This is a genomic window from Coprococcus sp. HPP0074 (assembly GCF_964238105.1).
In the GTDB taxonomy this organism is placed as follows: Bacteria; Bacillota; Clostridia; order Lachnospirales; family Lachnospiraceae; genus Faecalimonas; species Faecalimonas umbilicata.
In genome coordinates, this window is the sequence record NZ_CAXSKS010000001.1 from 403701 (window position 1) to 519043 (window position 115343).

At 39.6% G+C, this 115343-nt stretch carries 111 protein-coding genes and 6 pseudogenes (2 of these 117 cut by a window edge); 13 read left to right on the forward strand and 104 right to left on the reverse strand.

Going from position 1 to position 115343, the window contains the following annotated elements; genetic code table 11:
* The 21 genes from ACESPO_RS01910 to ACESPO_RS02010 all read right to left on the reverse strand — a co-directional run.
* Window positions 1–360, reverse strand: partial view of a glycosyltransferase family 2 protein gene (locus ACESPO_RS01910; protein ID WP_120092204.1) — the start only. Its footprint begins 648 nt before the window's first position; 360 of the gene's 1008 nt are visible here — the first part of the coding sequence; it begins with the start codon at window positions 358–360; its stop codon lies beyond the left edge, outside the window.
* 4 nt (window positions 361–364) lie between these two features.
* Window positions 365–1459 (reverse strand): non-hydrolyzing UDP-N-acetylglucosamine 2-epimerase, encoded by a 1095-nt coding sequence (gene wecB / locus ACESPO_RS01915; RefSeq protein ID WP_120092207.1) that lies wholly within the window; start codon window positions 1457–1459, stop codon window positions 365–367.
* Between the two features lie 12 nt (window positions 1460–1471).
* On the reverse strand, window positions 1472–2179 hold the full coding sequence (locus ACESPO_RS01920; protein ID WP_120092209.1) for a glycosyltransferase family 32 protein: 708 nt from the start codon (window positions 2177–2179) through the stop codon (window positions 1472–1474).
* Between the two features lies 1 nt (window position 2180).
* Window positions 2181–3005 carry a glycosyltransferase gene (locus ACESPO_RS01925; protein ID WP_120092212.1) on the reverse strand — a complete coding sequence of 275 codons (825 nt, stop codon included), beginning with the start codon at window positions 3003–3005 and terminating at the stop codon, window positions 2181–2183.
* Window positions 2989–4092, reverse strand: coding sequence for a glycosyltransferase family 1 protein (locus tag ACESPO_RS01930; RefSeq protein WP_165852516.1), 1104 nt, complete (start codon window positions 4090–4092; stop codon window positions 2989–2991). The genes ACESPO_RS01925 and ACESPO_RS01930 overlap by 17 nt, the downstream gene beginning before the upstream one ends.
* A 26-nt stretch (window positions 4093–4118) precedes the next feature.
* Window positions 4119–5243, reverse strand: a complete 1125-nt coding sequence (locus tag ACESPO_RS01935; RefSeq protein WP_120092217.1) for a glycosyltransferase family 4 protein — start codon at window positions 5241–5243, stop codon at window positions 4119–4121.
* Window positions 5236–6159, reverse strand: coding sequence for a transketolase family protein (locus ACESPO_RS01940; protein ID WP_499788377.1), 924 nt, complete (start codon window positions 6157–6159; stop codon window positions 5236–5238). The genes ACESPO_RS01935 and ACESPO_RS01940 overlap by 8 nt, the downstream gene beginning before the upstream one ends.
* A 45-nt stretch (window positions 6160–6204) precedes the next feature.
* On the reverse strand, window positions 6205–7221 hold the full coding sequence (locus tag ACESPO_RS01945) for a glycosyltransferase family 2 protein (protein ID WP_120092223.1): 1017 nt from the start codon (window positions 7219–7221) through the stop codon (window positions 6205–6207).
* Window positions 7222–7233: 12 nt separating this feature from the next.
* Entirely contained in the window at window positions 7234–8232 is a 999-nt protein-coding gene (locus tag ACESPO_RS01950) for a transketolase (RefSeq protein ID WP_165852517.1), read from the reverse strand.
* Between the two features lie 100 nt (window positions 8233–8332).
* Window positions 8333–9466, reverse strand: a complete 1134-nt coding sequence (locus ACESPO_RS01955) for an EpsG family protein (RefSeq protein ID WP_120092228.1) — start codon at window positions 9464–9466, stop codon at window positions 8333–8335.
* Between the two features lie 13 nt (window positions 9467–9479).
* On the reverse strand, window positions 9480–10472 hold the full coding sequence (locus tag ACESPO_RS01960; protein WP_120092230.1) for an acyltransferase family protein: 993 nt from the start codon (window positions 10470–10472) through the stop codon (window positions 9480–9482).
* Complete coding sequence (locus ACESPO_RS01965) at window positions 10469–11407, reverse strand: aldo/keto reductase (RefSeq protein ID WP_120092232.1); 939 nt, start codon at window positions 11405–11407, stop codon at window positions 10469–10471. The genes ACESPO_RS01960 and ACESPO_RS01965 overlap by 4 nt, the downstream gene beginning before the upstream one ends.
* 16 nt (window positions 11408–11423) lie before the next feature.
* Window positions 11424–12065, reverse strand: a complete 642-nt coding sequence (locus ACESPO_RS01970) for a sugar transferase (RefSeq protein WP_499788378.1) — start codon at window positions 12063–12065, stop codon at window positions 11424–11426.
* Window positions 12066–12085: 20 nt separating this feature from the next.
* Window positions 12086–12829: a polysaccharide biosynthesis tyrosine autokinase gene (locus tag ACESPO_RS01975; RefSeq protein WP_120092234.1), complete on the reverse strand. Its 744-nt coding sequence runs from the start codon at window positions 12827–12829 to the stop codon at window positions 12086–12088.
* An 18-nt stretch (window positions 12830–12847) separates the two neighbouring features.
* Complete coding sequence (locus tag ACESPO_RS01980) at window positions 12848–13564, reverse strand: YveK family protein (protein WP_499788379.1); 717 nt, start codon at window positions 13562–13564, stop codon at window positions 12848–12850.
* Between the two features lie 31 nt (window positions 13565–13595).
* Window positions 13596–14330 (reverse strand): CpsB/CapC family capsule biosynthesis tyrosine phosphatase, encoded by a 735-nt coding sequence (locus tag ACESPO_RS01985; protein WP_120092236.1) that lies wholly within the window; start codon window positions 14328–14330, stop codon window positions 13596–13598.
* 20 nt (window positions 14331–14350) lie between these two features.
* Window positions 14351–15229, reverse strand: a complete 879-nt coding sequence (locus ACESPO_RS01990) for a hypothetical protein (protein ID WP_120092239.1) — start codon at window positions 15227–15229, stop codon at window positions 14351–14353.
* Window positions 15230–15240: 11 nt separating this feature from the next.
* Window positions 15241–15894, reverse strand: coding sequence for a class D sortase (locus ACESPO_RS01995; protein ID WP_120092241.1), 654 nt, complete (start codon window positions 15892–15894; stop codon window positions 15241–15243).
* Window positions 15895–15898: 4 nt separating this feature from the next.
* The gene (locus ACESPO_RS02000; RefSeq protein ID WP_009261682.1) at window positions 15899–16528 is read right to left on the reverse strand and encodes a hypothetical protein; all 630 of its coding nucleotides are present in this window, start codon (window positions 16526–16528) and stop codon (window positions 15899–15901) included.
* Between the two features lie 172 nt (window positions 16529–16700).
* Window positions 16701–18566 (reverse strand): polysaccharide biosynthesis protein, encoded by a 1866-nt coding sequence (locus ACESPO_RS02005; protein ID WP_120092244.1) that lies wholly within the window; start codon window positions 18564–18566, stop codon window positions 16701–16703.
* A 281-nt stretch (window positions 18567–18847) separates the two neighbouring features.
* On the reverse strand, window positions 18848–21124 hold the full coding sequence (locus ACESPO_RS02010) for a glycoside hydrolase family 2 protein (RefSeq protein ID WP_278887513.1): 2277 nt from the start codon (window positions 21122–21124) through the stop codon (window positions 18848–18850).
* Between the two features lie 204 nt (window positions 21125–21328).
* Here ACESPO_RS02010 and ACESPO_RS02015 point away from each other — a divergent pair, with 204 nt between their 5' ends.
* Window positions 21329–21913: a TetR/AcrR family transcriptional regulator gene (locus ACESPO_RS02015; protein WP_008975903.1), complete on the forward strand. Its 585-nt coding sequence runs from the start codon at window positions 21329–21331 to the stop codon at window positions 21911–21913.
* Window positions 21906–22946, forward strand: coding sequence for an FAD:protein FMN transferase (locus tag ACESPO_RS02020; RefSeq protein ID WP_499788380.1), 1041 nt, complete (start codon window positions 21906–21908; stop codon window positions 22944–22946). The genes ACESPO_RS02015 and ACESPO_RS02020 overlap by 8 nt, the downstream gene beginning before the upstream one ends.
* A gap of 75 nt (window positions 22947–23021) precedes the next feature.
* Here the strand turns inward: ACESPO_RS02020 and ACESPO_RS02025 are convergent, their stop codons facing one another.
* The 4 genes from ACESPO_RS02025 to pdxR form a co-directional block, all read right to left on the reverse strand.
* Complete coding sequence (locus ACESPO_RS02025; RefSeq protein WP_008975905.1) at window positions 23022–24128, reverse strand: MGDG synthase family glycosyltransferase; 1107 nt, start codon at window positions 24126–24128, stop codon at window positions 23022–23024.
* Complete coding sequence (locus ACESPO_RS02030) at window positions 24125–24754, reverse strand: glycerol-3-phosphate acyltransferase (protein ID WP_242990178.1); 630 nt, start codon at window positions 24752–24754, stop codon at window positions 24125–24127. Before ACESPO_RS02030 ends, ACESPO_RS02025 begins: the two co-directional genes overlap by 4 nt.
* A 45-nt stretch (window positions 24755–24799) precedes the next feature.
* Window positions 24800–25417, reverse strand: coding sequence for a uridine kinase (gene udk, locus ACESPO_RS02035; RefSeq protein ID WP_117500665.1), 618 nt, complete (start codon window positions 25415–25417; stop codon window positions 24800–24802).
* Window positions 25418–25512: 95 nt separating this feature from the next.
* Window positions 25513–26931, reverse strand: a complete 1419-nt coding sequence (gene pdxR, locus ACESPO_RS02040; protein WP_008975908.1) for a MocR-like pyridoxine biosynthesis transcription factor PdxR — start codon at window positions 26929–26931, stop codon at window positions 25513–25515.
* Between the two features lie 131 nt (window positions 26932–27062).
* Between pdxR and ACESPO_RS02045 the strand changes: the two genes are divergently transcribed.
* Window positions 27063–28553 carry an aldehyde dehydrogenase family protein gene (locus ACESPO_RS02045; RefSeq protein WP_270665826.1) on the forward strand — a complete coding sequence of 497 codons (1491 nt, stop codon included), beginning with the start codon at window positions 27063–27065 and terminating at the stop codon, window positions 28551–28553.
* Between the two features lie 121 nt (window positions 28554–28674).
* Here the strand turns inward: ACESPO_RS02045 and ACESPO_RS02050 are convergent, their stop codons facing one another.
* Both ACESPO_RS02050 and ACESPO_RS02055 read right to left on the reverse strand, forming a co-directional pair.
* Window positions 28675–31029 (reverse strand): glycoside hydrolase family 3 N-terminal domain-containing protein, encoded by a 2355-nt coding sequence (locus ACESPO_RS02050; protein WP_270665827.1) that lies wholly within the window; start codon window positions 31027–31029, stop codon window positions 28675–28677.
* An 81-nt stretch (window positions 31030–31110) separates the two neighbouring features.
* On the reverse strand, window positions 31111–31263 hold the full coding sequence (locus ACESPO_RS02055; protein ID WP_270665829.1) for a hypothetical protein: 153 nt from the start codon (window positions 31261–31263) through the stop codon (window positions 31111–31113).
* Between the two features lie 122 nt (window positions 31264–31385).
* Between ACESPO_RS02055 and ACESPO_RS02060 the strand changes: the two genes are divergently transcribed.
* Together ACESPO_RS02060 and ACESPO_RS02065 are read left to right on the forward strand one after the other, a co-directional pair.
* Window positions 31386–32870: a recombinase family protein gene (locus tag ACESPO_RS02060; RefSeq protein ID WP_499788381.1), complete on the forward strand. Its 1485-nt coding sequence runs from the start codon at window positions 31386–31388 to the stop codon at window positions 32868–32870.
* Between the two features lie 51 nt (window positions 32871–32921).
* A pseudogene (locus tag ACESPO_RS02065) lies at window positions 32922–33308 on the forward strand (peptidoglycan-binding domain-containing protein); the annotation flags it as partial.
* Between the two features lie 40 nt (window positions 33309–33348).
* Here the strand turns inward: ACESPO_RS02065 and ACESPO_RS02070 are convergent.
* Window positions 33349–34170 carry an acyltransferase domain-containing protein gene (locus tag ACESPO_RS02070; RefSeq protein ID WP_349159841.1) on the reverse strand — a complete coding sequence of 274 codons (822 nt, stop codon included), beginning with the start codon at window positions 34168–34170 and terminating at the stop codon, window positions 33349–33351.
* A 109-nt stretch (window positions 34171–34279) separates the two neighbouring features.
* On the opposite strand from ACESPO_RS02070, the gene ACESPO_RS02075 reads away from it, so the two are divergent.
* Entirely contained in the window at window positions 34280–34774 is a 495-nt protein-coding gene (locus ACESPO_RS02075; protein WP_016439040.1) for a DNA-deoxyinosine glycosylase, read from the forward strand.
* A gap of 47 nt (window positions 34775–34821) precedes the next feature.
* Here ACESPO_RS02075 and ACESPO_RS02080 read toward each other — a convergent pair whose 3' ends face one another.
* From ACESPO_RS02080 to ACESPO_RS02095, 4 genes are all read right to left on the reverse strand, one after another.
* A complete protein-coding gene (locus ACESPO_RS02080; RefSeq protein ID WP_008975916.1) occupies window positions 34822–35466 on the reverse strand; it encodes a type I phosphoribosyltransferase in 645 nt (214 codons plus the stop codon).
* A gap of 118 nt (window positions 35467–35584) precedes the next feature.
* Window positions 35585–36919 carry an NADP-specific glutamate dehydrogenase gene (gene gdhA, locus ACESPO_RS02085; RefSeq protein WP_009261666.1) on the reverse strand — a complete coding sequence of 445 codons (1335 nt, stop codon included), beginning with the start codon at window positions 36917–36919 and terminating at the stop codon, window positions 35585–35587.
* Window positions 36920–37058: 139 nt separating this feature from the next.
* The gene (locus ACESPO_RS02090) at window positions 37059–40850 is read right to left on the reverse strand and encodes a phosphoribosylformylglycinamidine synthase (protein ID WP_499788382.1); all 3792 of its coding nucleotides are present in this window, start codon (window positions 40848–40850) and stop codon (window positions 37059–37061) included.
* A 105-nt stretch (window positions 40851–40955) separates the two neighbouring features.
* Window positions 40956–41639 carry a TIGR01906 family membrane protein gene (locus ACESPO_RS02095; protein ID WP_499788383.1) on the reverse strand — a complete coding sequence of 228 codons (684 nt, stop codon included), beginning with the start codon at window positions 41637–41639 and terminating at the stop codon, window positions 40956–40958.
* A gap of 199 nt (window positions 41640–41838) precedes the next feature.
* On the opposite strand from ACESPO_RS02095, the gene ACESPO_RS02100 reads away from it, so the two are divergent.
* A complete protein-coding gene (locus ACESPO_RS02100; protein WP_174704855.1) occupies window positions 41839–42729 on the forward strand; it encodes a LysR family transcriptional regulator in 891 nt (296 codons plus the stop codon).
* 124 nt (window positions 42730–42853) lie between these two features.
* Here ACESPO_RS02100 and ACESPO_RS02105 read toward each other — a convergent pair whose 3' ends face one another.
* From ACESPO_RS02105 to ACESPO_RS02125, 5 genes and pseudogenes are all read right to left on the reverse strand, one after another.
* Window positions 42854–45202 (reverse strand): ATP-dependent DNA helicase, encoded by a 2349-nt coding sequence (locus ACESPO_RS02105; RefSeq protein WP_499788384.1) that lies wholly within the window; start codon window positions 45200–45202, stop codon window positions 42854–42856.
* A 102-nt stretch (window positions 45203–45304) separates the two neighbouring features.
* Window positions 45305–45535 carry an HPr family phosphocarrier protein gene (locus ACESPO_RS02110; protein WP_008975922.1) on the reverse strand — a complete coding sequence of 77 codons (231 nt, stop codon included), beginning with the start codon at window positions 45533–45535 and terminating at the stop codon, window positions 45305–45307.
* 70 nt (window positions 45536–45605) lie between these two features.
* Complete coding sequence (locus ACESPO_RS02115) at window positions 45606–46436, reverse strand: TIGR03915 family putative DNA repair protein (RefSeq protein ID WP_499788385.1); 831 nt, start codon at window positions 46434–46436, stop codon at window positions 45606–45608.
* Window positions 46433–47893, reverse strand: a pseudogene (locus ACESPO_RS02120) (putative DNA modification/repair radical SAM protein). The gene ACESPO_RS02115 and the pseudogene ACESPO_RS02120 overlap by 4 nt, the downstream one beginning before the upstream one ends.
* 167 nt (window positions 47894–48060) lie before the next feature.
* Window positions 48061–48906, reverse strand: coding sequence for an Mrp/NBP35 family ATP-binding protein (locus ACESPO_RS02125; protein ID WP_016440429.1), 846 nt, complete (start codon window positions 48904–48906; stop codon window positions 48061–48063).
* Between the two features lie 338 nt (window positions 48907–49244).
* On the opposite strand from ACESPO_RS02125, the gene ACESPO_RS02130 reads away from it, so the two are divergent.
* Window positions 49245–49880 carry a DUF6449 domain-containing protein gene (locus ACESPO_RS02130; RefSeq protein ID WP_499788386.1) on the forward strand — a complete coding sequence of 212 codons (636 nt, stop codon included), beginning with the start codon at window positions 49245–49247 and terminating at the stop codon, window positions 49878–49880.
* Between the two features lie 3 nt (window positions 49881–49883).
* On the opposite strand, the gene ACESPO_RS02135 is transcribed toward ACESPO_RS02130, so the two are convergent.
* The 8 genes from ACESPO_RS02135 to hemW form a co-directional block, all read right to left on the reverse strand.
* Complete coding sequence (locus ACESPO_RS02135; RefSeq protein ID WP_016440426.1) at window positions 49884–50654, reverse strand: prolipoprotein diacylglyceryl transferase; 771 nt, start codon at window positions 50652–50654, stop codon at window positions 49884–49886.
* Between the two features lie 78 nt (window positions 50655–50732).
* Window positions 50733–52847 (reverse strand): ferrous iron transport protein B, encoded by a 2115-nt coding sequence (gene feoB, locus ACESPO_RS02140; RefSeq protein ID WP_499788387.1) that lies wholly within the window; start codon window positions 52845–52847, stop codon window positions 50733–50735.
* 5 nt (window positions 52848–52852) lie between these two features.
* Complete coding sequence (locus tag ACESPO_RS02145; protein WP_009261654.1) at window positions 52853–53110, reverse strand: FeoA family protein; 258 nt, start codon at window positions 53108–53110, stop codon at window positions 52853–52855.
* Window positions 53111–53372: 262 nt separating this feature from the next.
* On the reverse strand, window positions 53373–54581 hold the full coding sequence (dnaJ, locus tag ACESPO_RS02150; protein WP_016440424.1) for a molecular chaperone DnaJ: 1209 nt from the start codon (window positions 54579–54581) through the stop codon (window positions 53373–53375).
* A 112-nt stretch (window positions 54582–54693) separates the two neighbouring features.
* Entirely contained in the window at window positions 54694–56562 is a 1869-nt protein-coding gene (gene dnaK / locus ACESPO_RS02155) for a molecular chaperone DnaK (protein ID WP_009261652.1), read from the reverse strand.
* A gap of 90 nt (window positions 56563–56652) precedes the next feature.
* Window positions 56653–57318: a nucleotide exchange factor GrpE gene (gene grpE, locus ACESPO_RS02160; RefSeq protein WP_009261651.1), complete on the reverse strand. Its 666-nt coding sequence runs from the start codon at window positions 57316–57318 to the stop codon at window positions 56653–56655.
* Between the two features lie 29 nt (window positions 57319–57347).
* Window positions 57348–58391 (reverse strand): heat-inducible transcriptional repressor HrcA, encoded by a 1044-nt coding sequence (hrcA, locus tag ACESPO_RS02165; RefSeq protein WP_009261650.1) that lies wholly within the window; start codon window positions 58389–58391, stop codon window positions 57348–57350.
* A 261-nt stretch (window positions 58392–58652) separates the two neighbouring features.
* The gene (hemW, locus tag ACESPO_RS02170) at window positions 58653–59867 is read right to left on the reverse strand and encodes a radical SAM family heme chaperone HemW (protein WP_499788388.1); all 1215 of its coding nucleotides are present in this window, start codon (window positions 59865–59867) and stop codon (window positions 58653–58655) included.
* A 459-nt stretch (window positions 59868–60326) separates the two neighbouring features.
* On the opposite strand from hemW, the gene ACESPO_RS02175 reads away from it, so the two are divergent.
* Window positions 60327–60473 carry a hypothetical protein gene (locus ACESPO_RS02175; RefSeq protein WP_035102520.1) on the forward strand — a complete coding sequence of 49 codons (147 nt, stop codon included), beginning with the start codon at window positions 60327–60329 and terminating at the stop codon, window positions 60471–60473.
* 43 nt (window positions 60474–60516) lie between these two features.
* On the opposite strand, the gene ACESPO_RS02180 is transcribed toward ACESPO_RS02175, so the two are convergent.
* The 50 genes and pseudogenes from ACESPO_RS02180 to ACESPO_RS02425 all read right to left on the reverse strand — a co-directional run bounded on the left by ACESPO_RS02180 (window position 60517) and on the right by ACESPO_RS02425 (window position 105180).
* Window positions 60517–60987, reverse strand: coding sequence for a low molecular weight protein-tyrosine-phosphatase (locus ACESPO_RS02180; RefSeq protein ID WP_016440421.1), 471 nt, complete (start codon window positions 60985–60987; stop codon window positions 60517–60519).
* Window positions 60988–61147: 160 nt separating this feature from the next.
* Entirely contained in the window at window positions 61148–62410 is a 1263-nt protein-coding gene (locus ACESPO_RS02185; protein ID WP_101695363.1) for a site-specific integrase, read from the reverse strand.
* An 86-nt stretch (window positions 62411–62496) separates the two neighbouring features.
* The gene (locus ACESPO_RS02190) at window positions 62497–62700 is read right to left on the reverse strand and encodes an excisionase (protein ID WP_101695364.1); all 204 of its coding nucleotides are present in this window, start codon (window positions 62698–62700) and stop codon (window positions 62497–62499) included.
* A 102-nt stretch (window positions 62701–62802) separates the two neighbouring features.
* The gene (locus ACESPO_RS02195; RefSeq protein WP_499788389.1) at window positions 62803–64710 is read right to left on the reverse strand and encodes an AAA family ATPase; all 1908 of its coding nucleotides are present in this window, start codon (window positions 64708–64710) and stop codon (window positions 62803–62805) included.
* 15 nt (window positions 64711–64725) lie between these two features.
* The gene (mobQ, locus tag ACESPO_RS02200; protein WP_499788390.1) at window positions 64726–66273 is read right to left on the reverse strand and encodes a MobQ family relaxase; all 1548 of its coding nucleotides are present in this window, start codon (window positions 66271–66273) and stop codon (window positions 64726–64728) included.
* Window position 66274: 1 nt separating this feature from the next.
* Window positions 66275–66697, reverse strand: coding sequence for a DUF3847 domain-containing protein (locus ACESPO_RS02205; protein WP_499788391.1), 423 nt, complete (start codon window positions 66695–66697; stop codon window positions 66275–66277).
* Window positions 66698–66899: 202 nt separating this feature from the next.
* Window positions 66900–67304, reverse strand: a complete 405-nt coding sequence (locus ACESPO_RS02210) for a single-stranded DNA-binding protein (protein ID WP_499788392.1) — start codon at window positions 67302–67304, stop codon at window positions 66900–66902.
* A gap of 335 nt (window positions 67305–67639) precedes the next feature.
* Window positions 67640–67882, reverse strand: a complete 243-nt coding sequence (locus ACESPO_RS02215) for a hypothetical protein (RefSeq protein ID WP_499788393.1) — start codon at window positions 67880–67882, stop codon at window positions 67640–67642.
* Between the two features lie 46 nt (window positions 67883–67928).
* Entirely contained in the window at window positions 67929–68807 is an 879-nt protein-coding gene (locus tag ACESPO_RS02220) for a MerR family transcriptional regulator (protein ID WP_330012933.1), read from the reverse strand.
* A 135-nt stretch (window positions 68808–68942) separates the two neighbouring features.
* Window positions 68943–69347 (reverse strand): hypothetical protein, encoded by a 405-nt coding sequence (locus ACESPO_RS02225; RefSeq protein ID WP_499788394.1) that lies wholly within the window; start codon window positions 69345–69347, stop codon window positions 68943–68945.
* Window positions 69348–69425: 78 nt separating this feature from the next.
* A complete protein-coding gene (locus tag ACESPO_RS02230; protein ID WP_499788395.1) occupies window positions 69426–70289 on the reverse strand; it encodes a helix-turn-helix domain-containing protein in 864 nt (287 codons plus the stop codon).
* A gap of 45 nt (window positions 70290–70334) precedes the next feature.
* Entirely contained in the window at window positions 70335–70745 is a 411-nt protein-coding gene (locus tag ACESPO_RS02235; protein WP_499788396.1) for a hypothetical protein, read from the reverse strand.
* 139 nt (window positions 70746–70884) lie between these two features.
* On the reverse strand, window positions 70885–71199 hold the full coding sequence (locus tag ACESPO_RS02240) for a hypothetical protein (protein ID WP_499788397.1): 315 nt from the start codon (window positions 71197–71199) through the stop codon (window positions 70885–70887).
* Window positions 71200–71471: 272 nt separating this feature from the next.
* Window positions 71472–71942 (reverse strand): annotated as a pseudogene (tnpA, locus tag ACESPO_RS02245) (IS200/IS605 family transposase).
* Between the two features lie 220 nt (window positions 71943–72162).
* A complete protein-coding gene (locus ACESPO_RS02250) occupies window positions 72163–73116 on the reverse strand; it encodes a hypothetical protein (RefSeq protein WP_499788398.1) in 954 nt (317 codons plus the stop codon).
* 517 nt (window positions 73117–73633) lie between these two features.
* Window positions 73634–75433 (reverse strand): DNA/RNA helicase domain-containing protein, encoded by a 1800-nt coding sequence (locus ACESPO_RS02255; protein ID WP_499788399.1) that lies wholly within the window; start codon window positions 75431–75433, stop codon window positions 73634–73636.
* 18 nt (window positions 75434–75451) lie between these two features.
* The gene (locus ACESPO_RS02260) at window positions 75452–75784 is read right to left on the reverse strand and encodes a nucleotide pyrophosphohydrolase (RefSeq protein ID WP_412935701.1); all 333 of its coding nucleotides are present in this window, start codon (window positions 75782–75784) and stop codon (window positions 75452–75454) included.
* Between the two features lie 95 nt (window positions 75785–75879).
* On the reverse strand, window positions 75880–76770 hold the full coding sequence (locus ACESPO_RS02265) for a Fic family protein (RefSeq protein ID WP_499788400.1): 891 nt from the start codon (window positions 76768–76770) through the stop codon (window positions 75880–75882).
* A gap of 359 nt (window positions 76771–77129) precedes the next feature.
* Window positions 77130–77297, reverse strand: coding sequence for a hypothetical protein (locus ACESPO_RS02270; protein WP_009262523.1), 168 nt, complete (start codon window positions 77295–77297; stop codon window positions 77130–77132).
* Window positions 77298–77748: 451 nt separating this feature from the next.
* Window positions 77749–78504 (reverse strand): amino acid ABC transporter ATP-binding protein, encoded by a 756-nt coding sequence (locus ACESPO_RS02275; protein WP_120105223.1) that lies wholly within the window; start codon window positions 78502–78504, stop codon window positions 77749–77751.
* Window positions 78505–78516: 12 nt separating this feature from the next.
* A complete protein-coding gene (locus ACESPO_RS02280) occupies window positions 78517–79164 on the reverse strand; it encodes an amino acid ABC transporter permease (protein ID WP_016440400.1) in 648 nt (215 codons plus the stop codon).
* A gap of 58 nt (window positions 79165–79222) precedes the next feature.
* Window positions 79223–80053, reverse strand: coding sequence for an amino acid ABC transporter substrate-binding protein (locus tag ACESPO_RS02285; protein ID WP_117576218.1), 831 nt, complete (start codon window positions 80051–80053; stop codon window positions 79223–79225).
* Window positions 80054–80239: 186 nt separating this feature from the next.
* Window positions 80240–80626, reverse strand: a complete 387-nt coding sequence (gene mutT / locus ACESPO_RS02290; RefSeq protein WP_016439069.1) for an 8-oxo-dGTP diphosphatase MutT — start codon at window positions 80624–80626, stop codon at window positions 80240–80242.
* A 20-nt stretch (window positions 80627–80646) separates the two neighbouring features.
* A pseudogene (locus ACESPO_RS02295) lies at window positions 80647–82848 on the reverse strand (DUF3427 domain-containing protein); the annotation flags it as partial.
* Between the two features lie 60 nt (window positions 82849–82908).
* Window positions 82909–84537, reverse strand: coding sequence for a hypothetical protein (locus ACESPO_RS02300; RefSeq protein ID WP_499788401.1), 1629 nt, complete (start codon window positions 84535–84537; stop codon window positions 82909–82911).
* Between the two features lie 105 nt (window positions 84538–84642).
* Window positions 84643–85809: a hypothetical protein gene (locus tag ACESPO_RS02305; protein WP_499788402.1), complete on the reverse strand. Its 1167-nt coding sequence runs from the start codon at window positions 85807–85809 to the stop codon at window positions 84643–84645.
* Window positions 85785–86036, reverse strand: coding sequence for a hypothetical protein (locus ACESPO_RS02310; protein ID WP_270666287.1), 252 nt, complete (start codon window positions 86034–86036; stop codon window positions 85785–85787). The genes ACESPO_RS02305 and ACESPO_RS02310 overlap by 25 nt, the downstream gene beginning before the upstream one ends.
* 6 nt (window positions 86037–86042) lie before the next feature.
* The gene (locus tag ACESPO_RS02315) at window positions 86043–86648 is read right to left on the reverse strand and encodes a hypothetical protein (protein ID WP_499788403.1); all 606 of its coding nucleotides are present in this window, start codon (window positions 86646–86648) and stop codon (window positions 86043–86045) included.
* A 114-nt stretch (window positions 86649–86762) separates the two neighbouring features.
* Window positions 86763–87293: a hypothetical protein gene (locus tag ACESPO_RS02320; RefSeq protein WP_499788404.1), complete on the reverse strand. Its 531-nt coding sequence runs from the start codon at window positions 87291–87293 to the stop codon at window positions 86763–86765.
* Between the two features lie 41 nt (window positions 87294–87334).
* Window positions 87335–88084: a DUF6339 family protein gene (locus tag ACESPO_RS02325; protein ID WP_270666282.1), complete on the reverse strand. Its 750-nt coding sequence runs from the start codon at window positions 88082–88084 to the stop codon at window positions 87335–87337.
* 6 nt (window positions 88085–88090) lie between these two features.
* The gene (locus ACESPO_RS02330; RefSeq protein WP_499788405.1) at window positions 88091–88951 is read right to left on the reverse strand and encodes a hypothetical protein; all 861 of its coding nucleotides are present in this window, start codon (window positions 88949–88951) and stop codon (window positions 88091–88093) included.
* Window positions 88935–90863 carry a hypothetical protein gene (locus tag ACESPO_RS02335; protein WP_499788406.1) on the reverse strand — a complete coding sequence of 643 codons (1929 nt, stop codon included), beginning with the start codon at window positions 90861–90863 and terminating at the stop codon, window positions 88935–88937. Before ACESPO_RS02335 ends, ACESPO_RS02330 begins: the two co-directional genes overlap by 17 nt.
* 78 nt (window positions 90864–90941) lie before the next feature.
* Window positions 90942–92327: a DNA (cytosine-5-)-methyltransferase gene (gene dcm, locus ACESPO_RS02340; protein WP_270666274.1), complete on the reverse strand. Its 1386-nt coding sequence runs from the start codon at window positions 92325–92327 to the stop codon at window positions 90942–90944.
* Between the two features lie 61 nt (window positions 92328–92388).
* Window positions 92389–93819, reverse strand: a complete 1431-nt coding sequence (locus tag ACESPO_RS02345) for a Sau3AI family type II restriction endonuclease (RefSeq protein WP_499788407.1) — start codon at window positions 93817–93819, stop codon at window positions 92389–92391.
* Window positions 93803–94300 (reverse strand): very short patch repair endonuclease, encoded by a 498-nt coding sequence (locus tag ACESPO_RS02350; RefSeq protein ID WP_499788408.1) that lies wholly within the window; start codon window positions 94298–94300, stop codon window positions 93803–93805. Before ACESPO_RS02350 ends, ACESPO_RS02345 begins: the two co-directional genes overlap by 17 nt.
* Before the next feature lie 5 nt (window positions 94301–94305).
* Window positions 94306–95571 (reverse strand): restriction endonuclease, encoded by a 1266-nt coding sequence (locus tag ACESPO_RS02355; RefSeq protein WP_499788409.1) that lies wholly within the window; start codon window positions 95569–95571, stop codon window positions 94306–94308.
* 5 nt (window positions 95572–95576) lie between these two features.
* Window positions 95577–95786, reverse strand: coding sequence for a helix-turn-helix domain-containing protein (locus tag ACESPO_RS02360; protein WP_270666269.1), 210 nt, complete (start codon window positions 95784–95786; stop codon window positions 95577–95579).
* Window positions 95787–96219: 433 nt separating this feature from the next.
* Window positions 96220–96624 carry a hypothetical protein gene (locus tag ACESPO_RS02365; RefSeq protein ID WP_499788410.1) on the reverse strand — a complete coding sequence of 135 codons (405 nt, stop codon included), beginning with the start codon at window positions 96622–96624 and terminating at the stop codon, window positions 96220–96222.
* A gap of 27 nt (window positions 96625–96651) precedes the next feature.
* Window positions 96652–97167 (reverse strand): hypothetical protein, encoded by a 516-nt coding sequence (locus ACESPO_RS02370; RefSeq protein WP_499788411.1) that lies wholly within the window; start codon window positions 97165–97167, stop codon window positions 96652–96654.
* Between the two features lie 41 nt (window positions 97168–97208).
* A complete protein-coding gene (locus ACESPO_RS02375; RefSeq protein ID WP_499788433.1) occupies window positions 97209–97592 on the reverse strand; it encodes a MobA/MobL family protein in 384 nt (127 codons plus the stop codon).
* 36 nt (window positions 97593–97628) lie between these two features.
* Complete coding sequence (locus tag ACESPO_RS02380) at window positions 97629–97787, reverse strand: hypothetical protein (protein ID WP_499788412.1); 159 nt, start codon at window positions 97785–97787, stop codon at window positions 97629–97631.
* A 295-nt stretch (window positions 97788–98082) separates the two neighbouring features.
* Window positions 98083–99425, reverse strand: a pseudogene (locus ACESPO_RS02385) (virulence-associated E family protein).
* A complete protein-coding gene (locus ACESPO_RS02390; RefSeq protein WP_499788413.1) occupies window positions 99343–100020 on the reverse strand; it encodes a CHC2 zinc finger domain-containing protein in 678 nt (225 codons plus the stop codon). The pseudogene ACESPO_RS02385 and the gene ACESPO_RS02390 overlap by 83 nt, the downstream one beginning before the upstream one ends.
* Window positions 100021–100083: 63 nt before the next feature.
* Window positions 100084–100212, reverse strand: a complete 129-nt coding sequence (locus ACESPO_RS02395) for a hypothetical protein (protein ID WP_499788414.1) — start codon at window positions 100210–100212, stop codon at window positions 100084–100086.
* Between the two features lie 17 nt (window positions 100213–100229).
* The gene (locus ACESPO_RS02400; RefSeq protein WP_499788415.1) at window positions 100230–101576 is read right to left on the reverse strand and encodes a recombinase family protein; all 1347 of its coding nucleotides are present in this window, start codon (window positions 101574–101576) and stop codon (window positions 100230–100232) included.
* A 1-nt stretch (window position 101577) separates the two neighbouring features.
* On the reverse strand, window positions 101578–102495 hold the full coding sequence (locus ACESPO_RS02405; protein ID WP_499788416.1) for a recombinase family protein: 918 nt from the start codon (window positions 102493–102495) through the stop codon (window positions 101578–101580).
* A 9-nt stretch (window positions 102496–102504) separates the two neighbouring features.
* A complete protein-coding gene (locus ACESPO_RS02410) occupies window positions 102505–103113 on the reverse strand; it encodes a recombinase family protein (protein ID WP_499788417.1) in 609 nt (202 codons plus the stop codon).
* Entirely contained in the window at window positions 103101–104243 is a 1143-nt protein-coding gene (locus ACESPO_RS02415) for a recombinase family protein (protein ID WP_499788434.1), read from the reverse strand. Before ACESPO_RS02415 ends, ACESPO_RS02410 begins: the two co-directional genes overlap by 13 nt.
* Window positions 104222–104890, reverse strand: a complete 669-nt coding sequence (locus ACESPO_RS02420; protein WP_499788418.1) for a recombinase family protein — start codon at window positions 104888–104890, stop codon at window positions 104222–104224. Before ACESPO_RS02420 ends, ACESPO_RS02415 begins: the two co-directional genes overlap by 22 nt.
* An 11-nt stretch (window positions 104891–104901) precedes the next feature.
* Complete coding sequence (locus ACESPO_RS02425) at window positions 104902–105180, reverse strand: hypothetical protein (protein ID WP_499788419.1); 279 nt, start codon at window positions 105178–105180, stop codon at window positions 104902–104904.
* A 512-nt stretch (window positions 105181–105692) separates the two neighbouring features.
* On the opposite strand from ACESPO_RS02425, the gene ACESPO_RS02430 reads away from it, so the two are divergent.
* Complete coding sequence (locus ACESPO_RS02430; RefSeq protein WP_499788420.1) at window positions 105693–106511, forward strand: helix-turn-helix domain-containing protein; 819 nt, start codon at window positions 105693–105695, stop codon at window positions 106509–106511.
* Between the two features lie 177 nt (window positions 106512–106688).
* Window positions 106689–107663 carry an Abi family protein gene (locus ACESPO_RS02435; protein ID WP_499788421.1) on the forward strand — a complete coding sequence of 325 codons (975 nt, stop codon included), beginning with the start codon at window positions 106689–106691 and terminating at the stop codon, window positions 107661–107663.
* A 311-nt stretch (window positions 107664–107974) separates the two neighbouring features.
* Here ACESPO_RS02435 and ACESPO_RS02440 read toward each other — a convergent pair.
* From ACESPO_RS02440 to ACESPO_RS02465, 6 genes and pseudogenes are all read right to left on the reverse strand, one after another.
* Window positions 107975–108754: pseudogene (locus ACESPO_RS02440) on the reverse strand (DEAD/DEAH box helicase); the annotation flags it as partial.
* Between the two features lie 126 nt (window positions 108755–108880).
* Entirely contained in the window at window positions 108881–109084 is a 204-nt protein-coding gene (locus ACESPO_RS02445) for a hypothetical protein (RefSeq protein ID WP_156786559.1), read from the reverse strand.
* A gap of 471 nt (window positions 109085–109555) precedes the next feature.
* Window positions 109556–110794, reverse strand: coding sequence for a tyrosine-type recombinase/integrase (locus ACESPO_RS02450; RefSeq protein WP_499788422.1), 1239 nt, complete (start codon window positions 110792–110794; stop codon window positions 109556–109558).
* A gap of 105 nt (window positions 110795–110899) precedes the next feature.
* A complete protein-coding gene (locus ACESPO_RS02455) occupies window positions 110900–111064 on the reverse strand; it encodes a helix-turn-helix domain-containing protein (RefSeq protein ID WP_499788423.1) in 165 nt (54 codons plus the stop codon).
* Between the two features lie 19 nt (window positions 111065–111083).
* A complete protein-coding gene (locus ACESPO_RS02460) occupies window positions 111084–112166 on the reverse strand; it encodes a replication initiation factor domain-containing protein (RefSeq protein ID WP_499788424.1) in 1083 nt (360 codons plus the stop codon).
* An 86-nt stretch (window positions 112167–112252) separates the two neighbouring features.
* The gene (locus ACESPO_RS02465) at window positions 112253–112582 is read right to left on the reverse strand and encodes a hypothetical protein (RefSeq protein ID WP_499788425.1); all 330 of its coding nucleotides are present in this window, start codon (window positions 112580–112582) and stop codon (window positions 112253–112255) included.
* A 250-nt stretch (window positions 112583–112832) separates the two neighbouring features.
* On the opposite strand from ACESPO_RS02465, the gene ACESPO_RS02470 reads away from it, so the two are divergent.
* Window positions 112833–113516, forward strand: a complete 684-nt coding sequence (locus ACESPO_RS02470) for a helix-turn-helix domain-containing protein (protein WP_499788426.1) — start codon at window positions 112833–112835, stop codon at window positions 113514–113516.
* A 191-nt stretch (window positions 113517–113707) separates the two neighbouring features.
* On the opposite strand, the gene ACESPO_RS02475 is transcribed toward ACESPO_RS02470, so the two are convergent.
* Complete coding sequence (locus ACESPO_RS02475) at window positions 113708–113923, reverse strand: helix-turn-helix domain-containing protein (protein ID WP_257414927.1); 216 nt, start codon at window positions 113921–113923, stop codon at window positions 113708–113710.
* A 113-nt stretch (window positions 113924–114036) separates the two neighbouring features.
* On the opposite strand from ACESPO_RS02475, the gene ACESPO_RS02480 reads away from it, so the two are divergent.
* Entirely contained in the window at window positions 114037–114345 is a 309-nt protein-coding gene (locus ACESPO_RS02480) for a hypothetical protein (RefSeq protein WP_499788427.1), read from the forward strand.
* 59 nt (window positions 114346–114404) lie between these two features.
* On the opposite strand, the gene ACESPO_RS02485 is transcribed toward ACESPO_RS02480, so the two are convergent.
* Together ACESPO_RS02485 and tsf are read right to left on the reverse strand one after the other, a co-directional pair.
* The gene (locus tag ACESPO_RS02485) at window positions 114405–114728 is read right to left on the reverse strand and encodes a hypothetical protein (RefSeq protein ID WP_004613237.1); all 324 of its coding nucleotides are present in this window, start codon (window positions 114726–114728) and stop codon (window positions 114405–114407) included.
* 360 nt (window positions 114729–115088) lie between these two features.
* Window positions 115089–115343: the 3' end of a translation elongation factor Ts gene (gene tsf, locus ACESPO_RS02490; RefSeq protein WP_009262529.1), read on the reverse strand. 666 nt of this gene lie beyond the right edge of the window; only the last 255 of its 921 coding nucleotides appear in the window; the start codon falls outside the window, past its right edge; its stop codon occupies window positions 115089–115091.

Genomic DNA, 115343 nt, shown 5'->3' on the forward strand with positions numbered 1-115343 from the left:
ATACTCTTTGAAGTTAGAGTCTGCAATTGCTTTATAAGCATTTTCCAATGCCCCTCCTACCATTTTGTCATCTGCATCTAAAAAAATTAAATATTTCCCTTTTGCCTTTTCAATCCCATAATTTCTGGCAGAAGCAACTCCTCCGTTTTCTTTTTTAAAGCATTTAACATTTACATATTGCTCACTTAATTTCTCTGCAATTTGAAATGAACTATCTCTGGAACCATCATCCACCAAAACAATTTCATAATCGTCAATTTTTTGACATTTTATACTACTAATACACTCTTCTAAATATTTTTCCATATTATAAATTGGTATTATAATACTAAAAAATATTTCTCTCTGCACTTTGTCCATATTATTAATTCCCAACTAATATATCTGCAATCCTTTTGCATGCAAATCCGTCTCCATATGGATTGCTCGCATTGCTCATTTTTTTATATTCTTCTTCATCCTCAAGAAGCTTCTTAAAGTTTCGATAAATATTTTCTTCTTCTGTGCCAACCAGTTCTAATGTTCCAGCTTCAATACCTTCTGGTCGTTCTGTTGTATCACGCATAACCAAAACTGGCTTCCCAAGAGATGGTGCTTCTTCTTGTATTCCTCCTGAATCTGTCAAAATCATATAGCTTTGATTCAAGAAATTATGGAAATCAATTACCTCTAATGGTTCAATAATATGAATTCTTTCTTCCTTCCCCAAAATACTATCTGCGATTTCTCTTACAACCGGGTTCATGTGTATTGGATAAATCGCTTTTACATCCGGATGTTCTTTTAAAACACGAAGTATTGCTTTAAACATAGCTTTCATTGGCTCCCCTAAGTTTTCTCTTCGATGAGCTGTAATTAAGATCAAACGGCTCCCTCTTGCCCATTCTAATTCCGGATGATTATATTCCTTTTTTACTGTAGTTTTTAATGCATCTATTGCAGTATTTCCCGTTACATATATAGATTCTTTCTTCTTACCTTCTTTAATTAAATTTTCTTTTGCTTTTTCTGTAGGTGCAAAATTATAATTGCTAATAATTCCTACCGCTTGTCTATTAAACTCTTCTGGATATGGTGAATAAATATTATATGTCCGAAGTCCAGCTTCAACATGTCCAACTGGAATTTGCAAATAGAAACATGCCAATGCCGTTACAAAAGTTGTAGATGTGTCCCCATGCACCAACACAACGTCTGGTCTTACCTCTTCTAATACCTTTCTAATATTATTCAAAATATTCGCAGTAATATCAAACAAAGTTTGCTTTTCTTTCATAATTGACAAATCATAGTCTGGAACTACATCAAATACCTCTAAGACCTGATCTAGCATTTGTCTATGCTGTCCCGTAACACAAACTATTGTTTCTATACTCTCTCTCGTTTTCAGTTCATTCACTAATGGGCACATCTTAATCGCTTCTGGTCTCGTGCCAAACACCAACATAACTTTTTTCATATATTTCCCCTCTTACTTCTTTAAAAAAGCAAAGCAATCTACTCCAAACCATCGATGAAACACTCTGGTTATTTTACTTCTTATTCTTAATTTCTGTGGCACCCAAGATTTATTAAACCAATGAATCGTTGCCGTATCCTTAGAGTCATACATAATGCCTGTTGCATCATCTAATGGGCAAAATACATCCCTTGGATATAATGCAAACCCATCCAAAACCTGATATTTTCCATTCGGCACAAAACCTCTTTCAGAAAGCATTCTTGTTATTGTTACTGTATTTGTAGTTGTGTCTTGATTACCATCCTTATCTACAAAATGACGTCCATCATAGTAGGAAAGTAACTCTTTAAATAGTGGAAAACCTTTTTCTGCTGCCATAATTCCTGTCGGAATCTGAGTATCTGATTCAAAACCTGAAAATCCTTGATGTACAAGAAACTTATCTAAGTTTTTCGTTACCTCTACATCTGTATCCATATAGATTCCACCTTGTTTATACATAGCATATAAACGAACATAATCCGTCACAAAAGCAAAACGCTTACTCTCATATGCCTCTCTTACATAGTCACAACAATTAATATCAAAGTTATCTTCATTCCATTCTATAATCTCATAATCCGGACAGTATTTTTTCCAGCTTTCTATACACTTCTTTGCCAAATCTGGCATCTTCCCTCTGCCGAACCAGCAATAATGAATTACTTTAGGAATCATGCTAATCTCCTTTTCTATTTCTATTATCCATATTTTTTCTAAATTTTCTCTTTAACCAAATGGGTGTTATCTGTGATACAATAGGCTTTATCGCAAAAACATAGTATTGGAGCGGTAGTTTTAGCAACTTAATCCCATTCACCAATACTCTCGATGCTTCCAATGAATGTTTGAATGTTCGCCGATTAAAGGTTGCCACATCTTCTCTAACTAAATATAATGGCTCTGCAATATTATATCCTTTGTATCCATTTGCAAAAAAGCGAAACCAAAGGTCTACATCCTCTGCTCTAGTCGTAAGTTTAGACACACGATATCCTTCTAATGCTTCAAAAACTTCTCGCTTCATCATAATTGTCGCATGATGGAATGGATTGAATTTTGGCAAATCTGTTTTAACTGGAATTTCTTTAATCGGAATTATATTTTTCTCTCCCTTTTCATCAAACGCCTTCATATAAGTTCCAATCAGAGCATATTCCGGATGTCTGTCCAAAAAATCCACCTGCTTTTCAAAACGATCAGGCAAAGATAAATCATCACCATCCATACGAGCAATATATTTTCCTGTTGCATGCTTGGCACAATGATTCAATGTTGCTGCCAATCTAATATTTTTTTTGTTTTTTAATAAAATGATTTTATCAGGATATTTTTCTTTATATTTCGCTGCAACTTTATATGTATCATCTTGTGAACCATCATCACATAATATAAGTTCCCAATTCGCATAAGTTTGCTTAATAATGGAATCAATTGCATCACTTAAAGTATCTGCACAATTGTAGATTCCCATCAATATAGAAACCTTACTTTTGCCCTGCATAAGTCAAATACCTCCGTTCCAAATCCTTTGCCGCATCCCTAATATCAAAACCCGCATTTTTTATACATAGATAGCCATCATTCCGATTCATTTTCTTCTTTATATCTTCAATAATTATATTTCCCCAGAATAATGCGTCCTTCTCTAAAGAGACAAAGTCCAAATTTCCAGTAATATCTATCTCTGGGGGAATTGCTTCCTTTGAAACATAACACTTTAATCCTGCACATTGAGCTTCTATTAGTACAATTGGAAATGCTTCATATACTGAAGGAAAAATCAGTATGTCAAATCCTTGCATAAACTCATTTACATTCTCTCTTTCTCCTTCAAAGATTACCTTATTTTTTATGTCTAAGTTTTCTACTTTTTCTTCTATATTTTGTCGGAATTTTCCATTTCCAATTAACCATAACACAGCATTGTCATTCTCTTTTTGAATTTCATAAAAAACATCAATAAGAAACTCATGATTCTTGGCTTCATTAAAATTTCCGACATGACCTACGATAAATTTATCCTGAATTTTATGATCTTCTCGAACTTTTTTGCGCAATTCAGAATTATAGCTATATTTTTCAGCATTAATTGCATTTTTTATAATTTGTACTTTCCCATTCTCTGCATCATTTTCCCCAAAAAGCCATCGTCCCGCTTCTTTAGAACATGCAAATTCCTCTGTTTTTACACGAAAAATAATTCTAGCCAAATAATGCAACCACTTTTTCCCTGCCTGAGTAGCGTGTGAGTGCGATATTAGGATTTCTGCTCCTCCATGCTTTGCAGCTAATAAATCTATATTAGAAATTGCACTTCCTGTATGTCTGTGAACAATCTTGTATCCTTTATCTCGAACGACTTTTGCTATACTAAAATAGTTTTTTATTGGATTTTTCTTTTTAGGATATGCATGATAAATATGTCCACCCATTTTTTTGATTTCTTCGTCAAAATACCCTTCTTCTTCTACAGAAGTTAAAAAGTCAAACTGTATCTTGTCTCTATCAATCGCACGATAATAATTCATTACAAAATTCTCTATCCCACCATTTCCCATATTATGGAATATATGTAATACTCTTACCATTTTCTCCATTCCTTTTTACTAAATATCTATCCAAAAGACATTATTAACTTCAACACTTCTTTCTTTGTCGCTTCAATACAATATGGTTTTACAGTTTCTCTATTGTGCTCTCCCATTTTCTTTCGCATTTTAGGATTTTCTTTCAATTTTTTAATCCCCTTCGCAAATCCTTTCGCATCCTCAGGATTACACATATAACCGGATACACCATTTTCCATTACATCTGTCAGACCTCGAATGTTAGAAGTAACTAGTGGCAACCCACAATACATTGCCTCCAGTGATGCCACCGGCAAGCCTTCTCTTTTAGAAGGCATAACATATACATCTACCTGACTACATATATCTACTACATCTGTACGATACCCAAGAAAATGAACATTCTGTTTAATGCTCTTTTCTTCAACAAGATTTTTTAGATTCTCCATCTGATTACCTTTACCACAGAGAACATAATGAATCGTCTTGTCTTTTAATAACGAAAGAGCTTGTATAATCACTTTCTGATTCTTATTTTCATTCAATTCTCCTACCGAAAGCACAAAAAAATCATCTATATCTAACCCAAGTTCTTTTCGTATATCTTTTTGATTTTCACCAACTGTTAACCGCTCTGTATTAATTCCAATACCATGAATATACTTTACATCTTTCACATTGAAACCTTTGGCCCTTTTATAATCTTCTCGATTTACAGTACATATCACATCTGTTCTGGAAGCCATAAGTTTTTCAATCGGATAATAAATCATCCAATTTAATTTCGGTGCTCCATCATAGAAATGGAACCCGTGAACCATATATAAAACTTTCGTTCCTCTTTTTCTCGCATTCTTTGCTGCTAATCTTGTAACTACTCCCATAACAGGTTCATTCGTCCAAATGATATCATATTTTCCATGTTCAACGATATCCTTCATCTCTCTGAAACCTTTAAAATTCCCCGGATTAACCGGACTTCTGTGAAGATTTACTGTATAAATTTTTCTTACACAATCACCTATCTTTTCGCAGATTTCTTTCATACGTCCGCCCACATCCGAACAGGCAATTTCCATTATATATCCATTATCAGCCAGATTTCTTATATGCGGTAACAAAAACTGCACCATCATCAAATCTGTTGATGTAACAAGAATCCTTTTATTCATAAATTGTATCCTCAATTTTTTTTACAATTGACTGACTATCCATTCCATACTGCCGTCTCAGATAATCCTGATTTCCTACTTTAATAGAATACTCATCATTCAAACCAATCCGTAATAAATATGCTCTCTTTTCTTTCATCTCTGCCATAACCTCTGCCACAGCACTTCCAAAACCACCAACAATATTATGTTCTTCGCATGTAACGATGATGTCAAATGCTTTTGCACATGCTTCAATTACTTCTTTATCAATTGGTTTCACTGTTGGAAATGTATAGACTGCTGGATCATATCCTTTTTCAATCAGCTCCTGATAAGCTGCATTCACTTCTTCAAAAATAGCTCCGGTAGAGAAAATTGCAATCTTCTTTCCATCTTTCACTTTAATTGCTTTTCCAATCTGAAAATTTTCAATATGATCATGGATTCTTTTTTCTCCCCCTCGACCAAGACGTAAATAAGCCGTTCCCGCATATGTTGCTAGCGCTTTTGTACATTCTTCCGCTTCTACCAAATCCGCCGGTGCCATAACTACTACATCAGGTAAGGCTCTGAGAATAGCTAAATCCTCTGTGGCTTGATGACTCATTCCGAGTGAACCATACACAAATCCCCCACCAATACAAACTACTTTTACATTCGCATTGTGATACGCACAGTCATTTCGAATCTGCTCCAAGCATCGTAATGTTGGAAAATTGCCAATTGAATATGTAAATACTTTCTTTCCTTCTAAAGCCATTCCTGCTGCAACTGTCGTCATATTCTGCTCAGCAATTCCTGCATTCGTAAATTGATCCGGAACTGTCTCCCAAAACGGTTTCAATACCCCAAACCCAAGATCTCCTGTAATCAATTCAATATTTTTATCGTCTTTTGCCAATTCAACCAAAGTTTTTACAAACGTATCTCTCATTTCTACCTCTACTCTTTATTATTTCACACTCTTTAAATCCTTAAATTAGATATTCGCAACGGAATCATTTTTAGTTAATTTCAAATATAGTCCCCATATACAATAAAATAATTTAGGAGATGTCTTAAACAGCCAATATTTATATTTTTTGTTTCCAATATTAGGATTTTTTATTATCAAGCTATACTTTTCTTCTAATTCTTTTTCAATATATCGTAATCTTTTATTAATTTCTTCATCACATTTATATCTATTTCCCCAATAAGCTAGATTTATTAATTTTGTGTAATAAACCATCGCTGTATATTCATATATTCTTTTATTTTTCTCTTTCCAAAAATCCATTTGCTTTTTCCACACTTCCAAGACATCCATTTTCCTAACAGAAAAATTTGATCTCGTAAACCCAGATTTTGAAAGTCGATAATTATATAAAGGCAAATCTATATATACAACTCTTTTAGCTTTATACAACAAACGATATGTTATATCAACATCTTCAATGTCTCTACCTTCCGTAAATAATGTGCCTGAAAACAACTCTCTTTTATATAATTTATTCCATACAACAATATTGATTTTATTTGAAACCTGCTGCATAGGTCCACTATTAAAGTATAAATTATTCAAAGCTTCCATACTCGAATATTCTATTATTGTTCCTGTATTAGATTTAATAACTGTACTGTCTGCATAAATTCCTTTAAATCTACAACATGAGATGTCTGCGTTCTTTTCTTTCATAATTTTATAAAGCACTTCTATATAGTTAAAATCAATAAAATCATCAGAATCACAAAAACAACAATATCTTCCTTTAGCTACTCGCAATCCGTTATTCCTAGCTACCGATATTCCCTTATTAGATTGGTGCAATGTCACTATCCTGAAATCCTTTTGTGCGTACTCATCACATATTTTTCCCGAGGTATCTGTCGATCCATCATCTATGAGTACAATTTCCAAATTAGTATAACTTTGATTTATAATACTTTCTATGCATTTTGATAAATACATTTCCACATTATAAACTGGAACAATTACCGAAATTAGTTCATTCATATTTTTTCTCTCCTACACCCTATGTTCTCTTTCATCACTTCCAGATTTTGCTTCTACACGACGCATCTTTTCCGGATAAGATGTATCCCAAGTATAAGAAAACGTATGATCATTCCCAATGTCATCTCTTTCTGTTGGCTGAGCCGGATTCTCAATTCCGTCTGGTGTATATGGATCCTCTACTCCTTCTGGCTTGCATTTATGCAATTCTGCCACTGCACAATCATATTCCCATCCCTCATGTGGAAAACGATAATGCCATAGAATATCATTTTGCATAAAGGACACACCAAATCCCTTAATTGTATTGGCTATGATCACTGTCGGTTTATGAGCTTCTTCCTTGCTAAGTTTTTCTGCCTGTTCAAAAGCAATATTCAATTCTTCATGGCTATTCCCATCCATTTCAATGACATTCCAACCAAACGCCTTCCACTTTTCTCCAAAATCTTCAATTTCAAGTGTATTCTCCTGAAAATCCATACTCTGCATATGATTGTGATCAACAATAGCTACTAAATTGTTTAATCGGAAATGGTTTGCAAACAGAGCAGCCTCCCACACAGATCCTTCGTCGCACTCTCCATCTCCCAATACTACATATACTTTATGACTTTTTCCGTCCTTCTTTGCAGCATATGCCATTCCAACACCAGCTGACAACCCATGACCAAGCGAACCTGTAGAAAAATCTACTCCGGGCAAATGATGAGAAACATGACCTGACAAACGGCTTCCATTCTGATAATGAGTCTTCAACTCCTCTACTTCAAAAAAACCATTTTCTGCTAAGGCAGCATAAATAGATGCTCCTGCATGTCCCTTACTTAAAATAAACCGATCTCTGTCCATTTTTTTTGGATTTTTCGGGTCAATGTTCATAACTCCACTATATAAAACTGCAATAATATCTGCCACAGATAAAATTGCCCCAATATGACTACCACCAGATAAATGCGTCATTTCAATTCCATGACGTCTTATTTTCCATGCTAATTCTTCACTATTCATTATCATTTCTCCTATAATTTTGTAATATATTTCGTATTTAAAACCAAATATAACATATAAAATTTTCTTTCTTAATAAACAATCCTATAAAAATATCCCGCTAAATGCTCCATCCACTTAATAACCCTGTAAACTCACTAATATAATAATAATTTTGTGTTTGCAAATAGTAAAATCCCAAAAAACCAACTGTGCATAATATAAACATTATTTTTGAACTCTCTTTTGTAAAACACTCTTTAAGCAAGTATGGCAACAATATTATGTTATACAATTCAAAGTATACCGGTAATCTTCCTACCAATACCCCACTAGTAAAAATTCCCAAAAAATAAATTCCTACACAAATCACAGACATATTTACACAAATATTAATAAAAGCATTATTCTTCTGAGCAATAATCTTCCGTCCACAAAATGCAATCATTGGTGTAACCGCCATAACCAGCACTCGAATGGGATTCACACCATCATCATAAGCAAATTGTTCAGTAGCACCACTATATGCCGTTTCTTCTAACACTTTTTCCATAGTTGCAATAAACGGTTCAAGAAAAACAACTGCTAATAAGACTAATATCATGAGTAACATAACTCTTTTACCAAAAGGTTTCGCAACAGCTATAAAATACATAGGAATCATAATTAATACTGTATAATGTATTGTGGATGCAAATAATACCGCGATTATAAAACAAATTGTTTTTCTTTTCTCAATCCACCCAGAGACTAAGAAAATTAATGATGCTGCCCAAAATTGTCTCATTCCATTTAGCATCCACGAAAACAGTAAACTTGTCATAAATAAAAAAGCACTGTAAAAAAAGTTTTCTGATCGTTTTCTTAATATTATCATAATCGGTATTCCTGTTAAAATAGCAATTGTCATCAACCATACATGATAATCTGTAGATATAAAATGCTTAAATAGTATATTGAATGTAACAAACCCTGGACTTTTAGTTTCTGAGAAATTCCAATATTGAGAAATCGTAGATAATGAACTTGGGTATGACTCAAATGCTGTAATGTAGGCTCTTGTATCAGCGACCCCACTTCTCATCCCTACCCAAAAAATAATGTATCCAAACGTAAAAATCGCCAAAAACATAGATACTTTATGCTGGCTTTCCTCTAAGTTAGTTACGAATGGTTTTCTCCTCGTTTGCATTGCAAGATGGTTAAAAATCCCTAACACAGCAATCCATATAATCATAGAATTATATATAATCAACCAATTATCCTCCTTACTTCTTTCCTAACACCAGATCAAAGAACCTATTATGAACAATTCTAGTTTTTCTATAAATCCAGATTATACTAATCGGACCTAAGAGCCCACTAAAAAACATAGCTATAGATGTAAGCTGCCATATCATTTTCAAGGTCCCACAAATACCCATTATCACCGCTTGAAATAGCCATGAATAAATATATATTGTAAAATTATGCTTACTAACTTCAAGAGAGATTTTCTGTTCAGGAATCACTCTTGCAATCTGATAGCACGCAAATATCATTAACATTGCCACGCAAAACATAAGTGTTTGATTTCCATAAAAACAATTCACTAATATAATAGAAATAATTGATGCCACTGCAAATTCTATTAATCTAGTACACTTTTTAACACTTTTCTCGTATAATCTAAAATGGTTTACTCCCATACCTATACAAAAATAAAATAGAGCTTTTCTCAAATCGCTTATTCCAAACCATTGAGTAGAAATAGGCAAAAAATACACTATCAAAGAAATCAATGTCAAACTACACACCATATAGCTTTCATTTTGAAATAAGCAACTTCTACATATTCCAAACAACATATAGCACCACAACAATACTGGAATAAACCAAAAATGTCCCCATACTCCTACTCTCGGTACAAAAATTGCCTTGGCCAAATATTCCGATGTCACAAAAGAGTGGTATTCTAAATAATATTTTGGCACTATAGCTATGACAGATAAGAACACATATGGTGTAAGAAGCCTTATCATCTTATTTTGAATCCACTTTTTATAACCAAGTTTCCTTAATGACTTAGAATTCATAAATAGAAATCCGGAAATAAAAAAGAATAAAGGCATATGGAATGTATATATAAACAAAATTACCTTTTCAAAAATAGTGCCACTAAATAATGTCCAATCACTAGGATGAGAATGTCCAAGAATTACCAACATGGTTCCTATTGTATATAATGTATCTATCCATGGATATTTTTTTACACTTTTCATCTTGATATTCCATCCAATTTTTCAACATCTTCCCTATTGAGAGACCATCCACTGCCCTCTACATTGGAAAGTATCTGACTCGGTCTCTTTGCTCCGCAAAGTACCACAGATTCTGGAATAAAATCAAGAATATATCGGATTGCCACCGCCGCAACAGATTTCTCATATTTTTCAGCAATCTCTTTCATATATTCAACGATTTCAAGATTTTTCATCAATTTCTCTCCGTGAAAGTTTACATAAATATCACGACTTCTGCGGTCATTTGACTCAAAACAAACATTTTCTTTCGTATATTTTCCTGTCAAAATTCCCTGTCCAAGGCTTCCCCATGTAAATGGTGTCATCTGAAGTTTTTCAGAAATTTCTAACAAATCTGCTTCATTTTTCCTACAAGCCAAACTATACTCATCTTGAAAGCTTGCAAACTTTCCTGTAAATGGAATGATTTCTTCCATGTCTTCTTTATGTATATTGGATAATCCATAACTACGGATATATCCCTTTGCTTTCAATTTTTCCAGCGTTTCCACAACATCTTCCAACGCTGTTTTTCCATCTCTATAATGAACTTGATACAAGTCTATGTAATCTGTTCCTAACCTTCTCAAGCTTCCTTCCAAGGCTTTTTCTATCCATTGCGGAGTATTATCATAAAATGTCTTACCATTCTCTATTCTCACCCCAAACTTAGAAGCAATCACTACGTCTTGACGTTTTCCTTCCAAGGCTTTCCCCAAAGTAATTTCTGACTGTCCTAACCCATAAGTATCTGCTGTATCAAAAAAATTCACTCCACATTCTAGAGCCGTATGCACCGCTCCAATTAGTTCATTTTCCTGGGTATCTCCCCAACCATATCCTCCCATCGGGCAACCACCCATACAAATCCTTGAAACCTTTATATCAGAATTCTTTAATACAATTTCTTCCATATGTACTCCCTTCCCCTTATTTTGTCATAAATGTCAATGCCTTCTTAATCGTTTTAAATACTGTCAAAAAGAATAGCTTAATATCTGTTGCAAAGGAAACTGTTCTCGCATACTTGATTCTCAATTGATTTTTTTTCTTGAGAACATGCTTTTCATACATCTCATCCGCATTCTCTCCACCTACAATCTCATCCAAGTTAATAAATTCAATTGAACTATAATCCGTAATTCCCGGACGTACCTCTAAAATAAGTTTTTCTTCTCCTTCATACTGATTTGTATACTTTAATAGTTCTGGTCTTGGACCGATAAAGCTCATTGTTCCATTTAAAATGTTGAATAGCTGTGGAATTTCATCTAGTTTTGTTTTTCTAAGAAATGCTCCTACACGAGTAATGCGTGGATCATTTAAAGCAGTTGTGCCTCCGCCAATCTTATCTGCATTTTTTACCATCGAACGAAATTTGAAAATTTTAAAAGGCACTCCCTTATATCCGCCTCTATCTGCCTTATAAAAAACTGGAAATCCACTGTCAATAATAATGGCCAGCGAAATAATAATATAAACTGGTAAAAGCACAATTAAAAATACAAGTGCCAAAAGAAAATCCAACTTACTTTTCATATGCACATTGTAAAATTTTTTATAATTTTCCATTCTCTCATTCCTTTTCATCCCTATACTTCGGTACTTTCTTTCCCCTCTTCTACTTCCTGGACACCATAATAAGCACTACTATAATCCCCGCCATAATACTTACTATAGTAATACTTTCCATAATACCCTTTTGCTCTGACATCTACTTTATTTAACACTGCCCCAAGAATCCGACATCCGGATCGTTCCAGCTGTCGCTCTACTTTCTGTGCCATTTTATAACTGATTGCATCATTTTCAATGACGAGCATTGCCCCGTCACATTCTTTCGCGATGACCGCTGCATCAATCACACTTCCAAGCGGCGGTGTATCAATAATAATGTAGTCATAAAGTGCGTGTGTCTTTTCCATTAGCTGTCTGAAATGTTCGTTCCCGAGTAATTCGGATGGATTTGGCGGTACCGGCCCCGGAAGGATGACATGCAGATTGGAAATATTCGTAGCACATACGACTGCCCCCAGTTCTTCCTGTCCGGACAGATAATGGGAAAGCCCTTTTACTTCCTGCGTGACCTGATATCGTTTTGAGAATACCGAGCGGCGAAGATCCGCATCGATATAAAGAATTTTTCTGTCTGTCTCGGCAAGGCTTTCTGCCAGCCGGAATGATACTTCTGATTTCCCTTCTCCAGGGGTGCAGCTTGTCACTGCAATGGCATTGATCTCTTCCCCGCAGAACAATACATTTGTTCTCAAGGTGCGATATGCTTCGCTTGTTCTGTAGTCCATGTTGTCTGGTATGACCAAATTAATCTTCTGCATCGCTTTCTCCCTTGTGTTCTATTTCTTTTTCTTCGTCTTTGTCTTGTCCTCCGTGGACGGAATCGCTCCAAGTACTCCGATTCCAAGATATTTTTCTACATCATCCTGACTGCGGATCTTATCATTCATCAGGAAGATCAGTAAAATGATTCCAGCTGTCAGCACGACTCCTGCCGCTCCTCCAAGCACAGTATTTTTCATAATATTCGGACTTGCAGGTTTTGACGGAATCAATGCTTCCTGTACCGTATTCATTGCTTTTAAGTTCATGACCTCTGTCACATGGTTAGCACCGACATCTCTTACTTTATCTGCAAGTTCTTTTGCAAGGTATGGATCCGGATTGCTGACAGAAATATTTAGAATCAATGTATTCTCTTGATTTGTCACTGTAATTGCATCTGCAAGCGCGGTGCTGGACATCTTCAGTCCAAGCTCCTCGATCACCTTATCTGTGACTGGGCGGCTCTTTAAGAGAGAGGCGCAGTCTCCGAGTAACTGATTACTGAGGCTCAAGTCCCCGGACGTCACCGCCGCATCCTCTGCCTTTGTCAATACATATGCCTGTGTGGTCGCCTGGTAGATTGGTGTAACCATAAATTTCGTATAGCCGAATGCAGCTCCGGCTGTCAGTACACCGACCAGAATAATGGCCCACGCTTTATCTAACAGAACTGCCAGCATCTCCAGCAGATCGATCCCGTTTTCTTCTATCTGTTCTTCTCGTTGTCTCATTCATTTTCTCCTATATGTTCTCTTTTCTCTGTCACAGTTCCTCTATGAGTTTATTTTCGATCAATTTCCGTGGATTGTCATACAGCAGTTCTTTTGTACGCGCAAATCCATATGTTTTTTCCATATATTCGGCACATTCCTTCAGATTCGGCCTGCGCGATTCCATATGGTGCATATCCGATGCCACAAAGTGCACCAGTTCCTTTTTCATCAGCTTCTGAGCAAAAAGCTTCATCCGCAGACCGTTTTTCCCTACGATGCTGTCTCCATTGAGTTGGATATAGGCTCCCAGTTGGATTACTTCAGAAACTCTGCTGACATTTTGATGGAAAACACGATACCGCTCGGCATGTGCGACGATCGGGCAGTATCCTCTGTTGACCAGAACGTGAACTGCATTGCGGATATACGCATAATCTTCCAGTGGCGAGAATTCTACAAGCAGATATCTGCTCTTTGCCATTGGGAAAATATTCCCCGCGGCAATCTCCTCCGCAAAATCGATTGTATAATAAATCTCTGTCCCCAAAAGTACGATCATATCCGGCAGATGTTCTCGCAGCCATCCGCGGATCTTCTGCAAAGCTTCCATGGTCCGTTCCGGGTTGCGGTGAAAGTGATTCCGATGATAGTGGGGAGTTGCGATCACGCACCGTACCCCCTGCCGATATGCACTTTTTAACATCCGCACACTTTCCTGAAAATCCGAAGCTCCGTCATCCACCCCCGGAAGGATGTGTGCATGAATATCAATCAGCCCTTTCATCTATGTTCACCTCATCTTTTCTATCCTCTGCTGTTTTTGATCAGCCGTCTTCGCAGAGTTGCAATCCGCAGTAGTAATAATGCGGCAATTCCAAAGAATCCTATCGCAAATCCCTCAAAGATCAGCAGACCGTTCGTCACATACGTCACCATAAACTGGTACAAATATTCCGGTTCGATCACAAGCCGCCGATAGTCCTGTGCAAGCAGCAAATACGCCGGAACAAGACCGATCATCAGCCCCGATGCAAGTGTACTGTACACAAGATAGCGCATCGCGTGATGTTTCCAGATGTACATCCGAAACAATATAATTCCTGCCAGCACCGCAAAGACTAAGCAGCCGAGAATGCCAACTGTAATTACTTTCTCTGCAAAACCGTGAATTCTTCCATAATATTCAATAAAAGGAATCTTCGTTGCCCTTACATATTGATCCGCTGCCTGTCCCAGATAAGTATTCAGTACCGTCTGCTGTGCTTCCCCCAGTTCAATTTCCCGGGACTTTGCATAGTTTTCTACATTCTCTTTTAACTTTGTTCGAAGCTTCCCGGTATCCGGCTGGTAAGTCTGTCCGGTCAAAGATGCCTCCAGACTCGCCCGGATATCGTTGTACATACTGTTCGTATCTACAATTCCTTCCAGTGCACTTTTCGGAATCCCAAGAGGAATGGATAAGTCTTCCACTCGCTCGTAAAAATCATCACAGACTACTCCATAATAATCCTTCACATTCAAGCTGCGAACGATCATCTTCTCATTCAGGAACCCTAACCGGAGGCTTCCAAGAAGCGCTGCCATTGTCAGTGCCACCGCGATCAAAAAAGATAGGATCATGCTTACGATCGTTCTTCCTTTTCTGTTGGAGGAAGACTGCTTCTTTGTTTTCTGATATTCCATCTTTCTTCCTCCTATTTTAATACTGGTCCACTCACTTTGTCTGCATAGACAAAGAAACGCTGATCCGTACTTGACAGCATGTCAAACGGATAACAAGTATACATGACCAACTCTTCTTTCTTCTGAAGCAGGTCTACTGCCTGCGAATCAGATTCGTTTAAGATCTTCGTCTCCCGCACTTGGTAGCGGTAGATCCCATAACTTGTCTTAATTGTCACTTCGTCTCCCACTGCAATCTTTTGCAGCGGAGAAAAGTAGGTTGTATTGTGCCCGCTGAGTAAAATCGTCTTGCCATACCCTGGAATAAAGCTGCCCTGATACTGTCCGGCTCCCACACGCATGATTTCCATGCTGTCGCCGTAGTAGAGCGGTACATCCAGCCCAATCTGCTCACAAGTCACATTTGCATAATGCTCCCCAAACTTCGGCCAGGTTACATCCGCAAGCGGAATCTCTTCCGCCTCTGCATGTTTATCTGGTTCCGAAAAAATAGAGCCCAATTCCTCAGAAAATTCAGGAAGGCTCTCAGTCATAAACATGCTGCCTGCAGTCGTTACTATATTTATAAACGGGGATGCCGCAACATATACAACTCCGTAACCTATCATGGTAAAGAATAGTGGCACGATCACATATGCCACTATTCTACTTTTACGCTGTTTCATCAATCTAGCATTCCTCTGCAGTCTCTCTATAGTTGTTCTTCTTTGCCACAGCAGCACATCCTACCAAAGCCATCACAAATCCGGCTGCTACCGCATACGTTGCTCCGGCGTTCATACCAGTCTTCTTGATCACCTTGTCAGAAGATCCGATAGTTGTACCGTCTTTTGCAAGCTTTACATTGATCACACCGTTGTCTCCTGCGAGCATGTCCGCTGTGATAATGATTCCGACTTCTTTCAGTCCCGGTGCAATCGCATCTACAATCTGCTGTGCGATCTGCATAATACCATCTTTTCCGATAATATTTAACAAATCTTTTGCACTTGCAGCGCCATTCGCATCAATCGCCTGCTGTAAAAGACCAGCTGCCTGATCGATTGCCTTTAACACTGCATCTACCTGACTCGCTGTCAGATCCACTTCTCCGGAAGCGAGCCAGCTCTCTGCCTGACTGTAATAACTTGCATACAGAGAAACATCTGTCACTCCAAATCCAGCTGCAGAGCTTTCCATCTTATTCAGAATCTTCTGCTCTTCTGCGCTGACTCCTGAGGCTGCCAATGCCGGCATGCACATAGAGGCACTAAGTACACCTGCGGCCAATACTGCAGCAAATTTCTTTTGGTTCCTCATATTCTTTCCCTCCAAACATCACACACATCTCATATTTACACGGATATTTCATTCGAAATATGAATTGCTTTATAATTTCTATATACGAAAACAGTATATCGCATCTGTTTCTGTTTGTAAATATCCTTTTACCCCACTTTTTTACTACATGTTGCCCTACACACGAAGTGCTCTATTTTGGGGATGCCTGATATCGGTATTCTGGAACAATCTTATGTACAAGTTCACGAATGTTCTTATCTTCTCTCCGGGATGCTTCATCCAATGCCTCGATATTTTTCTCAAAGGTCTCCTCATCCACGTCAATCTGTCTTCCGATGAAGATTCTCTTGTTCTCTGTCGTCTGCATTCCTTCTTCATCCATCAAAAGCTCTTCGTAAAGCTTCTCTCCGGGACGCAGTCCGGTAAATTCAATTTTAATATCTACATCCGGTTCATATCCCGACAGCTTGATCAGATTTCTGGCAAGATCAACGATCTTGACCGGCTCTCCCATATTGAGTACGAAGATCTCTCCGTTTTTAGCATAAGCTCCGGCCTGAAGTACAAGGCTGACCGCCTCCGGAATCGTCATGAAATACCGGATGATGTCTTTGTGCGTGACAGTGACCGGACCTCCGTTTTTAATCTGCTCTTTGAAAAGCGGAATCACACTTCCGTTGCTTCCAAGGACATTGCCAAAACGGACTGCCGCAAACTCTGTCTGACTCTTCTTTCCGATTGTCTGAATGACCATCTCGCAGAGTCTCTTGCTCGCCCCCATAATATTAGTCGGATTGACTGCTTTGTCTGTAGAAATCAAAATAAACTTTTTCACCCCGTAATCGCTTGCCATCTTCGCAGTCTTATAAGTACCGATCACGTTATTCTTAATTGCCTCGTTCGGACTGTCCTCCATCAATGGGACATGCTTGTGTGCCGCTGCGTGAAATACGATTTCCGGGTGATACGTGGCAAATACATCGTTCATCCGGCTTGTATTTCTGACAGATCCGATCAGAACTTCCAGATCCAGATTTGGATATTTTCTCTTTAATTCCTGCTGGATCGCATAGGCATTGTTCTCATAGACATCAAAGATGATCAATTTTCCCACGCCGTGTCCCGCAAGCTGACGACAGATCTCACTTCCGATCGACCCGCCTCCTCCGGTGACAAGAACTGTCTTTCCCTGGATATATCCTAAGATTTCATCTAGATCCACCTTGACCGGTTCCCTTCCGAGCAGATCTTCAATCTCAACTTCTCTCAACTGTGAGATGCTGACTTCTCCGTCAATCAACTGGTAAATTCCAGGGAGAATCTTCAGCTCACATTTTGTCTCTTTACAGATTTCCACCAATTCCTTGATCTGCTGGCTTGTCGCCGAAGGAATTGCGATGACGATCTTCTGGATCTTATACTTTTCTACAGATTCCATAATCTTGTCCGCCCCACCGACAACCGGACATCCGAGAATATATCTTCCCCATTTCTTCGGATCTTTGTCAATCAGACAACAGACCTTTCTCGTAGCTGCTTTGCTCAGGCGATTCTCCTTGATGATCGCAGCCCCCGCATCACCGGCTCCGATGATCATAACATTCTCCCGCTTCTCCGCCATTCCACGGTTACACTTATTTCTTACAAACCGGAAAAACCGGTAAGAGAACCGCAATCCCACGACCATGAATAAAAAAAGCAAAAAGTATAGCAACAGGTAACTTTTAAACATCTTAAGTCCCATCACTGCCATTCCCAGAACGTGCAGCAGACTGGAAATTGCCACAGCAGCAACGATACAGGATAATTCCGTGATGCTCGCATATTTCCAAAGGCTGGTGTATAGATGAAACATGGAGAATACAGCCAGTGTCACCAAAATATTCAGCGGCATATATCTCCACACAGTATGGATAAACGTCTCTTCTACAGCCTGAAAGTCAAACTCATGCCGAATCCACAGACTGGCAAAAGATGCCACCTGCATAAATAAAATGTCTAACATCACAAGCAGAGCTATCCGGACTGTCAATGCATGTTTTTCTGTTTTTTTCATGTTCCCACTCTTTTCTCATTTGTAATTTCCTATTATAATATATAACATTATATATAGCACATTATTTCACGAGATTCAAGCACCCCTACCCGGTTTTGTTTTGGCATGAAAAAGTTTGTTTTAAATGATTATAATTTAAAAGTATTTTCCTGCTTTTATGGTAAATATTTCTATTCGCATAAACGGTGATTTATCCCCCAATCAAAAAAAGAGATGCCGGTCTTGTTTTTGTCCACCGGCATCTCTTTCTGATTTCGCAAATGTATTTCACGAATTCTGATTTATTTTTTGATTTTATTTAACTGAAGATTTAAGACTTTTACGCCCTGTTCCGGAATCTCCTGTCCCATCTGTCCTACCATCTGGATCATTTCTTCTAATGTCTTTCCGCCGAGCATCTTTAACATTCCTTTGTTTAATTTCATGCCAGACATTGCAGATAAAGCTCCGCTGAGAATTGCAGCCGCCTCATCATTTTCAATGATATCTGTGATCTTGTCGCGGATAGAGAAATATCCTTCCGGGAATACCATCTCGCCTGCGTTTGCTGCTTCTGCTGCCGCCTGATCAAACCAGTTGGCTGCTCCTTCCATTCCTTCCTCATCTTCATTCTTCGGAAGTGTGTAGATCTCCGGTTTTTCTGCTACTTTTTCAAGTGCGAGAGAATCTGTGCAGTCATTGTATCTTGCAGTGATCTGTGTAAATCCTTCGTGAAGCGGAACTCCTTCAAATACAAAAATCTTCTCTCCGCTCTGCTCTGCAAATAATTCTCCGTCTACATAAAGCTGCACTGTCGGCTGGTTCGAGTACACTTTTACCGTTGTAGTCTCCCCGGCTCTCTGTGCGTATCTGCGACCGCAAACGTATACAAATGGTTCGCTGCTCCAGTATGCTTTGTATAAGTAGAAGGCTTCCTTTTTGATCTTTCTGTCGATAGTAACAAGACCTTTGTTATTTCTTCCTGCCACTCCACCTTCATCTCTGGCTGCACAACCGAAGTCGAACATGTTCCATACATGGCTGCTCCAGATATAGTCGCGCTCCATCAACATTTTCACCATGAATTCATGGTACTCTGCCTGATATGCCTCAGAGTAATCTCTGCACTTCGGCTCATCCGGCTGATAAGTAATGATTCCTTCTGCACCATACTCAGAAAGTCCGATGCAGCGATCTGGATATTTCTTATGATAATCGTCAAACCATACGGAGTTCTGCTCATATTTTCCGCCGTACCATCCGAAATAGTGATTATAGCTTTCTACATCTGTCACACTGTGAAGATCGCTGTCCTGGGAGAGCAATGTCACATGTGCCATTGTTGTCAGTCTGGTCGGATCCAGCTCTTTGACAAGGGCATTGAGATCTCTGTGGTTGTCCACAAGCCCTGGTTTCTCACCGTGGATCGTAATCTCATTTGAGATTCCCCAGAAGCAGATACATGCATGATTGTAGTTCTGATAGATCAGATCTTTCATCTGCTGACGGCAGTTTTCATGTGCCGCCGGATCATCGCTCTGGCTGCTGATGTACGGGATCTCTGCCCATACGACAAATCCATACTCATCGCATACATCATAGAAATCCTGACTGTGCTGATAGTGTGCAAGACGGATCGTATTTGCTCCAACTTCCCGGATCAGATCCGCATCAAGACGGTGATCTTCTTTTGTCAGTGCATTTCCCTGATACAGCTTATCCTGATGTCTGGAAACTCCACGCAGTTTCATCGGTTTTCCATTTAAGAAAAATCCTTTTTCTTTGTCGACATAAAATTCACGGATACCAAAACGTACAGTAACCTCATCGACCGTTTCATTGCGGCGTACCAGTTCTGCTGTACATGTGTAAAGATATGGATCTTCCACACCCTGCCACAGATGTGCATCCGGAAGGAACTGAACGACTGATGGCTGCTCTGCCGGTCTCCAGCTTTCTGCTACAACGTTTCCATCTGCATCTTTGATCTGGTATCTGACAGTATAATTTTCGTCTGCATTTTTCACCCAGGATTCCAACTTGATCTCTGCATCTTTTCCTTTGACAACCGGAGTTACTTTCAGTCCCGGAGCCCCATAAAAATCCAGATCAAAATGAACTTCCGGCACAAGGATCAGATTGACACCGCGGTACAATCCGCCATAGAATGTAAAATCTGCAACTTGTGGATAGATGTGGCTCTTCTCTCCATTGTCCACTTCGATCACAAGAAGATTTTCTCCCTGCGCGTGCAATGCTTCTGTCACATCCGCACGGAAAGTAGAGAATCCGCCTTCGTGATATGCTACTTCCTGTCCATTTACATACACGCGTCCGGACAATGCTGCTGCCAGCACTTCTACATAGACACGGTATCCATCCATACACTCCGGTGTCTCAAAGCTTTTTGCATACCAGCATGCTCCGCGGTAGTATTCTCCTCTTCCGTCCTGGCCATCTACAGCGTTCCATGTGTGAGGCAGATCTACTTTTGCCCAGTCACAAGGAAGTTCCTGCGGAAGTCCGACATTTTCTTTTTGAAAATACCAGTTTTTATTTAATTCCATTACAGTTCTCATGATATCTTCTCCTTTTCCTATCAATTTGTTTTATCATAGCATATCCGATTTTTCCGTTCAATCAACAATCATGGACATTCCGTTTTGAAACCGACACTTTCCCTATATCTGTTGTTTTTCTTCTATTTTTCTTTGTCGTTTTCCTTTCTTTGTGTTATGATTTACAAATAAACCATTTTTGAATGTTTATAGAAAGGTGTTTTTATGCAACAGGAAAAATTACATCGAAAGAGAGCTTACTCCCAAAAAGTACTAAAGGAAGCTCTGCTCAAATTACTGGTCGACCAGCCGCTCTCCAAGATTACCGTACAGAAGCTCTGTGAGACTGCCGACGTCAACCGCACTACATTTTATTCGAACTTTGAAGATATCTTTGCATTATATCGGCAGGTCCAGGACGATTTTCTCGAACAGATGGCACTGTTTACCCAACAGCAGAAACCTTATGCGGACAACCGTGCACTGATCTGTGATATCTTTCGTTTTCTCTATGAAAATATGGACTCCTGCCGTGTACTGATCCTTCATTCGGAAGATGCATTTCTCGAGCGTCTGTTCGCACTGCAATACGATGTCAGTCGCACTTTGATGCAAGAAAGCTGCGATGCATTTGATCCGGACTCTTTTGATTATCTCTATACGTTCCGCGTCTGCGGAATCATTGGAATCATCCGGAAATGGTTCCACGATGGGCTAAAGATTCCTTATGAACAGATTGCTGACTATGCGATCCAATCTTCGGATGCACTCCTCTACTCATGGAAGGAGGCTCATAGAAGCAATGACTAACTTTCACAGACGAATATTTCAGACAGGAATTGTGCTTCTTGTCTTCCTGCTGCTCCTGTTTTTCTCTTTTGAGCAGCAGAAAAAGCAATCTTCGGGAACGGATAAAACTGCAAAAGCTCCTATTTCTGACACTGCTTTTAAACTAAATACCGTTGTCACTGTAACGCTCTATGACTCTACAGATGAGAACCTGCTTGCAGAAGCGATCGATCTCTGCGACAAATACGAAAACTTGTTCAGCCGCACACGCCCGACAAGCGAGCTCTATCAGCTCAATCATGGTCTTCTTCCACAGGAAGACGGCTTTTTCTGTATCTCACCGGAGATGACAGAACTGCTCACTGCCGCTCTCTCCTACTGTGAGAAATCTGGCGGAGCCTTCGACATCACCATTGGTCCGGTCTCTGCTCTGTGGGATTTTACTTCTGAAGAAAAGGTGGTGCCGTCGGATGCCGAGATCTCTGCTGCACTTCCTCTCGTAGATTATCGAAAGGTCATTGTAAAAGAAAACCGTGTCCGGTTTTTGCAGGAGGGAATGCAGCTTGACCTGGGAGCGATCGCCAAAGGCTACATCGCTGACAAAATAAAAGAATTTCTGCTAGAGCATGGGGTAAAAAGCGCCGTGATCAACCTTGGTGGAAACGTCCTCTGTGTCGGAGAAAAGCCAGATGGAGATGCTTTCGGAATCGGAATCCAGAAGCCTTTTGCAAAACGAAGCGAGACCGTGTCGACAATCCAGGTGCGGGACAAATCCATTGTCTCCTCTGGGATCTACGAGCGTTCTTTTGAAAAAGACGGCAAGTTCTACCATCACTTGTTAAATCCAAAAACGGGATACCCTTATGAGAACTCGCTCGTGTCCGTCACAATCCTGTCCGAAAAATCCGTAGATGGAGATGGACTCAGCACTGCCTGCTTTTCCCTTGGTCTCGAAGAAGGTATGAAATTCATCGAAGATCTTCCGGATACAGAGGCAGTATTTATTACGGAAGATTACAAACTCCATTACAGCAGCGGTTTTCCACAATCGTAAAATCATAACAAAAGAGAATCTCCGAAAGAAGATCCGTACATGCTTGATCTTCTATGGGAGATTCTCTTATTCTTTTTATATCTGTTCCAGCAAATTACAAATACGCTCCGCAGCATCTGCCGGTACAGTATTTTGTTGATTTTCGATCATCCTTCCTGCCGGTCTTGTATTTTTCATCAGTTTCCGCCCCGCAAGCAACTGATCTTCGATCATACGGGGAGCAAGACACATGCCATGTTTCCGGAAAAATATGCGGTTTCTTGTCTCACACCCCGGAATCGGTGTCAGATGGATCAACGGTATTCCGATCACAGCCGCTTCGGTGGAGGAAAGTCCTCCCGGCTTCGAATAGAGAACGTCACATGCCCGCATATAGGTTGCCATCTGGTCAGTACTTCCTATAATAGAAATATTTTTATAACCGTCATAGCGCTTGCGAAGCTTCTTCTCCAGCTTCTTGTTCCTTCCACAGATCACCACCGCCTGCTCCACCTCTTCCAGCGCTTCTCGCATCAGATCCAGCAACTGTTGGATTTTCCCGGCACCGATGCTTCCTCCTGCTACGAGATAGTAGATGCCGTCCTCGCTCATCCCAAGCTTCTCTCGCGCCTGCTGCTTTGTTTCCTTGGAACAAAATGTCTCATCTACCGGAATACCAAATGCGCGAAGCTTCTGTTTCTTTACCCCTTTTCGGACAAATTCCAGTTCTAACTCCTCATGGGGGATCACATAATAATCACACTCCGTCTCCCCGGTAAAAGGAATACAGGTGTAGTCTGTCGCCACATAGACCGACTTCGGACAGTTCCACCCTTTTCTTTTTAAGTAGGAGATCATCTCCGCAGGGTACAGATGCGGCATCACAATGGCATCGTAAGACTTCTGTTCCAGATACTTTGCCAGATGCCTTGCCACAAGGCTGTTCGCATAATAAACCGGAGATCTGCCGGGCAGTCTGCTTACAAATGCCCCGAGCTTATACAGCATCCCAAATGCCCGCGGATGCTTTTGGACCAATTTTACATAAGCTCCACCTACCGCTCCCGCAACACGCTTTCCGGACAGTTCAAATGGATTTAAAAAGACCGCCTGATGTCCTCTCCGGATCAGTTCTTTCTGGATGGATCTGGCAGCAGAATTATGTCCTCCACCGGTATCACAAGATAAAATCAGTACATTCATAATAGTTTCACCTTAATTTCCTCTCTTTCTTCCCGGCAAAGCATCAGCTTGCCAAGTACCAGCGCAGAGATCAGAATCATTCCCAGGCTGACGTAAGAATTTTTTCCAAAAAACAATACGAGAATCGTCGCAAAAAGATACGTCGCAAATGTCTTATGATAATTCGGCGTGATCACAATCACAAAGGAGAATAAGAGAAAACAGCATGCCAGCAGCAGCACTGGTTTCATATATGGATAGAGTCCAAGCAGCACCCCGAAAGAAACTGCAATCCCTTTTCCTCCACGAAAACGATGAAATACCGGGAAGATATGTCCGGCAACCGGTGCTGCCAGCACAAACGTAATCCAGATATCTGCCCCCGGCAGTCCATGCATGTAAGCATACACCGGCAAAATTCCTTTTAAAAGATCGCACAACAACGTGCAGATGCCACACCATATTCCTCCATTTAGAAATGCATTTGTCGTTCCGGGATTCCCGTCAATCGTATCTTCCGTCACATCTTTCTGGCAGAATAGCTTCCCAAACACCTTTGCATATAACACACTCCCGGAAACATACCCGATCATCGTATAAAATATTCCCCGTCCCATTGTCCACCTCGTTGTATAAATCTTTCCCATTTACTCTTTTGCATCTGTTTCCACATTCTTTTTACAGATCTGTATCTACGCCTCTTCGTCCAGTATCTTCTGAATCGTATTTTTCACCAGTTCAAAGGCGATCGGATTCATACCGCTGTTGATCACGATATCTGCAGTACTCCTTGTCGGTTCTACATAGAGATAATGCATCGGTTTGACAGTTGTAAGATATTGCTCCACAACGCCCTCCATATCGCGCCCACGCTCTTTGACATCACGAATAATCCTGCGGAGAATTCTCTCATCTGCATCGGCCTCTACATACACCTTGATATCCATCAGATCTCTCAGCCGTTCATCTGCCAGGACAAGGATTCCTTCTAATAAAATTACTTTCTTTGGCTCTACAGTCACAACTTCGCTTGACCTTGTGTGAAGTGTGTAGTCATAAGTCGGACACTGTATCGTCTTTCCTTCTTTTAACTCCTTCAGCTGTCTGACAAGCAGCTCTGTCTCCATCGCATCCGGATGGTCATAATTCGTCTTACGGCGCTCTTCCAGCGGAATATCACTTTGATCCCGGTAATAGTTATCATGGTAGAGCACTGCCACATCGTCTTTAAATTCTTTTTTTAACTTTCTTGTGAAGGTGGACTTTCCAGATCCGGTCCCACCTGCAATTCCAATAATGATCGTCTTCATCTCTTTTACCTATATCCTATTTTTCTTATTTGCAACCTTGGCGCTTTTATTATACAATTCACAGGAAATACCGTCAATCCTTTCCCCTCTGCTTTTTATTCCCGCTTCTCTGCAATCTCAGAATCAAACACGCCTCCAAGAAGCTCTGCAACCTCCTGCATCCGCTCTTCTTCCATGCCAGAATAGTTGAGTACCAGCACATGTTCATACCGCTTCTGCTCTTCGATACAAAACTCCGACAGACAGCAAAGATGAATTCCTCTTTCTTGTGCCCGCCGCTTCACTTCCGCATCGGGAAGCTCTGTATGAAGTTTTACGAGCAGATGCGTGCCCGTCTCCATTCCGACAATTTCTTCCACCGGAATGGTCGGTGTGCATTCAATTGCATGCTTCAACTTTTCTCCCTGACTTAGATAATACTTACGCAGCCGGTTCAGGTGGCGGTCAAAATACCCATCACGCAAAAATCTTGCCAGCGTATGCTGTTCCAGATTCGACGAAGTATTCGAAAAAAAGTTTGCCGAGTTCACATAACGTTCCAGAAGCTTTGGCGGCAGCACCATATAGCTGATCCGGATCCCGGGACTTAATGTCTTACTGAACGTATTCATATAAATAACACGCCCGCTTGTATCCAGACCGAAAAGCGCCGGAATCGAATGCCCGTTATAGCGGAACTCGCAGTCGTAATCATCTTCTATAATATAATGTTCTTCCGATTCCTCCAGCCACTTCAGCAATTCCTGTCTGCGTCTTGCAGACATCACCGTCCCAAGCGGATAGTGGTGTTCGGGCGAGGTATGGACAACTGTTGCCTGGCTGCTTCGCAGACTTCCCATATGAATTCCATTTTCCGCCATAGCCGTCCAAGTCCACTTCACTCCGAGTTCTTCATAGATTAGCCGGATTTTTCTGTATCCGGGATTTTCCACCGCATACACTGCATGTTCCGGAAGCAGTCCGATCAATTTGGAATACAAATATTCAATCCCGGTTCCGATCACAATACAGTCCGGGGATACTACCATGCTTCGGTTGTGATACAAATATTTTGCAATCTCATACCGAAGTTCCGGGCTTCCGAGAAATTCTCCACGCATGATCAGATGCAGATTGTAGTCCCCAAGCACCTGTCGCATGACTTTCGTCCACATCGAAAATGGAAATTTCTCGTATACTGTTGTATTTGAGGCAAAGTCTGCCACCCATTTTTCTTCTTTTTCCGGAGTCGGATCGGGGATTGTGATCTTCTGGTACCTTAAAGGTGAATCAAAATCAGATACCACATAATATCCACTCCGCTCCCTCGACTGCAGGTATCCTTCCATCTGCAGCTGTTCATACGCATTGATCACGGTCCGCACACTGATTCCATTTTCCTTTGCAAGTTGTCTTTTCGACGGCATTTTTTCGCCCTCTGCAAGTTTTCCGTTCAAAATATCTTCCTTCAGACATTGATACAAATATTCATATTTCGACTTTCCGTCTCTCTGTTCCAAATCATAAATAAGCAAAATCTGGTCTCCTATAAAAACATTTTTTTGGTTATTTCAAGGTATCAGTTTCTATTGTAGACTAAGGGCAGACAAAAGTAAAGCGCTGGTGACAGCAATTGATTTTGAATTGAATTTTGGAGGTAATTTTTATGAACAATCAAAAACATACATTAAAAGAACATTATGGATTATTTATCGGAGGACAATGGAGAGACGCTTCAGACAAAGCCGTCTATACAAGTACCAATCCGGCAAACGGAGAAATTCTTGCACAGTGTGCACAGGCAACAAAAGAAGATGTGGATGCTGCTGTGGCGGCAGCGTGGAAAGCTTTCCCAGAGTGGAAGACACAGACAAAAGAGGCGCGCGCACTTATCTTAGAAAAAATCGCAGACTGCATTGAAGAGAATAAAGAATGGCTGGCACAGGTGGAAACGATGGACAACGGAAAACCGATCCGCGAAACTTCCACGATCGATATTCCTTATTCGATCCGCCATTTCCGCTACTACGCAAGTTTGATCCGCACAGACGAAGGAACTGCCTCTGTTTTAGACGGCAATATGATGAGCCTTGTGCTCCGCGAGCCAATCGGCGTCGTCGGACAGATCGTGCCGTGGAATTTCCCATTCCTGATGGCAGCATGGAAGCTCGCTCCTGCAATCGCAGCCGGCGACTGTATCGTATTTAAACCTTCTTCTGAGACATCGTTAAGTATGCTTGTATTTACAGAATTGATCCAGGATCTGCTCCCGGCAGGTGTACTAAACCTTATCACTGGTTCTGGTTCAAAATCAGGTCAGTACCTTCTCGAGCATCCGGGACTTAGCAAGCTTGCTTTCACCGGATCCACAGAGATTGGAAGGGACATTGCTGTTGCCGCTGCCGAAAGACTCATCCCGGCCACACTGGAACTGGGCGGAAAAAGTGCTAACATCATCTTTGACGACTGTAACTGGGATGCAGCCATCGATGGCGTACAGCTTGGTATTCTCTTTAATCAGGGACAGGTATGCTGTGCCGGATCCCGCGTCTTCGTACACGAATCGATTTACGACCGGTTTGTCTCAGAGCTTGTGACTGCATTCCAGAAAGTAACTATCGGCGATCCGCTGGATCCTGAGACACAGATGGGATCTCAGATCAGTAAGCGACAGGCAGAGAAAATCTTATCCTGCATCGAATCTGCGAAACAGGAAGGGGCAACCATCGCATGCGGCGGTCACTCTTATACCGAACATGGATGTGAGAAAGGTAACTTCATCCAGCCGACATTGATCACAGACGTTACCAATGATATGCGTGTTGCACAGGAAGAAATCTTCGGACCAGTAGCTGTCGTGATTAAATTTCAGACAGAAGAAGAAGTCATTGCCCTTGCAAATGATTCCGACTATGGTCTTGGCGGAGCTGTCTGGACAAAAGATATCCACCGTGCCCTGCGCGTCGCAAGAAGTATTGAGACTGGCCGTATGTGGATCAACACATACAATCAGATTCCGGAAGGCGCTCCATTTGGAGGCTACAAACAATCCGGCATCGGTCGCGAGAATGACAAGGCAATTCTCGATGCTTACAGCCAGCAAAAGAATATTATGATCAATCTAAACGACAGCCCAAGCGGATTTTATCCGGCATAATATGGGGATGATAGTTCCCTCCTTAAAATAATTGATAAAACTTCTCATTCCCAAAAAGCGACAGAAGGATACACCTGACCTGTGTATCCCCCTGCCGCTTTTTACTTTTTCTATGATGAGACTAATAGCTCAAACCAAATCCTGACCGATAGTAATTACCATCTTCATCGCAGTATGCGTAACTTCCGCCCTTCACGTTCGCCAAAATCTCCGGATCGATATATGCATCTTTGTCATATCCCGGAACATCATTTGGAGAAACACATACTTCCCGCATAACGCCATCCAGTTCCTTTTCTTCGATGCGAATCACCTCTGGAGAAGATACCATTGTCAGGCTCATCTTTCCAGTTGGATTGTACGCTCCAGAGAGAACATCCATCTGTGCTCCCAGCGCATTCTCCATCGCCACCGGACTGACCGTATACTGGAACGTGAGTCCGTCAACATATGGTTCTAACTTATCAAGGATCCACGGATTACATACTACGCAGGTCGCAATCACTTTTCCTCCATTTTGATGAACCATTTCTGCAAGCTTCGGAATCTCTGATACCCCTTTCAATGTCGTGATTGGAACCATCTTTCCAGTTTTCTTCTGGCTTTGGTTGACTTCTCTTTCCTCAAACAATTCTTCATCTACCATCTCGATCACCGGCATTGCATACTGGCGAAAGACCATTCCGTTACTAATCGGCCACACGTGCAGATATGCGTAATCAGCTTCTTTTGGATCATCTATCACGCAGAATCCTCTCTCTGTGAACAACTCCTTCAGTCGCGCTGCAAATGCTTCTTCATCTCCCTTTCCTCCTACGGCAGCGCCCATGGCCTGCGCAAGAGCTGCTCCCGGATCCACTCCTTTGAAGCATGCAATGTAAACTTTTTTGCCCTGTTCCATCGGAAGTACGTTTGCATGATTTTTTGCCAGAACGACTGCCTTCTGATTCGCTTTATATGCCGCCTGTTTCGCATCGTGCAGATTCTCCTCCCGAACCTTGTCTGCATAATCCGGGTCCAGATATGGATTGTCCACCCGTCCTACGCGGAACAGACTAAGTAATCTGTGATAATTAGCGCGATCCAACTCTTCTTTTGCAAGATAGCCTTCTTCCACTGCCTTTACGATATTTTCGGAGTCTGAATTTCCTCCGATTACATCTGTTCCGGCAGAAATCGCCTTCGCATACCGCTGCGGTACTGTAAGTTCTTCCACCCCGTATGTCTGTACCGTCGTAATTCCTGAATCTGAGTTTACATATCCTTCAAATCCCATTGTCTCGCGGGCAAGATCTGTGATCAGTTCTTTGCTGTAAGTAGAACCAACCGTCTCACGCGAAGTCACTCTTCCGCGATAATACTGCTCTTTGCTGCGGCTATCTGCACAGATTCTGGAATAATCCGGCATGATTGCCGATGCTTTCAGATCAAAAGCAGCCTGAAATGGCGGCAGGTGATATTTTTCCATCGATCCCTCCGTCGGATAAAGTCTCCACTGCCCGATCGGCATATGTGGCTCAAATCCATTCTCTGCCGGTCCATCTCCCGGGAAATGCTTCACCGTGATCACGACAGATCCTTCGTTGAGGCCATCTTCTCCGTTCTGATATCCACGAACCAATTCTTTGATGATTCCGCAAGTGATATCCGTACGTTCCCCGTATGTCCCACTATTGCGAGGCCATCTTGGATCTGTCGCCACATCTACCTGAGGACCATACATAATGTTTTGCCCTGCTGCCTTCATCATCTTGCGATCCGTATCCGCCATCTCATATACAAGATCAAAATTACCATCTCCCATCACGGCTGCACCGATTCCGAGGAAATCCGGATAACCGATATTGATTGGATTCGTATGCAGAGAATACGGAATCGCCACGCCATCCTGACATGCCTCATACTCCAGCATCTGTGTCCCTAAATTGTGGTAAAGTGCACTCATGCCCGCTTCTGCACGCATATCACCCCTGTACACTCCGCCCGTCAGTTTCCGTTCCAGTACGTCCGCATCACTGACATTCATCGTGACACCCGGAAGAAACGAAGGTCCCTCTTTTTCTTCTGGATCAAACCGCTTGAAAATCTTCGATGGGATGATCTCTCCCTTCTCATCTTTTGCCTCCTCGCGCGTCATCACCATCGGGGAATTCCACAATGTATTCAGCACCAGACCTGCCTGCTGATCTAACCGCAAGTGCGCAACCATATCTTTGGCGCGTGTCTCATGATCCAGTCTCCAATCCTTGTACGGTGACAGTTCTCCAGAATTGTCCATATCTTTAAAAAACAATCCATCCTTCACAATCACCCCACATGTCGTCACACCGATTGTCGGTCCATTTTCGTTTTCAAAAAATACTGGTTCCAGGTAAACATCATTGATCTGTTCTCCCTCTTCCAGCTGGTATGGTGCAGGAATATACCCGTCTTTCATTTTCTGTATTTCCTCTGCCGCTAATTTTCTTTTTATCATCCACATGTTCTCCTTATCTATTTCTGCTAATTATTGATACAGAACTCTTTCATGATTATACCATAGCCTTTGCACAAAAATCTAGGGATCTTTTCGCCTCGGCGAAGGCTCATATCCCGCCTGACGCAAAGCTGCCGCATTCAATCGCGCTTCCATCTGTTTCTGCTCTTCTTTACTTAGCTGTTCCAAGTCGATCTCTTTGTCATCCATCACAAGGATCTGTCTTACTTTCACTTTTCTTTTCTCTCCCCGCGTTTCTTTCCAAAAGATATGCAGCGCAGCCTGTCCTGCATGCGAGGTTGTCTGTTATTTTTCTCTCTTTTTGCATATATAATCAAGAGAAGGAGTGATCGCACATGAAAATCGGCGCATTATACGTCCGTGTCAGCACACATAATCAGGATGAATTATCTCCCGATGCACAAATCCGGCTCGGGAAAGAATTTGCCGAAAAAAATAATATCACCATCCCGGAAGAATACATCTTTATAGAAAGCGTCTCCGGAAGAAAAGCAGAAAAGCGCCATGATTTCCAACGGATGATTGGTCTTGCCAAGACAAAGCCTCGTCCCTTTTCTGTCATCATCGTCTGGAAGTATAGTCGTTTTGCCCGCAATCAGGAAGAATCCATCGTCTATAAATCATTGCTTCGCAGACAGTGCGGGATTGATGTCCTAAGTGTCTCTGAACCACTGGTAGACGGTCCTTTCGGCTCTCTGATCGAACGGATCATCGAGTGGATGGATGAATACTATTCCATCCGTCTCTCGGATGAAGTGAAGCGAGGAATGACCGAAAAAGCACTGCGCGGCGGATATCAGGCGCGACCGCCACTCGGGTATAAGATTACCGAGCGTGGAAAACCTCCGGTGATCGTCCCAGAGGAAGCTGCCATCATCCGGATCATCTTTCAGAAGTATGTGGAAGAATGTTGCGGATGCTTTGAAATTGCAAGATTTTTGAATCAACTCGGGTATAGAACTTCCCGGAAGGAACCTTTTGAGCGGAGATCGATCGAGTATATCCTGCAAAACCCAACCTACTGCGGCATGATCCGTTGGAATCGGACGACAAGCGAGACAAATGAAATCAAAGCGGAGAAAGACTGGATCATTGCCAACGGGCAGCACGAAGCGATCATCAGCAAAGAATTGTTTGACCGCGCCCAGCAGCGCTTGCATTCTGCCCACATTCCAAAAGGCGCCCGCCCTTCCTCTACTTACCACCACTGGCTTGGCGGGCTCTTAAAATGTCCGGTATGCGGCCGCACTATGATCGCCAAAACGATGTATCGGAAATCCAATGGAGAAGCCTATTCCTATTTTGTTTGTTATGGTGTCATCAAGGGAAAATGTGCTGCCAAAAACAGTGTCAGTTCTCTTCTATTGGAGCCCGTTGTCCTTCAAGCATTGCAGGATGTTTTCCACACAAAGGAAATCACTTATATGAAAAGAGAACCGACACGAAAACAAGAAATGGTTGATGAGCGAAAACTCTTATCCGAACAGTTAAAGCAACTGGAACAAAAAGAAAAGCGGATCAAGGCAGCCTATCAAAACGGCATTGATACTTTAGAAGAATACAAAGAAAATAAAGAAGTCCTTAGAAATGAGCAGAAACAGCTGGAACTACTTCTCAGCAATTGTCAGCCTTCTTCGCCGGCAAATTTTCCCCAAAAAGAGCAAGCCTGCCAGAAGCTTCACACCATCTGCGATGTGCTTTTTTCCGAGACCTTTTCAGATTCACAGAAGAACGAGGTGCTCAGAAGTATCATCCAGAAAATGGTTTATGACAAACCGCAGGATGTCCTTACGATTTACTACCATCTCCCAGATTCGTAAAATACTGTGGCTGCCGGCTTTTCCAGTCGTTTGCATGTCGCTTCCATAAGGATGACCCAATGGGGATCGAAAGCGCTCGGAGACCAGGGCTATTCCCCAATCGAAATTCTCCGTTATTATTACGGTGACAATATGTATATCAATACCGCACAGGAGATTTCCGGCATCCCTTCTTCCTGGCCGGGATATGTGTTAGAAAACGGCTCTTCCGGCAATAAAGTGCGACAGATGCAGGAGGAATTAAATGTCATTGCAGGTGCTTATCCGGCCATTCCGAAGATCACCGTAGATGGCATCTATGGACCAGCCACCGCTGCATCTGTAAAAAAATTCCAATCGGTCTTCGGTCTTCCGGCAACAGGAACCGTAGACTATCGGACATGGTATAAAATCTCCGAGATTTATGTTGGTGTTTCCCGTATCGCAGAGCTGGTGTAGCAATAGCAGAACTGGTCACGGAATTGTTCTGACTCCGTGATCAGTTTCGCTTCTCTGCGCGAAGGCGCACCCCTTGTCCCATTCCCGGTTCCTTTCCATTCAGAACGTATTTTTTTAATGCTCTCTGCAAAGAAGTATGTTCTGGATATTCCTCTTTTTGTTCGCAAATTACCCCAAACACCCGCTGTTCCGCCTGACGGAACGGATAGACAATCCCATAATTTTCAAATAGCCCCATAAATTTTATAATATTGGAATCTTCTCCTAACAGCTCCTTTAATTTCGGGGAAACCAACCAGGACTCACAGACAAATGCCTCGAATGTTTCCTGGAAAAAATTTTCTGCCCGCTCGAAGGCGTCCATGCATGTCTCTATATCTAACCTTCCATCTTCCGGTATATGTACATTTAAAACTTTTGTTCCTTCCGGTAAGGTATACTTCTCCGTCTCAATCGCTTTCTCCAGACGGATTGGTTCAAACTGAAGTCTGCCAAGCCGGAAGATCTTTAATTCCAGCGGAAGGCTCAGCCACTCACACTCCGTCAGTCCACAAATACCATACTTTTTTTTGCATTCCTCATTCCAAATCCGGAAATCGGAAAACGTATCAAAATAAACCTGGTCAGCAATTCCTTTCTCCTGAAAGGTTTCATATACTTCCACTGCCATGCGGATATAAAGGACAAGTGCAAACACATGCCAGTTTTCTTCCTCTTTTAAGCGGGCAAAAAACCTCTTTTTGTCTTCTTGAAACTCTCTTTTGTAACTGGTATACACCGCATCCTCTATGGAAAACTGTTCTACCTGCTGTATGGATGCTTCATCCATTCCGATCTTTTCACAAAATTCTCGCATTGTCATCTATCTTTCCCTCTCTTTTCCGTATCTATTTTTTTGATTGCCCCCTCTTCATCCAAATGCTACAATAAATCTGAATTTACAATTTTTATGCGAAAGGGGTGTTTCTTCTATGGAACATGCAATCCATAACATTTCACCGATTTATAACAGTGACTCACAAATATTAATCTTAGGGAGTTTCCCTTCTGTCAAATCCCGGGAAGCACAGTTCTTCTATCATCATCCACAGAATCGCTTCTGGAAGCTGTTGGCAGCGCTTTCTCATGAGGATGTTCCGGTTACGATTGCAGACAAGAAAGCATTTCTTTTCAGGAACCGTATTGCAATATGGGATGTCATTGCCTCCTGTGAGATTGAAGGTTCCAGTGACAGCAGTATCCGTAATGTGATCCCAAATGACATCTCCAGAATTCTGCGGGATGCTCCGATCCGGCAGATCTACACAAACGGCGGTACTGCCTTTAAGCTTTATGAAAAATACTGTCTGCCTCTCACCAGACAAAAAGCGATCCGGCTCCCTTCTACCAGTCCTGCCAATGCGGCATATTCCCTGGAACGACTGATCTTAGAATGGTCTGTATATTTAAAAGAGACATTGGAATAATTAGTTCCAGTGTCTCTTTTTTCTTCCCAATATTCCTCAGCAGATCATCAATCTACCTTAGAGTACCCGTAGCTGTTTACAATCGCTTCCACCGGTCTTCCCTCTTTGCACATCGGACAATCATGAGGAGCATATGCCCGGTAATCCGGAACATCGCTGCTCGTAAAAATTGTATTGATCTTCATTCCCGCAATTTTTGTCACAGCGCTGAAAATAGAGCAGATTCCACAGACACTGCCTCCATAGTACAGCACGGACTCAATCGCTTTGGAAACGGTCTTACCTGATGTCACTGAGGCAGCCAGTATCAATACCTGCTGATTTTTGATCATCCGCTGCTTGTTATCCCGGAACACGATCTGTCCTGCCTGATGAAATTCCGGCGTGATTACAGAAATATTGTTTTTGCTGCTCATGGACATCGTGGTACTGTCCGACAAAATCTCTGCCAGAAATGTTCCAATTACTTCCGTCTCATCCAGACAGACGATCGTATCGACCATAGTTGTCGTCAAATATTCCTTTGCAAGTTCTTTCGCCGCTTCGCGGGCATTGTTGTGCCGTGTCTTCACTGTAGACATATCAATATAGGTATTGATGTGTGAATTTCCCGTCGCAAAATGTCCTTGCAGGATTTTGATACGCGCCTTTGGATTCTTAGATGAACGTAAATCTTTCAACTTTAATTCCATTGTGCTTCCCTCCCAAACACTATTTTGTCAGATTTCTTTTATCAATACTCTTATATTAGCACAATTTTTATATTCTTGCACCTAGAACTTTTTTACATTTTACTAAACTGCCGGATTTCTACACGATTCCCTGTGCATTCATTGCATCTACTACTTTCTCAAAGCCTGCAATATTGGCACCTGCCACATAATTTCCTTCCACACCGTATTTTTTCGCTGCGTCTGTCATATTGTGGCAAATGTTGATCATGATTCCTTTCAGCTTGCTGTCCACCTCTTCAAAGGTCCAGCTTAACCGCTCGCTATTCTGGGACATCTCAAGCGCAGATGTGGCAACTCCGCCTGCATTGGCTGCTTTTCCCGGTGCAAAAAGCACACCATTCTTCTGAAGATATTCGGTAGCTTCCATTGTCGTCGGCATGTTTGCTCCTTCCGCCACCGCGATACAGCCATTTGCTACAAGCATCTTTGCATCTTCCAGATGCAGTTCATTCTGTGTTGCACATGGAAGAGCGATATCAACCTTCACTGACCATACTCCGGTTCCTTCCTGATACTTCGCATTTGGGCGATATTTTGGATATTCCGTCAGACGCTCCCGCTTCACTTCTTTGATCTCTTTTAATGCTGCTACGTCAATTCCGTCCGGATCATACACCCATCCGGTAGAATCGCTGACCGTCACAACTTTTGCCCCGAGTTCCTGTGCTTTTTCTGTCGCATAGATCGCCACATTTCCCGCACCTGACACTGCTACAGTTTTCCCTGCAAGTTCGATTCCGTTGAGTTTTAACATTTCCTCTGTCAAATATAACAGACCATATCCGGTTGCCTCTTTTCTTGCAAGAGATCCCCCGTAACTTAATCCTTTTCCAGTCAGCACGCCTTCATATACACCACGGATTCTCTTGTATTGTCCAAACAGATACCCGATCTCTCTTGCTCCTGTTCCGATATCTCCGGCAGGTACATCGGTATCGGCTCCAATATATTTACATAATTCTGTCATAAAACTCTGGCAGAATGCCATCACTTCCCGATCTGATTTCCCTTTTGGGTCAAAATCAGATCCACCTTTTCCTCCGCCGATCGGAAGTCCGGTCAGAGAGTTTTTAAATACCTGCTCGAATCCTAAAAATTTGATGATCCCAAGGTTGACAGATGGATGCAGACGAAGTCCTCCCTTATACGGTCCGATCGCGCTGTTGAACTGCACGCGGTACCCAGTGTTCACCTGTACCTGTCCTTTGTCATCTACCCACGGCACCCGGAATTTAAACTGTCTTTCCGGCTCTACCAATCTCTCGAGAAGGGCTTCTCTTCGGAACTTCTCTTCATTTGCTTCTACTACAATTCTGAGAGATTCCAGCACTTCCTTTACCGCCTGATGAAATTCCGGCTCCGCCGGGTTCTTTCTCACTACTAACTCAATGACTTCATCTACATATGACATCTTCATTACCTCCTCAGATATAAAATCAGCCGCACAGAAAAACTCCTGCGCGGCCTCATTGCCTTGTTTACTTTGACATTATAATGTTATGCTCTGTAAAAGTCAAGCAATTTTTCACTTTGACTTTCCTCTTCGTTATTTATTTGAAGTATGCAACACCAGATTCGAAGATCTTCAGATCTTGTTCTCCGTAAATATTGACTGCAACCGATTTTCCTCTTCGTTCTGAGTGAGCCATCTTACCAAGCACACGTCCATCCGGACTTGTGATTCCTTCGATCGCACAGTAAGAACCATTTGGATTCCATTCCTCATCCATTGTCACTGTGCCATCAAGATCACAGTACTGTGTTGCCACCTGACCGTTTGCGAAAAGCTGCTTTAATACCTCTTCGGAAGCTACAAAGCGACCTTCTCCATGAGATGCCGGATTTGTGTAAACTCCGCCAAGTTCTGCCTGCTGCAGCCATGGTGATTTATTTGTTACGACTTTGGTGTATACCATCTTGGAAATATGGCGTCCGATCGTATTGTATGTCAATGTCGGAGAATTCTCTGTCTGTCCACAGATTGTTCCGTATGGCACCAGACCAAGTTTGATTAATGCCTGGAATCCGTTACAGATACCAAGTGCAAGTCCGTCACGCTCATGCAATAATTTTTCCACTGCTTCTTTTAACTTCGCATTCTGGAATGCTGTTGCGAAGAATTTTGCAGAACCATCTGGCTCATCTCCGGCGCTGAATCCACCTGGGAACATGATCATCTGTGACTGTGCGATCGCCTTCTCAAACTCTGCTACAGAGTCACGGATATCTTCTGCATTTAAGTTCTTGAATACTTTTGTGATCACCTTTGCCCCTGCACGCTCAAATGCCTTCTTACTGTCGTACTCACAGTTTGTACCTGGGAATACTGGAATGAAGACTGTAGGCTGTCCAATCTTATGTGTGCAGATATGGATATCACTTGTACGATACAGTCCGTTTTCGATCACTGCTTTTTCAGATGCCGGCTGCACATCGATGTTCTGCATCTTTTGTTTTTCTTCTGAAACAGTCGGGAATACGCTTTCCAAAGTTCCTTTCCATGCAGTCACTGCTTCATTCAAGCTAAGCTGCATCTCTCCATAGGAGATTGTGTTGTCTGCTGTCACTTCTCCAAGGAGTGTATAAGAAATAGAAAGTTCTTCAAGTCTTTCTGCCGGTACTTCTGCGATCAGATCCCCGAATGCCGGTGCAAACAGTTCACGCTTATCAATTGTTTCTTCCAGTTTTACACCCATGCCATTTCCAAATGCCATCTTACTTACCGCTGCTGCAATTCCGTGTCTGTCCAGCGCATAGGCAGAAACAATCTTGCCACTGTGGATATCTTCTGCAAATTTTGCATACTGATCTTTTAAGCTTGCATATACTGGAAGTTCATAGTGATCCTGTTCCATCCGAAGCCATACTAACTTATTTCCTGCTTTCTTAAGCTCTGGTGTAATGATCTCATGGTCGTGTGCCACATCCACTGCAAAAGAAACTAATGTTGGCGGAACATCAATATCCTGGAACGTTCCGGACATACTGTCCTTTCCACCGATTGACGGCAGTCCCAGACCAAGCTGTACATCATATGCACCGAGCAACGCTGCAAACGGCTGGCTCCATCTCTTTGGATCTTCTGTCATTCTGCGGAAGTATTCCTGGAACGTAAGACGGATCTTACTGTAATCTCCACCATTTGCCACGATTTTTGCAACGGATTCTACCACTGCATAGACTGCTCCGTGATATGGGCTCCAAGTAGATAAATATGGATCAAATCCATAGCTCATCATTGTCACAGTATCACAAGCTCCTTCCTGCACCGGAAGTTTTGCAACCATACTCTGTGTCTCTGTCATCTGATATTTTCCACCGTGTGGCATAAAGACAGAGCCTGCTCCGATGGAACCGTCAAACCGTTCTACAAGACCTTTCTGCGAGCATACATTTAAATCTTTTAACGTTGCGATCCATTTTTCTTTGACATCTTTTACTTCTTCTCTTACGAAAAGGCTTCCCGCTCTGTCCGGAATTTCCACAGTAACTGCTGTTTCCTGGTGTGCTCCGTTTGTATCTAAGAACGCACGGGAAATATTGACAATTTCTTTTCCTCTCCAAGAAAGTACCAGACGTGGTTCCTCTGTCACAACTGCCACTTCCACGGCTTCCAGATTCTCTTCTTTCGCATATGCAAGGAACTGTGCCACATCTTTCGGATCTACGACAACTGCCATACGCTCCTGAGATTCTGAGATGGCAATCTCTGTTCCATCTAACCCTGCATATTTTTTCGGTACTTTATCTAAATCTACCCGCAGACCATCTGCAAGTTCTCCGATCGCAACAGACACTCCGCCTGCTCCGAAGTCATTACACTTTTTGATCAGGCAGCTGACTTCCTCTCTGCGGAACAGTCTCTGAATCTTCCGTTCTGTCGGTGGATTTCCCTTCTGTACTTCTGCTCCACATGTCTCAATAGATTCTTCTGTATGTACTTTAGAAGAACCAGTCGCACCGCCGCATCCATCACGTCCGGTACGTCCACCGAGCAGTACAATGATATCTCCCGGATCAGATGTCTCACGGATCACCGCTCTTCTAGGTGCAGCTCCTAATACTGCTCCGATCTCCATACGCTTTGCAACATAGTTCGGATGGTAAATCTCTTTGACTGCTCCTGTGGCAAGTCCGATCTGATTTCCATAAGAGCTATATCCATGGGCAGCCTCTGTCACCAGTTTTTTCTGTGGAAGCTTTCCTTTCATCGTATCTTTCACAGATACGGTCGGATCTGCCGCACCTGTTACGCGCATTGCCTGATAAACGTAAGTACGTCCTGAAAGCGGGTCACGGATTGCTCCGCCAAGACAAGTTGCAGCTCCTCCAAATGGTTCGATCTCTGTCGGATGATTGTGTGTCTCATTCTTGAAGTTGACAAGCCACTCCTCTTCCTTTCCATCTACGACCACCGGAACAACGATGCTGCACGCATTGATCTCATCGCTCTCTTCCTGATCATTTAATTTTCCTTCTTTTTTGAGTTTTCTCATTGCCATCAGGGCAAGATCCATCAGACATACAAATTTGTCCTCACGCCCTTTGAAAATCTCTGAGCGGTCTTCCAGATATCTCTCATAAGTCTTTACGAGAGGTTCTTTGTAATCTCCATCTTCAAATGTAACTTCTTTTAATTCTGTGGAGAATGTTGTATGGCGGCAGTGATCTGACCAGTATGTGTCTAACACACGAATCTCTGTCATCGTTGGATCTCTGTCTTCTTCCCCTTTAAAATATCCCTGAATATGAAGGAAATCTTTGAACGTCATTGCAAGCCCAAGAGAATCATATAACTCCTTTAATTCTGTCTCCGGCATCTCTTTGAACCCGTCAAAAATCTTCACATCTTCCGGTTCCTCAAACACTGTGACAAGTGTCTCCGGCTTGTCCATCCCTGTCTCTCTGGAATCGACTGGATTGATGCAGTGACTCTTGATCGCTTCAAATTCAGCATCTGTAATCTCTCCTTCGATCACATATGTTGTTGCAGTCTTGATCACTGGTGTCTCATCTTCTTTGATAAACTGTACACACTGTACTGCTGAATCGGCTCTCTGATCAAATTGTCCCGGAAGAAACTCTACGGAAAAAACTCTGCTTCCTTCCTTCATTGGGAATTCTTCTCTGTATAAAATATCTACCGGCGGCTCTGAGAAAATACCATTGCAGGCTGTCTCAAAAGTCTCGTCAGAAAGATTCTCAATATCATAGCGGTTCAGCACACGGATTCCTGTAATTGTCTGAATGCCAAGATAACTTTTTGCTTCGTGCTGTAATTCCTTTGCCTGCACAGCAAATTCCGGTCTCTTTTCTACATATACACGTTTTACACTACTCATAATATCCTCCATTTCGTCTGATACTTTCTTCTATTTGTATCCTACCACAATTCAAATCATTAGTATAATTAATATAACTTAATTTACTTATAAGAAATATTAATGCTATGATTTTTTCTTCGATCTGCCCCGTCTCCAGAGTGCCCCGGCACCCCACAGAATTAACAGACTCCCTATGAAAATCACTCCGATCCGAATCACCATATCAAAGAAAAACCCCTCCGGCAGCATCCGGATCAGCAAATCCGTAGCCGGATCCAGCAGCCACAGATCATTGCTAAAAAAGATCTCGTGGAACAACACGAAATACTTATTGAAATCAATCGCGACCAACCCTCCAAACACTGCTGCCACCCCAAGAAACAGACCGACTGCCCATCCATACATCTGAGGTAAAATCTCTCTTAAATTTCCTTTCTGAAAAAGAATCAGCAAAACTGCTGCTGCGAAAATCACAAAGGCGACTCTGCGGATCTGTATCCCTCCGAGAAACAGCCCTTGTACATCTTCCATATGAAGCTTTTCCCGTTCATTAAAGAACATCCCTTCCTCTCCGGCGATCACAGTCTTTACTTCCAGATTTTTCCTGTCTCCTCTCAGATATGCCATCATCTCTTCAGTCACATCCATCACATCCTGCATCTCCATCTCCAGATCATCCAGTACTTGATACTTCTCATATTCCTTCTGGTACCATCCATAATCGCTATAAATTGCGATTTCAAAACTTGTGATCAACATGACCACGATCATCGCCATTGCCGCCACCAGGCCAAAAATTTTTTGCATTCTTCACCTCATCTCTCTGCCAGACATTATATCCTTCTCAAATATAGTTCCATGCTTTCTTCTTAAGTATACCAGTTTTTGGCACCGAATTCCAGAAAAATGGACTATGCTGTGTTTACTTTCTCGAAAACTTCTGTTGACATTTTCCTAAAATCCTCTTATTCTTATAAATATAAAATACTTATAAGGAGAACTAATGATGGACATCAATTACGAATTATATAAAGTCTTCTACTATGTAGCAACGACTCTCAGCTTCTCAGAAGCTTCCAAGCAGCTCTTTATCTCCCAGTCGGCAGTGAGCCAGTCGATCAAAGCTTTGGAAAAAAAGCTGGATCAGACCCTTTTCATCCGGAGTACCAAACGAGTCCAGCTCACCCCGGAAGGTGAGATCCTGCTGCGCCATGTAGAACCAGCAATGAATTTGATCAAGCGCGGAGAATCCCAGCTGATGGATTCTGCCACAACCGGAGGACAGATCCGCATCGGCGCCAGTGATACGATCTGCCGCTATTTTCTTGTCCCTTATTTGAAGCGCTTCCACAAGGAATTCCCAAACGCACATATCAAGGTGACCAACCAGACTTCCATCAAATGTGTGGAACTGCTTGAGACCGGACAAGTCGATCTGATCGTGACCAACTATCCGAACAGCTATCTCAGCAGTCTGACTACAGTCAAAAAAATCAAAAACTTTAAAGATGTTTTTATTGCCAATGAATCTTTCAGTGAACTGAAAGGGCGAAAACTCTCCCTGAAAGAACTCCTCCAATACCCGATTCTAATGCTGGACCGCAAAAGTACGACAAGTGAGTTCCTGCACAGCCTGTTCCAGCAACACCAGCTGGATCTTGTACCGGAGATCGAGCTGAGTAGTAATGATCTGTTGATCGACCTTGCAAGCATCGGGCTTGGCATCGCTTTCATCCCGGACTACTGTATTCCGCACAAATCCGACAATCTTTTTATTGTAGAAACTGATGAAGAACTTCCGACAAGACAGCTTGTCATCGCGCACAATCATCACGTGCCTTCTTCCAAGGCAGCGCTGGAATTTCTCAATTACTTTACACCACTGGAAGAAGTCTAAGGCACTGGTCTCTTCCTAAAACCTGAAAGAGCTATTGGTATCGTCTTATATATTTCTGCTCCTCATTTGGATTCCCAATCTACCATCCAAGTGAGGAGTATTTTTTCTTCTTCCCATGCTCTCTTTACATTTCCTGATCCCAAAACTTCATCATACTTTTCTCTGCAGTCTTAAGTGTCCCAATTTCATAATCATCCCACTCTCTTGGGAACACCTCCTGATACTGCCTTTCTAAAAAGCGCTCATCCAACAGCAAAATAACACCTCTGTCCTCTGCCGTCCGTATGACACGCCCGGCTGCCTGCAACACTTTATTCATTCCCGGATAGAGATAGGCGTAAGAAAACCCGTTCTCCCCGTGCCGATCAAAATATTTCTTTAAAATTTCACGTTCATTGCACACTTGCGGAAGCCCTGTTCCAACTAGGAAAGCCCCGATCAGCCGTTCTTCTGTCAGATCAATTCCTTCAGAAAAGATTCCTCCCATCACGCAAAATCCAATCAGGCTTTCGCTCCGGTCTTGATCAAATGCCTGGAGAAATGCCTCTCGCTTCTCTTCATCCATCGACTGTTCCTGGACAATGCAGATGATATCCTCCGTCTGATAACGCTGAAACTTCTCATATACCTCTTCCAGAAAACGATACGACGGAAAAAATGCAATGTAATTTCCTTTCTTCACCTGAAGCGCAGCTGCAATATAGGACGCAAACCGCTCATACATCTGCCCTGTTCGTCTCGTATACTTTGTACTGACATCTGTCCCAACAAACAACTTCCGCCGTTCTTTTTGAAATGGCGATGGTGCATAAATCGCATAGTCTTCCTTTTCCACACTCAAAAGCTTCTTATAATAGCGGATTGGAAGCATCGTTGCAGAAAAAAAGATAGTACTGTTTCCCCTAGATAAATACTCCTGGAGATTCACTGCCGGATTGACACAAAATAATTTTAGAAGAAAACTGTCGTCTGTTTCCAACTCTGTATAAATGACATAGTGCTCATCCAAAATATCATAAATATTTAAGAATGTCCTCACATGAAAATACAACTCCAGTAACTGCTCCCTCACTTCCTCTGCCTCTGTTTCTTCCAAAAAACGCTCCAGTTCCGACATCAAGTTCATGAGGCTGACCGCGATATGGCCCACCGAAGTGTATTCTCGATATGACTCACATTCTCTCTTCAGTACAAGAAACTGTTGATTACATATTTCCAGTTTTCTCGTCAATTTCCGGTCCATTCCCTTCACCAGCCTTTTCGCTGTAAGAAACTCTTCTTTATAAAGGGCGGCGCTGTACATCTCCCTGGCACGTTCCACGAGATTATGCGCCTCGTCAATCAAAAATAAGTAGTCTTCTTTTCCTCCCTCTGAAAAGAATCTTCTTAGATGGGCATTCGGATCAAACACATAATTGTAATCACAGATAACGGCATCTACCCACAGCGCCACATCCAAAGACATCTCAAATGGGCACACTTCATGTTTTCTCGCATATTCCTCTATATTTGATCTGCTCATATCGTCTGTCGCTGTCAGCAGATCAAAAACTGCATCATTTACTCTGTCGTAATGCCCTTTGGCATATGGACACGCTTCCGGATTGCACACCGCCTCTTCGCAGAAACAGATTTTCTCTTTCGCCGTCAACGTGATCACTTTATAGCGCAGCTTCTGCTTTTTCAGTGTCTGAAAGGCCTGCTCCGCTACTGTCCTTGTGATCGTCTTCGCTGTCAGATAAAAAAGCTTATCTCCCACCCCTTCTCCGACTGCTTTCACCGCCGGAAACACCGTCGCCATCGTCTTTCCGATCCCGGTAGGCGCCTGTATGAAAAGTTTCTTTTTCCTTAAAATAGTCCGATACACAGACATCGCAAGTTCCTTCTGCCCTTCCCGGTATGCATATGGAAACTGAATCTGTCGGATGGACTCTCTGGAAACTTTTCTCCACTCAATCTGAAATTTTGCCCACTTTTCATATCTTTTGATCACATCTTCCATCCAGGTTTTCAATTCTTCTATGGAAAACGTCTGCAAAAATCTTTTGATCTCTTCTGTCTCCATCTGACAATATGTCATTTGGATCCGGATCTCTTCCAGATGATTCTGTGATGCATACATATATGCATAACACTTAGCCTGCGCCAGATGCACTGCGACTGGTTCCTCGATATACTTTAACTCTCTGAGAACCCCTTTGATCTCATCAATGACAATCTCATCTTCCCGCTTAATAATTCCATCTGCCCTTCCTTCGAGACAAAGTGTGAATCCTTCGCACAAAACTTCCATTTTCAAAGGTACTTCTGCATGGTAATCCGATCCCATCTGTCTTTGGATCTTTCTGTGGATTCTTGCCCCAAGCTGCATCTGCTCTTTATCCGCTCCTGCCGTCCGCCGCTGATCGATATCTCCCTCTCTTAAAATAAACTCCACAAGATTCCGGACAGAAATCTTTACTGTCTCACTCATCCCTCTCTACCGCCTCTTTCTTATCCATGGACATTTCTATACAGGAATGGCGGCATACTCCTATCGGAATATCCCGCCACCTGTGAACTTTGATGTGATGTATTATGCAACACAAAATCTCTGAAGAACATCTTCAAATGCTGTATCTTTTCCGTAAAAGCGAACCGTCAATACTTGCGTCAAATCAAGGCTTAACACACCGAGAATCGACTTCGCATCTATAATTCTTCTATTATGAAATATATCGATATCAAAATCACATTTTTCTGCTGTTCTTACAAAGTCTCTCACATCTTCATTTGCTGATAATCTAATCTTCCATTTCTGTTCCATTACCAACACCCCTTTCCAATGGATTGTTTGTATAGCACGGAACCCATTATGTCACCATTTTCTCAGAAAGTCAACTAGAAAACTCTCCAAAATTTGGGGAATCCGACCGTTCTTCTTTACTAAACTCCACCAAATTTGTTCGAAAACGAAGCGGAAGATTTTGATTCTGTAATGCGCGGTTCTCCCTCTCTGCAACACTGATGCTCTGGACAAATTCTTTCCACAATGCCTCATAGTCCATCTCTTCTTCTGAAAATCCACCGGCAATATTCTGAGCACTCCCAGAATCTCCCTTCATGCACATATACTGCTGCAAAAAGTAATATCTTTTCCCCTTCTCGTGAATCAGAAACACTTCATGGGTCTTGTCATAAATGACCCAGTTTTCCTGTGGAAAGCGATCTGCAAAGTGTTCTGCAATACACGGAAGTACTGCATGCTTTGGCTCAATTTTTGCAAACAGTGTCTTATTCTTTAATTCCCGAAATCTCACAAAACCTTTGTAATGATGTGCTTCGTTTGCCACCTGCCGGTACATTCCAAAAACAGCTCTGACTGCCTCATTTCCCAAATGTTCCATCAACCGATCTTTCCTAGATAATTTCTTCGCCTCGAGCATTGCACGAAATACCATCTCCGCCTTTCTTCTGTCCGCCGATAACAATGCATAAGAGATTTTCTCATAGACGTCCACCCCAAGATTTTTTTGAATCATGCGGATAACAGCAAGGGCCTTTCTTTTCTCCGCCTTACAGAAAATATATTCGCAGAACAATCGTCTTTCAAAACTATCTCCCACTTCCAGCCCCGCCTCTTCCGCTGTCATTTTTCTCTTCCACACCTCATAGATGCCTGAAAAGATCCCGGTCAGGCTATCTTCACAAACGTAAATAATTCTCATCCTGCCACCTTTTCCTTTAATTCACTCTCATCCAAAACAGCTAAACATCCAAGACTTCCGTCCATCCGATTGATTTCCCGAAAATTTACATCATCAAACAATGATAACTGACGATAATTCATATTTCTGACAGAATCCGGCAAGCTCTCTTTTGTCTGAAGGAGATTTCTTGTAATATAATCCTCTTCTATCCGTACCTGACCAAACATTTTGCCATTACAAGTCAGAAAATATAGCGCTCTTTTTAATACGACTCCCATTTTCTTTAAATCTTCAAAGGAAAGGCTGCCCATTCTCCTTGCTTTTACAATACGCTCCGCTGACTTGTAACCAATCCCCGGCACTCTAAGCAATGTAAAATAATCCGCCCGATTTACCTCTACCGGAAAATACTCTAAATGCTTCAATGCCCAGTTACACTTCGGATCCAATAAAACATTGAAATTCGGTTGCTGTTCATCTAACAATTCTTCCGCCCGAAATCCATAATACCGCAAAAGCCAATCTGCCTGATAAAGACGATGTTCCCTCAAAAGAGGAGGCCCCTGCTCCCCCGCTGCCGGAAGCGCCTTATCTTCATTGACGTGTACAAATGCAGAATAAAATACTCGCTTTAGATCAAACTTCTGGTACAGTGACTCTGCCACACGCATAATCTGAAAATCAGTCTCTGGTGTCGCACCAACGATCATCTGAGTACTCTGTCCTGCCGGCACAAACTTTGGCGCGCTGCGGTATAGCTGAATCTCCTGCCGATTCTCTGACATCCCATTCTGTACTAACCGCATCGGTGTAAGTATATTTTTTCTGGATTTGTGTGGGGCAAGTTGCCTGAGCCCCTCTGCTGTCGGAAGCTCCAAGTTGACACTCATACGATCTGCGAGGAATCCCGCACGGGCAATCAGGCGCTCATCTGCTCCGGGAATTGCCTTCACATGAATATATCCTTGAAAGTGGAATTCATTTCGCAATTTTCAAAGTGTGGTCACAATCTGCTCCATCGTCTCGTTGGGACTTTTCCAAATTCCAGAACTCAAAAACAATCCTTCAATATAATTTCTCCGGTAAAACTCCATCGTCAGCCGGCATACCTCCTCCGGGGTAAAGGAAGTCCTTTCTACATCATTGGATGCACGATTGATACAGTATTTGCAGTCATAGATACACTCATTTGTAAAAAGAATCTTCAGAAGTGAGATACATCTCCCATCCGCAGAAAAACTGTGACAGATCCCTGCTTTTTCGCAGCTCCCGAGTCCGTTTCCATCACCCCTCCGACTCGTTCCGCTAGATGTGCATGCCACATCATACTTCGCCGCATCCGACAGAATCCTCAGCTTCTCATATAGTGACTTCTGCCCACCAAAGAGTGCCGGAACTGTCCCAAAAGTTCTTCCTATCGGCTGTGTGGTCATACTCCTTTGTATCTCTGATTTTCCTAGTATCTGTCCCTGCATCTGACTCTTCCTCTCCCTTCTTTTTCAAACATTTGTTCGGAACATCTGTTTGTTTTATCTTATCACAAGGAACATATGTTTGCAATACTTGTTTTGTTTTTTTGCACAAAGAAACTGCGCAGCCTTTCTTTGTCGAAAAGCGGCGCAGCTTCCTATGTAACTGTTCCTTATGAAATTAATACTTCTGCAGCATCTTTCAGATAATCATTTGTCACTTCATAGAATTTTTCTTCTTCTACGATAGATGCCAGCTTCGGATCTAATGGCATTTTCCCTAATACCTTTACTCCAAGTTCTTCTGCGGTCTCTTCCACATGGCTTTCTCCAAAAACCGGAATTTTCTTCCCGCAATCCGGACATTCCAGATAACTATAATTCTCTACGATTCCAAGTACCGGCACATCCATCTGCTTCGCCATGTAGTAGGCTTTCTTTACGATCATCTGCACAAGATCCTGCGGAGATGTAACAATAATAACTCCATCTACCGGAAGGGACTGGAATACCGTCAGCGGCACGTCACCTGTTCCCGGAGGCATATCTACAAAGAGATAATCCAAATCTCCCCATAATACTTCATTCCAGAACTGTGTCACAACACCTGCGATGATCGGACCTCTCCAGATCACCGGTGTATCCTCACTGTCTAACAAAAGATTGACTGACATGATTCTCGTCTCATCTTTCGCAATACACGGAAACATTCCCAGTTCATTTCCCACCGCATGCTCATGGATTCCATACATCTTTGGAATCGACGGTCCTGTAATATCTGCATCAAGAATTCCGACAGAGTATCCCTGTTCGCGCATCATACGGGCAAGCGAAGCTGTCACCATCGACTTTCCGACACCGCCTTTTCCACTTACGACACCGATTACTTTTTTTACATGGGTATACTCATTTGGAGCTACCTTCATGCTCTCCTTCTGTTTGCTTGGACAGCTGTCTGCATGTGCACAGCTGGAACAGCTTTCCGGAGAACATGAACCATTATTTTGTTCTTCTGCCATCTCTACTTCTCTCCTTACTCTATCTCCGCAAAGTCCGCCACAAAAATGGCTTCCCATTGCTTCGCTATTACTCTTTTTATTGTAGCACTTTCTCCTCGCATTTATCAACAGGTTTTTCCTATAACGCATGAAACAGCATGTTTTTTCGCTTATAATTGCTACTTTTTGTTTTATTTTCATATTTTTATTGACACTTTGTCATTCTGATGGTATATTTTGTATAATTTTATTTGTAATATTTTTGTAATATTTTTGTCACATTTTATTTTTCTATTCTGCGGCTTTGCCTTGTGTCCGGAGACGAAATCGCTTTTGATACAACTACAGGAGGAATAGTTATGATTCATATTTCCCATCTCACAAAAACATTTTGCTCGGCATCTGCTCTGTCCAACGTCAATCTGGAAATCTATACGTCGGACAAATACAAAAAAGGAATGTTTCCTCTTCTGTCAGGTATCGGACATACTGCCAAAAGAAATCTCATCTGGTCCGATGGTATTTCTCATTATGTATTGGATCTTAACACAGAAGAAAAGGAAGAGCTCCTTTCCATCTATTCTGAGGAAATGATATCGCTCTCCCTTTCTACTTTGCAAACAGAATTTCCCTGTGGCTCTCTAACGCTTGCTTACCCTCGCACAGACACCGGGGATGGTGGTCTGATCTACCCTTCCTTTCACCGGACGATCAACTACCTGAAGGCCCACCAGATCCCTGTCCAAAATACAATTGAAAACTATATGCTGGTCAGCGCAGAACGTTTCCGCATTTTAGAAAATGGCTACCGCGCAAGCGAAGCTCTCTACGAGTCTGAGGAAGACCTTACAAAACTGGCTTCACAGCTTGTCGTCCGTGATTTTGCCGTCAACCCTCTCCTCTATCCGGTAAATCCGTCCTGCGAAATTCTTCTGAAGACGAAGGATCCCTCCTCCGGTTCCATTCTGGAAGCAGACTGTGCACTGAGAAAATAATTACTACGCTTCTTGTTTTTCTTCTCCTTGTCTCTTTCTGCGGCAGAACACAAACATAAAGATTCCTGCGGCCAGCGTAAAGATAGAAATAAACTGTGATGTAGACATTACGCTGATCGTTCCTCTCGGGTCATTTCGCAACATCTCGATTAGGAATCTTCCGACACTGTAAAAGATCAGATACATCGCTGTGACAACTCCTTTGTGTTTCACACGCTTTGCCAAAAAGATCAAGATAAAAAAGTGTGCAAAATCAGCTACACTGGAAATCAACTGTGTTGGAATCAGTGCAACTTCATTTGGTGCAAACGGAGAATTGTGGAACGTAATTCCGTACCATGCATTTGTCTCACGCCCATAACAGCATCCTGCAAGGAAGCATCCGATTCTTCCAAATCCCTGTGCAAATGCGATGGACGGAACTGCAAGATCAAAGTAAGCCAAAATGTCTATCTTCTTTATCTTTGCATAAATGTATGCTCCCAAAATCCCTCCGATGATCCCGCCATATACAACAAATCCTTCGGATACATTCAGCAGCAGCGATGGATCTTTGATGATCTCCTTGATCTCTGTCAGATAAAACAACAGCTTTGCCCCGAGAATTCCCGCCAGCAATCCCCAGGCTCCCATATAGAAAATCGCATCCGGGTCTAATCCGTAATTTTTCGCTCTCTTCTGTGCCACAACAAAGGTCAGGATCACACCGAGGGCAATCATCAGCCCATAGCTGTACACTGTGACCGGACCTGCTTCAAATAAAATGTATTTCATTTTCTTTCCCTTTCTGATTATTCTTTTTGTATTTTGCGCCCGCGCGCCTCTGACTGCTATTATATAGCTTCTTTCTATTTACCGCAATACAAAATTCGTGATCTGTGCAAACAGCGCGCAGCAGAGTATCCCTGCAAAGGTAGGAATCAGTATGGCCGCCAACGTCCACTTTTTGCTTTTCGTTTCTTTGTAAATAGTAAGGCAGGTGGTAGCACACGGCCAGTGCATCAGAGAGAACAAAATCACGCTGCATGCCGTCAGCTGTGTCCATCCATTTCTATATAAAACCTGTGAAATTGCATGGAGATCTGTAAATTCCGTGAGATTTCCAAGAGACAGATACCCCATAAAGATTAACGGCAGTACAATCTCATTTGCTGGAAATCCCAACAAAAACGCAAGCAGGATTACGCCATCCATCCCCATGAAACGTCCAAGCGGATCAAGGAAACCGGCACAATGCATCAGAATGGTCTGCTCACCAACTGCAATATTTGCCGCACACCAGATCAAAAGTCCAGCCGGAGCAGCAGCGATGATTGCCCTTCCTAAAACAAACAAGGTCCGGTCCAGCACGGAACGGATGATCACTTTTCCGATCTGTGGTCTGCGATACGGAGGAAGCTCCAACAGAAACGTCGAAGGTTCCCCTTTTAAGATCGTCCCCGATAAGATTTTCGATACAAGAAATGTCATCCCGATACCAAGAGTGATCACACCTGTCAGAAGCAATGCCAGCTTCCAATCGGAAACTGTCTGATTTCCCGCAAAGAAAATCGTAAGTATCACAAGAATGGTTGGAAACTTCCCATTACAAGGAACAAAACAGTTAGTCAGCATTGCGATCAACCTCTCTCTTCTGGAAGAAATAATCTTACATCCAGAAACTCCTACTGCATTGCATCCAAATCCCATGCACATCGTCAACGCTTGTTTGCCACAGGCATGACAGCAATGAAAACATTTGTCAAGGTTAAATGCTACTCTCGGCAGATATCCCAGATCTTCCAAAATCGTAAACATCGGAAAGAAAATCGCCATCGGAGGCAGCATGACAGAAACAACCCACGCGGTCACGCGGTATACCCCGAAAAGCAGTGGTTCATAGATAGCCGCCGGCAGCTTTCCTCTCTGACACCATTCTAGCAAATGTCCCTCAATCGCACCAAAGAAATTGCTCAGCACTTCCGACGGGTAATTAGCCCCTTTGATCGTCAGCCAAAAGATCACTAAAAGCAGTAAAATCATAACTGGAAATCCCATCAGCTTACTTGTTAAGATCTGATCTGCCATTCGTCCCTTTTTCTTTCCAGTGTCCTCCTTAGTGCTCACCACTTTTTCTGCAATCTCCTCTGCGCTTCTGACAAACGCTTCTGCCATCTGTTCTCTTGTATCCTCCAGACGCTGCCCTGTTTCTTTCACCCGATTTTCTGCCTGCATTCCTGCTTTTTTCAGTTGCATTGCTTCTGAAAATTCTAGATTCAGACAATCCATAATTGCCTGACATAGTCCTGGATCCTGATCCATGAGCCGCGCCGCTACCCATCGTTCCTTTAAGCACCCTTTTGTCACTTCTCTTACAACCGGAAGCAGATGGAAGATCTCCTGCTCGATCACTTCCGGATACTCAATCTGCCCAAACGCTTGTTTTCTTGACATGATCGCTTCTTTTATGTCTTTTTCCCCTGTTCCTTCCGCAAATTTCCCCAGTACCTCAAAAAGTTGTTCCATCCCCCTTCCACTTCTCGCCGTCATCCCAATCACAGGAATCTGCAGCATGCTTTCCAATGCCTCAAAGTCAATGGAAATTCCTTTTTTCTCCGCCTCATCCATCAAATTGATACATAAAATCACTCGATCTGCTGCTTCCATCACCTGCAGCACAAAATTGAGGTTCCGTTCCAGACACGTTCCATCGCAGACAACAATCACAGCATCCGGAAACTGAAAACAAATATAATCTCTTGCCGCCTCTTCCTCCGGGGAACGTGCCATCAAAGAATAGCATCCCGGAACATCTACAAATGTATACAGCACTCCGTCCCGCTCGCAATAGCCTTTGGCATTGCTCACCGTCTTACCGGTCCAGTTCCCTGTGTGCTGATGCATCCCTGTCAGTGCATTAAACAATGTACTTTTTCCCACATTCGGATTCCCTGCCAGTGCGATTGTCATTTCTCTTCGCTTTGCCATCTGCCTTACACACCCTTCTCTGAAATTCTTTCTGGACATATTTCGATCTGCTCCGCATCGCTGTTTCGGATCGCAACGACTGCGCCTCGGATTTCATAAGCCTTCGGATCACCAAAAGGTCCTTTTCCCACACAGGTCACCTTCGTTCCGCAGATCAGACCAATGTCCTGGAAACGCCTCTTCATCTCCGGCTCGGATAAAATTTTACGGACTTCCCCTGTCTGATTTTGTTCTAGTTCATTTAACAAAAATCTTTCACACATTTTTCTGCCCCTTTCCCGGAATTTTTCTGCCTTTTCCAGCGCATGGGAAAACTTTTCACCACTCAATGATGCAGATACCTTCCGCTATGCTTACTATATGAAAAGGGACAATTTCTATATTCCTCCCATTCGGATCCCGACTGTCTCTTACAGAAAATCATGACTGGCACAAAACACTTTCCCAGACAGACAAATAGGACAGTCCAAAGAGTTTCATCTCTCTGTCTGTCCTATTTTTGTTACTTTTTCTGAAACCAGATACTTATTTATCCGACTGTTCTTCAAAAGATTCTTTCAACTTATCCATAAATCCTTTTTTCTTCGGTTTTGCCTTTTTCTCAGATTTTTCCATAGTTCCATCTTCCTGATGTAAGGAATTTCCAGTTAGTTCATCAAATCTTCTAAGCGCTTCTTTTGCCTCTGCACTTAATTTCTCCGGTGTCTGGATCACAAGTGTGACATAATGGTCTCCTCGCACTTGTTTGTTGCGGAGAGACGGAACACCTTTCCCTCTTAAGCGCACTTTTGTATCTGTCTTTGTTCCCGGTTTTACGTTGTAGATCACATCGCCATCCACAGTGCTGATGCGCACATCTCCACCGAGCGCAGCCTGTGCAAATGTAATCGGAGCTGTTGAGAAAATATTCATATCCTGACGTGTAAAAATTGGATGTCTGGATACTGTTACCTCTACGAGCAGATCTCCTCTCGGACCGCCATTCGTTCCCGGTTCTCCTTTATCACGGATGCGGATACTCTGTCCGTTGTCAATTCCTGCCGGAATCGATACTTGAATTTTCTTCCGGTTTGATACGTATCCAGTTCCCGCACAGTCCGGACATTTCTCTCTTATGATCTTACCGGTTCCGCCACAGTCCGGACAAGTCTGGACGTTCTGAACTGTACCGAAAAATGACTGGGAAGTATATACCACCTGACCTTTTCCGCCACATTTGGAACAAGTCTCCGGACTGGTTCCCGGCTTTGCACCAGTTCCATTACACTTCGGACACGGATCTTTGATCACAAGATCTAACTCTTTTTCACATCCTCTGATTGCCTCTTCAAATGTGATCCGAACTCCTTTGCGGATATTCATACCTTTCATCGGTCCATTGCCTGCACGTCCGCCTCTGCGGCCGCCGCCAAACAGATCTCCAAAAATATCTCCAAAAATATCCCCGAAATCCGCACCATTAAAATCAAAGCCGCCAAATCCGCCGGCTCCTCCACCGCCATTTTCAAATGCCGCATGTCCAAACTGGTCATATTTGCGCCGTTTCTCAGCATCACTAAGTACTGCATATGCCTCAGAAGCCTCTTTGAATTTTTTCTCGGCCTCCGCATCTCCCGGGTTCATATCCGGATGATATTTTTTTGCAAGTGCACGGTAAGCTTTCTTTAATGCCGCATCATCTGCATTTTTATCTACTCCGAGCACCTCATAATAATCTCTTTTTGTTTCAGCCATTGTTCTTCTACCTTTCATTTCATAAGGAAATTCTGCGAAACCTGATTTCCCACTGTCTGTGAGTCTTCAGATCCCGCAGAATCCGTGCAGGTAATGCACTTATCTGGTCTTATTATACTTCTTTGTAGTCTCCGTCTACCACATCGTCACCGTTAAATCCTTCTGGTGCCGGTCCAGCTTCCGGTGCCGGTCCTGCCTGCTGTGCTCCAGCTGCTGCGCCTGCCTGTTCGTACATCTTTGTAAATAACTGCTGTGCACTTGTCATTAATTTTTCTTTTCCTGCTTTGATCTCTTCTACCTGTGCATCTGTCATGCTCTCTGGTGTAGATTTTGCAAGAACGTCTTTTAATGCCTGGATGTCAGCTTCTACTGCTGCTTTTTCATTTGCATCAATCTTGTCTCCGACTTCTCCAAGTGCTTTCTCTGTCTGGAAGATCATCGCATCTGCATCATTTCTTGCATCGATTGCTTCTTTTCGTTTTTTATCCTGTGCTTCAAATTCAGCTGCTTCTTTTACTGCTCTGTCAATCTCGCTGTCTGACATGTTAGAACCTGCTGTAATTGTAATGTGCTGTTCTTTTCCTGTTCCTAAATCTTTTGCAGAAACATTTACGATACCATTTGCATCGATATCAAATGTAACTTCGATCTGTGGGATTCCACGTGGAGCTGGTGCGATTCCGTCAAGTCTGAACTGTCCGAGAGATTTATTATCTCTTGCGAACTGTCTTTCACCTTGAACAACGTTAATGTCTACTGCTGACTGGTTATCTGCTGCTGTAGAGAATACCTGGCTCTTCTTTGTAGGAATCGTTGTATTTCTCTCGATCAGTCTTGTAGCGATACCACCCATTGTCTCGATAGATAATGAAAGTGGAGTTACATCCAGTAATAAGATGTCGCCTGCACCTGCATCTCCTGCTAATTTACCACCCTGAACAGATGCTCCTAATGCAACACATTCGTCTGGGTTTAATGATTTGGATGGCTCATGTCCTGTCAATTTCTGTACTTTTTCCTGTACCGCCGGGATACGTGTAGATCCACCTACTAATAATACTTTTCCAAGTTCAGAAGCTGAGATTCCTGCATCAGATAACGCTCTTGTTACAGGCTCTGCTGTTCTTTCTACAAGGTCATGTGTCAATTCATCAAATTTTGCTCTTGTAAGGTTCATATCAAAGTGTTTTGGACCTTCTGCATTTGCTGTGATGAATGGCAGGTTGATGTTTGTTGTTGTTGCGGAAGAAAGTTCTTTTTTCGCTTTCTCTGCTGCTTCTTTTAATCTCTGAAGTGCCATCTTATCTGTAGATAAGTCGATTCCTTCTGCACGTTTGAATTCTGCTAACATGTAATCTGTGATCTTCTGGTCAAAGTCATCTCCACCAAGTTTATTGTCACCTGCTGTTGATAATACTTCGATAACTCCGTCACCGATCTCGATGATAGATACGTCGAAAGTACCTCCACCTAAGTCGTATACCATGATCTTCTGTTCTTTTTCATTGTCAAGTCCGTAAGCAAGTGCTGCTGCTGTTGGCTCATTGATGATACGTTTTACATCAAGACCAGCAATCTTACCAGCATCTTTTGTTGCCTGACGCTGAGCATCGTTAAAGTAAGCCGGAACTGTGATAACAGCCTCTGTTACTTTCTCTCCAAGATATCCTTCTGCATCTGCTTTCAGTTTCTGAAGTACCATTGCAGAAATCTCCTGTGGAGAATATTTCTTATCATCGATCGTTACTCTGTAATCAGTACCCATGTGTCTCTTAATAGAAGAGATTGTCTTATCAGCATTTGTCACTGCCTGACGTTTTGCAGGTTCTCCAACGAGACGTTCTCCTGTCTTTGTAAAAGCAACAACCGATGGTGTTGTTCTTGCTCCTTCTGTATTTGCGATGACTGTCGGCTGTCCACCTTCCATAACAGCTACACAGCTATTTGTTGTTCCTAAGTCAATTCCAATGATTTTTCCCATGATGAAATCCTCCTATATTTTATACTAAGTTTACTTACTCTATCTATTGTTGATAAAATTCAAAATGCTTTATGCATCTTAAATGAATTTTTAATTTGCTACTTTTACCATACTATGTCTTACTACCGTATCTCTGTATGTGTAACCTTTCTGGAACTCTTCTACAACGATATTCTCCCCGACTTCCTCATCTTCTACATGCATCACTGCATTGTGGAAATCCGGATCAAATTCATTTCCAACTGCCTCAATCGCTTTCACTCCGACAGAATCCAGTGTCGTCATAATCTGTTTGTAGATCATCTCCATACCGGAAACGAAGGAATCTTCTTTCTGCTCTTCTGTAACAGCTCCGAGTCCTCTCTCAAAATTGTCTACAACCGGAAGAATCTTCTCGATGATATCTTTTGCCCCGATCTCGTACATCGCTGATTTTTCTTTCTCCGTACGCTTGCGGAAGTTATCAAACTCTGCCATCTGACGTGTGAGCTTATCTTTTAATTCCTCGATCTGCTCATCTTTTTTATCTTTTTTCGGCTTTCTTTTAAACAGCCCTTTTGCTCCTTTCTCGGAACCTTCTTCTGCTGTCTCTTCCAAAGCTTCCTCTTCGGATGCTTCGCTGTCAGCTTCTTCCTCAACGGTTTCCTCTGCAACCGCTTCTGTATCTTCTCCCGCTGCTTCCTGAGCGGCGTCCTGTTCCTCTGCCGCTTTCTTTGCTTCCTCTACGGCTTCTTTTACCATTTCTTCCTGTGTCATCTTCTTATCCAATGGTCGTACCACCTTTCTTATGATTTTTTATGAAATATCGCATCCAGTTCTACCATCAACGTCTTTAATGTCTTCATGACATTCTCATAATCCATCCGCTTCGGACCAATGATTCCAACTGTCCCCTGCATGCCCTGCCCAAGCTCGTAAGTCGCTGTCACAACACTGCAATCCTTCATCGTCTGTACCGGTGTCTCACTTCCGATATAAACTTGAATTCCTTTGTTCTCATCGCTTGCCAGCGTCTGTGTCACAAGTTCTGCCAACTGCTGCTTTTCTTCAAAAGCACTGATGATCTCCTGTGCACTCTGCTTGTCGCTCAGCTCCGGATATTTGAAAATGTTTGTCGCTCCGCTTGTGTAAATCTCAAGGTCATTATCAAGCTGAATCGTATTTGCCACTGCATCAAGCACATCACTGATCACACCGCTGTGAATTCCTGCCTGTTCCTTCAGTCTGGCGATCATGCCAAGATTGATATCTTCGACCGCAATTCCATTCAGATTGGTATTCAACAGCATATTCAACTTCAGCATTGTCTCATTGTCAAGCGGCTCTGCAACCGCCACAATCTTATTCTTAATAATGTTGCCTTCCATGACGATCACCGCGATGATCTGATTGGCATCCACCTGCGAAAGCTGGATGAACTTTAACTTATTCCTATTATAAGTAGGAGCAGAAACCATCGTCGCATAATTTGTACTATTTGCCAGCACTCTCGCAGCCTGCTGCAAAAGCTGTTCCATCTTATCGGCCTTCTGAAGCATCTTCTCCTGCATCTCAGTGATCTCATGCTCCTTATCCTCCATCAGCATATCTACATAAAGCCGATATCCTTTGTCTGAAGGAATTCTTCCCGCCGATGTATGAGGCTGTATGATATATCCCAGATCTTCCAAATCCGCCATCTCATTGCGGATCGTCGCAGAACTTAGATTCAAATCTGTATATTTGGAAATCGTTCTGGATCCTACCGGTTCCCCGGTCTCTAAGTAGGTCTTAATGATCGTCTGCAAAATCTTAAGTTTCCGATCATCCAATCCATGATCTGCTTTCATCTCACACCTCCTCGTTTTTCTTTATTAGCACTCCATTCTTACGAGTGCTAACACCTTACGATTATTAAGATAGCACTATGCTTTTCGTTTGTCAACCTAGTTTACATATTTTTTATATTTTTTGTAAAAAACTATTTTCTATCGAGATTATGTACATTTTTAGAAACTTTCAATCCAAAAAAGCAATCAAAAAATTTCCGGAACCTTTCTATCATTCTGAAAATTTTTCAATTGCCTTTCTATCTGAAACATTTTTATAGGTTATAACAAGAACTGTGCAAGTACATAGTTGCTCAGATCATTTCCTCTCTTTGTCAGGCAGATTCGCTCCTCCTCTTCGCGAAGCAATCCTTCTTCTTTGAGTTTTTCCAATACCTCTCCATATACTTCCTGTATTTCTCTGTGATACCGTTCTCTAAATTTCTGCTTGTTTACCCCCTCTTTCATCCGAAGGCCAAGGAACATTGTCTCCTCCACCTGTGCATTCCAATCTAGCGTCTCTTTTTCCTCCTCGATCTGATCCAACCTTCCATTTGCCCGGATATAAAGATCCGTATCTGAAATATGCTGATACCGCTCGTTTTCAATCAAAGATGCCGCCCCAGTGCCGATCCCAAGGTACTCCACCCTCTGCCAGTATCCCATGTTATGCCTGCACGCATATCCCGGCTTCGCATAGTTAGAAACTTCATATTGTAGATATCCTGCCGCTTCCAGCTTCTCTGCGGTCAATTCATACATGCGGCGTTCTGCCTCCTCATCCGGAAGCTTTGGGAAGTTCTTGCCTGTATCCATCTGTTTCCCGTCATCAGCCAAACATTTCTCACACTGATTATCCCGCTCTTCTTTTGCGTTCTCCCCATAAATCTCGTAAAATAGCGTCCCTTCCTCAATGATCAGACTATACGCAGAAATATGTTCCGGATTCATTCGGATCACGGTATCCAATGTGTGCTCCCAGGATTCCACTGTCTGCCCTGGGATTGCCGAGATCAGATCTATATTAATATTCTGAAATCCCGCCTTCCTTGCCAGATCATAACTCTCTTCAAACTGCCGCATCGTATGTACACGCCCAAGCAGCTTCAGTTCCTTATCATCGACCGACTGCAGTCCAAAACTGATCCGGTTGATCCCACATGCCCTGTATGCCTGCAAATTTTCTTTTGTGACCGTACCTGGATTCGCTTCCATCGTAATTTCCGCATCTGCTTGGATCTCAAACACATCCCGGAGCGCATCAAAAATTTCTTTCATCCGACCTCCCGACAAAATCGATGGTGTTCCTCCTCCAAAAAAAATCGTTGTAACTCGATAATTCTCTGCCAACTTTTGATACTGCCTGATTTCTGCCACAAGCGCTGTTACATAGCGATCTATCGTCTCCCTCGGAGCCGGACCGGACAAAAAATCACAATATGCACATTTTTTCATACAAAACGGGATATGAATATATAATTCTAATTCTCTTTTCATGCTCAGTCTCTCTTTCTTTTCTCTATTTCTTATCCGCCTGCACATCCTGTACACGCAAAATTTATTGTTCTAAATATCAGCACAGAGGGAAAATAGATTTCTGCTATCCTGCTTTGAGAAGTTCGCTCTACCTATAGTTCAGAAAAAATAATGCCCTCTATCTTCATCGGCGGATGCTTCACTCGCATTTAGTCTATACCTTCTATTTTAACGTTTTTTATCCCATTACTCTATTTTCTTCTTTCTTCCGGTAGCCCTCTTGTACCCTGCTTTCAAATACTTCTCTCATATATGTCTGATGTTTTCTAAAGAGTTCCCGAAAAGGCAACTCTACTCTGGACAATATTATAGCGATTTTCATTTCCATTTGTAAATATCTGAATAAATTTCTTTTACTTTTTGCAGGAAAACTGTATAGGTCCTTTCCTTTTTGCCTATCCTATCTACGAGGTGAGAAACATGTCTTATATTGCTCCTGAAATACGGGAAAAATTTGAATCCTTATCGGTAAATCTGAAAAATACTATTTTAGAAAGAAATGTGCGGATCCAAAATATCCACGACTTGATCAAAGTGTTGGAAGATATTGTGGCAGAGGATGAATAATTCTCCTCTGCCATAATAGTGTTACATAAAATATTCTTTTTTGTTAAACACTCTCCTGTTCTTCGATAAATTTCAGAAGCCCTCTGCATCCGTCCAGAACATCCCGATAAGTCAGATCAAAGTTACCGGTGTACCATGGGTCTGCAATATCTCCTTTCCGTTCTGTAAAATCTAGCAACTTGTACACTTTCTGTTCCGGATCCTCTCCTAAAATCCGGTACATATTCCGGATATTCTGCGTATCCATTCCAATCAAAAAATCAAACTCGTCATAGTCGCTTTTCTTAAGCTGGCGGGCACGATGATCCCCACAGAAAATCCCTTCCGCTTCCAACTTCCGGCGCGTGCCATAGTGGACAGGGTTGCCGATTTCCTCGCGGCTGGTAGCAGCAGAATCAATGTAAAAATTAGATTCCATGCCAGATTGGGTTACTAAATGTTGTGCGATGTATTGAGCCATGGTGCTGCGGCAGATGTTGCCGTGGCAAATAAATAGTACCTTTATTTTCTCCATTTTATCTCCTCATATCCTCTCAAAGCCTTATAAATACTGGCTTTTCAGCCTTTGTGCATTTTTTACTTGAAAGGTTCTTTTTCTTATAAATTCTTGTATTTTCTCATGTTTTTTCGGGCATTTGTGGTACAAATGGGTTATTTTTAAAGTCCCAAATTCCTTATGAGATAAGGCTTACATGAGTTGTTTGTGCATGTTTTTGGGTTATAAACTTTTTCTTTTCGAGTTCATCCCTTGCTTCTTTTAATCTGGCAAGTTCTTTCTTTGCATCATCATAGCCGGTATGCGTATAAATATTAAGTGTTACAGATACATCTGAATGCCCCATCAGATATTGCAGTGTCTTTGGGTTCATCCCTGAATTGGCCATATTTGTACAATAAGTATGCCTGCATATATGTGGAGTAACTGGCGGCAATTGCAACAAATTCTCACGATTATATTTTTCTCTTGCATGCTGCATGTACTTTTCCCAATGAAGTGCAACCATTGGCCTTCCATTCTTGTCCAGAAACAGAAATCCTCCATATCCATCCACCATCGGCTCACGTTTTGGTTTCCTTCTATTCTTCAAGATTCGAAGAAATGCCTCTTTTACATCCGCTTCCATTGGAAGTAACCGAGTACCACTTGTTGTCTTTGTAGATACGATGATATACTTCATTTCTCGAGTTCTTTGCAACTGATGATTCACATTGATAATATCTTCTTTAAAGTCCAAGTCTTTTACAGTAAGCCCACAAAATTCAGATATTCTAAGACCTGTCTTGAATAAGATATAAAATGCATCATAATACTGATTATAATGTGGATCATTCTTTACAAACTCGAGAAATTTTGCTTCATCTTCCGGAGAAACAGCGTGTCTTTTCTGACTGTCATTAACAAGTACTGTACCTAATTCAAATCCAAATGGATTTTTTAGAATCAAGTCATCATCCACAGCCATTTGAAAAGCAGGTCTTAAAACACCTCTGATGGAATGAATGGAACTATATCCTCTACCATCTCTTTGTAGTTTTATCAGAAAAATCTTTGCGTCAGAAAGTTTCACATCATCCACTTTCTTATAAGCGAATTCTTCCTTTTTCAATACATTCACCACAAATTTGTAATTCGCTAAAGTATTATGCTTTACTCCTGTTTTCAGGGAAAGATATCGTTCCACAAGTTCAAGCACTGTAATGTTACTTCCTGTAATCCCTTGCATCTGTAAGGACTGAACTTTTCTTTCTTTTTCCCTGAGAGAAAGATCTGCCCGTTTACCTTCCGGCATCTTATCTGCTTCTGTCAATCTCCAACTATATAATATTTTACGCTTACCAAGTGAATCTGTATATTTATAGCGGTAACGTCCACTTGGTTCCTGCCATTCTCCTTGCTGGAGAACTCTGCCTTTATCATCACGTCTCTTTGAAATCATATCCTACCTCCAAGGGGACGCAACATGATATTGTTAGTATATCATGTAACCCCTAATTCGAACACCTCCTTCTTTTAAATTTCATTTTATATCGCACTGAGTGTATCAATAAATTTTTCAAATCTTGTTCGTTTTATCTGTACACGATTCCCATTCCAAAGCAAATACTCTGCATTTGGATTGTCACTGACTAACTTACGAAGCTTTCCTTCTCCAATACGAAAATAGGATGCTGCCTCTTCAATGGATAATGTATACTTCTTCCAATAAGGTATTTCATAACTTGTCATTTGTATGCCTCCTTCTAGTATCTTTGTTTTTGACATTGGCGGCTGGCAAAGGTATCTATAAAGACTGCCAATGCCAAAGTGGTTTTTTGCCAATGTCATCTTTTATTCTGTGATTAACGCAACTGTTTTTCTTCCCTGACACCAATCGTAGCTCAGTCTGTTTTCCAGCTGCTTTCTTGCATCTCTTCCTGTTCTGGAAGAAATCCCATAGGCAAGTAGTTCCGCCTCTAATTCTTCTAAACACATCACTTTTCGTTTGGTTAATAACTCCAGAATCAGCTTCTGTGCCTTTTCCAGTTTCGTTTCCTTTTTCGTTCCTGCTTTCCCCATCAGCAGATCTTCAATGGATATATCGTATTCCCCTAACCAGGTTAAGCCTTCTTCTCCTAAAGAAAATGCTACCGGATTTTCCTTCTTAGCAAGAGAATCCTTTTGCTGATATACCACTCGGATATCCTGTTCCTTCTCTTTTTCCACCTTTTCTACAAATAAGATGCTTCGTACTGCCGCTGCGATATCAATGGATCCCAGGGAACGGTAATCACTCTGACTTCCCGATGACTTATTCAAATGTCCAATGAGAACAATGGCACATCCAGTTCTCTCGGCAATCGTACTGAGATGTCGAAATAAGGGACGGATCTCATTTGCCCGGTTCATATCCACATTAGCTCCCAGATAAGCCTGTATGGGATCCATGATCATGAGTCGTACATTATTCTGTCGAATGGCTTTTTCAATCCGATCGTCCGTCATAGAAAGCTGTTTTTCATCTTCATTGATGAATCGCACCCTTGTCATATCTGCACCACATTTTGCTAATCTAGGTTTAATGGTATCTGCTATCCCATCCTCTGCTGTTTGATACAACACATTAAAGGGTTCTATGGGAAGTGCATTGGGAAGTTCTTTTCCATTCGTACAGTATGCGGCGATTGCCATTGCAAGCCATGTTTTTCCTTTTCCCGGATTCCCCTGGATCAAAGTAACCTTTCCAAAGGGAATGAAGGGATACCATAACCACTGAACCACCGTTTCCTCAACCTCCGACATTTTCATGACCGGAACTGGTTTTTCCCTGGCATCTCTCCAACACATCTGCTTTGCCATATTTTCTACCGGAACTTCTGCTACCAGACATTCATTCCAGTCTTTCTTCACCGGTTCTAATCGGTACACACTCAGTTCCTCCGGAATAAGAGAAACAAACTGCCTGCATCTCTCATTTCCAGGCTCATCATTATCCAGACACAAGTAGATGGAATGGATATGAGGATATTCTGTATACATCCGTTTCATTGCTTTTTCACTCAATCCTCCCAGGGAAATATAACTATGCTTTTCCCATTCTTCCGGAACTGCAGTGATATAAGACAAAAGATCAATGGGAGATTCAAACACAAATAGTTTTTCATCCGTTCCTATATGGCCAAATCCATAGGCTTTTTCCGAACCTTTTGCTTCCCCACGATATCGGTTCTCATCAGTTCCCCGCATAGCTGCATATCTGGGATTCTGTTCTTTGTCTCTTCCAACGAATACCACATTGTGATAGTTTTTACTTTCATAAATATCCCCCTTTGCAATCATCTGATCTACCAGCTGTTCCGATAGTTTCCTCTGCTCAATCAGATACTTCCTTGCAATCTCACAGCTTTCATTTCTTTCTGGCAGTTCCAATCCAGGCAAGGGGATGGGGCAGACCTTCTGTCTGCCTGCATCTTCCTTCGCCGTTCTTCTGTTGGTTTCTCCAGCTCCCTCTTCTCCTAATAATTCTTTAACTGCCTCTGCAAAAGAAAGACCGTAGAATTCTTTCATAAAATCAATGGCATGACCGCCTTTATTCTGACTAAAACGATACCATTCGCTCTTGTTGATCATCACACTGTCATGTCGTAACCACCGGTATTCCTTTCCACATCGTTTGAACTGTTCTCCTCTCCCAGAAAGAAAAACATATAAATCGGTATCATCTGCTCTTTGGATCTGTTCTCTTGTATATTCTTCCATCTTCTAAAATCCCTCCTATAATTCCATTCCATGATGTTTCTTCTTTCGTTTCATGGTTCTCACTGCTTCTTTTGTTTCTGTGGATTGCTCCCGCTTGTTTGTTTCCGGAAGAGAGACACCTTCTCCTTCCTCTGCCATCAAAGCCTCCACATGATTTTTGATTCCCTCATACTTTCGTAACATCGCATGGATCCGTTTATCTTCTTTTCGTAAAGCAGCTATCTCTTCTGATAAACGAGCGGCTTCTCGTTTCCATTGTCCTTCCGGGATCTTCCCACTTGGGTCTAGATTTTCTTTTAAGATTCTTTCCGAACGATAATATCCGCTAAGTTCCTTCTTATGTTCCTCTTTGAATTTTTCCCTGCCAAAATATTTCTTCTTTAATTCCAGATAAACAGGTCTTGTTTCAAAATACTCTTTCATTGCATAAAGATTGCTGTTGACACTTCTCAGAGCAGACAGTTGTTGATTCAACCGCTGACTCACCTCATTCAGCTGTATATCTAATTCCTGGATTTTCTCCGTCAGCTGTTCTGGGGTTCTCACATCCTGCTCTTCCAGAAAGCGGATCGTCTCTGCAAATTGTTTCAGATTTGTATTCTTCGCCTTTTGTGTTCCATAAGCGTAGGATTCTGCAACTGCATTTCTCTTATCACAATAGTTTCTCAGATAATCCGCTAAGGTTGGCTGATGTAAGAACACCATCCGTTCCATCAGTTGGCTTTCTCGAAACAAGGACCATTGAAGAAGATTCTTTGCCCGTTCTTTCATATCATTTAAGGCTCGGATGAGTCGGTTTAAACTTCCCAGTACGGTTGAAATCCCTCTTGCTTCCATTGCCTGTACATTCGGTCCTTCATGCACCATTGGGATCTTATCAATCCCCCGTTCCTCATAAGATCTGGCATCAACTCTTTCTGTGAATCCTTTTTCTTCGTACAGTTCATTGCACATCCTTGCCCAGACACTTCTCAATTCTTCCAAGGTTTCTTTCCTGCTCCAATCCGTTGTATGTACCGCCCGAAATACTGGCTCTCCTTTCTGATTTAGAACCGGTTGTCCATCTAGGGTCAGCACTGGAACCTTTTTTTGTTTTTGTCCCCAGGTACCATCTTCCTTTAAAGGACGGATAGGTACCATGATGTGCATATGGGGATTTGGGATTTTATCCTTTGCCTTCTTCGGATCATGGATTGTCAGATCTGCAATCATCCCTCTTGCGACTAACTGTTCTTCCACAAATCTTCTTGCAAGCTCAATATTTTCTTCCATAGAAAACTCATTCATCAAGGCAATATCAAAGCTGTGTGCCAGCTGTGCTTTCTTGTTTCCTTCAATCCATTCCACCTCATTCCAAAGGGTCTCCCTGTCTTTGAATCTCTCTGGAGCCTGTTTGGGAAGGTGGATCTCCGCCAACACCACACCGCCTTTTCTCGTATAATCACTTACTTCTCCATAATACGTACATTCCAGTTTTGTACCGGCTCGGTAAGCAGCACTGGCAATGGCAGACTGTCCTTTTCCTCTGGATAATTGATTCAAATGAAAGTGATAACATCCCATCTTACGCATCTCCCTGTGGCAGTTCACCTCGTTGCATCGCCTTTAATAGTGCTTCCTCTTCTGCAAATTTTCGTTCCTTTGCTTCTGCCGCTTCCACCCGTCCACGAACCATTTCATGAACAACATCACAAAACTTACAAGCAGGATCATGAAGAAGTTCATCCATCAGCTGATAAAATTCTGCCTCTGTCAGATATTTGGTATCTTTACAGATTGCTTCTATGGCTGCTCCCTTCTGGATCAACAGATGGGTTCGTGCCTTTCGCTTTTTCTTTTTCTGTGTATCCAGATAATTCAAGGATCTCTGGATCCTGTGCTCTGCCTGCTCCTTCTCAAGCTTTGCCTGTTTCAATGCAGCTTCTGTTTTTTCAATCTCATAAAGTGCTTCCTGAGTATATTCCTCAAATGTTTTCTTCTTCGCCATATCGTTCTTTTCCTCCTCTTTCAACTCTTCCATTTTCTCTGTTACGGGATAGGCATTTCTGCCGGAAGGGGAACCCTTCTTCGGATGGATCATCCGCAAACACTTTCGGAATTCCCCTTCAGAAAGATGCTACTTCCGTAGGACGCACATACCTTTTAAGGTATATAAGTGCGCTCTTCTGCTTTCAGCATCCGAGTTTTTCTTACTCAAACGGAAGTTCTTCTCCGTCTGGAAGATTCATAAATCCATCTGGATCGGTATCTTCTTTCTTTTCTGATCCTGACAGTTTCTTCCCTTCTGCGAAATAATGTTCTTCTATGATCACGTTGGTGACATAAACTTTATTCCCCTCCTGATTCACATAGCTTCCTGTCTGAATGCGTCCGCTTACTAAAATCTTCAAACCTTTTTTCAGATATTTTTCTGCAAACTCAGCATTCTTCCCAAAGGTAACACAGGAAATAAAATCTGTTTCTGCCTTTCCATCCTTTCGATATCGTCTGTCTACTGCCAGCGTGTATCGTGCCATTGCAGTACTGTTTTCATCCTGGAGATATTTCACCTCCGGATCTTTTGTCAGTCTTCCCATTAAGATTGTTTTGTTCATGTAGTTTCTCCTTTCTCTTTTCATTTTTTCTTTGTTCTTGAATCAGGCCCGATTCTTTTAAGGCAAATGTAATTTGTTCCTCATATATCAGAACGTAGAGAGGGGTTTTTACAAATAAAAAAGGAATTTTATTTTTTTGCTCTCATATAACGAAAGGCTCAGAGGGGAAAATACAGGGTGGAAAAGGAAATTTTTTATTTTTCTGCACAAAAAAATACCCCTATGACTTCAAAATCGAAATCATAGGAGTATTTAGTCCTACCTACTCAGTGGGGTGTTTTATATTTTGTTTTACACATGTCATTACAGTGTTTTTCAGTTCGACAAGCTGAAATTTACATAAATCTGCTTATCAAGTTATATGCAGTAACTACATAGACAAAAATTGCTACACCTGCAAATATCATAGCATCTTTCTTTGCACCATTATCATAACACTCCCTTGCATTCGTCAAAAAGGTTAATCCCATAAAAACAAACATAATTGGCAGTGTTATATCAGTAGACACTATGTTCATCAGTCCAAGAGAACCGAATATAATGGTTAAAACACTAAATATTGCTTTCTTGGTACGCATAAGTACTTCTCCTTCCAACTTCTGTTTCTTTTTTAGATACACTCATTTATTCGAGATTTTTTATAACTAAGTTGTAATTGCTATCATAATGCAGTCCAAGTTCTCTACACATTCTATCGTTTACCTTATCTAAGGCTTTCTTGTATTCTGCGTACTGTGGAGATAGCACCATCAAATTAGGAATGAATATGTCGTTATATCCTTTATCTTGGAACTCTTTCTGCATTTTTCTCTGGGCAATAAATGACGGATGATATTTCATAATGCCAGTTTTCATTTTAGCACCTTTCTTTACCATTTCTTTTAATTTTTCATATTCGCTTTCACTCATATCACGATAATAAGCTATCATCTCATCTGCAGTTCTTGTTTCCGGTGCAATCCCACCTGCTATTTTTACACCTATTCCCATAATAAAAGGAACTTTCAATGTCGTTTCATCACAATACTCTAATATGTTCCGTAAGGCTTGCTTCTGCTCCAGAGTCTTTAATCTCACATTAAGAAATGGTTTGAAGTGACTTTTTAAGTAATCTCCCCATTCTTTCCCCGGTAATAAAGACTCAATCGCATTTTCGACAGTTTGGTAATCAAGTATCTCATTTGCCTTGTCTGCATTACCATCATCTATAAATTGCTTCAACGCTTCAAGTTCTGAGTCCTGTAAAATTTTTTCCTGTAATTTTTCCTGATAAATACGTAAAAGAATACTTTTATCATCTTTTTCCAAAAGGGTTTGTATATCTTTAATACCAATCCCAAGCTTTCTATATACCGAAATTTTTTTTAAAGTTTTAACGTCTTGCATGGAGTAGTTTCGATAGCCGTTGCTATCTTTATCTACTGACAACAATCCTTTTTCTTCATAGTATTTAACTGCACGCTTTGTCATTCCGACTTCCTTAATAATTTCATTCAATAACATCGGACACACCTCCTTGTGATGATAGTATAAGGGTGTACGTTACGTACAAGTCAATATATTTTTGAAGTTTTCATTTCAATCATACAAATTCTAATTTTCTTAACTCTTTTAATTCGACAAGCTGGAATTTTTACTTTACGCAGCAAACTTTGTGTATGTATCAACAAGTGTCTGATGCGGCAACAGGTCTATCCCTAACGCTGCTGCCTCGGCTGCTTTTTCAATAGAATGATGTCTGCCACCAGATAAATTTCTAATATGTTGACTAACACCAAAAGTCTCCTGTGGAGAAGTGTACAGCCTAACAGGAATCACTTCTTCAATCAACTGTGGATCTGTCTTCACTATAGTGATGGACTCAGGTAGTTTTTCCGTTGTTTTGCTTAGGCTATTTTCAAGATTCTCCCACAGTTCCTTGATAGCTTCTTTATTTTTTAGGCCGATAATAATCCCGATAACAGCTGTGACACTAATTCCTGCGATGAGCAGTTGCTTCTTATGATCCTTAACCCAATTGACAAATTTATGCTTTTCATTCATGGCGATTACCTCCTGTTATTCTTTGTACTTACAGTATAACAGACAAATCGGAAACCGATGTTCGCATTTCGAGAACTATCAACTTTCAGAGAGGCAGATTTTGCAAAATTTAAAAGCGTAACTATTTCCCAGCATCATAAACGACAGCATCATCTGCATACCAACTGCCGAATTCATCTCTGCTGATAAATCAGTATCAACCATACCCACTATATAGCGTAGTGCAATGTAGTAATCCGCCAAATCAGACCATTCCGGTTCAGATTTTAAAGCTTTCAAGGCCTCAGTAATTATCGCACCAAAATCCGTAATGAAACTGACTCTTTTCTCTGCAACAGATGCATCTTCAGTATCCTTGAGTTGCATCCAATCTTTAAAACTCAACTTTTTTGACTGCAACTTGTTCTGTAAAGATAGGATTTGGTTTATATCGTATATCTGTGACCACCATATAAAAATACTCCACACAAGATTTGCTACTGCTTCTAGGTTCTCTGACTCGTCAGTAGCATTAGCAAACGATTCAAATATCCTAACAATCATATTACCAGGAAGAACCTCAGCATTAGAAAAGGCCGCTAATAATCTTTGAGACAGTTCATATCCATTTTTAAAGTTCGCGTTTCCCATAGCATCTTCAGAACTGTACAATGGCAAAATTGTTTTCATCAATTCCATTATATGACTCGGCGAGTTCATATCGATGGATATACTTTCTAACTCAGTCAAATCTGCATAAAGCAACTCATCTATTGGTTTGTTATAATGCGCAGCCAATAATTGTAATGTTTGAAAATCTGGTCTTCTTCTTCCGTTTTCGTATCCTTTAACTGTTGATTTGGCACAGTGGATAATACCGCCCAATTCTTCTAATGTCTCATTATGGATTATTCGTAAATGCTGAATGTTTCTGCCCAATTGATTATCATCCATTTCTATCATTTTGTCACCTCGTCAATTTCAACTCTTCCTATGATTGAAATTAATCTACTTGTCTATACTTAATCGCTGGGTTCCTAATTGAATTTGCTCGACCTCAATTTCACAACTTACACTATCCATACTCTTTCTTCGTTGAATTTCCGAACTTCTAATAGATAAGATGATTTCATCATTAGGTTGTAAATCTTTAAAGTCTATTGATTCCACATCACCTGTATCATAATCGCAATAGATTAATGGGACTTTAGAACAATCAATGATACATTTGCTTCCTAAAATATCATCTTCTATATCGTAATCTTTTACTGTTATGCTCTGGTTAGTTGCATCAATTTCTGTAATTATTGCATTAACCCCTAGATGAAGAGCATCCTCTTCTTTTTTATTTCCGCAAGCTGTCAAACAAAATATAAAAAGAAGTATGCTTAGCACAGATATCTTTTTTTCATTGATCATCCCTCCAAATTCTTTTTTATCGTTTTCTTTCAGTATATCATAATTATAATCTTTCCATAAAACAAAAAATTTTAATTCCTACGGATTTTTCTACAAAGCATATAACCACATATTATTACACTTCATCAGAAAAACTTTCTCAATCTATATTGAAAAATCGTAGCAGAATATCCGACATTCTATCTATCAATAGTTTCTCTTTAGCAAATATAATCTTGGTACGGTATCCTGTTCTCTCCGGTGCAAATTTTACTATACTTCTTATAGCTTCAAAAGCAAACACACAAACTACTTTCTTACTAAAAAAGCCTAGAAGAGACATTTTCTCTTCTAAGCCTTTATACTTTATCACAGAATACTTTTTGATTTTATTCTCCTCATGGTCACGAGGCTTTTTTCGCTTAAATCGTACCTTTTGAACACGTGTTGTTACATATAAAAGTCTTAACCCCACTAAATGCTCTTATCTCACCTCATAAACAACCTTCACAAAAATATCTCTTTTGTTACATCTATATGTAAAGAACTATCTGCTTTTTTACATTTAAAACACGCTATACCAAATTGTAAAGATTTTACTTTCAACTTCATTTATAATCATGACTACCGGCTTAGCCGGTAGTTTGCTCTGCGGCTATAAGCCGCTGTTCCTGCTTGCCTCTTAAGAGGCTCTGAATAGTCCGCCTTCCTCACTGCGGTCACAGGCTTGGCTCTAAAGAGCCTCTTTTATTTGCCCTTTTTTACCGGCTCACCCGTGAACGGGTCTATATATTCTTTTAGTGACATTTGATCGTATTCCCAATCTTCTTGTAATTGGTTTCTAATATACTCTTCAATTTTCTTTGCATTCTTACCTACTGCATCTACATAATAACCTCAACACCAAAAATGTCGGTTTCCGTATTTGTACTTTAAATCGGCATGTCTCTCAAATATCATTAGCGAACTTTTTCCTTTTAAGTATCCCATTATTTCAGATGCACTATATTTCGGCGGTATTCTTACAAACATATGTATATGATCTGGACACGCTTCTGCTTCTATGATTTCAATCCCTTTTCTCTTACATAGTTCACTTAAGATATGCCCGATATCTGCTCGTATCTGTTTATAAATAACTTTTCTTCTATACTTTGACGCAAATACAATATGGTACTTACATTCCCACTTCGTATGTGCTAAACTATTTTTGTCCATTAGGATAACCTCCTTTATATAATTTCGTGCGGTTGGCGAACCTACACTTATTATCTAACAGGAGTTTTTTTGCTTGAAGCTAAAGCTATCTGGGAACACACCTGCATAACAGGTGGTTTATTGGTTTTCTTTGTTCCGTTTTTCGGATCAACGAAAAACGGAACAAAGAAAACAGGGCCTTGCCCTAACAAGAAAAGCAGGAAACTTTTTATATGAAATATCAATAGAATGGTGTTTTTAACATCTCTGAATAATATACGGGTTTATTCAATTCATATTTTTGCATTACATCACGCACTACATCCTCAAACCATTTTGGCGCATAAGGAGAAATGTACACTGCTGAAATTAGCTTGTCAAGATCGACTGCTTTTTCTATACCGCTATGTGCTTGATGACTTGTGGTAATAGCGCGGACTTCTCTCTCGTGTTCAAATGCTTTTCGTTTATACCAGAACGAACCATTTATGGAAGAAAATCTTTTGGAAAAATCAATATATTTGACTTTTCCAATTTCTATTGTGGGGTCTTTGTCAAGAGCCTCATACAACTGTTGATATGTAGTTTGAATTGCAAGTGCATTGTTCACATTTGTTGAGTACAATTTCCACATTGCTTCTGATTCAGATTCGTTACAATGCCAACAACTTATAAATGTATGTTTTCTTCGGGCATTTCCACTGGCGTTCAACTCGGACAACAAACGTGTTGTATTTTCCTCAATGTATTCGTCTGTTAAGTCTTCTGGTTTCATGCCGGGCGCGGTTTGAATTGCATCTCTAAAAAAATCAAGATAAAATGCGTCCCATTTTTCTTTCCGTTCCAATGTGCCTTTTGCACCCTCATATATATCTTCAAATGATTCCGCAGATGCAAAATATAGTGACTTTTTACCAATCATTGAAAGGAACTTGCTTAAATCCATGTAACGCCAAAGTTTAGATTCTGGCGAAACTTTTTCATATTCTAGTTTCGCCCAATGGTAACGAATCACGGTTTCTGATAACAAATATGCGCAATCATCACAAAGAACAACAGGATTTCTTTCTGTATCATATCCCAAATGCGCACACATACCATTTTGAAATTTTCTTCCACAATTCGTACAGACATCTCTATGCTCGTTGTAAAATATATCCAATTCGCGGGTGTGCCTATGTGTCATTTCCTGCATAACTTACCTCTCTTTCTTACATTTTATTATATCATTACGAAAAAATGAAATAAATACAATAATTATAAATTGCAAGAGTGTAGGGGTGGGGCTTCCCCAGAGAGAAAATCCCCGGCCCGGCAGGTGCGCCGGGTCAGGGATTTTGCCGGGAGTGTGGCTACACTCCCTATGCTTGCTTTTTTACATTTAAAACACGCTATACCAAATTGTAAAGATTTTACTTTCAACTTCATTTATAAAAAAAGCTATAAGATTCCACTATTAGAATTCTTACAGCTTTCATTCTCATCATGTCACATCCCTAAATTATAATTATTTATCTTGTAACACTCACACAAAAATCTATGGGTTATTTTCGGGTTATTTCTTCCCCACAAATACCTTCCAAGTATTGATTTTACTGACTTTTTAAAGAGTTCTTCAAAGAGTGCCGTGGCAGATGAAAAGCACTCGTATCATATTTTTTCTCCTGATTTCTTTCCAATAATGAACAACACGCGGATAATTTATGAACAAATTACCTCTCTTCTAATGTAACTTCATTCGCTGGAATTATGAATTTTTTCAAATACTTCTGCATATTTTTATTATATGCATAAACATAACATCCCTTTATACCACGAGCTAGAATCGTAGTATATGTATTAATAATTAGTTTTTTTAAAGTTTCCGCATCTGTTCCAGCTTTTACTTTTGAATCCTTATACTGCTTCAAATCTATTACTATCGAATTACTATCAAAATTATAGTCAATCTCTTTGCCAAATATAACGCCCACATAATTCATGTCATATCCCTGAGTCGTGTGAATGCATCCAATCGTACAATGCGAATCCTGTCTGGTAAGCCATGATTCATTGGTCAAATTCCAAATATATTTGTGATTTTCAATCCGAATATCATATTCACCATTTTGAACGAGTAAGTCATAACAAGACATATCATCCTTAGGTTTATTCTTTTGTTTTGTCTTCCACTCCCATGAAAATCCAGCAACTGTTTTGCACAATCCCATTTCATCATCTTTTTTACGTACAGTTTCCACAAGTAAATTAACGTCATCAAAAATCAGAAAATCGTAATTTTCCATATTTTCGCATTCTTTTCTCCTGCAGGTCATTATATCCTTAATATACTGAAGGTAGGTGTCTCCACCTTCACATCTCATTTGTGTCTCAAGAATATGTTCATTCGTTACGTAATTATACTTTTTCAAAGTATTTTCATATTCATCATGTGAAATATCAGATGACTTTACACTTTGAGATTTATCATAAAAAAGAACAATATGCTTCGCTGATTTTAAAACCCATTCAAGCTGATTAGTTTTAGTTGGTTCTAAATCTAGCAATCTACTAACATCATCAAAAGATTTATATCCTGTAAGATTTTTACGTTTCGACAATCTATGTGATTCATCGACAAAAAGAATATCATAGTCTTCTTTAATTACATCTGTTGGTCCTATAACCATTTCACTTACAAGCCCATTACCACACTCTTTGAATACATTTTTAACTGTTCCTCTAATTCCTGGCATAGGAAAGACAAATCCTATCTTGAACTCTTTTCCACCTCTTTGTGTTTGAATAAATTTTTTCAATCTTAACAAAGTATTACGTTTATTTTGATCAATATCATCTTCAAATGCTTCTGCCTTAATATCTAACAAACTATCATCTATATTAATGGCATTTACCAATGAATTAATAATACTAATTGCCAAAACCGTTTTCCCTGTACCAGCACACCCATGAACAAGACTAACGCCCTTTTTATCATTTACAAAGCTATCTATAATTTCATTGATTACTTTTATACTTACTTCATTCTGTTCCCCATTCAGTGCATTATAAGGGGAAAACTTAAATATATTTTTATTTTCAATAATTTCAACAGAAGAATTTGCAAGCTTCTTATCGAGCATTTCCTGCCATAGAACAGTGAACTGATTTCGATAAAATTTTCTCTGATAGTAATCATGTATAGCTTGCTGACCTTTGTTTTTATTCAATATATTTTTGAATCTTCCGTCCACTGAACAATACTTTATCAAACGCTGCTCATAATCTAAAATAACCGATTTATTAAAACGCCCATTAAAAACAACCTCTATAACCTTTAAATCCTTCTTTTCTTCATTTTTCAAATGCTGACTCATTCGAGCAGCCGCACTTGTAGTTTCACCTATATAGAGATTGTTATTATCGTGAATAAGATAGACTACAGGCCAATTTGTCCCCTTTGATAATTCTTTTAACTTTTGCAATCCATGTTCGTTAAATTCAAACTCTTTAATTTCATCCATAACCACCATAAACCGTACCTCGCATCATTACAATTTATCATATTTGTCACTCTTTCCTTTGGACTTTTCCACTGGATATTTCTCGTTGTTTTTTTCTATTTTCGTTTGCACAATTTCATCCAAATCCAATCCACATGCATCCGCCATCAAGACACAATAATTTACAACATCTGCAAGTTCTTCTTTTATCTCTTCTATTTTATTGTTTGAAGAAGTTTCAGCTCCACTCCACTGAAATACTTCCAACAATTCTGATGCTTCCAAAGAAATGGAGATTGCCAAATCTTTTGGGTTATGAAATTGTTTCCAATCTCTGTCATCTCTAAATTTAAGAATTTGATTGATAGTTTCCTGTGTCATATTATTCCCCATCCTTCCAATTCCAAACATATTATATATTAAGCGGCACTGCAAACCATTTTATAAAAATTTCACCTTAAGGCTTATACTAACTTTCAATACACAATCCTAAAATAATCCAAATACGCTTTATATTTATCCTGTGCTGTCAGACAGGTATCTGTCAGATAGCCTTTTTCATTATTCCATTCTTTCAATCCTCGATAATAGAACATTTTCAGATTATCCTCGATAATGAACGGAACGATATTGTATTTGAGGCATTCCTTAAACATAATTAATCTGCCTACACGGCCATTGCCGTCCTGGAACGGATGAATACGTTCAAACTTTACATGGAAGTCCAGAATATCCTCAAAAGTCTTTTCTTCTTTTCCATTGTACTCTATCAGCAGAGCTTTCATCTTATCGGCAACTTCTTCCGGAAGTGCGGTATACATACCACCGACTTCGTTTGGCAGTTTTTTGTAGTCACCAACCATAAACCAATCTTTACGGGAATCGCTTGTACCTGTTTTAAGTGTGCGGTGCAATTCCTTGATAAACTTTTCGGTAAGTGCACCTTTTGCATTATCAATAATCATATCAATGCAGCAAAAATGGTTTGTTGTTTCGATAACATCATCTACGTTCAACACTTCTTTTTCCACACCGATAGTATTGGTTTCAAAAATATATCTTGTCTGATCGTGAGTCAGACGGCTTCCTTCAATATGGTTAGAATTGTATGTTAAATCAATCTGTGTCTTATGGTAAATGCCGCCGGAATACTTACTTTCTTTCTGTTCCTGTAAAATATCCAGCAATGTAATTGGCTGTTCTTTCTTTTTGTTGGAACGCTCCGGTTTTTCTGCATTTTCAGGAATATTCCAAGTCTTTCCGGTAAGAAATGCACCATTCACTCGGCCTTGAGCACAGTAATTTCTGACGCTACGCTCTGACACATTCCATTTTTTTGCTATTTCAGTAACTGAAAGGTATCGCATTTGCTCTCCTCCGTTATAATTCAACTCAAAATTTGCACTTTATTATGGTATAGTATATCACATTATCGGCAAACTATCAAATATATATTCGTATTTATCTCTTTTATTTTTGCCGTTTCCGGTATTAATTAACTATGTGCCATTACAAAAACATATAACAGCCTGATAGAAATCACATTTTATATATACTCATGTGGTTTATTTCCTTTTAAATTTCAAAAAATCCCTTCGTAAATCAAAAATCCGTTTTACAAGGCATCTTTTTGCTCACATTTTAAAGTAAAACCCTATTTTTAAGTTTTACCGGCAATTTTGCCGATAAAGAAACCAGCCCGTTTTCGAGCTGGTTGCAATTCACATTATGTACAAACCACTTCCCTAACCACTACGTCCTCTGACATTTCTCTCAGCAGATCCATATGTCTTACCCAAGCCATATCGTCTGTTTCCTTATCCGGTGTCGGATTCTGTTTCTGCAGAAACGCTCTGCGCATTCTGCCATACTTATTTAAACTCTTATCTTCCACTGACTGCTCCTATGTCAAGATTTAGTACAAGTTAAAATGAGATTTTCCTCATCTTAACCTGCAAGCGGCAATTCGTCTTGCTGAAGCTTCCGATGCAACTTTTCATAATCATTTGGTGACATATAATCACAGTGACTATGGATTCGTTTTGTATTATAAAACGCTTCTAAGTAATTCTGGTAATTGCGTTTTCCTCGAATTCACTTCACCAAGAATCTGGCTTAGATTTGTATCTAATGATGACGGTGATATAATCATTTTCCTTTCCTCTACTTCCAAATATTATTGTTTTCCATTTTGTAATTACAATATAAATATTTCATAATCTGCTTTCGCAAAAAATCTCGTCTGCAAATGCAATTCTCTTTTCCCCACGAGGATTCTCTCCTGCACTTTTCTTTACATAAAGTATACGGCATTGCCTACTATTAAGCAAGTTGCTTACAAAGAATCACATGGATAATTTTCCCAAAAACTCCCTCATTCTTCCATGATCAGATGCAAAGACTTCTTCCGGATTTCCTTCCACCGCGATGACACCATTCTCCATAAAAATGATCTTATCCGCTACCTTCCGTGCAAAATCCATTTCATGTGTCACGATCACCATCGTCATATGCTCTGCCGCCAGATCTTTGATTACTTTTAAGATCTCTCCGGTCAGCTCCGGATCCAATGCAGATGTAGGTTCATCAAAGAACAACATCTTCGGTTTCATGGCCAGTGCTCGCGCAATCGACACTCTCTGCTGCTGCCCGCCGGAAAGCTGATAAGGATATGCCTCTGCCTTATCCGAAAGTCCCATCTTTGCCAAGAGCTTTTTTGCCTCCTCGTAAACTTCTTCCCTGTTTCTCTTCTGCACATGGATTGGTGCATCTGCAATGTTTTTTATGACAGAAAAGTGCGGAAACAGATTAAAATTTTGGAATACCAGACCGAAACAAGACTGGATTTCTTTCAACTTCTGCTTCTTCGGAAAGGTTGGATTTCCATTCTCTATCCATACTGCCTTCTTTCCCTGATATAGTATTTCCCCGTCATCGATAGTTTCCAGCATTGTTGCGCAGCGAAGCAACGTAGACTTCCCGGATCCAGATGGCCCTATGATTGCCAAAACCTCCCCCTCCTCTACGGAGAGCGAAAGATCCTTAATTACCGTTGTACCTTCAAATTCTTTTTTGATCTGTTTCATTTCTAAAAGACTCATTCTGGAAACCTCCTAACGATAATAGTTCAACTTTTTTTCAAACAATTCCATTCCCCATGCAACTGCATAATTGAAAATATAGTAAAATACACCAGCGATAAAAAATGGAACAACCGTTGTCTGTGCTGCTGCAATCTGTTTTGCTACCGCAAACATTTCAATGTAAGATAATGAATATACCAGAGATGTATCTTTTACCAGTGTGATTACTTCATTTGTCACAGATGGGAGCACATTTTTTACCATCTGTGGCAGTACGATTCTCAAAAACGTCTGCTGTCTGGAATATCCAAGGAGTGCAGCAGCTTCATACTGCCCTTTTGGAATAGACTCTATGCCAGAACGATAGATTTCCGCAAAATAGGCTGCATAATTCAAAGAACATCCAAGAAGAATTGCTGTCAGCTTGTATCCTCCAATATTCATCTGCCACAAGTAATATGGTGCAAAATACCATACTAGAAGTTGCAGCATCAAGGGTGTTCCCCGCATCACCGAGATATAAATTTTCACAATCCAGCTGATTAGTTTGATTCTACTGACTCTTCCAAAATAGACCAACAGCCCTAAAGGCAGCGAAAAAATCAGTGTCATGACAAAAATCAGACAAGTCTGTCCAAACCCTGCTGTCATTTGCCTCAACATTACCCCAAAACTCATGTTTCTTCCTCCTATCAGAATCTCCTTGAAAAGAAGTCCTCTTTCAAAGGGATCTTTTTTATTTTAGAGTTACCATATCGGCAATCTCATATTTTTCCGCGAGCTTTGCAATCGTTCCGTCTTCTGTCAATTTTTTCAGGTCGGCATTGACTACATCGCATAATTCCTGATTTCCTTTTTTAAATCCAATTGCATACTGCTCTGTATTCAAAGTTTCTTCCAAAATCTGGTATCCTTCTCCTCTGGATTTGATCTGATAATTAGCAACTCCTACATCTATTGCAAGAGCATCGAGCGCACCTGCCTGAAGTTCTGTAAAGGCCGTATTATAATCCGCAAACTCATTCAAAGCGCTAAAGGTATCTGCCAGTGCCTTCTGGCCACCTTCTTCTTCACTCTGTAAAAGATCCAGTGCAGCACTTGCTGCCTGCACGCCAACGCTCTTTCCCTGCAAATCTTCCAAAGTTTTCATGCCGGATTTCTCTGCCACAACGATTACTTGACTGTTATCTACATACGGAGTAGAAAATGTATACTCCTCTTCTCTTCCATTCATAGTAAATCCATTCCAAATACAATCAATTGCGCCGGAATTTAATTCCATATCTTTCGAATCCCAGTTGATCGGTTTTTTCACCAGTTCCCAACCTTCCAGTTCACAGACTGCTTCTGCCAGTTCCAAATCAAATCCTGTATATTCTCCATTTTCATCCATATATCCATATGGTGGATATTCTGCATCAAATCCCACTGTAAATGTCTTCTTATCCTCCACACTCTCAGATTCCTTGCCATCCTTTTTGGAAATATTTTCTTTATCTTTGCATCCCCCGAGCACCATTGTTGCGATTGTCATTCCCATCAAAAATATTGCTAAATTCCTTTTCATTCTTTTCATCCTCCTTTTTCTTGCGTTATCACGTTAGTAATTGACCACTTTACTATATTGAATTAATTGCTTTTTATAATATCATACCTTCCCCTTATTGTCAATGCTTGATCAAATTCCTCTCTCATTTTCCGCATAATAAAAGCACCCGTATTTCTACAAGCGCTCTCATCATTTCTTAAAAGACTATATTACTTTCTCTATTTTCTCAATCAAGACACGATCTGCCGGCAACCAATCTACACTATACAAAGCGTCTTTGGTCAGCCATACAGCTGCCTTGTGCTCCTTTAATACTAAGTCTCCTGATCGAACCTGACAGACAAAGCAATCCATTGATAAATGAAATTTCGGATAATCATATTCGACTGTATCCAGCAATTCAATTACCTGAACTTCTGTGTCCAATTCTTCTTTTATCTCTCTTACAATTGCTGCTTCCGGTGTTTCATTAGGCTCAATCTTTCCTCCCGGAAATTCCCAACCACCTTTGAATTCCCCATATCCTCTCTGAGTTGCAAATATTTTCCCCTCATCAATGATAATCGCTGCCACTACTCTAATTGTTTTCATTTGATCTCCCACCGTTTCTATTATCCATTTACAATATATTCATAAATATCTTCTCTCACCGGAGTATCTAATACCCATTCAATTTCCACTGCTGTTTTATCTGTATTGGGCATGATAAATTCTTTTACACCTCCAGTTGAAGCCATTCTACCAAGATAATAAAATTCTTTGGAAATTTTATCATCTTTATTCTTTCTCACAAAAAGCTGCACATCTATTCCTCGTTCTTTCGCATTTAAGAAATTCTGCACATCTTCCGATTCTATACTTCTACCACTTTTCGAAATTGCAATCAAGCGATTATTGCCAATAAAGTGATCCTCATATTTGGTTGTATCACTAATATCTTCTTGCTTGTCATAGTTAATAAATACAGGAAAGGGTTTTGTTTTCTTATCATATTTATATCCACCAATATTCAATGGCACTTCATTTCTTTCCCAATTTAACAAACGACAAGCGTCTTCATATGTATACTTCTGATACAGAACTAAGTCCGTGTCTTGATATCTCATACTAAAATTTTCCTTATAACGCGAAATACCAAAGTCAATTAATTCTTCTAAAATCTTATAGAAATCCTTATTCTTCAACATTTCTCCAAATAATTTAGACACACCATAATCCGAACCCTCTTTTTTCAAAAATACACACTGAGCATACCTCTTCTTAGCTGCACTGGTAGGAAATTCATTTGTCATTATATTCACAACATTCTCTACACAATTATCATCCATAGAACAATTATATTTTTCACGCAATGATTTCTTTAATAAGTCCACTATTCCATGTTGATACTTGAGCAATCGCTTCAACATTTCCAATTCATGAATTCTTTTTCCACTCGCCATTTTTTTGGAAACAAACTCAATTACGTTTTCTTCCTCTTTCGACAGACGAATTGTATACTCCTTTTCATATTTTACAAGAAACTTATAATAAGATCCCAGGCTATTATTATCAAAGATTCTAAGTACATCCATCTCTCCATATTTATCAAAATCGGCAAGTGCGGGTATATGGCCCAACTTATTTTTTAGATTTGCATAATTCTCACGAATTAATTTAATATCACTGAAATTTGCATTATCGATTGCCTGAAAAATTTTCTTTCGAGAAATTTCATCAAAGTGAATCGTACTTGCTCCCGGAATTACGCGTCCCCCTTCTGTTACATAGCGACGGATATTGTCTTTGTTGTAACTTCTATCTCCAGAAAGTGCAATCGGAATCATAAAATTATTCCGATAATTTCCAATAAAATCAATTACAACTACGTATTCTTTGCCTTCTGCTTTGCGAAGTCCACGCCCTAACTGCTGAATAAATATAATTGGCGACTCTGTTGGGCGAAGCATAATTACTTGATTGATCTCTGGAACATCTACACCTTCTGAAAAAATATCCACAGAAATAATATAATCCAATGCATCTTCTTTCTCTTCACCAGCAAGCCGTTCAATCGCTGCTGCTCTCACCGCTTCTGAATCACCACCACTTAACACAAGAGTTCTCCAGCCCTTTTCATTAAACTTAACAGATAGCTCACGGGCTTCATCAATCCGGCTACAAAAAATCAATCCTTTCACTCTTTCTCCGCTATATCCAAAAAATTCTGCCTGTTTCATTACATTTAACACACGCTCATCTGATGTCAAATATCTAAAATTTTCAACTTTTTCTTCCGATGATTTGCCGACATCGGCGATAATCTCCAGATCAGTGAGTCCAAAGTAATGAAATGGGCATAACAAATTTTCCTCCATTGCATTTTGCAAACGAATCTCGTATGCAATCTGATGATTAAAAATCTCATAGATATTTCTATCTCCTAGATAATCATCGCGTTTATCCGGTGTTGCTGTCATCCCCAACCACAACTTTGGCTTGAAATAATCCATAATTTTCTTATAGCTGTCTGCAGAACTATGATGAGCTTCATCAATAATAATCAAATCCCACTGCTCCTTGTTATACTGACTAAGAATATCTGTTTTACTTAATGTCTGTATCGTGGCAAACACAAAATCAGCATCGTAATCTTGATATTTTCCAGTCACCATCCCCATAGAAACCTGGCCACCGAATACTTTCCGATAAGACTTCAATGCCTGTTTGACAATCTGATTACGATGAACTAAAAATAACACACGTTTAAATTCCAATTCTCTTGCTGCAAATGCAGAAGCGTAAGTTTTTCCAGTACCCGAATTTGTCAAGAGGGGATATGCTATTTAATATATAGTACAAGAGTTAGCATTTATTCTTTTATACAAACAATTTTAAATATACAAAGACTCCATCAATTCTTGTATCTCCTGTTGTTCAATTCTACTCTTCCATTGTCGTATTCTATCTTGTATGTACTTTTTATGTTTAAGCAAATCAATACCGGTCAAATAAGGCAACAGAGACTCGAGAAATATGACTCGTTCTTGCATACAAGGGACCATACTTCCAAAGCCACCCCAATGGTTAAGTTCTAATGATAACTTAGTAAAGTTTTCGTAATCCTTATTATTCTGAACAAACATTGCTAAAGCTTTTTTACGAATATCTGTTCCCAATTCCGACAATGCCTCAAACAAAACTATCATTTTCTTGTAGTCATTATTATATCTCTCAACTGTTTTTAATACCCACTCATCTTTTCTTTCATTTATTATGACTTTTTTCTGCTCATACACAAGTAAATTTTTAAATTTGCTTTTAGATTGCCATCTATAATATTCCTTTTTCTCTACAACAATATCGAATAAGTAATCAAAAATATTTATATAGTTATCCAATTCCCAACATGCCATAATTCTATCATGTTCATGTAAATAGGATCCATCTTCATTTCCGTTAATAAACTCTGAATATAACTGAACCCAAGAATTATCAACACTTATAAAATACTTAATAAAATTACCGGCATAATCTGTGTGCTGATTTGATTTTATTGCAAATAAATATATTTTTTTCAACAATTCAATATCATCGGAAAACTTACCCATTAACTCTTCCGGTTTCCACACATAATCATTAAACAACCCTTCAAGATACATTCGTACCATAAACTTACTATACACTTGCTTTTCAAAGATAATCCTAGTAACTATACAATATATTTTGGGCTCAAATTCAATAAAGTTATCCAAAAATCTCAAATGCCTATGCGAAGATGATTTAATTTCTTTATCTCCATCGTCCTGAAAAAATTTAATCAATCTTTCTAACCACAAAGAATTGATTTTTTCTTTTGGCAATATTTCAAAGAACACAAATTGCCACTTGTTTTTTTGAGCAAATTCCATGTTCCATATAAAGTTATAAACATATTCATCGCCATATTGTTCTATTAAATTCTTTATAAGTGTATACGGATGTAACTCAATAAAATTGCCTTTATCAACAAGCACTTTTGCAAAATGACATAATTTTTCTTTATCACTTGATAGTTCATCTACAATGATTTCCAAACTATGGATTATCGCATATTTCTCACATTCTAACTCAAATATGATTTGATTTATTTTATCTACAAGATTAGAAATATCCTCTTTTGTCAAAGATTCAGCATATGTTCTAATTTCAAATTCCCACTGTTTTTCCGCTTCTTCATATGATATTTCCGTTTCCCCGTGCTTGTCTGAAAATATATTATATATTTTCCACTCTTCACATTCACAAACTGCATTAAACTCATCTGCGAATTCAATACCATAATGTTTCCATTTCTTTTTTAATTTTTTACATAAAACACAATATCTTACTTTATTTTTTTCCCACAGTTTATCAACCAACTTCAATATATATTCTTTATCAAATTCGAATACATCTTTTTCTACTTCGTCGTACCAGCCCTCAGCATAATTCTCCAAAATATTTCTAATATCTTTCTCCCAATATGCCTCTTCACTAAGCAAATCTAATTCTTTCCAAATTATATCACGATACTTTTTACACCCTTCTGTTAATATAATAGGTATAGTATACAGCGTTATTGTCCTTCCTCTACCAGATTCTGTCGGTCAGTACAACACATTTAAAAAATGATTAGAAATCCCCAGAAAGAGCTTTGTAATAATAGGACTATTTCTTCTTTTCTTTACACCTGCTACAATAGTATTTACTGTAAAATACTCATACCTATAAGCATTTTTATCAATACTGTAATTTGTTTTTATACACTGCATGACAGTATCAATCGCAGATTGCTTCTTTTCTACATATTCACACATTAGTTCAACTGCCTCTGGTAAAAGAGTACGATTACAATAACCAGAAAGCATTTCTACTATTACATCTTCTGTATGATATTTATCCACTGAAAAATCTATTTCATCAATGTTAATTTTATCTTCATCAACTGTCTCTATTCTATCCTTTACAATCAACAAAGCTTCCTCAGGTCTAAAGTCATGAAAACATTTGACAAATTCATAAAATATTTCTCCTCCTTCAGTTTTATATATATCCCACACTTTCTCTATCTCCGAAGACAAATACTCATGAACTTCTGACGAGCTAAAAATGTTCCATAAAATACTTGTAGCCTTTACGATTCCATTTTTAAAACTTTTAAATCCTATCTCCAATAATTCTGAATATGGCACAATTCGTTTTTTGCAAAACGCATAATATAACATATAATTTCGCAGACATTGATCAGAGATTGTTGCAACTTTATCAAGCTTAATTTCAACAAATTCATCCTCACATAAACAATATATCATTTTCAGAAAAGTTTCTTGATTTATGCTCAATTTATCTAATAAACTTTCTAAAAAACTTATATCTGATAGATTGATTGTATGAAGTAAAGAGATGACACTTGCAGCAAAACACAAATCTCTATCTGTAGTAATAGATGAATTCGTCAGAAACTTGGTATAATAACTTTCATATAACTGTGTTGCATCACTAATTGCAGATAATGACTGCTTTGCTTTTGCTAATCTCCCCGACATATATGCAATTCTCGGATTTCCTTCTGCAATTCGAATAATAGATTCCACAAAATCTTCATTACAACTTCCCATATTAACATTCAAAAATTCTTTTATTTGCTCATCTGTAAAAGGATTCACATTTATTATGTGCGGTTTCGTATATTGCAAAATTTCATTAATAACTCGAGTTGCCGTATAGTCCCTTAATGTTGATATTATTTTTATATCATATCCAGAATCTTCCATATTGATATATTCCAAAATAATTTTAGTCCTACTAGTTCATTTGCATCATCAATCAAAAACAGATACTTTCCAGGTTTATCTATATATGCTGCAACATCTTCTGATATTGACAAATCCATACTTTTGATGCAAAACACCTTATATTCATATTTAATTCCAAAATCTTTGGCTACCTCTAATGATAATCTTGTCTTTCCTACACCTGCTTTTCCAACAACAACGACCATTTTCGTTTAGTGCAAAGCTGACATCATTTCTTCATATTCATCTTTTCTAAATTGAAATTTAGTTGATAATGGTGCCATCATTTCGTTTGTATCATACCGGTTAATAAAATCTCTTTGCTCCAATATTTGATTTGTATCAATAGACATCCCCAAATGATCTTTAGCTAATATTTTGTAATTTCGATATATTTCATCTGCTATTCTATCTATACCATAAATATCGAATAAAATTCCTTTTTCAGCACACATATCTTTTAGTTCCTTGTCTTTTCCCGCCGATAAATTTGATGATGTGTGACAAAAAATTATTTCCTCAATATCTTTTTCTTGAATCCCTGTCTTTTCAAAATTTAAACATTTTTCTATATCCTCTTTCGCTTTCTTAAATAAATCGTCTTTTTGTGTAGTATATGCAACAAAAATATATTTACCATTTTTGCTCTTAAAGTAGGTCTCAGGATTCCCTTTTGTTGTCTTCATTGTCCCCGCTTGCATTCCATATGCATGAATTTCTTCATAACCTTTTCGCGACAACAACGCATCACACAATTCCTGAAATGCGCCCCCTTCAAGGAGATTTATTCTTGCTTTTATATCGGTTAATCTTGACATAGGCACCCCCAATTTACAATAACTGTAGTAGTTCTATCTATTTTTCTAACGATTCATTTCTGTTCCTTATAAAGACTAAAGGAAAATACAAATTTAAATTAGCAACTCAATATATTATTCTACATTTTTACAATCAGACAACACTGTCGTAGATGATAATTCGCCTATGATTAATGGAATATCCAACACACCTTCTAAACTCATTACTTCTTTCTGAAGCTTTTCAAAAGAAATCATAGCTGGTGCATCCTTAGGCGATATCAAATCCAAAGTCTTTCTACTAGCTGCCAATATAATCGCTAATTCCATGCCATCTTTTTTACATGCTTTAATCGCCTCTAGAATATCAGACCCTAAACTCATTTGATGCCTGAATGTAATTCGAATCCACGTTTGCTTCTTAACGAAATAACCTGCATTACCATACCAGCCGTAATCATTAAATCGTTCATCTAAAAACTTATTTAAATATCTTTGCATACCTTTTAGAATACTTTTCCCCGTCTTTATCTTTAAGTTTTGCACAGAATGAAATTCCATTGAAGCATCTTTCCATATATTCTCTCCAATGATTTCCATAGCTTCTTTGGCTTCATCTGTTAAGGCAGGTACTTTCCAAGGAACTTCGCACAGTTTAACCCTCATAGTCAGTTTCCTCATCTTTCCATAAATCAGAAATATTTTTATTAAATATCCATACATCCATATATCTGATTTAATCTTTTATTTGTAAGCGTACATATTTCACTCCTTTTCAAGGCATCTAAAAGTGTAACACCACCTATGCAGTTAATGTATTTATTAGCTTCAACATAATGATAGCGCCCTATATGTTCACCCAACATTTTACGATGTTCGATACAATCCATTACTCCTAACGCAAGGTTTTTGTTTGACACAAAATTATTTGATGAAATCAGCACTATATTTGACGCATATGCTGATTCACATATTAAATCTACCGCATGATAATGATTGCTGTTTTGTTCATCATAAAGCAAATATCCAGTCCACCATAATCTAGACAAACAATTCATAAAACAAGATCGTTTGATACCTCGCATGAAGAAAAAGGAATTAAGTATATCTCGTTCGCTACCACTGTCAAGTTCCTTCTTTCTCCTATATCTAACAAAATCCCATAATTGGCAAATTAACATCCCCGCCCAAAGTCGTTCGTCGGATGCCAGTGCTGGACTCAGATTTCGAAGTGCTTCGTACAGAATCTCTACATTTTTTCTGTCTGAAATATTATAATCCTCATCCATATCCAATCTAAAATCCTTGCACTCGATTTTAGATTCATGTATCCACTCATATTTCTTAAATCTTTCAAGAAACCAATCATTGGACTCATCGCAAAAATGCTTCTTATATTTTTTAAAATTCACCTTTATATCATCAATTGCTTCTTGTGAAAGATATATTAAATTCATATTTTTTTACACCCTTTCGCTCCAACTTTCAAGTTCTTTAAAGCTTTTTGCAATAGGATCCGCAAATATTGATTGACATACAGATAGCAAACTATCATTTTCAATGCTCAAGTCTGCAATATCAAATCCATTACTATTCAAAAGAGACTCAATAACTTGGTACCAGTGCATTGTTGTTATAGTCTCATCATCTTTTCCTATGCACATTCTTTGTATTACAACAACAAGCGCTGGAAGTAACACTAAACTAAAAGACGTATTTTTAAATGAGTTCTTTCCCAACTTAGCATATAGTTCGTATATTTCAGTTGAAAGTCCCACGATAATATATTCATCATTATCAGTGTTGACGCTGAGAGCTCCTTTATGTTTATCTTCAAGACGTACTATTCTAATGATAGATGGCAATGTATCCAAATCTCTATCATCTTTCTTTATCTCGTAATCTTTTGCTGTTCCAATAGCAATAATTTGATGTGGTTCTAAATCAAATTTTTGCCCTTGATAATCCGGATGGAAATTCTTTGATTCAAATCCAATAACTTTTTCTTTCAAAATCACAAAAGTACGTATTTCAATTGTTTTAGACACTAACGTGGCGTCTATTTTAAAATCGATTTCATCTTCCTCAGACACGAAAATCTCTCGATAACAAGTAGACGGACATTCAACATGTACGCTGTACACCGCTTTATTCTCTTTGATTAATTTTTTTATATCGTCGTTTTCTAAGACAAATGATAATTTCCCATAAACTTCTGTAAATTGAGTATTTACATCATATTTTACCTTAAAAGAGGAGTTGATATAATCATCACCGAAATCATTTAAAATCGGATATGGTGAAAGCCTATTTTTTATACGCATAATAATCCACCTCCATCATGCAATATGAATCAAAATCCACCTTAATTTCGATGCATATACTTTCCCCTTTTTTCATATTATTTAAATAAATTGTATTGCTTTCTACTTTTTCAATTTCTGTTTCCTCATGAGCAGCTACAATCTCTGCTGTTTTAATAGGTAATTCAAAATCGCTTTGTTCTCCTGCTACACTAAACACAAGTTTAGCCTTAGAAGCTTTTACCGGCGAAAAGAAGCTTAATCTGTACTTACCCTCTTTTCTTTCTGTAGAAATCAATCGTTTTTTCACTGATATTTCCTTATAAGTAGCTTGTTTTCCTTTTTCATCAGTTTTTCGATTTTCACCATCTTCCTCTCCAGGGAATGGTCCTGGCTTTGGGCCTGGGTGTGGTCCTGTCCCAGGAGGTGGACCCTCTCCATCGCCTGGTCCGCTTCCACCTTTTTCATCACCATCAGCTTCTATCTCAGAAATTTTTAGTGCTTTAGTCTTCTTCTTTGTTGGTTCTACCGATTTTCCAAACAATCTTTTTATACGCGATGTTAAATCATTTTTCACCAGTTTCGGTTCATCATTATCTTCAATCTTATCTGGAAGGAAATCATTTGCCCCGATAGCATCCATTGTATCAGTATCAATTTTACCAAAACATTCATGAACACAATCTTTGATATATTTTCTAAATCCTTTTAAAACCTTTTCATAGTAAGATTTATTATCACGACATCTACCTGGTTCCCATGCATCATGTGATGGCACTTCCATAACCTTAAATGTTTTATTCATATTGTCTCCATCCATGATTAAAACACCTGTAAATTCAATGCTACCACTTATTCTATTTTGCTCCAAAATACGCATTCCGGCTTTTCGAGTAATTAATACCTTTCTATTTAATTTCTCGTCCTCTTTTAAATACAATATGCACTCTCCATCCTTAAATCCAAATTCTTTCCCATAAACATTAGAATCTAAAGATATTTTTTTGATTTTGGGATTGGAAGAAGTCAAAAGATTATAGTATTCTATCAATGCCTTGATATCCTCATTTTGGTAAGGATTTAATCTTGAAATATATTCAGGCAGTGTATGTTTTGATAATCTTTTTCCTTGAATATCCACAACTAATTTCCCTTTTACTAATGAAACCAGAAAATCTAATAACACGGCTTCAATAAACTCTTTTTCATGATTCTGGCTTTGAAACATTCCTAAAATATAGATATCTGTACCTGTTTCTGTTCGTTTGTATGTATCTGAAAAACTGATCAATTCAGGAATGGCCACAAACCTATCATCCTCTGAATAATACCCCACTCCTGTAGTCCATCCAAGATCCGAATCATTAAAGGAGACTAATCTTGCCACACCAAAGTTTGAAGCTAATCCTTGTATATCTAATGATGAATAAAAAACAGTTCTCAAATCAGAACAAGCAAAAGTTGCAGACTTTCCAATTCCAAAACTTCCTCCTGAACTTTGCCCTTTGTTAGAAGAACCATTTTCTTTAACTAATCTACTCCAATTGGATCCTTTTTCACATGTGTCACTGCCTTCCAACCCCTTAGTATTATAATCGCTAATTCTTAATACATTAACATACTCTTGATTTAGAGTTTCATCCGCTTTACTAAAAAATCGAAAGGCATCCGGCTCATCTGCATTACTTTCATAACACTTTTTAATTGCACTTTGTAATGTATTTACATCCGGAATATCTTCTCGTTTTATACGTATCATTTCAAATTCAACACGTACAGGTTCATCATTATCCTCTCGTACTGCGTCTAAAGAGTTTTGTATGATTTCTCTTACCAAAGACCTATTCATATCAGCAGTAAAAGTTTCTATACCGGCATCATTAATACCCGAAATCATCGAATTTTGATTTGATACAAATCTCCATTGTTTCATTTCACTATCCTTATCCCTCTGTTATCTTTGCTTTATAACCGAACAGTTTTTCATACGCATTATACATTTTTACAATATTTACTCTGCATCAAAAATTACCGAAAGCTGTTCTTCCATTTTTTCAACCAAGTTTACAACCAACGCATTTCCCATCATAAACCTTCTCTTGTTCACAGGCATTTCAACTACTTTATCTCCCACCTGGCAATATTTTGTATGGTTTGTTGGAAATCCTTGGATACGTTCTGCTTCCATCGGTGTCAATAATCTGATACGACCTGTCTTTTTATCTTTTACGATATGAGTAGATCTACTAAAACTTCCTTCTGATGTAAGCATTGTTCTTGCAGGCTTATCATATGCATCCACCATAGCAACCGCACCTTCGGAAAAAATATACTCATGTCCATTCGCTGCTTTTCTTGGAAGCTTTTTCGCTCCTTTGATATACTGCCATGTCTGACGCTCTTCTTTAGATAAACGTTCCTTACTTTCATCACTATGTGTTACTTCTGGATATGTATAATATAATCTTTCATCTGGAATAAAGTATTTTTCGTCTACTTCACTCTCTTCCATAATATCTCCGAGTGTAATTTGCTTTCCTTCGTAAACAGGCTGTGTTTTTACTGTGTAAATCACACCGTCAATCATTACACCTGTATTTTCGAATCCAAAACTAAAATGTTCAGACAGCTCTCCCAGACCTTCTGGTAATTCCTTAATATGAATTTTATTCTTGTCAACTATCTCAACTGGAAAACTTTTTGCAAAAAATCCTTCCTCCAACAAAACATTTCCCATAGCCTCTCTATTCTCTTCAATATCAGCTGCCATACTATATTGAACTTTTTCTCTAACTCTTTTTGCATAAGTTGTATCATTCTTATATGCAAAAATGAATGTCCTTCTTCGACGCTGCTGATAACCATAGTCTGCTGCATTGATTACTCGCCATTCTACTGTATATCCTTCATCTCTAAAACATGCTAAGATAATTCCAAAATCACGTCCTCTTTGTTTTGCCGGTGATTTTAATAATCTATCTACATTTTCCAACAATACAAATGGTGGTTGTTTTGCTTCTAAAGTTTCACGGATTGACCACCATAATACACCTTTTTTCCCTTCAAGTCCCTTAGATGTTGCCAATGAAGACGCAACGGAATAATCCTGACAAGGAAATCCTCCTACCAATAAATTAAAATCCGGCAATGTAGTTTTATCCACATCCTCTATATTGTAATTTGTTGTATCTTTTCCATTTTTATCTAAACAACTTCCAAAATGATAAACGTAACAATCATGTGCATATTGTGTACTTTTTTCAGCTGGCTCCCATTGACTAAACCATACCGTGTCCCATTTTTCTGGTTTTTTAATATCTTCTAACGTCTTAATTGAATTCAGGCCACAACGAAACCCACCTACTCCTGCAAATAATTCACATACTGTCTTTTTCATCTATTTAACCAATTCCTCTCTCTTTTTCTGTTCTACATTCTATCATATTTTAATCAATTGATCAACCTTTCAATTCGTCATTCAACTGATCGTAAATATAAGTATTATTCAACCAAAAACATTGTTTTGGAAAATTTCTTCCATCTGGAAGTTCATACGTATCTTGTGCGTTGATTGCATGCGGTCTTACGTGACTCACTCTATTTTCGCTTGCCTTTGGAAAATTCGTATGTCTTTTCCCATTGATAATTTGAATGTTTAAACCATCTAATAGCACTTGTTTTGTCTTTTCCCATACAGATTTCACATCATTTTCCAAGTCTTCATATGGAATATTCCAGAATTGACATCCTTGAAGTCTTAAAACATCGTTTCTATCATATTTATACACGACAAATAAAAATCTTGTCTCTCTCAAATAATTTCCAAAGGTGCTGTCTTCCCAATTCTCTTGAATCAATTTTTTAAACTTGAATGCTGGGAATGACATGCTTTCTTTTATTTTATCGTTCTTTCCAATTCGTATTGTTTTCACGACAATATTTGCTTTTACAAATTCTTCCGCTTGATTTCCTTTAATCCCAAGAATTCGATAAGCAAGCATCGCTTCCAGATTCTTAGGCTTTTTTGTAAAAGTAATATCAAACATATTACACAATTCTTCTACTGTTTTTCCTTTATTAGAAGCTATTTTCAAAACTACATAATCCTCAAAAGACTCCACCACTGGTCCCGAAACAATAGGCTCATATGTATCTTTACCTGGAACAATATAATGATTCAATACATATGTCATATAGGATGTCTTAAATGAAAATGCTCGTGGCTTCGCTGGAGTATCACTAAATGGTTGTGTTCTTCGATTTTCTGATGTTGCACTTTTCGTGGCTGCTCCAAGATACAGTGTATCCCCTTCTGACAACTCATGTGCTTTACCTGCACGCACTTTTGCGGATATAATTTCAAAATCATGCTTAATAATCGCAATATCCTGCTCTGGTGGCGTAAATAGCCTAGAATATCCAATCTTATAATCTAGATTAGATTTAATCTCCTTTTGATACAGATAATATACCAACAAAATCAACTTAGATTTATTCCAGAAATGGCTATCTTCAAATGTCTCTTCCACAAGCTGATGATAATCAATCATCGTGAGAATCAAACGTTCTTTTGCCGATAATGTACCATTTTTATTTATTTTATAAGGTGTAACTTTCAATTCTACACCCGCTTCATGAAAATCAGGTCTTGCATCACTATTACATTCATAGTGGAAAAACTTTTCTTCTACAATCTGACCTAAATTTCCTTTATTTCTCTTTTTCTCCTTTACACTTGTTGATCCATAATGACCAGTTTCTCGCACGAGTGTTGGTTGATTTTGTTCATCTTCCTCCCAAATCTCACGAAAACTTTTTCCTACCATCTTTTGAGAATACTCTTGTATGGACAATGGATCTGCTTTATCATATTCAGTCAAATAATTCATTTGTATCTTCCCATTCTTCATCTTCAATTTTTTGATTAAATATCTCTTCTTCAATTACGCGAATACACTCCTCTGTATTCTTCATAATATCCTTTCCCCAGAAATGGATTACCGTCCATCCGAAAAATAATAGGGACTGATCTTTTTCAATGTCTCTCTGCATATTTCTTTCTATCTTTTTGATCCAATAATCAGGATTATTTCCCTTTTCAAGTCTTGGACGTAATACTTCCCAATCCTTACCATGAAAAAATTCACTATCACAAAAGATAGCTATTTTATATTTTGTCAGAGCAATATCTGGACTTCCTGGCAATTCCTTGTAGTTTTTACGATATCGAAGTCCCTTATGCCATAGCGCTTTTCGAAGTTTAATTTCAATAGATGTATCTTTTCCACGAATTCTGCTCATATTTCTATGACGTTGTTCAGATACCTTTCCTTGAAAACGAGGTTCTTTTGGAACATCTTTTTTTGGCAATACAATCAACTCCTAGTTATTGCTTGTGTCTCCTGCATCTTATTGTAGTATGCTGCTAAACGTTTCTTTGTTGAGTCACTATCTACCGAAGCTAGCCACTCTTCAACATTTGTCGAATTAATAGCATTATTTCTTAAGATACCTGCTATATCCGAAGCTGTAACAATTAGAATAGGATGTCCGTCATCCACCACTTCAGAATATGCCTGATTATCCACATAACCAGTTGTTACCATAATACCAAATTGTCGATATCTAATTCTAGAAATCAAACGCGACATTTCACGAACTCCTACACCTTTTTTCATGCCATAACATTTAGCTTCTAATGCGCAATCAATAACCAACGGATAATTGACTTTACCACCAGAATGTATTGCATAGCGTCCAATCGCATCTCTGCCGCCATCTCTCCAAGGTCTTGTTAATGTAAAATCAATAAAGTTAGAATCCATCTTGCTTACAATATTTGTAGCACATTCTTCAAATCCTTGTGGAAATTCTTCATAATGTCTTCGAATAATATCTAAACAAATTCTTCCTTCTTCATCACTATTACCTAACTGATCATATTTACTTGGAATCTTAAATATACGAGGGGCCCTCAGCGCTTCTATCCCATTACGTCCCTCTTTGACAAACTTTTTCCATGCATCAGGAGCATACCGCATACTATTTTTATGATCATATATCAGTGCCCTTATCCATTCTTTTGAAATAGGTGTACTACCTGTATTCAGTATAGTAAAATACGCCTCATAATTCTGAAATCGTTTTTCTTTTACTGTTCTCCAAAATGCAACTAAATCCTTGTCTGGAGAAATTTTAGGATTCCCCGGTGCTGCTAATCCAAGAAATTGAATATCTCTCCCATTTCCTGTTTTTTTAAAGACAAAAAACGGTGGAATATCATCCAAATGAACACCTTGATTCAACAACTCAAATGTTTTTTCTAATATCAAATTCCCCTTCTTCTTTGTGTCAGTCAACGCTCGGCCGGGTTCCCTATTGTCACCATAATATCTAAATATTCCTGTCTCCTCTTCAAGAAAATCTGGCCATTCTAATTCTTCCATAGATGTATAAAGAATAACATATGCATATTTGCCTGAACCATCTTCACGTAATTTCTTTCTAAAGCCTCCAGAATTTTCACATCCTGGTATTAGTTTATGAAAAGGCTCTGCTGACATATTTGGAGCAGTTCCTCCTTTATAAACACAGTCAACAATCAAATCAGCCTGTTCTAAATTTTCAAAACTTACTTCCATACCTTTTATTCCTCATCAGGGATAATTTCAACAATATCATCCAACGTACAATCCATAGCATTGCAAATCTTAGCCAGCACCTCAATTGTAACATTTTCATTATTTCCTAATTTTGCCATTGTGCTGTTTCCAATAGATGCCATTTCCTTTAATTCCTTTTTCTTAATGTCTTTATCAATCATTAATTTGAATAGTTTTTTATACGATACACTCATAATTCTTCCTTTTACCAGTTTTAAAAAACATAAAGATACTGTTTTAAATTATACCATATATTCAACTATCTGTGGGAATAAAGTTTGTGGATTGGGTCATTTTTTTCAAACATATTTTCTTTTCCATCACCTTCTCTCATCCCACCACTTCTTCAACTTAGGATGCTCTTCCAAATACTGTTCCGTCACTGCCTCATCTATACCAAATCCATCTGGTGCCTGAATCATCAGCCATCAATAATTCTGAATTCACCATCTTCATCATCTTCAACATCGATATCAAAGCAGATCAACTGCTCCATTGATAACATTTCTCTATCATTCATAATTAAAATTTCTCCCCATAAAAGAGAAAAGTCCATGTTACCATCTCGCACAGACTCTTCCCATTCTGCCCCAGCCGATACTGACTAGGACCTCTATTCTATTTCCACTACAAGCAATCTCGATCCCTCGATTTTTTTCTTTTCGATTTCTGAGACTGCTGCTCCAGTTCCATTTTCTTCTCAGCCAATCGCTCTTTAATCCCATGCTTTTCTGCGGACGGTTGCTCGTGCATTGGCTCTCGCTTCGCATTTGCTGGGATATTCATATATACTGCTTCGGGCTTTGGATCTGGTCTGTTCCATTCTTCCTGAAGCTGTTCCTTCGCCACAAGATCCGCTTTTGCTTGCTTCAATGCTTTCTTAAATACTGCTACCGTTACAAATCCATTCATCATCGGAATCGTATCTAATCGTGCTTTTTCTTTTTCTAATCGCATAAGGTTGGAAGCAATTTTTTCTTCCAGTTCTCTTCGCTCTTTCCGATGGAAGAAGCCTTTCGGAACCTTCTTCAATTTCTGTTGCAGTCTCTCTGTGTCTTTCTAGATTGCGTAGACCTTTCGATTACCAGCTTTTAGTTTTTCATCGATTGCAGACAAACGTCTCACCTCTAGCTGCTCCAGTTCCGATGATGGATATGGGCCTTTCCCTCTCGGTGGCAAAGCTGCTGGTGTCATGTCCAAAACGACATCTTCGTAAATGAGCGGATTTCCATTTTCATCCTTCTCTACATTTTCATAAAGAAGTACAAAATCGATAAAGGACCGAAGTTTTCCAATCGCTTTCTGCAACAACTGGGTGAATAATCCTGGCTGATACCCATGCTCTTTCACAGATTCGGCCACCTCATTGTCAATATGGTCTTTCTTGATTACAATGAGTTCTTCCTCCTGCACACCTTCAATCAGTCCACGATCCACCATACGATTCCATTCTTGCCGTAGGTAATTATCTGTCTGAATCTCTTTTGCCTTTGGATTGTTCTTTCCGATTTTCTTTGTAGCAAAATACGGACTATTTTCCTGATATACGGCAAGTTTTTCATTTTCATTTTTCACGAGACTGTTACAGACTTCGGTAAATAATTCCTTTGCTTCCTTCAGAAATGCTTTTGATTTGAAGTGTGGATTTTTGGTGCAAAGAAATTTGTTTCATACACGTCCCCTTTTTTGATCACTTTACAACCAGATTGTATCGTTCCATCTGCATCTAAAATTTCTTTTTTTGTTCGTACATGCTTCCCATTTTCGTCATAAAACATATTTCGCTTCGCAATCTTTCGTTCTGGTTCTTCAAGTGCCTTCCGTTCTGAAAAGATTAAATGGATATGAAGATTAGTCTTCGCTTTATTATGATGCAATGCAGACTGACAGGCTACGTCATATTTTTCTGCAAAGACACCAGTGAAATACTTTAGAAGTGTCTCATAATCATATTCAATCAAACTTGGTGGAAGCATAATAATCAGTTCTCGTGCCTCGATGCATTCTCCCGCTGTACCGCTATCACGAAAATCCCGCTAATTTTCCTTTGACAGATAGTACCAACTTTTTCTCGGAACATTGGGACATGTGGCATACAGATTTTCCTGACGTTTCGGATCTGTAATATAGTTCACACGTCCACGTACATTGTTTAGCTTCGTCATGCGAACAAAGCTGTGTTTTCCATTGCTCATTTGTTATCCTTTCCGGCAATGAACACGTCAGAAAATAGGACTACATGCCGCAGGCATCCAGCTCGATGCAATCGCGAAATACCCATTGAACAAACTACGGCTTGTGCAATGGGTCTATTTCGCTCTCATACGCCGAGGGCTTATTTTATCCTATTTTTGTCGTATCCGCCATCTGCATATGCCCGTTTCTTCGTTCTAATTTTGTCTGAATATTTTTTTATTTCTTTGTTCACACAAATGGGTGTAAACGAAAAACTGTAAACAGCATGAAAAAACTTTTTCCAAGCTCCTTTGACTAATCAAAAGAGATTTCCATCTGTTCTGTCACCTGCATGAATTCATCCGGATCTTTCTTTGGCTTTTCGCGTCTCCACGCTCTCTGACTTCCAATTCCATCGCCAAATCGATGATTGCTTCCGTGCTTCACCCATCCAACAATGTCATTGTCCATAATCTCCGTATATTCCTTTGACTGCCATCTCTTCGGAATACCAACTCTATTAAATACCTTCTGATGGATAATCGCTGTGCACATATAATCATCTTCATAGTCATCTAAAAACTGCTGGATCATGCCAACCTGCGTGTCCTCTGGCATAAGCTCTGTCTGAAGTGTTTTCTCATAAGCTTCCATTTCATCTGAAAATGTAAGTAGATAATCTCCCTTGCGATAGAGTTCCATCGCTTCCGCCCACATTTGTTCCATGTAATGTCTAGATGCTTTCTCATCGTCATAAATTCGAACCTCAGCCAATTCGGGATTTGTCTTGACTGGAGCAAATCGACGATTGCCTGTTCGGTCATAAGGCAGAAATGTCATATCGTTGGATGTTCCACAAAACACGCACTGCCGTTCTCGATTCTCTGCACGCTTTTCGTATAGAATACGGTATACATCCTTCTGTCTTGCGATAAAGGATTTGGTCCCTTCAATGCTTTTTCCATTTGTCACTGCATACATCTCTGCAAGCTCAATGATCCAATGTCCTTGCAAATATTCAAAAACCTTCTTGTCTTCTAACGATTTAATATCATCCGTAAACCATTCGTCTTTGACTGCCAGATATCGAAAAAAGTGGATTTTCCAATTCCCTGTCCACCAACAAGACAAAGCATAATGTCGTACTTGCATCCTGGATCATAGACACGATGGATTGCTGCAAGCATATGCATTTTCATCACCGAAGCAGCATAATCATTTTGCTCTGCACCTAGAAAATGATGCAATGCATTTGCAATTTGTTCTTCTCCATCCCATTCAAGACCTTCCAGATACTCTCTAATCGGATGAAAGCTGTTATCATTGGCCACAATGTCTACTACCTTGCCAAGCTGTTTGTCGCTGAATCCATAATTTTTTTCAATATACAAAGCCAAGTTATTCATATCTGTATCGGTCAGATGAATACCTCGTCGTTTCCACGGAACCGGACCAAGAATATCTGTCTGCCCTGTCATTTCATTTCTTTGTATTACACCTCGAAGATGGGGATCGTGATTCAGCACATATTCAATTTCTACCATCGAGCTTGAAGTGTAGTCCACCTCCTCCAGTTCACGCTGAACATCCTCCACTGTCGTCATTTCCTCCTGCACAATACTCTCTAATCTCAGCAAGTACTCCTCGCTGATATTCATCAATTCTTTCGCCATACTGTTTTACCTCTTCTCGTTTCCATTCAAATAGTTCCAAAATGTCTTCGCCACTACCAAACTGCAATGTGTCTAAGTAGCGGTTGATTAGAACCTCTTTTTCCAGAGCTTCTTGAAAAAGGGGATTCCACATCTCATCCGCAGTCTGAGGCTTGTAAAATTCTTTCCAAAACTCAATCCACTTTAAGTACCTGATCAGAATATCGGTTGCTTCAACTACCCACTGCTGGATTTTCTGTTTTACGTAAGCAGCTCTCTCCTGCTTGGTCTTCACCGTCTTCTTTTTCTTTGGTTGTGATTGTCGCTTCTGAGGCTTAATCTCAATCCCTAACGAAAAATCCCGATTGATTTTTTGTGCTGCATCATACTGTGACAATCCAAACATCTTTGCCACAAAATCAATGGCATCTTCCGATGCACCACAAACAAAACAATGGTAAAATGCATCTACCTTCATACTTGGATGCTTGTCATTATGAAATGGACAACATGCCATTCCATTCGGCTTCACCTTCACCCCATAATGCTCTGCCACTGTTCGTGCATCTATTTTTTCTTTGACTGCATGAAATAAATTCAAACGCATCACCTCCTAACAGAACGCAAAAAGGAGCGGACCTTTCTATCGGCCTGCTCCTCTGCGCTAACTCTTTGTAAAGTTCCAAACCACATCCATCGTGTGGTCCTTATCTGCAAGTATTTTTGATTCTTGCTCCACCAACTTGGAATCGACGATTCCTCTTTCATTCGATCCATCGCTTCCTTCTGGCATGCAATGTTTTTTTGTAACTAATCTAGCATCTGTTCGTACGTACTTCGCTGTTGTAAATACGTTTCTCGTTCTCTGATGCCTGCTCGGTAGGACTCATATGCCTGAAATAAATCTGCATCAATCTTTTCATAAGACTGCTGCATTTCCAAAAGATGCTTCTTCGCAATTACAATTTTTTTCGATTTCTTTTCTTCTTCCTCTGCAAGAATCCCGCCCATTTCCATCTGTGCATTGATTTTCTCTCGAATAAGAACCAAAAGGATTTCCTCCAAATCACGATCTCGTATGGATGTGACACAATTCTCGGAATTCTCTAAGGAAAATCTACAATAACACGAATAGACACCTGCACCTGTATATGTGTGCATCATACAATACCCACAATGTCCACAGTAGACTTTTCCCTTCAACAGATGGGGGTCATTTTTAATTTTGGGACGTTTGTTTTTCTCCAGCTTATTCCAAACCAGTTCATACGTCTCTGCATCAATCACTGCTGGAAATGCATTTGCAATTCGTTTCCATTCTTCCTTCGGATAATATTCCCCACCTTTGGAACCAACTCCTCTTGCATGGGCCTTGTTGATTACTGCTGTTCCGCCATAGATTTCATTTCTCAGAATTCTGGAAACGGTATATGGAAACCAATGATTCCCCTGATTTTCTTTGTGAAAATAGTCTTTCCCATCTCGCTTTCGAATGTAAGCCGCCGGTGCATCGATTCCATCTTGGTTCAAATCCGCACTGATTTTCAAGAGTCCTTTTCCCGAAGCATACTCGGAAAAGATGCGTCGAACAACCTCTGATCCTGTTGGATCAATCTCTAGCATGTGTCTGTCATGTTTGCATTTCTTATATCCATACGGAGCAAATGTATTCATGAATTTTCCCTGTTCCTTGCGCACGGCAATCGCAGATTTCACCTTCTGCGAGAGGTCCTCGCTGTAGAAATCGTATAATAATGCTTTAAAAGCCACATCAATTTCACCGACACCGCCTTCACAAAGACTACTATCATAGCTATCATTGATTTCAATAAAACGAATCCCCATAAATGGAAAAATCTGTTCCGTATACTGTCCAATGACCAAATAATCTCTGGAAAATCTGGACAGATTCTTTACGATAATCACTTTCACCTGTTGCTTGCGCACCAGTTCCAATAGTTGCTGTATTCCAGGTCGGTTCATGTTCTTGCCAGAATACCCATCATCCTTCAGTTCAATCACTTCCATTTTTCGTAGTTTTTTATCCTTCTCAATGTAATCCATAATCAACTCTCGCTGATTAGAAATACTATTGCTTTCATCCTTCACCCATTCATCTTCTTTGGATAAACGAAGATAAATTGCAATTCGTTCCATGCTACTTCCCGTCCTTTCTAATCAGATCCCGCTCTGAAAATCGCCATGTAATCCGCAGTTCATGCCTTGGATATAATTCAATACGAGCAATCAATAGCTGAATCAACTCTCCATCCAATTCTCCTTCGGATGCTCGTTCCAATCCAAGCAGCCACTGCATTTTTTCTCGAATTCCAGCTTCATAAGCCATCTGTTTTTCTCGAAGCTGTTGCAATGCATGGTCCAGTGTCTCACGTTTTTCTTCGTCCACACCTTTTCCACTTAGAAATGCCTCTCTGGAAATCACACCAAGCACGTAATCCTTGTATCTTACAGAAGCACTTGCATCCAGATTTTTCAATTTTCGCTCACTCTTTCGTATTTCCTTCATCCATCTTGCATTTCCGCTCTTCCATTCTGCTTCCACAATCCTTGTAAGGGAATCATCTGACTGATGAAACTGGCGGAACAGCTCACCGATCAACTCTTTCAAGATTTCTTCCAGTGTCTCTTCTGTAATACGGATGCCTTTATGTGTAGCCACTTGCAGATTATAATTTCCCTCGCATGAAAAATAGTATTTTCGCTCTGCTTCTCCTCTCGAAGAAACTATCGATGCATAGTGCAATCGCTCTCCGCAAATCCCACAATACAAGATGCCTTTGAAGCGGTTTTCCTTCACTGGAATAGATTTAGTTCGCTCTGATGAAAAGCTACTCGCCTCAACTTTTCCAGAAAGAATCGTCTGCACTTTATCGAACATTTCTTTTGATATAATCGGCTCGTGTGTATCTTCCACGATGATCCATTCGTCCTTATCTGTAACATGTCTCTCTTCGCCTTTGTAATGCCTTGTCTTTCGTTTTCCCTGCACCGTATTTCCAATGTAAAGTTGATTGTGCAAGATATTGCTGATTGTTCCGATTCTCCACAGCTTCACCTCGTCCTCTCATTCTCGGTAAAGGTGTCCTGTTCGCAAATATTGCCCTGGAATACTCAGTTTCTGTTCCTGTAGCTTCATAGATATTTCTCTGAGTGGCAGTCCATCCAACACCATTTCATAAATGCTTTGAACGACCTTCGCTGCTGGTTCGTCCACAATCAACTGACGAAGCGGATGCTCCTTATCAATCTGGTAGCCATATGGTGCGTTGCTTCCAAGGAATTTCCCACGGATCTGTTCCTGTTTTCTCGTTGTGCTGACTCGCTTTGATACATCTCTTGCATACATATCATTGACAAGATCCTTCAAAGCAATCTCCAATTCCTTATTTCCGTTATGATTTTCTTTCGTATCAAAATGATCATTTACCGAGATAAATCGAACACCCAAAAATGGAAATATCGTTTCAATCAGGTTACTAGTCTCTAGATAATCTCGTCCAAGTCGGGATAAATCCTTCACAATAATACAATTGATTTTGCCACTCCTAACATCTGCCATCATATTTTCAAATGCAGGACGGTGAAAGTCTGTACCTGTATACCCTTTATCTGCATACTCAAAAAGCTCTAAGAATTCAGGTTTTCCGTCTGTAAACTTTCTCATAATTTCCATTTGATTTTCAATCGATTCTGATTTGCGACTGATGAGCTCAACAGACAGTCTTGCATATAGACCTGTTCTCCATGATTCATTGGTGGCTTCGGTCTTCGGAGCCGGTTTTGCCACCGCATTATATCTATTTTTCGTTCTTGCCATGATATCCTCCTCACGATACTGTGTAGTATCTGCTCACATTTTTTCAGTTCATCCGCATAGCGATATACAATCTCCACCGTATTGTCGTCGTACACTACAATTCGATTAATCAGTCTAACTAGCAAACGATGGTTTAACTCCTCCACATGCGGATTTTCCTGAAATTGCTTCAAAATACCATCTTCCACAATTCCATTTTTATAAATCTTCTCCACCAAGGCTTTCTGTTCTTGGATTGCATGTTGTAGTCGAATCTCTCGGTCCGTATACTGATTGCGATATCGGTCAAACTGAGCTCCGCTGATCATCCCTTCCTTCAAATCCTGATACAATGCTGATTTTAATCTCCCGCATTTGGAAAGCTCTTCTTTCAGCTTTTGGATTTCCTGATTCTGCACCAATACGGCATCCTTTGGAATATGCAAATCCTCCAAGCTTCTTGCCAGCTCGTCATAGTGACATAGCTTACAAATCATGCGGTTGATGCTTTCTAATACAATTTCAATCATCTCCGATTCCAAAATGTCATGACTGGTACATCCTGACTTTTTGTTATAGCCTGAGCAAAGAAAATGAAATACAGGTCCACTTTTCAATGTTCTTTTTCTTCGAATCAAGGACTTTCCGCAGTTTCCACAAAATACAAGACCTGCAAACATATTTGGATTCTCTGTATCCGCTATCTTTATGACATCTCTTTCCAACAACGATTGCACAATAGCAAAATCTGCTTCACTGATAATCGGCTCATGAGTCCCTTCCACGATATCCCATTCCTCTCGTGGCTTATGGATCAATTTCTTGACCTTATAACTGACTAGGCTAGATTTGCTCTGCACCATATTTCCAATCAGCATTTCATTCTTCAAAATTCGAATGACCTGCGCTGCACACCACACGAATCTATCCGGTTTTCTTCCCTTTTTGTAGTTGTCACCACAGCTTCGCTTATAATCTGCTGGTATTAATACCCCATACGAGTCAATTCATCTGCAATCGCATTGGCACTTAATCCGTCAATCTTTCTTGCAAAGATTTTTCGAACAACCTCAGCCGCTGGTTCATCAATAATCAGATGATTCACATTTTCCGGATCCTTTTTGTATCCATATGGAGCAAATGGAGCGACATACTCACCTTTTTCTTTCTTCACTGCCAAGCTGGATCTGACTTTCAGCGAAATGTCTCTACTAAAATTGTCATTCGTCAATGCTTTGATCGGCATAATCAGGTGAGTTTCGCTTCCATCTGCTGTCAAGGAATCATAATGATCATTGATTGCAATGAAGCGAACCCCTTTCTCCTTAAATACCTTAGAAATATAATTTCCAGTCTCAATTCTCTCTCGCCCAAAGCGGGATAAATCCTTCACGATAATGCAATCCACGCGGCCATCGTCAATATCGTAAAGCATACGTTTCAGCTCAGGGCGCTTATAATTCGTTCCTGTATATCCATCGTCGATATAAGTATCCACCACCTGCATTTCTGGATGTTGGCTCAAATAACAATCGATAATCATTCTCTGATTGGAAATACTGTTACTTTCTGCCTTTTCTACACCGTCCACATCTCCGTCCCCCTTAGAGAGACGAAGATAGATGGCTAGTTGATAGATTTTCTTTTCTGCCATTTACATTCCTCCTAATATCGTATTGCTACTGTTCGTTCTACATACTGTGTCAGCAAGCTTGTCAGGCTTTCTTCCCCTGCAAATGTTTCCTTCACCTTATACTTTCCGATTCGTCGATACCCTGACTTCTCAGGAAAATCCACCTTTACAATGTTGCTGAATTTTTCTAGTCTTTTCTGTGTCACACTTAAATTCCTTCCAGGTTGACTTTCAATGATCAAAGCACAATTGCCAATTACCATCGTCGATTCCATCACTGCCTGACCTGTATCTATTGATTTTTTCTGCATATCGTTCCTCCTAATGCATTCATACCTATCATTACCACTCCAATTACACCTATCATGTTTATCCAAGATTGACAGGCGGTGTCTTCACTGCCAATCATGTCACAGAACTTCGGCCTCGTTCTATATTTTGACGTATCACTCGATTCCCTGCAACTTTCGCTTACGGTCACGGCAGTTGCCTGCCCACAGATCAGAATCAGAGACTCTTTTCGCTTGCCCTGTTATCTCTGGCATTGGCAGGCTAGGTGTCCCTTCCACTAGAACCTTCCGTTCCGTGTACTCACCATCTCGGCCCGCTTCCCCTGCCAGGTACTGCTCGTACGCTCATTCACTTATTTCCCCGATGGGAACTAAATGATAGCAGAGAAAAAAGCCGTTTCCCGTATATCCAAAACATCGGAAAGATGTCCTATTGATGACACATTTCCATGCTTTCGTACAATTTAGTCTTTAATCGAACATTTGTTTTTGTTATGATATAAATAACTCAATCTGAAGAGGAGTGATACTACATGTATGTAAAATTAACAACACAGGAAAAGCTAAAGGATCTCCGTGTCGTCAGGAAATTAACGCTAAAGGATTTTGAAGCCGCCACTGGAATTTCCAGCTCAACCTTGGGTGAATATGAAAACAATGACTATAAGGACATTAGCAGCCATTCCCTGGAAGTCTTATCCAAATTTTATGGTGTATCCGTTGACTACCTTCTTGGAATAACAGAGAATGATATCGAAGCAAACACACCTATCGAAGAACTGCATCTGACGGATGAGGCAATTGCTGTATTAAAAAGCGGCAAGATCAATACTCGCTTACTCTCAGAAATAATCTCGCATCCTGCTTTTCGTAAGATGATGACAGACTCTGAAATTTACGTAGATCGCATTGCAACAAGTCGACTTCACGATACGAATATGATGCTCGAAGCCATTCGCCAACAGGTGATTACTAAAAAAGGTGCTGATCCAAATGATGTCTATATGCAAACACTCAAAGTCGCACAATTCTCTGAGGACGACTTCTTTGGCACAGCCATTAACAGGGACATGATGGAAATTTTGTCTTCCATACGTGATGCGCATGTAAATGACAGCACCACCGCGGATACTACTGCAACGAATCTTGCTATAAATGCTTTAGATGAATTAAAACAATTCGAAGGATCCGCCGAAGAAGCGAAGGTAGTTATGCTACTTAGACAGTTGGGAATCAAATATAGCAAAATCACAAAGGCAGAGCTTGTCACTCTAATCAATGTCTTTCGTAAATCTGACTTGCTAAAATCGCCTCTGAGCAAACGCGGCAAAGGGAAATCCAAGAAACGATAACAATAACAACAACAAAAGACAGGCCAGAAGCACTGAATTTATTCAGCGTATCTAAATCTGTCTTTTCTACTAATTCAAACTCTCCACATCAAAATAAGCATAAAATGATATTCTTTCTTGCCTTAATTCCATTCCTTTGATAAAATTTTTGTAAACCATACCAAAGGAGGCAATTGAATGAATTCACCACAAACAATAAATGGACTTATGAGACATTTGCGAAATGATTGCAATGTTCAAATAAACGGAAGTAAACAAAAACAACAACTTATCAGTTATGGATATTATCACGGATATAAAGGTTACCGTTTTGTTAAAGATGCTAACCATCAATTACCTTATACCAATTTTAGTGAAGTTGTGGCTGTAATCGAATACGACAACAACTTAAAAGCCGCGTTATATTCCAATCTTATGTTTATAGAAACAGCTATTAAAAATATTGTATGTAATACATCTGTCGATCGTCTTCGTTATGGGACCTTTGATTACGTTTACAAGGAACGTATGAGTGACAATCCGTCTAATACTCGTTTACAGTTAAACCGCTTAAAGCTACGAAATAATGTGTACTCTAAACTCTCAAGCCGATATAGTGCTGAAGAAAAAAAAGATAATCAAATGGTTCGTCATTTTTATAATCGTGGTGAAGATGCTCCTTTATGGGTTATATTCGAAATCTTTTATTTAAGCGATCTTGCAAGTTTTTTTGAGTGCCTAAACACTTCAACTAGAGAAACAATTCTTAGTCAATTAAATATGTTCGATATCTCTATCGATACAAACCGTGAACTTTTATCTAATATCTTATACACAATAAAAGCTCTCAGAAATGCTGTAGCTCACAATAATATCATTTTCGATACCCGCTTCAAGGACAGAAAACTCAGTCATGTATTGAAGCGTTGGACGGAACACGAGACAGGAATCCAAAACATTACTCTATATTCTCTTATAGATTACATAATAATAATTTGTTGTCTACTAAAAAGAATTGATTTCAGTGGGTTAAGAGCCAAAGAACTATTACATCAATACAAGGCTCAAAATGTTTTATTGCAGAATTCTGTTGCTCCAAACATTTACAACATGATAATTTCACAAAATGTATCTGTAAAAATATCTGCTTTAGAAACATATTTAAATTCGTAATCCTAATACACCTAATAGTCCTTCTCAAAAAATTCTTGCATTTTTTGATTCAATGTTGTATATTATATATATTGATTGAGGTGTATGTTTTCGGACTGCACTGGGAGAGTCACTCTGTGGCTCTCTTTTTTGTTATAATCAGAAATTTTCATACTTGTTTCCTGATTACTCTCCAACCTAATTATATGAAAATTCTCTTGCAGTTATATTGCCACGTTTGCCGTACCCATCATTCAGTACATAGATAAAATAGAAAAGGCAGGCTCCAAACCCTTATAAATCAAGGTTTTTTCGCCTGTCAATAATATAACCCCTGCTCCCGTCGCAGAAATTAATAATGCCTTGTCCTCTCTAGTTTCATAAATTTTTCGAAGATTATTTATAAAACCAATCTGCATAGAGTTTGGTTGTAAACGATATACTTCTAAAGATGTAATTTCTGCTTGCTTCGCCAATTCTTTCTGCTTTTGAATAATTTTATTTTTTATGTAGATATTAGTGTAAGCTTCTATAAATTGTTCGAATGGTAGTGATTGCTGCGCATTCCATAAATTTTCAAATTCAGCAACAATGTTTTGCGTATATTCTCCCTGTTCTGTCGAAACAATTTTGGTATTCCACTCACGATTTGTTGTGAGTGCACTTAATGTCATATTGGAACTTCCAACAATAATTCGATACATTTCTTCCTTTTTAAAAATATACCCTTTCGTATGAAATCCTTCTTTAGAATTCTCGGTAATAAACATTTTTAATTGAATGTTTTTAAAATTTGCGAGGATACGAAGTGCTTTGGGATCGCTAAACATCAAGTAATCCGTTGTTAGAATTTTGCCGGATATCCCGCGTTGTTCTAGTTCTCTCAAAGTCTGAAGAAGCGGTGTAATCCCTCCCATAGTAATAAATGCAACGCTAATTGCAAATTCTTCGCATGACAAAAGTTCATCCTCGATGGATGAAATAACTTTTCTTCCTTCTCTATAATTATTTGATACAAACTGTGGCTTATAAGCCAAGTTTGAAGAAGTATTTTGATTAATAAAGGCTGTTGTTAAACCTTGTTTTAATTGAACAATTTTCTCTTGATTCATAATGTTCACCTTTTATCTTATAACATCCAAAATTCGTATATATCTTCTAATCATCTCATAAACCGGGCGCATATTTCCTAAAATACTATAGAATAGTGTCGCCAACTTTTTCAATCAGAGATATATCTACGCTTCTATTTCTTGTATCATAACTTGTAACATCTGCTCTTCATCTAGTTCATTCAAGTAGAACAAGTCTCCATCCTCAAATAGGTTCTTTTTCACCTCAGTTTCTGATAATGCATACTCTACCACAATCGCTTTTGCCCATGTCAATCCCGTAACCGTAAAACTCCCCTTCTCACTTGTCCGAAAGCATGTATAACCCAAAATATCAGGAATTCATTCATACTTTTCTTCAAATTTTTACTCTAATATCTTACGTCGTTCCTCAACCTGTCTTTTCATTTCCCTCGACATTATATTTGCTTAGACTTCCCTTTCCTCATTAACCTTTTAAACATATGCCATTATAGTACTTTTTATTGGACTCTACCTACTTTATATATATTAAAAGACAGATTGGCGATAGTAAACCAATCTGTCTTTCTAAAGGAAAAGGGACGATTCATCACCGCCCCCTGTAATTTCTATGTGTAATTCGATTTACTTATAAGAAATATTTAGTTTCCCATCTGCTTTGCCAACTTTTATTTACTGTTTTCTCAAATGCCCCTTTTACAAGGTTTTCTACGCTTTCCGTAATTATGCTTTTCCATTTTACCCAATTCCTCTTTGGGTAGAAACTTTTCAGTCTCATTGAAAGCAATTTCCTCTTATTTTGCTATGTTGGGTACTCTTTTATGCACACTGGGTAGAGTTTTTAGTTTTCTGAACTTTCTGTTTTTCACTCACGCTACCAAACTTTGCTATTTCTTCTTCAAATTTTGTTTCTGTCACATGAGTATATATATCAATCGTTGTACTGTAATGCTGATGTCCCATAAGCATTTGCACTACTTTAGCATCCATTCCTTTTTCAAAGCACCTGCTACAAAATGTATGTCGGATTGCATGAGGATAAAGGTCTTTGAACTCTATCGGTTCTCTGTTTTCCTTTACTGCTTCTATTGCTTCTTGAAAATTGATTGCTTTTACTACTTTCTTAATTTCTTTTTCTGCTACATTCCGAATAACCGGACTTCCTAAAGAAGTAGTAAACACCAAATCATCAAATTCTCCACTTGAACGCCAACGATTTCCATAGGCTTTTTTCTGCCTGTTCTGTTTTTCTTTTTGGGATAACAGAATTTCTTCTGTTTCTGCCATAAACGGAATACTTCTGTATGAATTATGTGTTTTAGGCTTTGTTAATCGCATGGTCTTTACTCCATTTTCATATTGACAGGATAAAGACCTTTGAATGTTGATACATTTCTTATTCCAGTCTATATCTTCCCATTTCAGACCACCAACTTCTCCAATTCGCATACCTGTCAGAAACATAATATAAAACATTTCTTTATACCAGTTATGCTCTACTTCCTGCAAAAATCTTGTTTGCTCTGCCATTGATAAGAACCGTCTTTCTGCTGTTTTATTTTCCCAGGGTACATTGATTTCAAAACATGGATTGATGTCTATAATACGATTATTCTTTGCAGACTCCAAACACTCCCGAACTCTGCCTAAAGCATCTCGCATACTAGAAGACGCTCTCCCTTGCTTATTCATATCGTTAATAACCCGCTGAATATCTAAGTTCCGTATATCCGCCACTTTCATATTCCCTATTGCTTTTCCAAATGTATTATAGTATTTGCTACGCATAGGGAACACGCTTGTTTCCTTGATGTTAGGAATTTTATAATTTGTAAACCATTCCTCAAACCATTCATTCAGCGTTATTTTCTGACGTTTCATATCAATATTATTTCTTGCTTCTTCTTTTGCCTTTTCAAACAATATTTTTAATTTCTTCAAGTCAATATCATACGAGTTAATGTCTATTCCGTTTATCTTTGCTCTTGCTTCGTATCTACCGTCCTTTCTTTGACGTAAACCTGTTCCTAATTCTTTTCCTTTTAAATCTTTACCCATAATCTCTACCCTTTCTATCAATCAAATGTCTTGATAAATAAAAAGGGAACTTCTGTGATTTTAACCATATACTACTATAAGTTCGCCTCCTTTTCAATCAGAACTTCAATAACTCTTTGTCTGTTGCTCTAGCCATGTGTCTAATAATCTTCTGTTCGCATACCACCGATACCCAATCTTCATGGAAAACGGACAGTTTCTGCTTTTCAATAGTTCTCTTGTCTTTGTTTCTCCAATTCCAAGATACTCACTTACCTCTTTTAAATTCAATAATGCTTTTTCTATACGATTATCCCCTTTCCTCTAATCTTCTTGCTTTTATGTAATCATCATACAACTGTTTCTGTGTAATATTCATTTCTCCATTTACTATGAGATTACCAATATAATCTCTCTGCTCTATCTTTCCAACCTCTGCAAACAGTTTCAAAGACGGAGCAACATACTTTTCTAACCATTCCCACACCTTTTGTAAACTTTTCTTCTGTGGTTGTATGGTAAGTTTAACCTTACCTATATCTTTCATCAGTTCCGCCCACGCTTGATAGGTTGGGTAAAGCCTTTTTCGTGTTGTCGTGCTGTCTGTCGGCTTTTCTAAAAATCGTATTTTGCTGTTCAATACTTCCATTGCCAGTCCTGCCACATCTCTATATTTCAATAATTCCTGTACTACACTTACTGCCATTTCCTGCCGAAATCTCAATTCATATCTGTTCCAATTTTCGTCTAATTCTATTCCATACTTTTTATTCTGCTCATATCCCTTTTCGTAAAATACCAATCTCAAATTACTGGCTGAACTGCCGAGATAAAGACTTCCACCTTTACTCTGAAATACTTCTTCTTTCAGTTCGCCCGAGTCGTGAAAATCTATCTCTCGTAACTTTGAAGAAAGCAATCCCTCTTTTGTCCTTATAATTAAATCGGGAATACTCAAATACGGTTTTCTGTCATCTATCGCCAAATCAATCCTAGGAAAATTGATGTGATACTGACAAACTCTGTTTAAAAAATCAAACCATGTTTCCTCATTGAGTTGTAAAAAATTCTCATAGTTGCGACAGCCTTTCCCACTCATTAAAATCTGAAAGCCTTGATACTGTGCGTTTCCTGTTGGCTTTAGCACTTTGATATTATCGAAGATTGCCACAACCTCATGTCCTGCAATCCCTTTTTCATAGCCTGTTACCGTCATAAGTTCCATAGGTATTCTCAACACATCTTCTATGACTGCTTCTAACGGAACTTCCTTAATGGTTATCTGACACCAATCTATCAAGGCACTTAATTCTTCTTTCTGCCGTATTACTCCCCTGTTAGTGTAGGGGAGTTCTGGAAGAAAACTTCCGTTTCTTTCTTCCAAATTTATCAAACCTCCTTATCTGCAATGGCGTTGCCATTGCCCTGCCCTCAACCTGCCGTTTGGTACGTCAGAACGAGGGCAGGAACTTTGACCGCCTACATAGTTTTGTTTGGAACAGGGCGGATACCCTTACAGGTAATCTTCTCCACTAATACAGGAAAGTTTCCTCTCTGCACATAAGGGGCATATACTGGTTCTTCCAGTTCCACCACCGCATAAGGCTCAATCTTTGGAAGTTCCGTTGTTTCCAATCGAATATCCACGCTGTTCCCAAGCCTCATGCTTCCAAGATGAAGTTTTAAGGCTTCCACTTCCTCTGTTTTCTTCTTACTGTCTTTATCATAGCGGTAACAGTTATCCGCACCCATGAAACGAAGTTCTCCAAAGGCTTCTTTTACTTGTTCTTTTGTTAATGTAATCTGCATACACGTTCCTTTCTCCCCGTTGAACCGATAGGTCAGTTTCTTATATTTTCATTTTCTTATTACGACGTCGTTTATTGTTCAGTTATTTCTGAACTTAATTGTATATTAGCACAGGCAAATTCATTTTGCAATACAAAGTTTAGCTTTTTATAAACTTTTTATTTTCTTTTTTCTGAGCTTGTGGTATAGTATCCTTAGACGATACGATATGAGAAGTTATAACGAGATATGGAAAGAGAGGGTTTTTCAGATGAATACAATCGCAGAACGGATTAAATTTGCCATGAGAGCAAAAAATAAAAAACAGGTAGATATAGTCAAAGATACAGGTATCAGCAAAGGAGCGTTCAGTTCCTATCTTTCGGGACAATACAATCCAAAAGCCGATAAAATGGAATTGATTGCCGACTCCTTAGATGTAGATTTGCGGTGGCTTTACGGACAAAATGTACCTATGGAACATACAAGCCAAAATGACAATGCCCTGCAATATGTCTTTTATAACAACTCCTGTTCCGAGTATCTTCTTGATAATTTAGACGATATATATATTGCCATGATGACGCAATATGCCGCCCTCATTCCACGCTTTTATGTTCTTGTTAATCGTGCTGGAAATGCAATGCACATATTACCTTTATTTTTGAAAGAGGATAGTTCCGAGTTCTACGAATGTCCGTCTGATTTCTTCTATTCCGACAGACATACTATTTTTACAAGAGTTTTTGAAAGCATACACATGGTATTAACAACCGCCACGATTTACTATTATGGAATTGATACAAAAACCTATGAACCGAAAGTTACCAAACTTTCCTACTCACAGGCTGACGACTGCTTTTATATCGACAATGAAGTACATGATTGTCACATAAAAGCATTTGAAAAAGAAGTGGTGAAAGAAGCACTTTATTTAAAACATAATGCCCAGTAACAGACAAGAGGACTTGCAAGGTTTCTGACCTTTCAAGTCCTCTGCTGTATCATGGTGCTGTTGGCTGTGTCCGTTCCGTCAAGGACTGCCCTACGGCGTATCGGCTTCGCCTTGTTCCTTGACCTCACTACGTTTCTCTTTTTCTTGACATTACAAAAGCCTGCACGAATTTTCTTCAATCCGACAGGCTCTCATTCTTTCACATGCTCTATCAATTCTTCTATTCCACAATCCAAGTAACTGCACAGTTTACAAATTAGTTGTGCGTCTAATCTCTGAAATTCATTTCTGCAATAACGATTAAAGTTAGACCTCGGTATATCCAATTCCTTACAAATGGTATTCTTACTAATTCCTTTTTCTTTCAGCAGTTCCTCTATGTGAAGTTCCAAATGTCCATACTTCATTGCCTCACCTCTACATAAAAGTATATTCAATAAATCTTTATGTAGTAATTCACTATATAGTGAGGTACTATATAGTTATCCCTATAACTATATAAAAATAGAGGTATATCAAAATGAAAAAGAAATTATTATTTGTCACTATTATTCTAGTCTTGCTTGCAGGTGTTCTCTATTACATTAGCTTGCCCGATTATCTTGTATTTAACAGTATGTCATTCAGCAATGGGGCTAATCGTGATACCGAATTGCAAGTTATCGTATATCAATACTGGAATACAGATGAAGTGGTAGCGGAAATCGAAGCAGAACATAACCAAATCAACGGAACTCCCACCACCCTTACAATCAATCTACACTGTTCTAAATGGTCTTTTCACAATGGATGTGAACCATTTTATAGCACTACTATCAATTATGATTGAAAAAGAAAAGCAGACAGTCCTATCAAAAACTGTCTGCTACAAACTGAAATTTGACTTGCCTATTTTCTTAAAATCTCATGTGGAGCTTCTATTTCATTTGCCAAGGTATGCTCTGTTAATTCTGACATCAATTTCAATTTTTTATTAATCAATGGTCGCATACAATTAGGAACATGTTCCTGATGCGCTCTGTGGATTGCTACACATTCCTTACAGTTTCCGTGATAACGACAGGCTTTCAGGCAAGGACAGTGATCTTTGTCTTTATACTCCTTACGAAATTCCGCTGCAAATTCTTCTTGCAGTCTCAGCCCCTCGACACGGTTTCCCTTATGAAATTCTACCATTGCATCCAGTTCTTTCTGGTTCCCTTCAATCTTCATGTTATTATAGCGCCTCCATTTCAACTATTCCTCATTTTCTGATAAATTCTAATTTGTTTATTTCTTTCATTCTAACACATTTCCTAGTCTTTAACATTATTTTCCAAAAATTTAAGGGTATATTGCAAAATACAATACACCCTCATCACTCACAGCGTTCCCTTTCTATTTTAAACAACAAGCAAATTCCTCATTAAGAGGTTGGGTAAATTTCTTTACCCAATACCCTACCCAATCTGTACCCAAAATAGCATGATATTTTGTGAGATTTTACAGTAGTTTATAACACTTGTCAAAATAGTCAGAAACCGCTTAAATACGCTATTTAATTCGATTTTTACCAGTCTTACGATTGATAAATTAGTTTCCCATCTGTGCAGCCACTTCAGCAGCAAAGTCTTCGTTTTTCTTCTCTAATCCTTCTCCAGTTTCGAAACGAACGAATTTCTTAACTGTTACGTTAGCACCATTTTCTTTTGCTACTTTTTCTACATATTTAGCAACAGATAAGTCACCATCCTGTACGTATGCCTGATCTAATAAGCAGATTTCTTTTAATTCTTTGTTGAGACGTCCGATGATCATCTTTTCGATGATGTTGTCTGGCTTCTCTGG

What these genes read in the sequence shown, in the direction of transcription:
- ACESPO_RS02195 (WP_499788389.1), bottom strand. Translation starts at nt 64,710, where the DNA reads ATGGAAGAATATACAAGAGAACAGATCCAAAGAGCAGATGATACCGAT.
- ACESPO_RS02175 (WP_035102520.1), top strand. Translation starts at nt 60,327, where the DNA reads ATGTCTTATATTGCTCCTGAAATACGGGAAAAATTTGAATCCTTATCG.
- ACESPO_RS01945 (WP_120092223.1), bottom strand. Translation starts at nt 7,221, where the DNA reads ATGAATGAACTAATTTCGGTAATTGTTCCAGTTTATAATGTGGAAATG.
- ACESPO_RS02410 (WP_499788417.1), bottom strand. Translation starts at nt 103,113, where the DNA reads ATGGAAATTATGAGAAAGTTTACAGACGGAAAACCTGAATTCTTAGAG.
- ACESPO_RS02235 (WP_499788396.1), bottom strand. Translation starts at nt 70,745, where the DNA reads ATGATCAATGAAAAAAAGATATCTGTGCTAAGCATACTTCTTTTTATA.
- ACESPO_RS02145 (WP_009261654.1), bottom strand. Translation starts at nt 53,110, where the DNA reads ATGTGTGAAAGATTTTTGTTAAATGAACTAGAACAAAATCAGACAGGG.
- ACESPO_RS02320 (WP_499788404.1), bottom strand. Translation starts at nt 87,293, where the DNA reads ATGAGGGTTAAACTGTGCGAAGTTCCTTGGAAAGTACCTGCCTTAACA.
- ACESPO_RS02285 (WP_117576218.1), bottom strand. Translation starts at nt 80,053, where the DNA reads ATGAAAAGGAATTTAGCAATATTTTTGATGGGAATGACAATCGCAACA.
- ACESPO_RS02000 (WP_009261682.1), bottom strand. Translation starts at nt 16,528, where the DNA reads ATGAGGAACCAAAAGAAATTTGCTGCAGTATTGGCCGCAGGTGTACTT.
- dnaJ (WP_016440424.1), bottom strand. Translation starts at nt 54,581, where the DNA reads ATGGCTGAAACAAAAAGAGATTATTATGAGGTGCTCGGAGTAGATAAA.
- ACESPO_RS01985 (WP_120092236.1), bottom strand. Translation starts at nt 14,330, where the DNA reads ATGAAAGGGCTGATTGATATTCATGCACACATCCTTCCGGGGGTGGAT.
- ACESPO_RS02105 (WP_499788384.1), bottom strand. Translation starts at nt 45,202, where the DNA reads ATGAGTGAGACAGTAAAGATTTCTGTCCGGAATCTTGTGGAGTTTATT.
- ACESPO_RS02125 (WP_016440429.1), bottom strand. Translation starts at nt 48,906, where the DNA reads ATGGCAGAAGAACAAAATAATGGTTCATGTTCTCCGGAAAGCTGTTCC.
- ACESPO_RS02080 (WP_008975916.1), bottom strand. Translation starts at nt 35,466, where the DNA reads ATGGAATTAAAGTTGAAAGATTTACGTTCATCTAAGAATCCAAAGGCG.
- dcm (WP_270666274.1), bottom strand. Translation starts at nt 92,327, where the DNA reads ATGAAAAAGACAGTATGTGAATTATTTGCAGGAGTAGGTGGGTTTCGT.
- ACESPO_RS02305 (WP_499788402.1), bottom strand. Translation starts at nt 85,809, where the DNA reads ATGGAAGATTCTGGATATGATATAAAAATAATATCAACATTAAGGGAC.
- ACESPO_RS01920 (WP_120092209.1), bottom strand. Translation starts at nt 2,179, where the DNA reads ATGATTCCTAAAGTAATTCATTATTGCTGGTTCGGCAGAGGGAAGATG.
- ACESPO_RS02095 (WP_499788383.1), bottom strand. Translation starts at nt 41,639, where the DNA reads ATGCAAAAAATTTTTGGCCTGGTGGCGGCAATGGCGATGATCGTGGTC.
- ACESPO_RS01980 (WP_499788379.1), bottom strand. Translation starts at nt 13,564, where the DNA reads ATGAGACAACGAGAAGAACAGATAGAAGAAAACGGGATCGATCTGCTG.
- ACESPO_RS01965 (WP_120092232.1), bottom strand. Translation starts at nt 11,407, where the DNA reads ATGGAAGAAATTGTATTAAAGAATTCTGATATAAAGGTTTCAAGGATT.
- ACESPO_RS02345 (WP_499788407.1), bottom strand. Translation starts at nt 93,819, where the DNA reads ATGAATTATTTGACTGAATATGATAAAGCAGATCCATTGTCCATACAA.
- ACESPO_RS02250 (WP_499788398.1), bottom strand. Translation starts at nt 73,116, where the DNA reads ATGCAGGAAATGACACATAGGCACACCCGCGAATTGGATATATTTTAC.
- ACESPO_RS02180 (WP_016440421.1), bottom strand. Translation starts at nt 60,987, where the DNA reads ATGGAGAAAATAAAGGTACTATTTATTTGCCACGGCAACATCTGCCGC.
- ACESPO_RS02265 (WP_499788400.1), bottom strand. Translation starts at nt 76,770, where the DNA reads ATGCGATACCTTTCAGTTACTGAAATAGCAAAAAAATGGAATGTGTCA.
- ACESPO_RS02020 (WP_499788380.1), top strand. Translation starts at nt 21,906, where the DNA reads ATGACTAACTTTCACAGACGAATATTTCAGACAGGAATTGTGCTTCTT.
- ACESPO_RS02260 (WP_412935701.1), bottom strand. Translation starts at nt 75,784, where the DNA reads ATGACACAGGAAACTATCAATCAAATTCTTAAATTTAGAGATGACAGA.
- ACESPO_RS02015 (WP_008975903.1), top strand. Translation starts at nt 21,329, where the DNA reads ATGCAACAGGAAAAATTACATCGAAAGAGAGCTTACTCCCAAAAAGTA.
- ACESPO_RS02030 (WP_242990178.1), bottom strand. Translation starts at nt 24,754, where the DNA reads ATGGGAAAGATTTATACAACGAGGTGGACAATGGGACGGGGAATATTT.
- ACESPO_RS02070 (WP_349159841.1), bottom strand. Translation starts at nt 34,170, where the DNA reads ATGACAATGCGAGAATTTTGTGAAAAGATCGGAATGGATGAAGCATCC.
- ACESPO_RS02075 (WP_016439040.1), top strand. Translation starts at nt 34,280, where the DNA reads ATGGAACATGCAATCCATAACATTTCACCGATTTATAACAGTGACTCA.
- ACESPO_RS02315 (WP_499788403.1), bottom strand. Translation starts at nt 86,648, where the DNA reads ATGTCAAGATTAACCGATATAAAAGCAAGAATAAATCTCCTTGAAGGG.
- ACESPO_RS01995 (WP_120092241.1), bottom strand. Translation starts at nt 15,894, where the DNA reads ATGAAACAGCGTAAAAGTAGAATAGTGGCATATGTGATCGTGCCACTA.
- ACESPO_RS01990 (WP_120092239.1), bottom strand. Translation starts at nt 15,229, where the DNA reads ATGGAATATCAGAAAACAAAGAAGCAGTCTTCCTCCAACAGAAAAGGA.
- ACESPO_RS01970 (WP_499788378.1), bottom strand. Translation starts at nt 12,065, where the DNA reads ATGGAAAATTATAAAAAATTTTACAATGTGCATATGAAAAGTAAGTTG.
- ACESPO_RS02450 (WP_499788422.1), bottom strand. Translation starts at nt 110,794, where the DNA reads ATGGGTAAAGATTTAAAAGGAAAAGAATTAGGAACAGGTTTACGTCAA.
- ACESPO_RS02135 (WP_016440426.1), bottom strand. Translation starts at nt 50,654, where the DNA reads ATGAAATACATTTTATTTGAAGCAGGTCCGGTCACAGTGTACAGCTAT.
- ACESPO_RS02045 (WP_270665826.1), top strand. Translation starts at nt 27,063, where the DNA reads ATGAACAATCAAAAACATACATTAAAAGAACATTATGGATTATTTATC.
- ACESPO_RS02425 (WP_499788419.1), bottom strand. Translation starts at nt 105,180, where the DNA reads ATGCAGAAAAAATCAATAGATACAGGTCAGGCAGTGATGGAATCGACG.
- ACESPO_RS02190 (WP_101695364.1), bottom strand. Translation starts at nt 62,700, where the DNA reads ATGACAAGTTATGAAATACCTTATTGGAAGAAGTATACATTATCCATT.
- wecB (WP_120092207.1), bottom strand. Translation starts at nt 1,459, where the DNA reads ATGAAAAAAGTTATGTTGGTGTTTGGCACGAGACCAGAAGCGATTAAG.
- ACESPO_RS02470 (WP_499788426.1), top strand. Translation starts at nt 112,833, where the DNA reads ATGAATACAATCGCAGAACGGATTAAATTTGCCATGAGAGCAAAAAAT.
- ACESPO_RS02435 (WP_499788421.1), top strand. Translation starts at nt 106,689, where the DNA reads ATGAATTCACCACAAACAATAAATGGACTTATGAGACATTTGCGAAAT.
- ACESPO_RS02130 (WP_499788386.1), top strand. Translation starts at nt 49,245, where the DNA reads ATGATTCATATTTCCCATCTCACAAAAACATTTTGCTCGGCATCTGCT.
- hemW (WP_499788388.1), bottom strand. Translation starts at nt 59,867, where the DNA reads ATGAAAAGAGAATTAGAATTATATATTCATATCCCGTTTTGTATGAAA.
- ACESPO_RS01940 (WP_499788377.1), bottom strand. Translation starts at nt 6,159, where the DNA reads ATGAGAGATACGTTTGTAAAAACTTTGGTTGAATTGGCAAAAGACGAT.
- ACESPO_RS02050 (WP_270665827.1), bottom strand. Translation starts at nt 31,029, where the DNA reads ATGATAAAAAGAAAATTAGCGGCAGAGGAAATACAGAAAATGAAAGAC.
- ACESPO_RS02335 (WP_499788406.1), bottom strand. Translation starts at nt 90,863, where the DNA reads ATGAAACAATGGAGATTTGTATCAAATCAAAATTCGATGATTTCGGGT.
- udk (WP_117500665.1), bottom strand. Translation starts at nt 25,417, where the DNA reads ATGAAGACGATCATTATTGGAATTGCAGGTGGGACCGGATCTGGAAAG.
- ACESPO_RS01975 (WP_120092234.1), bottom strand. Translation starts at nt 12,829, where the DNA reads ATGCAGAAGATTAATTTGGTCATACCAGACAACATGGACTACAGAACA.
- ACESPO_RS02010 (WP_278887513.1), bottom strand. Translation starts at nt 21,124, where the DNA reads ATGAGAACTGTAATGGAATTAAATAAAAACTGGTATTTTCAAAAAGAA.
- ACESPO_RS01935 (WP_120092217.1), bottom strand. Translation starts at nt 5,243, where the DNA reads ATGAATAAAAGGATTCTTGTTACATCAACAGATTTGATGATGGTGCAG.
- ACESPO_RS02475 (WP_257414927.1), bottom strand. Translation starts at nt 113,923, where the DNA reads ATGAAGTATGGACATTTGGAACTTCACATAGAGGAACTGCTGAAAGAA.
- ACESPO_RS02090 (WP_499788382.1), bottom strand. Translation starts at nt 40,850, where the DNA reads ATGAGTAGTGTAAAACGTGTATATGTAGAAAAGAGACCGGAATTTGCT.
- ACESPO_RS02480 (WP_499788427.1), top strand. Translation starts at nt 114,037, where the DNA reads ATGAAAAAGAAATTATTATTTGTCACTATTATTCTAGTCTTGCTTGCA.
- gdhA (WP_009261666.1), bottom strand. Translation starts at nt 36,919, where the DNA reads ATGTCATATGTAGATGAAGTCATTGAGTTAGTAGTGAGAAAGAACCCG.
- ACESPO_RS02115 (WP_499788385.1), bottom strand. Translation starts at nt 46,436, where the DNA reads ATGAGAATTATTTACGTTTGTGAAGATAGCCTGACCGGGATCTTTTCA.
- ACESPO_RS02060 (WP_499788381.1), top strand. Translation starts at nt 31,386, where the DNA reads ATGAAAATCGGCGCATTATACGTCCGTGTCAGCACACATAATCAGGAT.
- ACESPO_RS01930 (WP_165852516.1), bottom strand. Translation starts at nt 4,092, where the DNA reads ATGGTAAGAGTATTACATATATTCCATAATATGGGAAATGGTGGGATA.
- ACESPO_RS02215 (WP_499788393.1), bottom strand. Translation starts at nt 67,882, where the DNA reads ATGCGTACCAAGAAAGCAATATTTAGTGTTTTAACCATTATATTCGGT.
- ACESPO_RS01960 (WP_120092230.1), bottom strand. Translation starts at nt 10,472, where the DNA reads ATGAAAAGTGTAAAAAAATATCCATGGATAGATACATTATATACAATA.
- dnaK (WP_009261652.1), bottom strand. Translation starts at nt 56,562, where the DNA reads ATGGGAAAAATCATTGGAATTGACTTAGGAACAACAAATAGCTGTGTA.
- ACESPO_RS02005 (WP_120092244.1), bottom strand. Translation starts at nt 18,566, where the DNA reads ATGAAAAAAACAGAAAAACATGCATTGACAGTCCGGATAGCTCTGCTT.
- ACESPO_RS02205 (WP_499788391.1), bottom strand. Translation starts at nt 66,697, where the DNA reads ATGGCGAAGAAGAAAACATTTGAGGAATATACTCAGGAAGCACTTTAT.
- ACESPO_RS02225 (WP_499788394.1), bottom strand. Translation starts at nt 69,347, where the DNA reads ATGAATGAAAAGCATAAATTTGTCAATTGGGTTAAGGATCATAAGAAG.
- ACESPO_RS02420 (WP_499788418.1), bottom strand. Translation starts at nt 104,890, where the DNA reads ATGGCAGAAAAGAAAATCTATCAACTAGCCATCTATCTTCGTCTCTCT.
- ACESPO_RS02380 (WP_499788412.1), bottom strand. Translation starts at nt 97,787, where the DNA reads ATGAGCAATGGAAAACACAGCTTTGTTCGCATGACGAAGCTAAACAAT.
- ACESPO_RS02230 (WP_499788395.1), bottom strand. Translation starts at nt 70,289, where the DNA reads ATGATAGAAATGGATGATAATCAATTGGGCAGAAACATTCAGCATTTA.
- feoB (WP_499788387.1), bottom strand. Translation starts at nt 52,847, where the DNA reads ATGGCAAAGCGAAGAGAAATGACAATCGCACTGGCAGGGAATCCGAAT.
- ACESPO_RS02110 (WP_008975922.1), bottom strand. Translation starts at nt 45,535, where the DNA reads ATGGAACAGAAATGGAAGATTAGATTATCAGCAAATGAAGATGTGAGA.
- ACESPO_RS02210 (WP_499788392.1), bottom strand. Translation starts at nt 67,304, where the DNA reads ATGAACAAAACAATCTTAATGGGAAGACTGACAAAAGATCCGGAGGTG.
- mobQ (WP_499788390.1), bottom strand. Translation starts at nt 66,273, where the DNA reads ATGGGATGTTATCACTTTCATTTGAATCAATTATCCAGAGGAAAAGGA.
- ACESPO_RS01925 (WP_120092212.1), bottom strand. Translation starts at nt 3,005, where the DNA reads ATGCAGGGCAAAAGTAAGGTTTCTATATTGATGGGAATCTACAATTGT.
- ACESPO_RS01950 (WP_165852517.1), bottom strand. Translation starts at nt 8,232, where the DNA reads ATGAATAGTGAAGAATTAGCATGGAAAATAAGACGTCATGGAATTGAA.
- mutT (WP_016439069.1), bottom strand. Translation starts at nt 80,626, where the DNA reads ATGAAAACAATTAGAGTAGTGGCAGCGATTATCATTGATGAGGGGAAA.
- grpE (WP_009261651.1), bottom strand. Translation starts at nt 57,318, where the DNA reads ATGACACAGGAAGAAATGGTAAAAGAAGCCGTAGAGGAAGCAAAGAAA.
- ACESPO_RS02330 (WP_499788405.1), bottom strand. Translation starts at nt 88,951, where the DNA reads ATGCGTATAAAAAATAGGCTTTCACCATATCCGATTTTAAATGATTTC.
- ACESPO_RS02185 (WP_101695363.1), bottom strand. Translation starts at nt 62,410, where the DNA reads ATGATTTCAAAGAGACGTGATGATAAAGGCAGAGTTCTCCAGCAAGGA.
- ACESPO_RS02430 (WP_499788420.1), top strand. Translation starts at nt 105,693, where the DNA reads ATGTATGTAAAATTAACAACACAGGAAAAGCTAAAGGATCTCCGTGTC.
- hrcA (WP_009261650.1), bottom strand. Translation starts at nt 58,391, where the DNA reads ATGAAAGCAGATCATGGATTGGATGATCGGAAACTTAAGATTTTGCAG.
- ACESPO_RS02310 (WP_270666287.1), bottom strand. Translation starts at nt 86,036, where the DNA reads ATGGTCGTTGTTGTTGGAAAAGCAGGTGTAGGAAAGACAAGATTATCA.
- ACESPO_RS02355 (WP_499788409.1), bottom strand. Translation starts at nt 95,571, where the DNA reads ATGGAAGTAAGTTTTGAAAATTTAGAACAGGCTGATTTGATTGTTGAC.
- ACESPO_RS02325 (WP_270666282.1), bottom strand. Translation starts at nt 88,084, where the DNA reads ATGAATTTAATATATCTTTCACAAGAAGCAATTGATGATATAAAGGTG.
- ACESPO_RS02360 (WP_270666269.1), bottom strand. Translation starts at nt 95,786, where the DNA reads ATGAGTGTATCGTATAAAAAACTATTCAAATTAATGATTGATAAAGAC.
- ACESPO_RS02255 (WP_499788399.1), bottom strand. Translation starts at nt 75,433, where the DNA reads ATGGTGGTTATGGATGAAATTAAAGAGTTTGAATTTAACGAACATGGA.
- ACESPO_RS02395 (WP_499788414.1), bottom strand. Translation starts at nt 100,212, where the DNA reads ATGCCAGAAGGAAGCGATGGATCGAATGAAAGAGGAATCGTCGATTCC.
- ACESPO_RS02025 (WP_008975905.1), bottom strand. Translation starts at nt 24,128, where the DNA reads ATGAATGTACTGATTTTATCTTGTGATACCGGTGGAGGACATAATTCT.
- ACESPO_RS02485 (WP_004613237.1), bottom strand. Translation starts at nt 114,728, where the DNA reads ATGAAGATTGAAGGGAACCAGAAAGAACTGGATGCAATGGTAGAATTT.
- ACESPO_RS02220 (WP_330012933.1), bottom strand. Translation starts at nt 68,807, where the DNA reads ATGTTATTGAATGAAATTATTAAGGAAGTCGGAATGACAAAGCGTGCA.
- ACESPO_RS02400 (WP_499788415.1), bottom strand. Translation starts at nt 101,576, where the DNA reads ATGGAACGAATTGCAATTTATCTTCGTTTATCCAAAGAAGATGAATGG.
- ACESPO_RS02275 (WP_120105223.1), bottom strand. Translation starts at nt 78,504, where the DNA reads ATGAGTCTTTTAGAAATGAAACAGATCAAAAAAGAATTTGAAGGTACA.
- ACESPO_RS02100 (WP_174704855.1), top strand. Translation starts at nt 41,839, where the DNA reads ATGGACATCAATTACGAATTATATAAAGTCTTCTACTATGTAGCAACG.
- ACESPO_RS02280 (WP_016440400.1), bottom strand. Translation starts at nt 79,164, where the DNA reads ATGAGTTTTGGGGTAATGTTGAGGCAAATGACAGCAGGGTTTGGACAG.
- ACESPO_RS02465 (WP_499788425.1), bottom strand. Translation starts at nt 112,582, where the DNA reads ATGCAGATTACATTAACAAAAGAACAAGTAAAAGAAGCCTTTGGAGAA.